This window comes from Teredinibacter franksiae, assembly GCF_014218805.1.
Taxonomy (GTDB): domain Bacteria; phylum Pseudomonadota; class Gammaproteobacteria; order Pseudomonadales; family Cellvibrionaceae; genus Teredinibacter; species Teredinibacter franksiae.
The window spans coordinates 980,413-1,095,755 of sequence record NZ_JACJUV010000001.1 but is presented as its reverse complement, the minus strand read 5'-3'; the positions used below and the strand labels follow the sequence as shown (position 1 = coordinate 1,095,755).

Sequence of the window (115,343 nt, the reverse complement as noted above, 5' to 3'; positions counted from 1 at the left end):
TCACCAGAACGTTTTTTAGCGATCAACCGGCACGGTGTTGTGGAAACTAAGCCGATCAAAGGTACTCGAAAACGAGGTGCCAGTGCTCTGGAAGATGAAGCTTTAATCTCAGACCTACGCACCAGTGAGAAAGATCGTGCTGAAAACCTGATGATTGTTGATTTACTGCGGAATGACCTCGGCCGGGTATCCGAAATTGGTAGCGTACAGGTTACCAAACTTTTCGATGTGGAAACTTATGCCACTGTTCATCAGCTTGTCAGTACGATTCGCAGCCACTTGAAACGCAATACAACAGCGCTGGGCTGTGTGCGGGCCTGTTTCCCCGGTGGTAGCATGACCGGTGCGCCCAAAAAGCGCACCTTGGATATTTTAGGCAGGCTTGAGGCTGAAGCGAGAGGCATCTATTCCGGTACCATAGGTTACTTGGCATTCAACGGCTGTGCGGATTTAAATATTGTTATTCGTACTCTAGTGATGCATCGCGGCGTAGCAGAAGTTGGTGTGGGGGGCGCTATTGTGGATCTATCTGACCCCGAGCAGGAGTTGCAGGAGACGTTACTGAAGAGTGAGGCGCTGATCACTGCGGTACTAGCTGCCGAGCAGAAAGGTAAGCGTTAAAGTGCCTACGTCTGTTTGTTAATTGAGCAACTATTTTGATAGCCGCCACAATTTACTCTGATGTGAAGATTGCCGCGTTCTTATCTGCTATAAATGAAGCGGGGCCATTTCGGAATTCAGTCTTCCATGAACCAAATATTCATTGCCAACCCTAAAGGGGGCTGCGGTAAAACAACAATAGCCGCGCAGCTTGCAGGGTACTTCGCGAATCAGGGTAAGTCTGTATTGCTTGTGGACCACGATACCCAGCGCTCTAGCTCCGATTGGTTAGGTTCTCGACCTGATAAATATTCACACATTGAGCTCGTGGCCTTAGCGGTTGATCAGCCGGTGGTGGGTAGCCGTGCAGAGATGGTTGTGCATGATATGCCCGCCGCGTGGGACTTAGACCACGTAGCCGATATTATCCATGAAGGGGATTGTGTGCTGATTCCTATTTTGTCTTCGCCCACCGATATCAAAGCTTGTCTTCGCTTTATTATGGGGCTGTACCGCTCTGGAGTAATGGAATCATCCATTAAAATCGGTATCGTTGCCAATCGAGCAAAAACCAAAACGCGCTACTTTCAGGTACTGTTGGAGTTTTTAAACCGGGTTGAGCTACCCTTAATCTCTTCGCTACGCGATACACAAAATTATGTTCGGGCAATGGACAAGGGCTTGACGATTTTCGATCTCCCCCCTGGAATGGTGTCTATAGATACCGCCCAGTGGCAGCCTATTATTGACTGGCTAAACGCCACGGAACATTAAGGGCAAGCAGCAATAATCTATTAAGTAACATGGCCGGTAGTACGCACGCGTTTGGAACCCTTCTCTATGGTTGCTTTATTTTTTTCGGCCTGCTTTTTTAATTCCATATCAATCATATTTTTAATGGCAATTAACAGCCCGGCAATTAAAAAGGCTCCGGGCGGCAATACGGCTACAAGAAAGCCTTTATAGTTGTCGCCGAACAGATTCAGCGTCCAGCCGCGGGCACTCTCACCAAATAATAGATGCATATTGTCGAATAGCGTACCGGCTCCCAGGATCTCTCTTAGAGCGCCAATGGTGACCAGTACCAACAAAAAACCTAACCCCATCATAAAACCATCGACTAACGAAGGGAGTAAAGGGTTCTTGCAAGCAAAGGCATCGGCTCGGCCGAGGATGGAGCAATTGGTTACAATAAGGGGAATAAAAATACCCAGTATCTGATACAGCTCATAGGTATAGGCCTGCATTAAGAGCTCTGCGCAGGTGGTAAAGGCCGCAATAATCATTACGAATGCGGGCAGTTTTACCGCGTCGCTTACCGCGTTACGAATTAACGAAACAGAAAAATTAGAGCCCATTAACACTAGCATTGTGGCCAGCCCCAAGCCCAGGGCATTGACCACCGAGCCGGTTACGGCTAAAAGTGGGCAGAGGCCTAGTAATTGAACCAAGGCCGGGTTGTTCTTCCATAAACCGTTAGCGGTAATTTCGCGGTAGCTGGTCATGGTTATTCACTCTTCTCGAAAATTAGCGCCCGATGCGTACTGTAAAATTGTAGTGTTTGTTTAACCCGTTGTACTACCGCGCGCGGTGTAATTGTAGCGCCGGTAAACTGGTCAAAATGACCGCCGTCTTTTTTTACTGCCCATTGTTCGATGTTTGGGTTAGTTAGCGACTTGCCGTTAAAGCCTAGAATCCAATCACTTTTTCGCAGATCAATTTTATCGCCAAGGCCTGGTGTTTCTTTATGGGTCAAAACTCGAACGCCGGCTAAGCTACCATCGGCATTAATACCAATAATCAGTTTTATATCGCCGCTGTATCCATCTGGCGCAAGCGCTGGGACAATTGCGGCCACCGGTTCATCGTTGTTATAGGCTAGGTGAATGTTGGCGTTATTTTTAAGGCCAAGTTCAGCCAGCAGGTATTGCGGTATGCTAAACGTGTGCGACAGCATATCGTTATCGTGCCGAGTCGCGGGCACAATTTCAAGTAGGGCAGCCTGTGCAGCTTTGCGTTCTTCTTCGGCAATACGTTCAGCTGTAGCCTGATAGGTGACAGCGAGAATGCCCGCTGTGACTAATGCAAAGGCGGCGAGGATCAAACTGTTTTTACTGATCGATTGAGTCAGCACATTATGTTCTCAAATAGCGGTAAATAGGATCGTGTTTAACGGCTAGATTTTACGTGGCCATAAGTTTTGGGTTTGGTGTAGTAATCCACAAACGGCGCCGCAAAATTCATTAGCAATACCGCAAAAGCTACTGCGTCGGGGTAGTTGCCCCACACACGAATGACAAAAATCAATACGCCAATTAAGGTGCCGTAAATGAGTCGACCACGATTACTCACGGTACTGGTGACCGGGTCGGTTACAATAAAAAAGGCGCCGAGCATGGTGGCACCGGATAACAAGTGAAAGACTGGCGAGCCTACGCTAGAAGAGCTTCCTCCGTCGTAACACACAGCCGACAACACGGTTAGGCTCACTAGCATCGCTACGGGGGCGTGCCAAGTGAATATTTTTTTGTAGAGTAGAAAGAAGCCGCCTAAAAGAAATGCTAGGTTCGCCCACTCCCAACCGGCGCCAGCCCATTTTCCGGCGAGAAATCCAGGGTCAGTTTTATACAGCTCGCTAAGTTCAAGGCTGTTGTTTTGTTTCAAAATGTCCAGCGGCGTTGCGGCCGTGTAACCGTCGATGGTGTTACCTAAAAACACCTGGCCAAGACTCTGCACAATACTGGGTAGCGCCTGACCTTCGGCTAGAGTAGACGCAGCAGCGGGCCACTGGCTCATTTCTAAGGGAAAGGAAATCAGTAAGACAATGTAGCCAACCATCGCCGGATTAAAAGGGTTGTATCCTAAGCCCCCGTAGAGCTGTTTAGCGACAACGATGGCAAAAAAGCTGCCGGTGGCGATTAACCACCAAGGTGCGTAGGGTGGTATTGCCAGTGCCAGTAAAACGGCGGTTACCAAAGCGCTGTAGTCCTTCAGGTAAAAGCCCACGGAGCGATTGCGCAATTTCAGAAATGCGCCTTCATAAGCGAGTGAAAATACACTGGCGATTATGATGTTGAATAGTACGCCTGGCCCGAAAAAATAGGTTAGCACTGCAACGCCTGGAACAATGGCCAGTAGTACGGTTTTCATTACCGTGCCGGTATCGCCAGGTTTATGTGCATGGGGTGAGGTAATGTTTAACAAGGCCATGATTAAATATTACCTTCTGTTAATGTCGCCTGGGCTTGTGCCAGTTTTGTCTCTAGCTTGGCTACGCCTGCTTCAAAGGCATCAATGTTTTCGTTGTTCTCATTCTGCGCATTCTTTAAGCGAGTACGCGCCTTATCCAAACGTACTTGTAATGATTTGATCTGCTCCATCATCTTTTCTTCGGGAGACATTGCGGCTTGTATAGCGGCCTTGGCTTTGGCTTTTTCAATGGCGGCCTTGGCCACATCCACAACCGGAGAGGATTCTTTTTGTGCTTCCTTACCCTCAGTTTCAGAGCTCTCGGTTTCAGCGTTTAACTGGGCAAGCTCCTGTTGATTTGTTACCAGTTTCTGTTCGAGTTTTTCAACCCCCTTTTGCAAGGCTCCTGCGGTAGGGGTGTTGGCGGCTTGGGCTTCGGCCAGCTTTTCTTTGGCGGTAGCGATACGCTTTTCTATAGTGACGATGGACTTTTCTATTTTTTCTCTTGGCGAGGTTGTTATTTTTTCTTCTACCGCTTTACTTGTGCTTTCGATGGCAGACAGCTGCTTGTCGAACTCTTTTAGTTTGATTTCAGCCTCACCGGCTTTCAGCTCGGCTTGCTTTAGTCGAGCTTTGAGCGATTCGATACGGGCCTCCTCGGCGCCCTCGGTTTTTGACGTTTCAAGTGATGCTTTAGCGCGTTCAACACGGCTGTTTGCACTGGAAACGGCGCGTTCGAATTTGGCTTTTTCCTTCGCCGGGTCAACTTCTTTGCTTTGCGCTGTGTCCACAGCCTCTTTAACGATATCTTTTTCTGGCGCGGTGGCAGTCTTTTCAGCTTGGAGTTTTTTGGCTTTTTCGGCGGCTTCTTTTCTTGCTAAGCGCTTGGCTTCTTTTTCGGCATCGGCACGCGCGATACGCTCTTGCCTTGCTTCAAAGCGCAATCTTGCCCGGTCGGACTTTTCTTTTTCACCGTCGAGCTGTCGAATTTCGCCTTTGGATGCGCGGTAGTATTGCACCAATGGAATATTGCTGGGGCATACGAAGGAGCAGGCACCGCATTCAATGCAGTCGAATAGATTGTGCTCTCGTAATTGATCATAATTTTCGCTACGCGAATACCAGAAAAGCTGTTGCGGTAAGAGGTTGGCCGGGCAGGCCTCGGCACACATGCCACAGCGAATGCAGGCCTGCGCGGGGGGGGGGGGCAGGCATTTCTGTGATTGAAGGGGCTAAAATACAATTGGTGGTTTTTGTAACCGGTGCGTCGGAGCATTTCAGTGTGAAGCCCATCATCGGGCCGCCAATAATTAAGCGATCGGATTCCTCTTGACGCCAGCCGTGAGCACTTAGAATGTGAGCAATGGGCGTACCCAAGGGTACATCTATATTGCGTTGATGTAAGAGCGAATCACCGACAACGGTGGTTACACGGCTTACCAATGGCTCACCAAACCTTACGGCGCGATAGGCGGCAACAGCGGTTGCCACGTTTTGCACCACAATGCCTATTTGTGCCGGTATGCCACCACTAGGCACCTGTTTACCGGTAATTATTTCAATTAATTGTTTTTCGCCACCAGAAGGGTATTTTGTAGGGAAAACAACAATCTCTATAGCGCTATGTTCGGCAGCCCTACGCATGGCGGCAATAGCTTCGGGCTTGTTGTCTTCGATACCGATGAGCACTTCTTCGGGGTTGTTAAGAAGTTTTGCTAGCAGTTTGGCTCCGGCGACTACTTCATCGGCCCGCTCCCGCATGAGCATATCGTCTGCGGTAATGTAGGGTTCGCACTCGGTTCCGTTTAGTATCAGTGTTTGTATGGGGTTGTCTGCTCGTGGGTTTACTTTTACGGCGGTTGGGAAGCCGGCGCCACCCATTCCCGCGATGCCAGCAGCACGAATTTTTGCCACTAGTTGCTGGTGATCTAAGTCCGTGTAATTTTCACAGTCGTTCAGTTCAATCCATTCATCTTTACCGTCGGGTGTAATCACAATACAGTCGGCCATCATGCCGGAGGGGTGTGGGATTTCCCGTTCTTCGATTGCGGTAATGCTTCCAGAGGTGGAGGCATGAAGGGTCGCACTGAAAATACCGTCGGCATCCGCAATTAATTGCCCCTTTAAAACGTTTTCGCCTACTTCTACAGCGGGTATCGCCATGGCGCCAATGTGCTGATTGAGTGGTAGCACTAATTCATCGGCCAACGGAATAGAGCCAATGGCTTCGCTGGTTGACTGGATTTTATTTTCCGGCGGGTGTACGCCGCCGTGAATACCAAAAGTTTTGCGATCGTTATGTAGGGCACTCATGCAGCGTGCTCCTGGTTACGATCCGTGGCAATGATATTTAATTGAGGTTTATCCCACTTCCAGGCGCTTACTCCATCTTCTACTGGCAGCATATCGATACAGTCTACCGGGCAGGGTTCTACACAGAGATCGCACCCTGTACATTCGGAGATAATAACGGTATGCATTTGTTTTGCCGCACCCAAAATGGCATCAACCGGGCAAGCCTGAATACATTTAGTACAACCAATACATTCGTCTTCGCGAATGTAGGCCACTTTTTTGGTGTCCGACTCTTCGCCGTGCTCTTCGTCTAGAGAGGGGGCTTCAACATCCAGTAGGTTGGCTAGTGCGGCAATTGTAGTATGGCCGCCCGGCGGACATTTATTGATTTCATCGCCATCGACGATGGCTTGTGCGTAGGGGCGGCAACCAGGATAGCCACACTGGCCACATTGTGTTTGTGGTAGTAGTTCGTCTACTTGCTCAACAAGTGGATCCCCTTCGACTTTGAAACGAATGGCTGCAAAGCCCAATACACCACCAAATATAGCGGCCATACTGCCAAGCGCAATGACAGCGCCAATAACGGGGTTTTGAGTAAGGAGTTCAATCATAATGTTAAACGAGACCTGCGAATCCCATAAACGCCAGCGACATTAAGCCGGCGGTGATCATGCCAATTGCAGCGCCTTGAAACGCTTGGGGGACGTCTGCTACTGCAAGTCGCTCACGCATGGCTGAAAATAAAATAAGCACCAGTGAGAAACCAACGGCTGCTCCAAACCCATAGAAAGTGGATTCCAAAAAGTTGTGGGCTTTGTTGGTGTTTTGAAGGGCTACGCCTAGTACCGCACAGTTGGTGGTTATCAATGGAAGAAAAACACCCAGTACGCGATACAGCAGAGGGCTGGTTTTTTCGATAAACATTTTGGCAAATTGCACAACAGCAGCGATCACTAAAATAAACGATATGGTTTTTAAATACGTCAAACCCAGCGGTTCGAGAACCCAGCTATGTACCATGTAGCTGCAAATAGAGGCTAGGGTAAGCACGAAGGTTGTGGCCGTACTCATGCCGATGGCTGTTTCCAGTTTGTTGGAAACACCCATAAAGGGGCACAGGCCCAAAAATTGAACCAGTACAAAGTTGTTGACCAAAACGGTGCTTAATAAAATGAGCGCAAATTCTGTCATTGCTGCTGTTTAACGTTTAATTGTTAGTTAAAAATATTGGCTTTTAGCTGGCTCGAAGGTTGCGCTAATTTTGGGGCGCTTCACTTTTGGAGCGGCCTTTGGCCTGCTGGAATCTGGAGTGTCGCTTACACCACCTTCTGGTTAATGGTAAGCGGCGGCCCCCAGCTATAGTGCGTTCACATAACCCTCATGCCTGGCTCCGCGCCTTCATGGGGTTCTAGAATAAATAAATCTTTGCCACCAGGTCCTGCGGCTAACACCATACCTTCGGACAACCCAAATTTCATTTTGCGTGGTTTAAGGTTGGCAACCACGATGGTTTTTTTACCAATTAAATCTTCCGGTTGGTAGGCGCTTTTTATGCCGGCAAAAACGTTACGGGTGTCGCCACCTAAATCGAGTGTTAGGCGCAGGAGTTTATCGGCACCTTCAACATGTTCTGCGTTAGCAATGAGTGCTACACGTAAATCGACTTTGGCAAATTCACCGAATTCTATTTCATCGGCAATTGGCTCTTTACCTAGCCAGCCCTCGGGTTTGCTTTCCAAAGCGGCAATATCTTCTTTGCTGTCTTCAATCATTGCGTTCACCTTGTCGCTGTCTATACGTATCATCAGCGGCTTGAATTTGTTAATTTTGTGATCGCCCAAAAAGATAATGGGCTTGGCCCACTCTAGCTTGCAGTTTAAAAATGCCTCGGAGGCTTCTGCTGTGGCGGGCAATACTGGCTTTAAATAGGTCATTAATGCTTTAAAGCAGTTAATACCCATAGTGCAAATGTCGAGCACCTTTTGTTCGTTGCCGGCTTCTTTGGCCAGCGACCATGGGGCCTGTTCAGCGATGTATTCGTTAGCGGCATCGGCTAACGCCATAATTTCACGCATGGCTTTGCTGAATTCTCGGTTTTCGTAGGCCTGTGCAATTTTGCTGTCGGCTTGCTCAAATTTATTCCACAGTGTTTCGTTGGCGATGGTGGCAGACAGTTTGCCACCAGACTTCGCCACAAATTTTGCTGTTCGGCTGGCGATATTGACCACCTTGCCGACCATATCAGAATTCACTTTGGCAATGAAATCGTCTAGATTTAAATCGAGGTCGTCGACGCTGTTGGTTAATTTGGTTGCGTAATAGTATCGCAGGTATTCCGGTTGCAAATGGTTAAGGTAAGTGCGCGCATTAATAAAAGTACCGCGCGACTTGGACATTTTTTTACCGTCTACGGTCAGAAAGCCATGTACGCATACCTTTGTGGGTGTTCGGAAGCCCGAATCACTGAGCATCGCGGGCCAGAATAGCGCGTGGAAGTTTATTATGTCTTTGCCAATAAAGTGGTAAAGCTCGTGTTTTGAGTCTGCACGCCAGTAGTCGTCAAACTTTAGGGTGTCGGATTTGTCGCACAGGTTTTTGAAGCTGGCCATGTAACCGATGGGCGCGTCGAGCCAAACGTAAAAATACTTTCCGGGGTGGCCGGGTATCTCAAAACCAAAATAAGGTGCATCGCGCGAGATATCCCACTCTTGCAAACCTGAATCTAGCCATTCTGCTAACTTGTTGGCGACTTCGTCTTGCAGGTGCCCAGCGCGGGTCCAGTCTTTTAGGTAGTCGGTGAATTCCGGCAGAGTGAAGAAGTAGTGGTCGGAATCTTTTGCTACCGGGGTTGCGCCAGAAATTACCGATATTGGATTGATTAATTCCATCGGCGAATAGGTGGCACTGCAATTTTCGCAGTTGTCCCCGTATTGGTCGGGCGCTTTACATTTTGGGCAGGTGCCTTTGACGTAGCGGTCGGCAAGAAACAGGTTTTTTTCTGGGTCATAAGCCTGGGTTACGGAGCGCGTGGCAATGTGTCCGTTTTTCTGCAACTGCGTGTATATATGGCTCGACAGCTCTTTGTTCTCTTCTGAATGAGTAGAGTGGTAATTGTCGAATTCTATGAGGAAGTCATTAAAGTCGGCTTCATGCTCTTCCTGGATCTTGGCGATTTGTTGCTCAGGGGTAATCCCCAGCTGCTCGGCACGCAACATTATAGCGGTGCCGTGGGCATCGTCAGCGCAGACGTACAGGCAGTCGTGACCGCGCAGTTTTTGGAAGCGCACCCAAATATCGGTTTGAATCGTTTCTACCATGTGCCCCAGATGAATGGAGCCGTTGGCGTAGGGAAGGGCGCTTGTTACCAAAATTTTGCGTTGTTCACTCATGACTTATTTGATCATCTGTCCGGCGGGAATTGTTTAGCCTGCGAGTGGCCGGCTTTTCGGGCGCGAAACTATACCACTAAATAGCTGTTTTTTCTGCCTTTTCTCTGGCCGTTTGTTGTACGCATTAATTGAATGAGAGCCGTCACAGTGGTACTTTGCCCGCCTGTTTAATTCGATCGATCATCCTTGGAGGTAACCATGAGTAGTAACCTGATGGAGAGTGTGGAATCAGCCCTTTCGGCTGTGAGTTTTCCGTTGTTGGATGGGCTTCCCCTTAGCCGCATTTGTGAGCTTTCAAATCAAGATGGGGTTGTTCGAATTTTGGTCAATCAAGGTGTGTACGGAGCGGATATTACCGCGCAGTTGCAGTCCGCCATCTCTCAAGCCCTTGCGGGTCTCAACGCCGAGAATATCGAACTGGGGTTTCAGACCAATATATTGCCTGCGAAATCTTTACAATCGGCCAGCGTTAGCAGTGTGCCGGGGGTTAAAAATATTATTGCCGTGGCATCGGGAAAGGGCGGCGTGGGTAAGTCCACCACCACCGTCAATATTGCTTTGGCGCTGGCTCAGGCGGGCGCCAGTGTGGGTATTCTCGATGCTGATATCTATGGCCCGAGTCAACCTCAAATGCTTGGTGTTGCTGATAAGCGCCCGGAAATGTACGGGCCGAACATGATCGAGCCAATCGCCGCCCACGGGTTAAAAGTAGTTTCCATGGGGAATCTGGTTACCGACAAAACGCCTATGGTTTGGCGCGGTCCTATGGTGAGTGGCGCTCTGCAGCAGTTGCTGCAAAATACCCACTGGGTCGATATAGATTATTTGGTTATCGATATGCCGCCGGGTACCGGGGATATTCAGTTAACCCTGTCACAAGCGGTCCCTGTATCGGGTTCTGTTGTTGTTACTACGCCTCAGGATATCGCCCTACTTGATGCGCGTAAGGGTATCGAAATGTTTAATAAGGTACATATTCCTGTGCTGGGTGTTGTTGAAAACATGGCGACCCATATTTGCTCGAATTGTGGCCATGCGGAAGCGATATTCGGTGAAAAAGGTGGTGCGGCCTTGGCAGAAGAGTACGGTGTAAATGTATTGGGCAGATTGCCGCTGACCATGTCTATTCGAGAGCAGACCGATGCGGGCAAGCCCCCGGTTGTGCACGAGCCGGATTCCAGTGTGAGTGCGGAATACCGCAGTATTGCCCGGCAGGTAACCTTGTCACTTTGGCTGCAATCATTGGCGGGCACGGCTGGGCCTGAAATATCCTTTTCGGATGATTGATTAGCGCTAGCCTGACCACTATCATCCCCACAGCATTTAATATTTGAAAGAAGAGAGGAACGCATGAGCATCAAATCCGACCAGTGGATTCGCCGTATGGCTGAGCAGGAAGGCATGATTGAACCTTTTGAGCCGGGCCAGGTGCGCTACGACAGCAATGACAACCGGCTGATATCCTACGGCACCTCCAGTTATGGCTATGATGTTCGCTGCTCCGACGAGTTTAAAATTTTTACCAACGTTCACTCTGCGGTGGTAGACCCAAAGAATTTCGATGAGGCCAGTTTTGTCGATATCAAGAAGGATGTCTGCGTTATCCCCCCTAACTCCTTTGCTCTTGCCCGTACCGTAGAGTACTTCCGTATTCCGCGCTCAGTGCTAACCGTGTGTCTGGGTAAGTCGACGTACGCTCGCTGCGGAATTATTGTAAACGTCACGCCTCTGGAGCCCGAGTGGGAAGGTCATGTAACGCTGGAATTTTCAAATACCACGCCTTTACCTGCGAAAATCTACGCAAATGAAGGTGTCGCGCAGATGCTGTTTTTTGAAAGTGATGAAGTGTGTACTACCTCCTATAAAGATCGTGGGGGCAAGTACCAAGGGCAAACGGGCGTTACGCTCCCCAAGACTTAAACCCCAGGGCTTAAATTCCAGGGCTTAAATTCCAGGGCTTAAACGCAAGCCTCCTCCGTTTGCCGATCATTGAAACGGAGGCAGGTTGAACCCCTCTGTATAGGCAGAAGCAAAAAAGAGGCAAAAAACTAGACGGAATAACCCTACAGCAAAGCTACGGAGGCCCTTTAGAGTACCCGTTTTACTCCCGGAACCAAGAGTAATAACGAGGCCAGGGCCAGGCAGCTCAGCACCCCAAAGCTTCCTACAATGATCAGTTTTACAAGCGGCCCCATGGATAAATGAGACGCTAGAGCCGAGCCAAAAACCACCACCGGTGGGTGAATAATGAATACCGCGTAGGCTCGGCGGGCGACAATGCGAGAGAGTGCGGAGGCTCGACCAGCCCAGCGACGAAAGCTCCATAACATTCCCAGCATAACCCCCGTCGAAAACAGCGGGTCCCAGAGTGCATAAAACAGTGCATTTAGGTTCCAGCCCCCATTAAAACCTCCTAATTCCCAGCGAGTGGTGAGCGCCCAGCCCAGTAGCAGTAACGCCACAAAAGACGTGATAAACCAAGGCTTGCATTGTTGCAATGTTATGCGCTCAAGCAAATGCGAAGAATGGCTGAATACACCCACGGCAAATAAAAATATATAGGGTGCAAAATAGCCTAGCTGCATCCACAGAACTTCCTCACCCACGGGTAGCCATATACGAATACTAAATGACACTAAACCTAACCCTGTGATCACACCTAAAAGGGCAAAATATGGCGGCAGCGATTGAATAGAGATTGACCATTTTGGGGTGATGCGGCGTAGCAGTAAATAGCCTATGGACATACTTAAGAGTGCAGCGACAAACCACAGCGGACCGGGGCCGAAAAGCTTGTTTTGCCATGCGTATGACAAACTGCTGAAGAATGAATCACCGTCTGCATAGGAGGCCAGGGCAATAGTGAAGGGGGAGAGTAGAAAATAATAGGCGAGCAAGGGCAGTCCCAGCCGAACGACCCTGTCCCATAAAAAAGTGTTTGTTGATTTTCGTGCAAGTGCAGCGGCGGAAAAATAGCCCGCCAGCAGGAAGAAAAAGCCCATAAAAAACGACTGATTAATACAGTTGAAAATTACCAGCACCATGTTGGAGGCGTCGGGCTGTTCTCGCCAGTACCAGCTCCCGGAGCCACCATACACAAGCGCGGTATGATGAAATACGACCAGTGCCGTTAGGCCTATTCGGATATGGTCAAGGCTAGCGTTTCGTTCCATGGGGGTCTCCGGTAAATCGTTAGTTGAGTGAAAGTGCTTCCATTGCAACCTTTGACTATCGGTGAATCTACCTAGAAGTGTTGGAGTGACGGGCCTCTGTGACCAACCGTGGGTAATTGTGACGACCGTGTTGGCACTTGAACGGATTTCAGTGCGCACCTCTCAGGTGATATGCTCCGCGGTATGAACCTTCAACTGTATTTAAAGCGTCGGTGGTTTTTTGAACCACTCTTCTGGGTTGTATTATTCACACTTGTTTGTGTGAGTAATATCGTCGTTGTATTGCTGGATTTTGATCGACAGGGAATTGCTATTTCAGCTTGGGAGCCCATTGCCTGGGAGTCATCCAGCATGCTTGTTCAATTGGGCCTAATACCCCTTATTATTGTGTTGGACCGGTTCAGGCCGCTGTGCTGGCAAGGTTTCCCTGGACGTTTACTTTGGCATTTGGCTTTTTCGCTGATCTTTAGTGTGCTTCATGTTGGGGCAATGGTAATGCTGCGCAAGCTGGTATATTGGCTGATGGCGAGTGAGTACCATTTCGGCCATGTGTGGTTGGAATTCTTTTATGAGTACCTCAAGGATTTGCGCGCTTATGCGGCCTATCTTTCAATCATCTATCTGTATCGGTTTGTGCTCTTAAGGCTGCAGGGCGAGGCGAGTTTGGTTGAGGAGGGTGACGGGGAGCTTGGCGTGGCGCATACAACAGAGCCTCAGGCCCTTGGCGAACGTTTGCTGGTGAAAAAGCTGGGGCGAGAGTTTTTAATTCTTACACGCGATATCGAACGTATTGAGGCCGCTGGAAATTACGCCAATATTTATATCAATGAGCGCGTATACCCTTTGCGGGAAACAATGAGTAACATGACCAAACGCCTAGGCGGCGCCAAGCAATTTGTGCGTGTTCATCGGTCGCATATTATCAATTTAAACGTACTGCGGGAGATTCAGGGGCAGGAAAGTGGAGATGCGGTGGCGCACCTCCAGCGGGGGGACAAGGTACCGGTGAGCCGTAAATACCGAAAAACCCTTACTTTGGCTACCGCGACGTGAACCTAGCTTGTTACCTGATACTCTTCTGCAACTTGGTCGATACAGCTAATGGTATCGGTGATTTGTTTCAATAACCCATCTTTAATGCCATAGATACAGCCGTGAATTGCGAGAGGTTGTCCGCTGGCCCAGGCATTTTGAATGGCCGGTATATAGCTAACATGGTTAACTTGCTGGTGTACATTTAGCTCGCACAGTCGATCCACCCTTTGTTTATCATCGGTGATACTTTGCAGTTCCTCCAAGTGTTGTGAGTACACATCGCGTACATTTCTTACCCAATGATCAACTAGACCGAATTGCTGATTGACGGTGGCGGCCTGCACACCGCCGCAACCATAGTGACCGCACACAATAATATGTTTAACTTTTAAGACCTGCACCGCATAGAATATAACGCTTAAACAGTTTAGGTCTGTGTGGACGACGCAGTTGGCAATATTCCGATGGACAAATAAATCTCCGGGTAATAAGCCTACGATTTCATTTGCCGGAACCCGGCTATCAGCGCAGCCGATCCACAGGTACTCGGGTTCTTGCTGTTTGGCCAGCTTTTCAAAAAAAGCGGGATCTTCAGCTTTTATAGCTTCAGCCCAGTGTTGGTTGTTCTGGAAAAGATTATTGAGATCATTCATAGTGCAAAATTACCGACAGTTATCGCTTGTGAGAGTATACCTAATCACCTCAACTTCAGAAAAGTTATGAATACTTTTTATTGGCACGATTATGAAACCTGGGGGGCCAGTCCGGCCATTGACCGGCCGAGTCAGTTTGCCGGCGTTCGCACGGATGAAAACCTAAATGTTGTAAGCGACCCATTAGTGTTGTTTTGTCGCCCTCCCGAAGATATTTGGCCTCAGCCCCAGGCCTGTCTAATAACGGGTATTACACCTCAGCAGGCGCAAAGTGAAGGGTTGCGCGAGCGTGAGTTTATCCAAAAAATTCACCGTGAGTTTGCCCAGCCAGCGACCTGCGTAGTGGGTTACAACTCTTTGCGCTTCGACGACGAGGTTACGCGTTATACGCTCTACCGAAATTTTTACGATCCCTATGAGCGGGAGTGGCGCAATGGCAATTCTCGTTGGGATATTATTGATATGGTGCGCCTAACCTATGCCTTACGCCCGGAGGGAATAGAGTGGCCAATGGTTGATGGTCGACCAAGTTTTAAACTAGAAAACCTTACTGTTGCCAATGGTATTGCGCACCAATCAGCGCACGATGCATACTCCGATGTAGCTGCGACGATTGAGTTGGCAAAACGGGTACGCGCCGCTCAGCCAGATCTTTATCGTTATGTGTTGTCTAACAAGAGCAAGCAGCGTGCGGCGGCGATGATCGACGTTAAAAATAAAAAACCGTTGTTGCATATATCGTCGCGGTTTTCAGCCGATCATGGGTGTGCGGCGTTGATAGTGCCACTCGCCATGCACCCCACCAACAAAAATGCGGTGGTGGTCTATGACCTGAGCGTTGACCCTCAGCCTCTTCTAAATTTGGGTGTGGAGGCTATTCGCGAGCGAGTTTTTACCGCGACCGCCGAATTGCCCGAGGGCGTTGCGCGTATTCCTCTTAAGCTTGTGCATTTAAATCGTTGCCCAATTTTGGCAACGCCCAAGTTACTTGATGAGCGCGCTGCGGCCCGCCTTAAAATCAACAAGCAAACCTGCGAGCATCATTGGCAGCAATTGCTTGCTAAGGATATTACCGAAAAGCTCAATTCACTTTACCTAGCGGATCATTTTGAGCCGCGCACCGATCCAGAGCAGCAGTTATATAGTGGCTTTTTAAAAGAGGACGATAAAAAACAGTCTGCGGTTTTGCGCAAGGCAACAGCAGAGACGTTGGCGAATACTCAGTTTGTATTTGATGACCCGCGGTTAAATCGTATGTTACTGCGTTATAAAGCTAGAAGCTTTCCTGAGTCGCTTAATGCCGCCGAGCAAGCTGAGTGGCAGGAGCATTGTCAGCAGAGGTTAATGGAGGGGGGTGAAGGTTGTTTGTCTCACGTTGAGTTTATGGACTGTATTGCCAAGCTGCGAAGTGGCGATGTTTCAAGTGAGGAGGAGGGTATTCTGCGTAATTTGGAAGTATATGCAGCTGGGGTGCTTCAAAGTTTTTGAATCTCTAGGTCGTATTTACCTGCAGCCAGATTGGCTTGGTAGCTGCGTGCGTTGGTGTACTGGTCTTTAAGTAAACGCTGAATGTGTTCTTTGTCTTTGTCTTTGATGTCGATACCAAAACATACGGCCGACAATTCTTCAGCTTGGAACTCGATGTCGTCTGTCCATTGACTGAAATCGCTACCTATATCGACGTTCGGTGATTGGCGAAAACATCGCCACTCCATTTCGAGCTTTCGGCTGGGCGGCTTTATCCGTAAAAACTGGCTGAAATCAAAGTGATCATCCATGGGTTGGTTGTATAGAATGGCATCGATTTGCATGCGTAGGTCAACGAGTTCTGGGCGTTGATTGCGGTATTCGATCGCGGATGCATCAGCTGCACTGGCATCTCCACTGGCGTCGAAGCGAAAGCAAACACCACTGTGACCCTGGGCAAATAAGTCCCAAGCGACAACACTGTCCGGCCTACTCGTAAAACAGCATATTCTCGTCTGCTTATTATACTGCTGCCAAGTTTCTACAAATTGCTTCACCAGTAGCATGCGTTGATCTACCATTTTCGCCAACAGCTCACCCAGTACCGTTTCGGCTTCTTCTGGGTCTTCAAATCGCTCTTCTTCACGCCAACGTTTTATAGCATTAATTAAGGGCGTGTCTCCTCTAGGGTTGCTCGAAGAAAAAATCATAGAGGAGGCGAGCTTAATGGTGGCTTGAAGCAGTGCGTCCCGATCAAAGTTAGCCTCTGTCAGGTGGCTGAGTTCCAGTGGGTCGTTGAACACCGAGGGTGAACTCCAGCGCAGCTTTCTGCTTTCCAATATCTGCACAGCAGTACTGGTTGAACAATATTTAAACAGTTTTTCTGGCTGGTTTGCCACCGGTTCGTTCCTGCCTTGGTGTGAGATCGTGGAAAAAGCGTATAACTATTCATAAAGCTTAGTCTTTTTTAAGCCATTTGTAGAGTTTGGACGCGGGATTAGCCCAGGCTTGCTGGAATTAATAGTGGTGCCCTACCGGCTGTTTTTCGATATTTCCCCGAAAACGGATGGCTTAACCTCTATAGATACGTGGACCCGCTAAATAGTGAGGTTATGTGTTTCCGCTGTGTAGGTAGGGCTTTTAGGGCGGTTGTGGCGTTTTTTACTCATTTAACCCGTTTAACCGCCGTTAAGACAGCGGGTTTTAAGGTGAGTCTATTTGTGTAAACGGCTTCTGATTGATCTTATCGCTTGGGCTGGGCTGCTCACGGCAGTAGAATGTTGGCCAACTAAAGTCGTCCTATTTTATCCTAATAAGAGGTTCAGCCTGTGAGATTTGCTGGTTCCCACGTCCTTTCTGTTGAACAATTCTCCCGCGAAGATATTGAACAAATTTTTAAGGTTGCCGACAGTATGGAACCCTATGCGCTGCGCAAGCGTGTTACGCGTGTTTTGGAGGGTGCGATTCTCGGTAATATGTTTTTTGAGCCCAGCACGCGTACTCGCGTGAGTTTTGGCTGTGCCTTTAACCTGCTGGGCGGTGAAGTGCGTGAGACCACGGGCTTTAAAAGCTCGGCAATCGCCAAGGGTGAATCTTTGTACGATACCGCGAGAGTGCTCTCCGGGTACAGCGACGTTATTTGCATGCGTCATCCGGAAGCCGGTTCTGTAGCCGAGTTCGCTTCCGCTAGTCGTGTTCCGGTGGTTAATGGTGGTGACGGCGCGAATGAGCATCCTAGCCAGGCGTTACTCGACCTGTACACTATTCAGAAAGAGGTGAAGGCTAAGGGCGGTAGCATGGACAGGTTGCGAATCGCCATGATCGGTGATCTAAAGCACGGTCGAACCGTACACTCCCTGAGTCGCTTACTGGCTCTCTATGAGTGCTTGGACGTTGTTTTGGTGTCGCCGGGCGAGTTGGCTATGCCAGAAAGTTATGTTGAAAATTTACGCTCGGCCGGCCATAGGGTCACGGTGTCGTCCGAACTTAACCAGAGTATCAGTCAGGTCGATATCGTTTACTCAACCCGTATTCAGGAAGAGCGTTTCTCATCTAAGGAAGAAGCTGACTTGTATCGAGGACGGTTCCGCTTGAATCAAGCCATTTACACGAAATACTGCCAACCCAATACCGTGATTATGCACCCATTACCACGCGACTCGCGCTCCGATGCGAACGAGCTCGACAACGACCTTAACCAGAACCCCAACTTGGCCATTTTTCGTCAAGCAGACAACGGTGTGCTGGTGAGAATGGCGTTATTCGCGATGATTCTAGACGTGGTAGACCAAGTCGATTCACATTCTCGGGATGTGAACTGGTATCACAGAAGAGCCAATGAGTAGTTAGCGTAAGATCTAGTGCTTTAGTGTTGTTTTCTGGGTTTGGAGAGTGACGAAGCTTATAACTATTTGGTTTTATGGCGTGATTGAATTCTTGATATGGGTAAAGAGCGGGTATTTTAAACTGACTTATAATCAGAACTTCCCGTTTGTTTGTTTATTAGGCATACTTCGGGGTGATAGATCAGCCAAAAGTGTGAACTTGTTGGTAGGGTGATCGAGTTAACAGGATTACACTGTTAATTAGGAAAGGTTGGCAAGTGACTGCTGTAATTATCATGGGCCTGCGCGCGCGTATAGAGTAGGTGTGCGAAAAGGCTGTTAATGGGAGGTCGTGCACAAGGAGGGTGAACTCCGGTAACATATTGTTGCCAAAACGCTATAACAAATAAAAAAACTAAATTAAAGAGGTGGAAGTAATGACAGGCCTTAACGTTTTCCGCGGGCTGGCAGGAGCGGTGCTTGCAGGCTGTATACTTTCAGGGAATGTAGTGGCGCAACCAGAATCCAGTGCAGATGATCTGTGGTTGTTAGCCAAATATGATGGAAACGGCGACAATTTGATCACCGTTGATGAGATTTCAGATAAGCGTAAGCAGATTTATTCGCGTATGGATGACAACTCCGATGGAGGTGTTTCTTTTGAGGAGTATTTTAAGCTGGATGTAGCCAAACGAGAAATGCTACTGAAAGCGCGCTTTAACAAACTCGATCTGGATCAGGACGGCAACCTTTCTGGCGATGAGTATTGCTCTTATTTAGGTAGTTTTGAGCGCTTCGACCATAACGGCGATGGTAATATCAGCACGGACGAAATCACCAGTGCACCGCCAGAGAAAAAGGTGAATTTGTCGAAAGAGCTAAAAAGCCCAGAAGAAAATGTACATTGTCTGTTTTGGGTTTGCATTCGTACAGAGCTAGATTAAGTTCTTTCAGCTAAATTAGCCGCACGTTAAAGTAATAAAAAAGCCGCCTGCTTGAGGCGGCTTTTTTGTGTCTACTGAAAAGGTTATTTGGTGCTTGCGGGCAGTAAGTACTGACGAATTTTTGCCACTAGCAGGTGTCTGTCTAACGGTTTTTGCAAGCAGGCATTGGCTTTTACCTGGCGCCCGAAATGGTGCAGTTCTTCTTCCTCGCACACCGAAATCAGTATTACCGGTATGTCCGCTGTTATGTCGTCATCTTTTAAAAGTTGGCAAATTTCATAACCGTTTACGCCGGGTAAGTACACGTCTAGGAGTATCACGTCTGGCTGTATTTCCCTCGCTAGGCGCAAGCAGTCTTCACCATTTTGTGTGCTTACCAGCGCACAGTGGCCCTTGAGGACTTTGCTGATGACGGCGAGGCTGGTGGCATCATCGTCCACTACCAGTACGCTGGTGTTGGGGGCGTAGTTGTGTAACGTAACGCGATTGCGACCGGCGCGCTTGGATTTGTAGAGGGCTTTGTCAGCCAGCTGGATTTGGTTGCTTAAGCTGGTGCCCGTAGTGAAGGCGGATAATGACACGCCAATACTGACTGTTACCCTGTCGCTGCTTTTGGACGCACGGTGTTTGATATGCAGCGCTTCAATGGTTTTGCGAATGTGCTCGGCTACATGCATGGCCCCTTTTTCTGGGGTGTTGGGGAGTAGTGCAATAAACTCCTCGCCACCGTAGCGAGCAACTATATCGCCAGGACGATTCAGGCAATGCCTTAAAGCGGTGGCAATCAGCCGCAGGCACTCATCGCCCGCTTGATGTCCGTATTCGTCGTTATAGAGCTTAAAGTGGTCGACATCTAGCACCAAAATCGCCACCGGCTCCTGGGTGCGAGTCGCCATTTTCCAGTAGTCTCTGGCGCGGGTATCGAAGGTGCGGCGGTTGTAGAGGTTAGTTAGGCCGTCTTTTTCGCTCAGGCGTTTCAGTTCTTTATTGGCTTCGTGGAGTTGGTCACGCATGGTGACAATGCGTTCCATGGCACCTATTTTGGCGGTAAGGATAACCGAGCTTACGGGCTTGATTAGGTAGTCATCACCACCGGCCTCAATGCCTTTGAGTAGGCTATCCTCATGGCTGTGGGCGGTAACAAAAATAATGGGAATCCAGTGGTCGCCCAGCCACTCGCGAATAAGGCGTGTTGTTTCGAAGCCATCCAGACCGGGCATTTCAACATCCATGATAATCATATCGACGGGGTTGCCGTCCACGACCTGTAAGGCCTCCTCTCCACAGGTGGCGATAATGGGTTCGTGGCCAGCTTTACGTATATAGGTGCTTGTAGCGTGTCGGAGCGTTGGACTGTCTTCTACTACAAGTATTTTCATCTGGGTACCGGCGAATTATTTTTACAAAGCCTGAACAAAGTTTATCACAGCTACCACAAAGCGCTTGCGTCGAACGGTGTGTGGCAATTTACCCATGATCAGCGGCAAGCAAAACGGTATAATTGATGGAATAGATCCAGCCGGATGATTGGATGCACCCGGTAATAATTTAAAAATGAGAGTTCCCTGCATGTCAGATTTTGAAGATATTCGCCCCTATAACGATGATGAAGTTCGACCCACACTGGACAGATTACTGGCGGATGGTGAGTTTCTCGATACCGTGGCAAAACTGAAATTGCCCAGCGGGCTCGGTTTTGCGCGAAAGCTGTTTCGCTCCGTGGTGCGTAAGCGTGTCTCAACTGAACTGGCAAAGGTCAACAGTGTTGCGGACTTTCAAGCGCTGATCGAGACATATCTAGCGAAAACGCTCGAAAAGACAGTCGATCAACTGACCTATTCAGGCCTCGATAAGCTGGATAAGAAAACCCCGTACCTATTTATCAGCAATCACCGTGATATTGCTATGGACCCAGCGTTTGTCAATTGGGGGTTGTATCATAATGGGTTTTCAACGCTGCGGGTTGCCATTGGGGATAACCTCCTCACCAAGCCCTTCGCATCGGACCTAATGCGCTTAAACAAATGCTTTATTGTGCGCCGAGCGTTATCCTCGCGAAAAGAAAAATTTCAGGCGGCGGTAAAGTTGTCTCGCTACATTCACCACTCTGTAGTGAACGATCGTGAAAATGTCTGGATTGCACAGCGAGAAGGGCGGGCCAAAGATGGAATGGACTTTACTAACCCGGCGCTGATCAATATGTTGGCGATGAGTAAAGGTAAGGAAATGTCGTTGGCTGACTATATTCGTGAGGCCAGTATTGTTCCTGTGAGTATTTCGTACGGGCTCGACCCTTGCGATTTGGATAAAGCCCGTGAGCTTCACCAGAAGCAAGTGCATGGCGCCTACACCAAAGATGAACATGAGGATGTACAGAGTATTGCCCGCGGAATTGTTGGCCGCAAGCGTGCGGTACACATTGCATTTGGATCGCCACTCACCGACGAATATGAAGACGCTTTCCAGGTGGCAGAAGAGATCGATCGTCAGGTGCAAGCTAATTACGTATTACACCCTTCCAATTGTATTGCCTACGAGTTACTTGAAAATCGAAAGCCTGATGTGAAAGTGGGTGAAAACCAAGCTGAGTTTCAATCCGGTGAGTGGCAGCAGGAGCGCGACGAGTTTAAAGAGCGTATCGCCACCTGTAACGTCGGCCAGAAAAAAATATTGCTCGAAAGTTATGCTAACCCGGTATACCGACGGCTTGGGGAAAAGTAGTGCTCGACGACCATACTCGGGAAACTATTCAAAACGCTTATAGCCAATTTCTCGCCGCCAAAGAACTTAAGCCTCGTTACGGGCAAAAGTTAATGATTGCGGAGATTGCCCGTACGCTCGGCAATATTGAAATTAACGAACGCCAAGAGCGAAGTTCCAATAACCATGTGTGTGTTGTGGAGGCGGGCACCGGTACGGGTAAAACGGTAGCCTATTTGCTCGCGGCACTGCCACTGGCAAAAATGTGGGATAAAAAATTGGTGCTGGCTACGGCCACGGTTGCCCTGCAGGAGCAGGTGGTTTTAAAAGACCTGCCGGAACTTATCCGCTATAGCAAGCTGGATTTTCAGTTTCGTCTAGCGAAGGGGCGCGGGCGCTATTTGTGTCTCGCCAAGCTCGACCGCATTCTTTCCACAGAGGAAGATGTTCAGTTTATTCCGCTCTACGAAGATGAGCAGAGTGGTGTTTCGCCTGCAGAAAAGAAACTCTACACGTCGATGATGGAACGCCTTTCTCATGGCAAATGGGATGGAGATCGCGATAATTGGGACGATGAAATTGAGCAGGGTAGCTGGCAAAAAGTAACAACGGATCATCGCCAATGCACCGGGCGTAAATGTAGCTTTGTTCGAAATTGTGCGTTCTTTAACGCGCGGGACGAGCTAGATGAGGCCGACTGTATTGTTGCAAACCACGACCTTGTGTTAGCGGATTTGGCCCTAGGGGGAGGGGTCATATTATCGGCGCCGGAAGATACGATTTATATTTTTGATGAAGGTCACCATCTGCCCGATAAGGCGCTCAATCACTTTTCGGCTAATACCCGGTATCGCAGTACTATCCGTTGGTTAGGGCAGGGTGAGGGGCAGTGGCCCAGCATTATTGCACCTTTGCAAGATGCAACCTACTTTACCCAGTTGTCTCAGCCCATGGAGGCAACACTTAAAAAAACACGTACAATTCTCGAAACAAATTTGTATTTAATTCAGGTGCTTACTCAGGAGGTTGACCGCGACCAATATACGCCGCGTTTGAGATTCCCAGAGGGGGTGGTGCCGGCAGAGCTGGAAGAATTAGCGTCGCTGTTACAGGATGCCTTTACCGACTTGGTGCTGCTGTTAGAAAAACTCAACAAAGAAGTTAATGCGCTGGTCGACGAGGATTATCCTACGGTGCCACGGGTAGATATAGAAAATGTACTACCGGTATTAGGCTCCTGGTTGTCGCGAGCAGAAGCTAACCTGGCTTTGTGGAGTAGTTATGCTGATACCTCGGTGAATAAGGCTTTTCCGTATGCGCGTTGGATAACGCTACTTGAGTTTAATGATCTCAGTGATTTTGAAATTGTATCCAGCCCAATATTGGCCTCCCGCGCACTGGAAAAAGATCTTTGGTCGCGCTGCTTTGGTGCGGTGGTGACATCGGCAACGCTTACAGCACTTAATTCGTTTGATCGTTTTAAAATTCGAGCCGGCACCAAAGATGAATATATTTATAGCGTTGTGCCCAGCCCTTTTGATTACACGAAAAATGCACAGCTTTTAATTCCGGAAGGCGCTTTGGAGGCCAATAATGCTCTGGCCCATACTGACAGTGTGATTGAGTTACTACCTAAGATTATCGACGAGCATTCAGGCACACTTGTTTTATTTTCGTCTCGCAAGCAGATGCTGGATGTTTATGAAGATCTTTCACGAGATATTCGTAAGCTGGTGTTAATGCAAGGCGTAGAAAGTAAGCAGGCGTTGGTACGCAAACATAAACACCGCATTGATGCTGGCGAGGGGAGCGTACTTTTTGGGTTGGCGAGTTTTGCTGAGGGAATAGATCTACCTGGAAATTATTGTACCCATGTCATTATTGCTAAAATACCTTTTGCTGTTCCAGACGACCCAATAGAAGCGGCATTAGCCGAATGGATAGAAAACAGTGGTGGTAATGCCTTTATGCAGATTACCGTTCCTGATGCGGCTGTACGTTTAGTGCAGGCTTGCGGTCGACTGCTTCGAACCGAAACCGATATAGGGAAAATATCAATTCTCGATAAGCGCCTGCTCACCAAGCGTTATGGTCGCGCGCTTTTGGATTCATTACCCCCGTTTGGTGGCGGCATACGCTAAAGGGGCACCTCCAATTACAGAGTTTAATAGCCGTATTTAATAATAGAGGTGCCCAATAATGACCAATATTTTTCGGCCGCATTTGTATCGCAATTACCAGTGGGGTTTTGTATGAGCCTGATGCGTTTACTCCTGCAAATTGAGCAAGAACTCAAAGTCATGGGAGCCTGGTCGGTAGAGGCTCCCAGTTCCTGTGCGTTGGCGAGTACAGAGCCCTTTTGCATTGATACTCTGGAATTTCCGCAGTGGATACAGTTTATATTTTTACCAAAGATGTCTGAATTGGTCAGACAAAACTTACCCCTTCCAGAAAGCAGTTTAATCGCACCCATGGTGGAAGAAGCTTTTCGCCAGGAGCTGAGTCGAGCCAAACACCTTGTAGAGCTGTTTGAAAGCCTCGATAAATTACTCTCCGCGTAGCCTGCCTCCTCTTTTTCGTCGAAAAAGCATACATTTAATTACGTTTTTTACATTCTTGTACGTTTGAATTAAGCGGCTACGGGGATCTATTATCGGTTGTAGCAGCTTTCATGCGTTGCGTTTTGAAAAAATACGCAATAACTGCATTCTTCTAATAGTAATTATCAAAGACGCAGGAGGCGGGCAAATTGGGGGATGTTGCTACCTACAAAATTGTAAATTCAGGCGAATTTCTGGCAGGCGTTGACCCGGCTCAGGTTAAACGAACCTTTGCCGCATTATTTAATCTGCCTGTAGAAAAAGCTCAGGCCGCACTTGAAAGACGGTGTGTACTTAAAAAGGGCTTAGTAAAAGACAAAGTCGATATTTATAAGAAACGACTTGAGGTGATCGGCCTCAATATCCGCATCGAGCCAGAAATTACCGGCCAAACGCTTCAACCGCTTGATGTAGAGGCGATACCGAGTTCAGTAGCAGAACCGGATACAAATTTAGTCGCCTGCCCTAAATGTATGTTAGAGCAGCCACTTGCAGAGCTGTGTTGTGGTTGTGGTATCTATATGCACAAACTGAATGCAGCGCATAACGCTGTGCAAAGTGAGTCACGTTTTGACACGAAAAGTGAAAAGAAACAGCATTCAACAGTGTCGAAAAAATTGACTGACGAGCAGGCTGGAGCTGCGGTCTACTTTCCAGCCCTTATTGCAGCCCTTATTGCAGCCCTTTTGGGGGCTTGCTTGTGGATTTTTATTTCGCTGGCACTCAACTTCGAACTCGGCGTAATTGCCTGGGTAATCGGTGGCTTGATTGGTTTTGCTGCGGCAAAATCGGGCGGCAGAGGAGAGATGTCGGGTATCGTCTGTGGCTTATTTGCGATAGTGGCAATTGCCGGTGGAAAGTATTGCGCAACCTACTATGCACATAAAGAATTTGTGTCGACCGTTGCTGCTGCCTACGCAGAGGCCGACCTGAAGCCGCTGTACGAAGCCGAACAGCACAATGCAAAGCGTTACCTTGCAACAGTAGTCGATGAGCCATCGCTTAAACAGTTTATGGTTTTTTACGGCTATGGGCTTGCGGTGAATATCAGTGATTTAACGCAAGAGGATATTACCTACTTCAAAACTTACACGGCACCGCTGCTTAAGCAATTGGCGGTTGGGGGGTTGTCGATGTTTGAGTGGGCGAAGGCATCACTAAGCGCCAATGTAGAGCAGGTGTCTACCCTTGAGATGTTAATAGCCGATTTAGGCCTTATCGATTGGGTATGGCTCTTTTTGGGTGTCGGTACAGCTTACCGACTGGGGCGAGGCGACAGCTGATTTCGCTGGGGCAGATTCATGCTGCCTCACGGTTCTTTACACATGTAACTGATTACATTTAGTCATACAATTAAATAGGTGTTTAATTCCTTCTCTCCTGCTGCTGCCAAGCTAAGCTTAGGTTGCCAAATCCCTACTTTCTTTTGGTTTACTTTTGGTAATGCCTCTGTGTATTATTGGTCAAGCCATTGGTATGACCAAAGGCAGCCGCTCGTGGGGAAAATTGATGACCGATATTCAGGAAACAAAGCAAGTGAAAGACCTAGTGACTCTGGGTGAGTTTGTTATACAAAAGCAGCATGAGTATCCGGGGGCAACCGGCGATCTCACGCAAATTTTTGGCGCCATAAAATTAGCGGCCAAGCTTGTACACAGAGAAATTAACAAGGCCGGAATTGCCGATATTACCGGTTATGCTGGTCAGGAAAATGTTCAAGGCGAGCAGCAACAAAAGCTGGATGTTTATGCGAACGAAAAATTTAAAGCAGCGCTTGCCGCGCGCGGTTTGGTTTGCGGTTTAGCCTCTGAAGAAGAAGAGTCTTTTGTTGAGTTTAACCAACCTCAAAACGTAGGCAGTAAATACGTGGTGTTAATCGACCCGGTAGACGGTTCTTCTAACATAGATGTGAACGTTGCCGTAGGCACTATATTTTCTATTTATCGTCGCGTTTCTCCCGAGGATGGACCGGTACAGCTGGAAGACTTCTTGCAAAAAGGTACCGAGCAGGTAGCGGCGGGGTATGTTATTTTCGGCTCATCTACCATGCTTGTATACACCACGGGTAATGGTGTTAATGGGTTTACGTTTGACCCCTCCATTGGTGTTTATTATTTGTCCCATGAAAATATGCGTATTCCTGAGCGTGGGCAAATTTATTCAGTTAATGAAGGAAACTACGTACATTTCCCTATGGGCGTAAAACAGTACATTAAATACTGTCAGGAGCGGGATGAAGCATCGTCGCGGCCCTATGCTTCGCGATATATTGGTTCGCTTGTTGCCGACTTCCACCGTAATTTATTGAAGGGCGGCATTTTCTTCTACCCATCTTATGCGGGCCACCCTAAGGGAAAGCTACGTTTACTCTACGAGTGTAACCCTATTGCGTTTATTATGGAGCAGGCCGGTGGTATTGCTTCCGATGGCCATCGCAGAGTTCTCGAGCTAGAGCCCACTGAGCTTCATCAGCGCACGCCACTGTTTGTCGGTTCACCCAATATGGTGAAAAAAGCCGAAGACTTTATGCGCGCGTTTGCTTAATCCAATAAAGAGCTGCCCTCGATATTGGAGGGAGAACGGCGGAAACCGTTAGCTCAAGGTTGAGTTGACGTATTTACATGGAGGTAAACTATTTCTTGGTATCCCCACAGAATTTTTGAGTCGAATAATTAATCGAGGTACCCTTCAGTTGAAGAAGGTTAAAGTTATGCTTCGAGCTTTTGGATGGCTGTTTCTGTGCTTGTCTGTGGGGGTGTCGGCTAATCCCCCTTCTACCTGTACCTACTCCACTTACAAGTGGAGCGTCGTTCAAAAAAAAGCTGTAGATTTTCGAACAGTATCCCACCCTTATGCCGCTTTGGCCTCATACGAAATAGATAAAGAAACAGGCTGCACCGTTTGTCGAGAAGACCAGCGGGCTATTAAAGTTGGTGACTTACCCGAAGTTTTGGTGTGTAAAAAGTTGGCGGGCACGCTTGAGACCCAGCTTAACGCGTTGGTGGTACGGGAGGAGCCTATTTTAAAACTGGTGGGCTATCGTGTGGGAATGACCCGAGGTGACGTTGACACTGAAGGCAATCGCACGCGCTTCAGTAATCATTCTTTTGGAATTGCCATCGATATTAATGACGAGCAAAACGGTCTATACGGTAATTGTATCGAGTTTGGACCGAAATGTCGTTTGCGAAAAGGTGGGGAGTGGGACCCTAATATTTATGGCAGCTTGACCGTGGAAAGTGAAATTGTAGCGGCGATGAAATCACTTGGTTTAAAGTGGGGGGGCGAGATAGCCGGAAAGCAAAAAGACTTTATGCATTTCTCGCCTAGTGGATATTGAGCGCAGTTACATGCGCTCCATTGTTTCAATACCCAATAGTTCCAGCCCTTGGCTGAGCGTGTCGGCAACCGTTTTACTTAAATATAGGCGGCTGTTGCGCACATCTTCGCTAATACCTTCTTTTAATATTGGGCAGGCTTCGTAAAACGTCATAAATAAACTGGCTAGATCGTAGAGGTAGGTGCAGAGTACGTGTGGCATGGCTTCGGCGCTGACTTGCTCTAGGGCTTCGTTGAATTGTAATGCTCTTAATGCCAGTGCTTGTTCCTGTGGCTCATTTAATTCGAGTGCGGCATCGAAACGCTCAATTTCTAAGCCTGCCTTGCGGAAAATACTGAATATACGCGTGTAGGCGTATTGCAGGTAAGGGCCTGTATTGCCTTCAAAGCTAAGCATTGCATCCCAGTTAAAAATGTAATCGTTAGTACGTGTTTTAGATAGGTCGGCATACTTCACCGCGCCAATCCCCACTTTTCTGGCGACTATTAGCGCTTCTTCGTCTGGCAAATCGGCATTTTTCTCTTTCACCACCGCAAGTGCGCGTTCGTTGGCTTCTTCAAGTAAGTCTGCGAGTTTTACCGTAGTGCCCGAACGGGTTTTGAAGGGTTTGCCGTCGGGGCCCATCATTGTACCAAAGGGGTGGTGTTCCAGGCTCACCCAATCACTGACGAAACCAGCCTTACGCGCAACGGTGAAGACCTGTTGCATGTGAAGTGATTGGCGGGCGTCAATAAAATAAAGAATGCGGTTAGCTTCAAGTTTTTCTGTGCGATAACGCAGTGCGGCTAGGTCGGTAGTTGCATAGAGGTAGCCACCATCTTTCTTTTGCACGATAACAGGGCTTGGGTTGCCTTTTTTGTCGGCCAGCTCCTGTAGAAATACCACTTGGGCGCCGTCGTCTTCAATCGCTAGTTCTTTTTCTTTTAATGACTGCACTGTGGGCGCTAGGTCGTCGTTATAGGCGCTTTCCCCATACACATCTTCAGTGCTGAGAGTGACGTTTAATTTACGGTAAATATCCTCGCTGTGGCTCAGTGATACTTCACGAAACTTTTCCCAAAGCGCAAGGATTTTTTTATTGCCAGACTGCAGCTCCACAACGTAGTTACGCGCTTTATCGGCGAATGCGGGGTCTTCATCAAAATGGGCTTTGGCTTGCTGATAAAAACCTTCGAGATCTTTCAGTGCTAGTTCAGCCTGCGCGCCTGCGCCTAAATGTTGCTCTAGCTCTGCGATCAACATACCAAACTGTGTGCCCCAGTCGCCAACATGGTTTTGGCGAATAACCTTGTCACCCCTGAACGCCAAAATACGGGCTATGGCATCACCAATAATGGTAGAGCGCAAATGACCCACATGCATTTCTTTCGCGAGGTTGGGCGATGAGTAATCGATAATAACGATTTGCTCTTCGTCCTCGGTATTTAGGTAGTTTTCTTTACTGCTCAGTTGTTGAGCCAGCCATTCAGGCGCAAGGTGAATATTGATAAAGCCGGGCCCGGCAATTTCCACTTTTTGGGCAACACCGCTCAAATCCAGGTTGTTGACAATGGATTGTGCCAGCTCGCGAGGGTTGGTTTTCATGGCTTTGGCGGCTGCCATAGCACCGTTGGCCTGATAGTCGCCAAATCCGGCTTTTTTGGCAATGGCCAGAGCAGGACTATAGTCATTGGGTATACCAGCGTCAGACATGGCATTACGTACGCGATTTGCGAGGAAACTTCTAATATTCATTGCGATGAAATCTTGGGGCTTTTGAGAAGTCGCGATTGTAACGGCATATTCGTCAGAAGCAAGGGTGTACCCGATACCGCAGGGATTTGCCAATAAAATTGGCATATGAAGCCATGGCGAAATGCCGCGAGAGCGCTGACAATGGCAATATTGCTAACCGCTGTGGAGATCATGCGATGACCGATGAGGTGCAAATAACGCAAACAGGAGGTGTTGTTGAAATAATGTTCAATCGCATCAGCAAGAAAAATGCGCTCAATCTAGCCATGTATGAGGCAATGGCTGGTGAGCTTAATGCTGCCGCCGAAAACCCCGAAGTGCGGGCGGTATTGTTTTGGGGGGCTGGAAAATACTTCTCTAGTGGTAATGACCTAAAAGATTTTACGGCTGTTCTCGCGGCCCCCAAGGCGCTAATAGAGGGCGACAATGCAATTGTTCGATTTTTAACCGCTTTAGAGCGGTTTCCGAAACCGGCCGTAGCCGCAGTGGAAGGGTCTGCGGTAGGTGTTGGCACAACGTTGTTGCTGCATTGCGACCTTGTGTACAGCGCTAAAGATGCCGAGTTTTCACTGCCGTTTGCGAACCTGGGGTTACGCCCAGAAAACGCGAGTTCTTATTTGCTTCCCAAACTGGTAGGGCATCCGCGCGCTGCCGAGTGGCTGTTATTGGGTGAAGCGTTTGATGCCAGCGACGCGGAGGCGGCAGGGTTGGTTAATCGGTTGGTGGACGACCCGGTTGCCTATGCTCGCGAGCAATGTGAAAAGTTGTGCAGGCAGCCACCAAAAGCGATGATCGAAACAAAAGCCTTATTGAAAGCTGCGGATCGTAAACAGGTGGCAACAAGCTTTGGGGAAGAAATGTTGAGTTTTACCGATGCGTTAAACAGTGCGGAGTTCGCCGAGGCTGTTGCCGCTTTCTTTGAAAAAAGGCCCGCAGATTTTTCCAAACTGTAATGGCTGGTTTCTCCAAACTATAATGAATGAACACTCAAGCACGGGTATAAAAATGACATTTGATTTCAGTGGTCGTACGGTAGTGGTAGTGGGAGGCACAAGCGGTATTAACCGGGGCATAGCCGAAAGTTTTGCCCGCGCTGGTGCGCGTGTGGCTGTAGCCAGTAGAAGTGAGCAGAAGGTTGAAGATACCGTGTCGGCCTTGGCTATTCTGGGGGCTGAAGCAATGGGCTTTGCTGCCGATGTGCGCGACCAAGATGCCATACGCAAGGGTTTTAGTGATGTTGAACAGGCTTTTGGCCAGTTTGATGTACTGGTAAGCGGGGCAGCGGGTAATTTCCCCGCTTTGGCCAATGGCATGTCGGCCAACGCTTTTAAGTCCGTTGTGGATATCGACTTACTCGGTACCTTTCATGTTATGCAGGCCGCGTATTGTCACCTGAAAAAGCCGGGTGCAAGTGTGGTGAATATATCGGCGCCACAGGCATTTTTGCCGATGATCGCCCAGTCCCATGTGTGTGCGGCCAAAGCTGGGGTCGATATGATTACGCGCACGCTTGCTATGGAGTGGGGGCCCAAGGGTGTGCGGGTTAACAGTGTTGTGCCCGGGCCAATAGAGGGAACAGAGGGTATGAGCCGCTTAGCGCCCACACCGGCGTTAATGGCTCAAGTGAAGGCCGGTGTGCCACTGCGCCGTTTGGGTACACCTGAGGATGTTGGCAACTTGTGTATGTTTCTCGCTTCAGATTTTGCCAGCTATATGAATGGTACGGTAATACCGGTGGATGGTGGCTGGTCATTGGGCGGTATTTCGTCTTACGCGGCAACGCTTGGTGATTTTATGATGAAGACCTCCACGGAGGGTGAATAGTCTTCAGGCTGGCGGTATTCATTACTTTTAACGTTTGTGTGGCTGCCAGGCCACGCCATTCGTGGCTTTTACGGCGGCCTAGTAAGTGGCGTTAAGGGGTGTCGCTAGGCACTAGCATGGCTTTAACGTGTGCTTTGCGCATGAATTGCGGGTAAAACCAAAGGCTAAAAGCACTTAATAGGGGTGCCCTTTTAATAAGTGCTTGCTATGATCGCGCCTTGCCCATGGGGGCGCGATAAAAATAAGAGGGCATCATGACAGCAAAAGTCAAAGAGCTGATTCTTAAGTTCAGCTGTGACGACCAACCGGGAATTGTAGCCTCGGTCGCCAGTTTATTCTCACTTCAGGGGTTTAATATTCGGGAGTCATCTCAGTTTGAGGATGTCACCACTCGCCGCTTTTTTATGCGTACGCTTTTGGAGTCTGTTGAAGGCCCAAAAAGCCTTGCAGATGTTACCACCGCTTTCCAGTCGGTTGCCGCCCGTTACAAAATGGACTGGTCGCTCACCGATGGTAGCAAAAAAGCCAAGGTGATGATTGCCGTGTCCCAGTGGGGGCATTGTCTAAATGAGCTGCTCAATGCGTGGAAGCGCGGTACTTTACCGGTGGATATTGTAGGTGTGGTCTCTAACCACGAAACTATGCGTAAGCTTACCGAGTGGTACGAAGTCCCGTACCATTATTTACCTGTCACCAAAGAAACCAAAGCCGAGCAAGAACAGCAAATGCTCGACTTGATGCAGCAAACCGATACCGAGCTATTGGTGCTTGCGCGCTACATGCAAATTCTTTCCGACAACCTGTGTAAACAGTTGGAAGGCCGGGCTATTAATATTCACCATTCTTTTCTACCTGGTTTTAAAGGCGCTAAGCCATACCATCAGGCCTACGATCGCGGGGTGAAGCTGATAGGGGCTACCGCACACTATGTAACGGCCGAGTTGGATGAAGGGCCGATTATTGAGCAGGAAGTTGAGCGCGTAACGCATGCCAACTCACCAGAAGAGTTGGTAGAAATTGGCCGCAATACCGAAGCCGTAGTGTTGCAGCGTGCTGTTCGTTGGCATGCAGAGCACAGGGTGTTGCTGAACGGACAAAAAACGGTTGTGTTTACCCGTTAGTTATCCGTACCCGTTTTTGCTCCTGCGTGCCTACGTGGGAGCACCCGTACAGTTTTATTCTGTGTCATCGTTTTTGTGCAAAATCTCCAGCATCGCCTGTAGCGGGTGCCTAACAATTTTTCCGCCTTCACGTTTCACCTGACTTCTACAGGAATACCCTGTGGCGAGCAAAAATTCGGTATCGGTAGCGTCTACGGGTTTTTTCCAGCTTAAATCATAAATCTTTGTAGATGTTTCACTGTTGCGGGCTTCATGGCCGTAGGTACCGGACATACCGCAGCAGCCAAGCGACAGTATTTCTACCTTTTGGCCAAGGGCTTCGAAAATAGCTTTCCACTGGTCGCGTTCACGTGTTGCGTGAGATTGCTCAATGCAATGCGGCAATAGAGTGTAGGTACTATGTTTCACGGGTACCTGTGCCTGTAGTACGTGCAGTTGCTCGCTCAGCCATTCTTGTAGCAACAGTACATGGGGTGCTGTGCTGCCTTCGGGTTCGTCCTGTAAAAACTTTTTGTATTCGGCGCGGTAGGTATAGGTCATGGAGGGGTCAATACCTACCAGTTGAACACCAGCGTTACTGAACTTGTTCAGCATGGCAGAATTGCGGCGCGCAACCTTGGTAAACCAGTTTAAAAAACCGTGTATGTGCAGCGGTTTACCGTTGGCTTTAAACGGCGCCAGTAAAGGTGTGTAGCCCAGTTGGGTTAAGAGTGTACAAATATCAATAATCAGTGGCGTTTCAAAATAGCGGGTAAAGGCATCTTGAGCAATAACAACCGTTTTTGCTTTTTCTTCGTCGCTCATGCGTTGAATAGCACGCAAATTCGCCATTTTTATACCGTGCTTTTTCGGGTTTACACGGCTTAACAGTGGGCCGTCAATAAAACCTACCCAATGCTTGAGCAACGCTTTTACGGGTGTCAGTGACATTACGCCGTTATACATTGCTGGGAATATGGCACACAGAGGTAACAAAAATTCTAAGGTGCCGACCAAATAATCTTTTAAGGGGCGCAAGTAGCGGGTGTGGTAAAGCGCAATAAAGCGGCTGCGAAATTCCGGTACATCAACTTTGATAGGGCACTGGCTGGCGCAGGCCTTACACGAAAGGCAGCCCGACATTGCGTCGTAAACATCGTGGGAAAAATCGTTGGAAGATTTCCTGCCGATCTGGTTGAACAGTTTCTTCGGAAACGCTACCAGCGAGCGCAGGCCGTGCGCTTTACGTAATTCGGCTTGCGGGTGAATGCGGTTGTCTGAAAGTAGTTTTAGCCAGGTTCGAACCAAAGACGCTCGCCCTTTTGGCGAGTGAATACGATCGCGTGTACTTTTCCACGAAGGGCACATGGCGTCTGTTGGGTTCCAGTTGTAGCAGGCACCGTTGCCGTTGCAGTAAACCGCCTCGGCAAAGCTTTGCCAAGCGTCGGGCGAAATTTCTCTGTCGTATTGACCGCGCGTAGGTACTTCATTAATTTTAAGTAATTCTAGTTCTTCTGTTGGTGTTGCAATTTTACCGGGGTTTAATTGGTTGTTTGGGTCGAAGGCCGCTTTAACGCGCTGCAGTTGGGGGTAGAGTTCGCCGAAAAACTTCGGTGAATAATCTGAACGTACCCCCTTTCCATGTTCTCCCCAAAGTAAGCCTCCATATTGCAGGCAGAGGTCGGCCACCCGATCAGAAATTTCCCAGGCTATTTGTTCCTGCTCGGGGTCTTTCATGTCCAGTGCTGGGCGTACATGTAAAACGCCTGCATCCACATGACCGAACATACCGTAATCGAGCTGGTATCCGTCAAGAATTTCACGAAATTCCAAAATAAAATCGGCAAGGTTTTCGGGTGGAACGGCGGTGTCTTCCACAAAGGGAACCGGGCGAGCTTCGCCCGCAGCATTACCCAGTAGGCCAACCGCTCTTTTGCGCATGGCCCATATACGTTTTACGGCATCGTTGCCCATGGCAATGGAATAACCCAGGCGGCCGCTTGGCGTATATTCGCTGGCTTCAAAATCAGTGTTATTACTGCTGTGGGCAATTTTTTGCTTAAGAATTGCTGTGAGTTGGTCGATACCGTCCTGCAACTGTTGTTCGCTGTTACCGGTGAACTCCACAAGGTTAATGCCCTGCAGAGGGCTGTCGTCGTTGCTCAGGCGAATATTTTTGGCCGCATCGAAAAACTCTTCTACCTGATCCCATATAAAGTCGTTCATGGCCAGTGTAAGCACTTTTGAATCTATGGTTTCGATAGAGGTAGGGTTTGCCCGCATTAATTCGGTGGCATCGCGTAGCGAATTATTGAAATCTGAATATTTTACCACCACCAATGCGGAGTAATGTGGAATAGGCAGTAGGTTGAGCTTGGCTTGGGCAACAAAACCCAGTGTACCTTCACTGCCACACAAAATGTTATTCAGGTTTAGCCGATTTTCGTCGTCTCGAATATGCGCTAGGTCGTACCCCGTAAGGCAGCGGTTGAGCGGCGGAAAAACTTCGTCGATTAACGCTTGGTGCTCCTGTTGAATTTCCACCGCCAGATTATGAATTTGCGCGCAGCGATCATCGCCCTGGCAAATGGCATTTTCTTCCTCGGCGTCCAGCGCCCGAGTTTCCATTACCGAGCCGTCCAGCAGTACGGTAGTCAGTTCTAAAACGTGGTCGCGGGTTTTGCCGTATACACAGGAACCCTGTCCGGAAGCATCGGTATTAATCATGCCGCCAATAGTCGCCCGGTTGCTGGTGGAGAGGTCCGGGGCGAAAAATAACCCATAAGGTTTAAGCGCTGCGTTGAGCTGGTCTTTGACCACGCCGGATTCAACCCTCGCCCAGCATTCGTCGGTGTTGATTTCCAATACGTGATTCATGTGCCGGGAGGTATCTACCACAATGCCATCGGTGAGAGATTGAGCGTTAGTGCCTGTGCCACCGCCTCGGGGGGTGAGCACAATGCTCTGAAAGTTTACCTTTGCGGCTAATTGGGAGAGTGTTATCAGGTCGTTAATATCCTTTGGAAAGACTACACCTTGGGGGAGTACCTGATAGATTGAGTTGTCCGTGGCTAAAACCAAGCGGTTGCTGATATCGGCGTCGATTTCACCATGAAAACCCTGTTGCCCCAGCTGTTGAAAGAAGTCGAGGTAAAGGCTTTGCTGCTCGTGAAAAGGCGTGAGCTTCGGGATCATAACAACGGGTTCCAATAATGAGCTGTAGTCAGTGTGCTGGGCTATAGTTTAGTAGCTAAAGTTTAGTAGCTAATGTAGCCGCGCATTGTAATGCTATGACAAACAAAGGGCACCATGAATCACTCAGCAGATTTTAACGACAGTTTCGAGCGTAATATCAGTAACAATTATGAAATGTTTTTCCAAGCATTTTATGAGAGCTTTCAAGCCAAATCACCGGAAATAAAGGCGGTGTTTCAGAATACCGAAAAATCACGTCGTCACGAAATGCTGGAAGATTCGATTTTAATGCTAATGGAGTGTTCGCTCAATCACGCTCCGTCCGAGCATATATGCCGACTTGCGGAATTTCACCGCGAACGCGGCATACCGGAGGCCATGTACGATGTATGGTTAGAATCGCTTGTGGAAACCTTGTATAGGCTAGATGCAGAGTTTACCGCCGCTGAAGAAGAGGCCTGGCGAGCGGTCCTTTTACCTGGAATTAGTTACATGCGCCAGCATGCTTACTGAATGACTTCTAAGCGGTCGCCCAGCCGCAACCCTTCTTGCAGTGCTTCAATGTCGTCGGTATCGAGAATGCATGCGTTCATGCCAAAAGCGGGTGCCTTTTTATTTCCGGGCATGGGGTTCAAACTTGTTAGTTGCTTAAACGGAATGGCCTCGGGCATTTGCTCGGCTGAATCTGGGTCTAGGGTGATAATAGAGCAGCGTTGACAGGGGTCCACCAGCGAGAACTCAATGTCGGTTGCCCGGTGACGTAAGCCCCTAATATGGTGCTCGGCAAACCCCGGCAGGCCGCTAATAACAATGTTAGGCCTAAAATGGCGAATATCCACTTCGGGTTTGTCTTGCAGTGTTAGCGACAGATTAAGTGCATGCAGTGAGAAGGCATTAGCAATAAGAAAGGGGGCTGCGTCGGCAAAGTGGGTGGCGTCTGCACCGAAGCGAAGTGGTTGGCCGGGTAAGCGCTCGCGCGATTTATCGAAACTGGCAAGAAATAATGGTTTTTCGGATTCAAGTACCCGCGTTAACCATTTGTTGATAGAGTCTGCAGCCAGAATGCCAACGGCTTTGTCTTTCCAAACGCTGACCTCCCGTATACTGGCGTCGTTCGCAGGTGTGGAGGCTAAGCAGCTGTCTGAGCCGAGGCTAAGCTCAAGGCCGTGCTCACGGCGCCGTACCCGAATCAGTGCCATACGCGGCAATTTACGCTGGCTTAAAAATGCCCCGTTTTCATCTATTACCACCCACTCACGATCGCCAAATACACCTTTGCGTGTTAACGAGCATTGAGCAAGCCCTATGCCTCGAAGCGATTTCACAGGGTAGTGGTATAAACCAGTAATCGTTACATCCACAGCTAAAAGCCCTATTTACGATTTTCAAACGCTGCTAATTGTTCCGCAGTAGCGGGAGTTTGATGTTTCTCCTTCCATTCATCATAGGGCATGCCGTATACAATTTCGCGGGCATTTTCGTAGCTTAATTTCTTCCCAGCCTCTTCCGCTGCACTAACGTACCACTTGGCTAGACAATTCCGGCAAAAGCCGGCGAGGTTCATTAACTCAATATTCTGCACGTCTTTTCTTGAATCTAAATGGCTGAGCAAGCGCTTAAATACAGCAGCTTCAATGGCTGAATTGTCGGTTTTATCCACGAAAACTCCGGTTTGAGAGGGCTGATTAACGGCCCACTATAACCGAGATGGGCCGGGCAGCAAACGGGATTCAGTTGTGGGTCAATATGGTGCGGGTGTTGGGTAAAAATCCATCGCTATTCGCAGTGCCTCGCTGTACACGAAAAGTGGGTGAGGTTTTGCAGTGCGCAAGCGCTCCATTGTGGTGCGAGATTTATTGAAAAACAGGTGCGTAGAGGTTGGGGCTTATTGGGTTTTGGTATGCGTTTTTTCGTAACATATTGATATATATAGCTTTATAAAAAAAATAATCAATAGTGTTTGTGCTGGTATCTATTTTGCTAAAACGCTGTGTAGCTGGTTTTTTAATGTCCCCTTCAAATATACCAGTCTGGTGCAAAACTCATTATAACTTGTGGTGCAATATGACTTTTTCCACACAACAAAAGCCTGCAAATCAGCCAAAGAGCTCGAATGCGGGAAAAGTTTGGTTGGTGGGTGCTGGGCCCGGTAACCCAGACCTATTAACGGTGAAGGCTCTGCGTGTAATACAGCAAGCCGACCTTATCTTATTCGACAACCTCGTCAGCGAAGATATTCGTACAATTTTCCCTAAATCTGTACCGGCGTTTTATGTGGGTAAGCGAAAAGACGACCACAGTATTCCGCAAAAAGAGCTTAACTCCCTGCTTGTGAAGAAAGCGCGCCAAGGCCTTAACGTGGTGCGCATAAAAGGCGGCGACCCTTTTGTCTTTGGTCGTGGCGGTGAAGAACTGCTTACGTTGATAGAAGCGGGTATTGATGCCGAAGTTATACCGGGTATTACATCGGCTTCGGGTTGTACGTCCGCTGCAGGCATTCCGCTAACACATCGAGGGCTTGCCCAAGGCTGCACGTTTGTCACCGCCCATGGTGAAACCGAGCTGAACCTCGATTGGCGAGCGCTAGCGCAAATAGGGCACACCCTAGTGTTTTATATGGGCGTAAGCCGTGCGCACGTTATTAAGCAAAACCTGTGCATGCACGGTTTAAGTGGCAGCACCCCGGTGGCCATTATAGAAAATGGCTGTCGCAAAAATCAGCGCGACATCATCGGCAACCTAGGTGAATTAGATGCCCTGGTCGAATCTCAGAATGTACAGTCGCCGGCACTAATTGTGGTGGGTGATGTGGTAAGCCTAGCGGGCAAGCTAAAAGCAATGCCCGAGCTGGAAGAATTAGCACAGAACTGTGCCTAAACAGTTACTGGCAGAATTTTTATTTGAGGACGTAAGATGAGTAAAAAAAGAGTAGTCGTTGTTGGTAACGGTATGGTTGGCCACAAGTTTATTGACAACTTGATTAACCATGAGAGTGCAGACCAGTACGAAGTAATTACTTTTTCTGAAGAGCCGCGCTTAGCGTATGACCGTGTTCAATTGAGCGCGTATTTTTCTGGCTCTACCGCTGATGACCTAATGCTAACGTCCGAAGCGTATTACGAAGAGAACGGCGTTAAATATGTGCTTAACGAAAAAGTCGTTGAGTTAAAAACCGAAGAAAATAAAGTGGTGACCGCCAGTGGCCGCGAAGAACCCTACGACCACTTAATTTTGGCGACAGGCTCATTTCCATTTGTTCCGCCTATTCCCGGAAAAGACCAACCCCATTGCTTGGTTTATCGCACCATAGAAGACCTAGAAGATATCACCGCCTCGGCCAAAGAAAGTAAAGTGGGTGTTGTTGTTGGTGGTGGCCTGCTTGGTTTAGAAGCCGCCAATGCGCTTAAAAATCTAGGCCTTGAAGTACACGTTGTTGAGTTTGCGCCGCGTTTAATGGCCGTTCAGTTAGACGAAGGTGGCGGTGAATTACTGCGCAAGAAAATTTCTAGCTTGGGTGTAAATATTCACACCGAAAAAAATACCCAAGAAATTGTTGCGGGTGAAAACTGCCGCTACAGCATGAACTTTGCCGACGGCTCGCAGCTTGAAACCGACATGATTTTGTTCTCCGCGGGTATTCGCCCGCAAGATGAGCTGGCTCGGCAATTCGATATTCAAATAGGTGAGCGTGGCGGTATTGTAATTAACAATAATTGCCAGACTTCAGTCGACAATGTGTACGCGATTGGCGAATGTGCTCTCTGGGACGGAAAAATATTTGGTCTTGTGGCTCCGGGCTACACTATGGCGAAGGTCGCACTTTCGCATATAACCGGCGGTGAAGAGCAGTTTACTGGCGCCGACATGAGCACAAAACTCAAGTTGTTGGGCGTAGACGTCGCCAGTGTTGGCGATGCGCAAGGCCGCACCCCTGGCTGCTTAAGTTATGTTTATCAAGACGGTGTTAACGAAGTTTACAAGCGCATTATTGTTTCCGAAGACAAAACAAAATTACTTGGTGCGGTTTTGGTGGGTGAAGTAGAAGTTTATGGAACGCTTCAGCAAATATGCGTTAACGGCATGGACCTACCCGAAAACCCAGAAGCCATGATTCTACCAGCACTGGATGGCAATGCAGCCTCTGCGGGTATTGGCGTAGATGCACTGCCAGACACGGCTTCAATTTGCAGTTGTCACGATGTGTCAAAGGGTGATATTTGCTGCGCTGTTCAGGCGGGTGCTACCACCATTGGCGAAGTTAAATCGTCAACCAAAGCGGGAACCGGTTGCGGTGGCTGTGTTGCCTTGACCACCCAGCTTCTTAACAGCGAACTCACTAAGCTGGGTGTAGAAGTTAATACCGATCTCTGCGAGCACTTCGGGCATACGCGTCAAGAGCTGTATCACATCATACGCGTAGGAAAAATTAAAACCTTCGACGAAATGGTAGAGAAGCACGGCAAAGGTTTGGGTTGTGATATTTGTAAGCCAACCGTTGGTTCCATTCTCGCTTCCTGCTGGAACGACTATGTGCTTAAAGATGGTGTTGCGCCACTGCAAGACACCAACGACTACTTTATGGCCAACATGCAAAAAAATGGAACCTACTCCATTGTGCCGCGTATTCCAGGCGGTGAAATTACCCCAGACAAACTTATTGCCATTGGCGCTGTGGCTAAAACCTACAGTCTCTACACCAAAATTACCGGGGGGCAGCGTATCGATTTATTTGGTGCTCAACAGCATGAACTACCCCTTATTTGGAAAGAACTAGTCGATGCGGGTTTTGAAACGGGCCATGCCTACGGCAAATCACTGCGTACGGTTAAATCCTGTGTGGGTAGCACTTGGTGTCGTTACGGCGTGCTCGATAGTGCTGGAATGGCGATTAAGCTGGAAAACCGCTACAAGGGCTTACGGGCACCCCATAAAATTAAATTCGCCGTATCCGGTTGTACCCGCGAATGTGCAGAAGCACAGAGTAAAGATATAGGCGTTATTGCCACCGAAACCGGTTGGAGCCTTTACGTTTGTGGAAACGGCGGTATGAAGCCTCGCCACGCGGATTTATTCCTTACCGGCTTGGATGACGAAACGCTGGTTAAAACTATCGACCGTGTATTGATGTTCTACGTACGCACAGCGGACCGGCTGCAGCGTACTGCCACATGGATGGACAACCTAGAAGGCGGTTTGGAGTACCTTAGATCTGTTGTTGTAGACGATAAGCTTAATATTTGTACCGAGCTGGAAAGTGATATGGACCTTGTTGTAGATACCTACCAGTGCGAATGGAAAACCACCATAGAAAGCCCGGAAAAACTTAAGCGTTTCCGCACCTTTGTAAACAGCGATGCCAAAGACAACACCGTGGTATTTGTGGAAGAGCGCGAACAGATTCGACCCGCTACGGAAGAAGAAGTTGTTAAATTTGTTGAGTCTGAAGCTGTGCCAGCGTAACCAGGAGAGAGAAACATGAGTAATGAATTAAACTGGGTGTCCGTATGTGATGCAGCTGATCTCTCACCATTGCTGGGTGTTCGCGCACTGCTTGGCGAACAGCAGGTCGCTATTTTTAAAGTGAAAGAAACACTTTATGCAATAGACGCAATAGACCCCTTCACGAAAACGGCCGTATTAGCACGCGGTATCGTGGGTGATCTAAAGCAGCAAATTGTTGTTGCCTCGCCATTATATAAACAGCATTTTAATCTGCAAACAGGTGCCTGTTTGGAAGATGAAGAGGTCAGCATAAAAACATTTCCGGTGCGCGAGCACGGCGGCCAAATTCAATTAGCAGAAGCCTTGTAATTACCATTTTTTCTGCACTTGGAGCGAAATCTTACAGTACGTGAAGCAAGCTTTGGGGTTAGGTTAGCGCTGTACATAAACAACAAGCTAGTTCTTTGAAATGTCCATAAACGCTTAGCCTTGTAGGTTTGATTAATACGGTCCGAAAAGTGAATGTTCCCCCTATTGGCGATAGTTAACTAAACGAGACAAACCATGTTATTTGGTCGAAAAAATAAAAACCCGATCATCATTCGTGATAAAGGTGTGGTCGATTGGAAATACTCTACCTGTGGATACTGTTCTACGGGTTGCTCTATTGAAATTGGCATGAACGAAGAGGGTGTACCGGTTACGACTCGCGGCGTGGGTGGTGCCGATGTTAACCGTGGTAAGTTGTGTATAAAAGGCTTAACCGAAGCGCAAATATTCGATTCAGTTGGCCGTGGTACTACGCCAAAAGTACGCGAAAAACGTTTCGATAATTGGCAAGATACGAACTGGGATACCGCACTAGACAAAACCGCAGCAGAATTTAAACGTATACAAGAAAAATACGGCCGCGATTCCGTAGCGATTGTATCCACCGGTCAAATAATGACCGAGGAGTTCTACACCTTGGGTAAGCTAGTGCGCGGTGTTATTGGCACCAACAACTACGACGGTAATACCACCCTGTGTATGGCCTCGGCGGTTTCGGGTTACAAGCGTTCTTTTGGCTCCGACGGCCCACCCGGTTGCTATGGCGATTTTGAGCATACCGAATGTTTAATTGCCTTTGGTTCTAACCTGCCAGAACAGCACCCCATAATATATTGGCGCTTAAAAGAAGCGCTGGAAAAACGTAAATTTCCACTGATTGTTGTAGACCCTCGGGTAACCATGTTCGCACAGTTTGCGGATATGCACCTGCCCATTACACCGGGAACCGACCTTGTACTACTGAATAGCCTTGCTCACGTTATCTTAAAGGAAGGCCTAGCGGATATGGACTACATCGCACGCAGTTGTAGTAACTATGAAAAATTCGCCGCTACGATTGAAGACTACGACCCCGTTTCGGCGGCCAAAATATGCGGTATAGATGAAGATACCATTCGCAACGTAGCGCGCCTATACGCTAATGCCAATGCGGCCATGTCCATTTGGACAATGGGTATTAACCAAAGTACCCATGGTTCCGACGGTGTTTGCGCCATTAATAACCTGAATTTAATTACCGGTAATATCGGTAAACCCGGTGGTACCAGTTTATCCATTACTGGCCAGAATAACGCAATGGGTACCCGCGAGTGGTCATCCACTTCAGGTTTACCCGGTTATCGATTATTGGAAAAGCCAGAGCATCGAGAAGAAGTGGCCAGTTTCTGGGGAGTAGACCCGGAATTCTTCCCGCCGAAACGTGGGCTAACCGAAACCGATATTTTTCCCGCCATTGAAACAGGGCAAATTAAAGCGTTATGGCTGGTAGCGACAAACCCCATGACATCCATGCCTAACTCTGCACGTATTCGAAAAACATTCGAAAAGCTGGAGTTTTGTGTAGTACAAGACTGCTACCAAGACGTAGAAACCACCCAGTACGCCAACGTGTATTTACCGGGAGCGCTCTGGGCAGAAAAGCAAGGCTGCTTCACTAACACCGAGCGCCGAGTAAACCTCACGCGCCCGGTGGTAAAGCCTATAGGTGATTCAAAATCCGACTTCTGGATTTTTACCCAACTGGCCAAGCGCTGGGAGCAAGGGCTGAAAATGAGCTTTCCGGAAGATACCGAGCAAGCCTTTGAAGAAATGAAGCAGCTCTCTAAGGGCGAAAACCGCATGCTCGATATATCGGGTATGAGTTACGACCTTATAGAGCAAAAGCGCGGTATTCAGTGGCCCTTCCGTGAAGGCCAAGATGAGGGTTCGCCACGCTTGTATACCGAAGGTGTTTTTCAGCACGCCGACGGCAAAGCCAAACTAATGGATATGCCCTACATCGAAAACAACGAACGCCCCTGTGAAGACTTTCCATTTTGGTTAAACAGTGGCCGTGTGGTGGAGCATTTTCATACCCGAACCAAAACCGGCAAGGTAGGTAATTGTAATAAGTTTAGCCCAACACCCTATATGGAAATGAACCCAGACGCCGCAACCGAGTTAGGCATAAAACATATGAGCTACGTGCGTTTGGTTTCGCGCCGAGGCGATGCCGTAGTGCTGGTGCAAACCACCCAGCGTGTTGCACGGGATATGGTTTTTATTCCCATGCATTATCACGACTGTGTTAACCGATTATCGCTTGGCCTGTTAGACCCACATTCACGTCAACCAGCGTTTAAACAGTCGTCCGTGCGTATAGAACATATAGATCAAAAGGAAGCCGCACGCATGAATGTAGACATGCGCGCGTTTTAAAAAATCTATCTCGAATGAATACCCACATGCGTGGGCATGGCGAAGAAAAGCAAGTACTAAGCATTATTGTCATTCCCGCGTAGGTGGGAACAAAAAATAGACTGTAATTTACCAAGGACTAAACGTGCTCAACGTAAGAGAAGACGAACCCAAATACGCAAAGCTCTTCGACCCCAAAACCGAAGAGCAAAATCGTTACGGTAAAGAAATTAAATTAACACCGGTAGACGATAACGGCATAAGCCTGCGCATTAACGGTGACGATGGTATAGGCCCAAACCCCAACCGTACCAAACAACACGCTTTTCACTTCACCGCCGACAACTGTATTGGTTGTCACGCTTGCGAGGCCGCCTGTAGTGAGAAAAATGATTTGCCACCGCACCTTAGTTATCGCTCGGTAGGCTATGTGGAGGGGGGAACATTCCCCAATTTCACTCGCATGAATATTTCCATGGCCTGTAACCACTGCGACGACCCCGTTTGTTTAAAAGGATGCCCAACGCGCGCTTACACCAAGCACCCAGAGTACGGAGCGGTAATACAAGACCCCGATATTTGCTTTGGCTGTGGTTATTGCACCTGGGTATGTCCGTACAACGCACCACAACTAGACCCAGTTAACGGCCAGGTTGAAAAGTGCAACATGTGCGTAGACCGGTTAGAAGTGGGTTTAAAGCCCGCATGTGTTTCGGCGTGTTTAGGTAACGCGCTGAATTTTGGGGTAGTGGAAAATACACCGCAAAACCGCGACCAAATCGAAACCCAAATTCCCGGCTTCCCAGACCCATCTATTACCAAACCGAATATTCGCTTCCAGCAAATTAAAGACATGCCGCGTGAAGTTACCCGTACAGACTCCATGCCAGTGAAATACCACAAAAACAATAAAGACGGTAAATACAAACCGGTTGTAGACCAGAAAGAAGGGGTAACCAAGCAGTGGAACCTTAAACGGCTTTCTTCGCGCGAAAACCCATTGGTGTTGTTTACCTTGGTTACTCAGGCCTCTATTGGTTTGTTTGCCATTGCCTTTTTGGGCGGCTTACTTGGCGTACCAGCCTTAAGCGCTGCGATGAATTCCGTTATGTATGTGCCCATGGTTGCCATTGCGTTTGGTTTGGCGGGCTTGGGTTTATTTTTGTCTACCACACACTTGGGCAAACCCTTTCGATTTTATCGAGGCTTTAACAATCTGCGCCATTCGCCGGTGTCGCGCGAGGGAGCGGGTGTTGCCGTGTATATGGCCTTTGCCGGTTTACATTTACTTACCATGCTGCCTAACAATGCTATTTTTCAAGGTCTATTCGGCGATTCGCTGGCAGCCTACACCGCTGTACCTGCGACGGTAACCGGTGCGTTGGCATTCTTGGGTAGTCTCGTGGGCCTTTATTACATGTACCGCTGTTACCGTATTCCGGCACGTCCTTTTTGGAACCATCGACAAACCGCCAGCACCTTTGGCGGCACCGCGTTAGCGTTAGGAGGGTTGGTGTACGGTGTTTTGAACGTACCTTACCTCGCGATTATAGGCGACGATTACACTGCACTCTTATCGAGCCTTGCGGTTGTTATTGTGGCTGGGCTAGCAGTTGAGGGTGTTGGCCTTAAGCGGCACGCAAAAGATTTAAACAAAGCTGAAAACGAAGGCGCGGTATCGCACTACGTACAGTCCACTACCTTTGGTAAAAGTTACTTACTACGCAATGTGTTAATTGCTATTAATATAGTCGCGGTGCTTGCGCTCGGCGCTGCCGCTATAAACGGCTGGCTGGGGCTAACACTTTGGGGCCTTGTTACAGTCAGTGTGCTGGGCTCTGCCTTGATTGGCCGCGCAATTTTTTACGTGCTGGTGGTGCCTACCACCATGCCTGGCGCCTTCTTTTGGAAGAACAAAGCCTTCGAAGAGCACGCCAGAGAGATTGGCCTAGCGGCCAACCCTGCGGTGGGTGTGGCAACATGGAAACACTAGTACTTAATAGGTCAGCAGTAACATAGGGTTTTTTGCACCCATTAGCGGCCTACGGGCCGCTTTTTTTTGACCGGGAACAGCGAGGTGTTTTCTGCTGGTGTTTGGGGGGGGCGGGTACTAGGGCTGAAAGGTAGGGCTAATATCTAGATGTGGGTATATATGTTTGGGGTTGTACATACCACTATTAAACACACAGGCATTATTGATTTTTCGAATAATAAATTGCGGTTCTAACGACATTCCCCCAGCGAAAATCCTAATACCGATCTTCACAATACGGGATTCAGCGCCCAATTGTTGTAGCATTTTCTTGGTTACCGCTTTGAGTAAGTAAGTTAGCTATCCATGGGGCTTACCACTCCCCGTTCTTGAATACCAACCACATGCGTATAAATTTGAGTGGTAGACAAATCATTGTGCCCCATCATTTCCTGTATGCTGCGAATATCAACGCCGTTTCTTAATAGGTTTGTTGCAAAGCTATGCCTAAAGGTATGTGAGCCGCATTTTTTGAGTATGCGCGCTTTACTAATAGCGATAGAAACCTTTTTCTGTAATGTGGATTCATTAATGTGATGACGCCGAATTTTGTCTGAACGAGGGTCTTGCGCGAGTCGACTGGCGGGAAAAACATATTGCCAAATGGGGCTTACGGGCGCACCTTTGTATTTTTTATGTAAAGCATGTGGTAAATAGACTTCACCAAATCCTTCATCTAGGTCTCTCTGGTGAAGAGCCAGTGCAAAGTCAATTTGGTGCGCAAGGTCTTTAACAAGTACTTTGGGTAAAAGCGTTCGTCGCCACTTCATTCCTTTGGATTCACGCACGACAATGCAATCGTTGCTAAAGTCTATATCTTGAACTCTCAGCCTCGCCACTTCAGATCGCCTTAGGCCGGATCCATACATAAGAGAAGCCATTAGCTTGTATCGGCCGTGTAAGTGATCAATTACCGATTTCGCTTCTTCGTGACTAAAAACCGTGGGAATCGTTTTGGGCCTTGAACTTGGTGTAAAGGATAAAACACCCACATCAATTTTTAAAAACTGCTTAAACATAAAGACAAGCGCATTTAATGCGGTTTTCTGGCTGTTGACGGAAAAGTCTCGTTTTACCGCCAGGTGACTTAGGTAGTCGTCAACATGGGTACCACCCAAATACATTGGGTGCTTCATATTATGGTAGCGGATAAAGTCAACGACCCAGGTACAGTAAGTTTTTTCCGTTTGATAGGCCAACTGTTTGCTTCTTATGAATACACGCAGCTGGTCCATAAAGCGGGTAGGTTTATCAGGTAGGTTGCGGGGAATGTCGTCCATAACAGGCCTTCATAAGTGTTCACTGTATTAATATACAGTTTTATTTGCGGCATGTAAAAAAATACTCACTTATTTCCTCATATATCTGAGCTTGATGTAAAAATAGCCTGTTTGTTTAATAAATTCAAAGAGTTACGTGGGTTGAGGGAATTCGGTGATATGAGGCCATTGGGACCATTTGTCCTTTTGGGATTTAGGCGCCACTTGGCGGAAAGCTTGACGTGGCAGGGGTTTCAGCGTAGTTTTCGGGTTTCCAAATAAAAAATATGCGCGCCCCGAAATATGACGCCTGGGGCGCGATATACAAATGTTAGCTTCACGAAGGAAAACGTATTGAAATTTGAAGTTATTGGCTTTTTATTAGTATTTCTATCGGTGTCTACTTATGCTCAAGAGACGCCAAGAGATATTGTAGAAAAGTACTGCCAATACGATTTTCAAGGCGCTCGTTTAAATTCGGTCGAGGCGCAAAGTTATCGATTGCTCGTAGCCTACGAAGAAGAACCCGGTTGGGATACTGTAATTGGAGTTAAAGGCTTCGAAATTGGCAGGGTGATTGTTAAAGACAATGTCGCTGTTGTAGAAGTAAACTTCGAAATTGATCGCGCTTGGCCAGTACAAATAGAACAAATATCCGAATACTCAACAGTTAAAGTAGAGCTGTCGTTAGAGAATGGAAGTTGGAAAATCAGCAAGTACATTCCATTTCCTAGAGTTAGTAGTGAGGCGCTTTGTAAAAAGTGGGGCTTTTGTGCCAAGTAAAGCTAACAAAACGCTCAAATTGACAGTTTTTCCGTCGCTTCTTTTTGTGGTAAAAAACACTACCACAAAAAGGCTCCTCCAAAACTGCAATTTAGCTCAGCGTTAAATGTCACCAGTGAAATAAGTATGCGCTTATTGTTTTTTAGTTTAATACTATTGGGAATGTCAGTTAAGTCGTTCGCGGAAGAGTGTGAAAAGGCCAAGATATCCTATTTATTGGAGCGAGCAACCTACCACGAAGATAAAATAGCATTCAATTTCGCACTCGAGTTAGGAGCAGATCCGAATGGTGTAACTCGAGATCTAGCTATAAAGTGTTTCGGTGGCATGCCTACTAACTTTCCAGTATTACATGCAGCAAGTCACGAAAGTACCGAGATGCTTGAAGCTCTATTAGAGGAAGGTGCTTCTCCAAATGCATCATGCTGCGGTTCGTCTGCGCTACAAGTTGCTACAGAGAATGGAAATATTACAGCGGTTAAGCTTTTGAAACATTATGGTGCTAAAAATTGATCCCAACATTTAACAAGTGTAGCCACCTGACACAAATTGCTACGCGCCTTTTTGTGTATTCGCTGCGCTCAAATTTACACAAAAAAGCACTCCACAATTTGTGCAGGTGCTACAGGCGTTATGTGAATATCGATGATCTTTAGAGAGTACAGATTTGATAGAGCGCGTAGAAAAATACAGGAAGAATTTTCATCGTATTTGGGTAGCTTAAACTACAATGCGCATGTCGTATTAAGGTCTAGAATAAAAGGAGATTACACCGTAAGCCTTCTTGTTCAAACTAAAACTGATTTTGAAATGAAAAAAATTGAAGAAGACGCAAGAGTTCAAAATGCATTTAAAGAAATACTTCTCGGTAATGTCGTCAAACGACTTCAGGGAAATAGAAACATGTATTGGGTTGTATCGCAGGAGAGCGTGGATCGAGATTACGGTGGGGATTGGCGTCGTGCCACTCAATGAAAAATTCACATAACAAGCATATCCAGTTGACATTTTGGTCTGCGCTCCGTTTTGGCATGGCTTCGCCACTGTACGCCAAAACTCCACTACAACCAAAACGCAACTGATATAGGCGTTATGAGGCTAGGGCGAATTAAGGTATTTTAACTTCCACTTTTGTAGTGGGGTGCTAATTCGGTAAGAGTATTAGTGTGGGGTGAGAGTTGTAGCCGAAGGCAACAACTAAGCACTTCGTAGAAAATGGGCGCAAGTTAGTCGCTCAATTAAATTGCAAAAAGCGCAAATTAATGGAGCTTGTTACGGTAGTAGAATTGGCGGTAAGCGTTGTTCGTTCCTTTTAAGTGGTAGCCGGGAAGTGTGTTGCCACAGGAAGTACAACTTACTTAAAAAGGGTGGTTCATGCGATCTATGTGGGTAACGAGTGTGGCTCATAACAAGGCGCTCAAACATCAGCACAGCAAGCTGTGCTTGGACCTCCGTTACGGCGCTTCGCGCCTTCACTGCGGCCGTTTAGCGCGGCGTTATGTTTCCAAGTAGTCTTATGCGCAAATTTAGAATTATATTAGTTCTGTTTCTTCCAGTACTGGCACATGCGAATGTTGTATGGCCTGCGCTATATTTGGAGGTTCGTCTTTTCTCATGGTGGGCAATTTCCACAGGTCTTTTGGTTGAATATCTATTCGTTAGGAAGTTGCTTTGCCCGAGAATTGAAATGGCAATAATGGCAGTGGTAGCTGCTAATGCTGCTTCAGCGCTTATTGGCTACATACTCATCCCAATTTTAGGTCTCGGTTGGGAATTTACGTTAGGGCAACTAGTAAACTATGTATTGGATGTGGGCACATTTAATCCAATATCCTGGGGAGCCACATTTCTGCTTGCATGTGCGGCCAATGTTGTTGTTGAGGGAGCGGTATATAAATATGTATTCAAAAATGGCTTTCGCTATAAAAGCATGCACTTTGTATGGTTCATGTTAGCTAATATGGCTAGTGTGGGCGTAGCTTTATATAGTCTAAGTGTTGTACCTCTTCAGCTATAAACATAACAAGGCCAGTCAGCAACACCCACTTCGTGGGTTGGACAGCTTACACTCCGCACCTTTTGTGTTCGCTGCGCTCATTGTTTCACAAAAGGTGCTCCATGTAATCTGCCGCTGCTGGCGGCGTTATGAGCGCGGTTCGAAAATAAATAAAATGAGTCATGTGCTTGATTTACGGCACGTTGTAGAGAGTCTCTCGGCGTTAATGTAAGTGGGTTTTTTGTATCTCACCAGTTTCTTTCCTGGTGCCAAATAGTAGTTTTATAGGTGGTGGTAAATAGCACTTCGCATTTAGCCACCACTTTCGTAATATGGAGTTTGTTGGTGGGGTTGTGTGTTCTTTCCTGCTGCCATTGGCAAGCTAAAATAAAACGTGGTTTTGTTGTGGTACTTACTGCCGTCGCATAACCAGTCGGTCAACCTGACGCTGCATACTCCGCCGTTTTTTGTGCATTACGCTTCGCTTCATTCTTGCACAAAAACAGCTCCGTATGCAGCGCAGGCTACCTCAGCGTTATGAGCGCGGTTCGAAAATAAATAAAATGAGTCATGTGCTTGATTTACGGCACGTTGTAGAGCGTCTCTCGGCGTTAATGTAAGTGGATTTTTTGTATCTCACCAGTTTCTTTCCTGGTGCCAAATAGTAGTTTTATAGGTGGTGGTAAATAGCACTTCGCATTTAGCCACCACTTTCGTAATATGGAGTTTGTTGGTGGGGTTGTGTGTTCTTTCCTGCTGCCATTGGCAAGCTAAAATAAAACGTGGTTTTGTTGTGGTACTTACTGCCGTCGCATAACCAGTCGGTCACCCTGACGCTGCATACTCCGCCGCTTTTTGTGCATTTCGCTTCGCTACATTCTTGCACAAAAAACAGCTCCATATGCAACGCAGGCTACCTTAGCGTTATATGGCTCTGCCTTTAATTTTGTAATTAATTTTAGTTTTTTTACTTCGTAGGTAAGTTTATTTGGTTTGTGGCGGAATTTTAGTTTGTAGGTTTAGGTGGTTCGATAATCTAAATTGGCTATCTAGCATTGAGCACCGCTGAGTATTCTGCAAGTCTGAATGTGATCAAATAGCGAGTGGTTTGTTTTGGCATCTTGTTCGTTTTAGAATGTCGTGGTAGGTTTAACCATCGCAATTAAGGAGTCCGTAGCAGGGAGTCGCTATCAAGTTTTCCCCGTTCGTTCTTCATGTTTTAAACTAAAATGGTAGTGAGTGTGTAGGGCAGTTTTCTATCGCCAGTCGTCGGCAAAAGCTTCACTCGCGTTTCGCAACGTAGTGTTTTTCCGTGAAGTAGATCGCCCACATAACAAGAAGCTGCACCTGACATTTTTTGCTACGCTCAATTGTGTATGTCGCGTAGCTCCATTTTACACAATTGCTCTCCGCAAAAACTGCAGGTGAGCTTGGCGTTATGCATTAATCGAGAATTTAAATGAAACTTAACTTTCAATATGCACACCATTCTCATAGTGAGTCAGAAGATAGAAATATAAATATTTCGTCCGATGCGCTATCGGCATTCGATGAATTTGATTGGTCTGGGGAGGTTAAGAAGGCTAATGAGCTGGAAAAGTGCTCTCCAACGCTCAGTGTGATTATAAAATCAGAAGAAGAGTATGTGTGGGTTTCGGGATATGGTGATAACGACAACCCTATGTTTGTTTCAGAGTGCTATTTTCCTAGAGAAGTTAGCGCTTGGTTTGGCTTTTCTAAGAAGCAGGGTACAGTGAATCTAAGTGCAGATACTTTCAGTTTAAAGCAGGCCCGTAAAGCGATTGAGTACTTTATATCCAAGGACCACAGTTCTTTGCGAGAGCTATATGCATAACCAAGCTAGCAACCTGACACTGCATGCTACGCTCCTTTTTGGTGTGGCTCTGCCACAATACACCAAAAATCCGCTACGCACGCTGTGCAGGTTCTAGCGGCGTTATGAGCGCGGTTCGAAAATAAATAAAACGAGTCATGTGCTTGATTTACGGCACGTTGTAGCAGGACTCTCGGCGTTAAAGTAAGTCGGTTTTTTGTATCTCACCAGTTTCTTTCCTGGTGCCAAATAGTAGTTTTCTAGGTGGTGGTAAATAGGGCTTCGCATTTGGCCACCGCTTTTACAATATGGGGTTTGTCGGTGGGGCGGTGTATTCGTTCCTGCTGCTATTGGCAAGCTAAAATAAAACGTGGTTTTGTTGTGGTACTTACTGCCGTCGCATAACCAGTCGCTCCATAAGACGCCTACTGCGCAGTTCGTTTTACGCATTCCGCTTCGCTACATTTTAGCGTAAAACAAACTACACAGTAGGCGCTTATGAGCTTAGCGTTATGAGCGCGGTTCGAAAATAAATAAAACGAGTCATGTGCTTGATTTACGGCACGTTGTAGAACGTCTCTCGGCGTTAAAGTACGTAGGTTCTTTGTATCTCACCAGTTTCTTTCCTGGTGCCAAATAGTAGTTTTATAGGTGGTGGTAAATAGCACTTCGCATTTGGCCACCGCTTTTATAGTATGGGGTTTGTCGGTGGGGTGGTGTGTTCTTTCCTGCTGCCATCGGCAAACTAAATTAAAAACGTGGTTTTGTTGTAGCACTTACTGCCGCCGCATAACCAGTCGCTCCATAAGACGCCAACTGCGCAGTTCGTTTTACGCATTCCGCTTCGCTACATTTTAGCGTAAAACAAACTACACAGTAGGCGCTTATGAGCTTAGCGTTATGTTCAACCACAAAATTATGCGAATACCTAGAGAAGAAGAATTTCCAAAAGGAACGCGATTCTATATTAAGGAGTTTGACGTACCATTAGCTATGATTCCTGAAGAAGAGTCAGTAGCTTGGTACAATTGGTTTGGTGGCGAGCCAAAGAGGTATGACGTTTCAAACCTCAAGCAAGAAAATAACTGGGAAGCTGAATCTTTCACTGAATGGCAGCAGCTAATAATCGAGTCAACTACTGATATATCAGAATATCGAATTAGCGAAAAGTTAGTTGTTCCATCATATTGGGCTTTGTTTATCATATTACCCAGCTCAATACTTGGAATAGCTACAGTAGCATACTCGACTTCTATTTGGATTTTCGTTGCTGCAATTGTTGTGTTGTTAATACTTGGTGAGCACGGGATACGATGGTGGAGCAAATTATTAAAGAAATAGAACATAACAAAAAGCTGCACCTGACAGTTTTTGCTACGCTCAATTGTGTATGTCGCTGCGCTCCATTTTACACAATTGCTCTCCGCAAAAACTGCAGGTGAGCTTGGCGTTATGGTTCAATTAGATGAAAAAAAAGTATCTCATTTATTGTCTTGTATTTTTTTCGCTTGGCGTGTCGGCAAATGAGCCTTACCTCGCCAATCCAACGAGTTATGTCCTCGATGGAGAAGACAGATATGGGGAAGATGCCTATACGGTGAAGTTGCAGGTTGTGAATAGTGAGAGTAAATCAAAAGCGGTTTATTTGCGTGTTAGGATTTATAATCAATACGTAGATGTTTCCAATAGGGTTTTGAAAGGTCTGATTGACCCTGATATTTCAGGAGTGTGGGTTGTAAATGATGTGGGAATATTCGGGTCATTTTTCCGTATCAATATCCCTTATGGCGATGTCGGTAGCTGTAAGAAAGCTGAGAAGAAAATGTTGAAACCTTATTTAACTGTCCACAGTTACGACGTTGAGAGTTCAGGGAAATTATCCGTTGAATTACATGACCCGTGTAAAAAACCATAACCAACTCAGTCAGCCGGACCTCCGTTCCGGTGTTTTTTTTGCAGTGGTCGCTACGCTACTGCAAAAACCAACACCTCCACGGCGGCCGCTGCTGCAGGGCGTTATGTTCTGCTCGAAGAATCGGAGTAAATCGTTGAAAATAGCTATGTCCTCGATTCTTGTTTTGGTCTTAGCGGTGTTAGTCGTATTTTTAGCTGCTTTGATGTTTTCTCCACGCATTAATTGCATAGATATAGAAGTAAATAAATCAAAGCATGATTTTTCTCAAATTGAAATGGCTTTGTTAATGTTCAAGCGAGATAACGGAAGGTACCCTACTGAAGAAGAAGGGTTAAGGGCATTGCTAGAAAATCCAAGTGATAAGGAGTTCGGCACTACATATCGGGAATCAGCATATATCGATGTTTTACCAATGGATCAAAAGGAGAATATGTATTTGTATCAAATTAAAATTATAGAGGGTGAGTATGGTGTCTATTTACGAAATGAAGTTACCGGTGAAGATAATGTTTCACAATACGAATCTCAATCCGTTAAGAAAATGAAAATAAAGGCGTGTTAAACATAACAAGAAGCTGCACCTGACATTTTTTGCTGCGCTCAATTGTGTATGTCGCGTGGCTCCATTTTACACAATTGCTCTCCGCAAAAACTGCAGGTGAGCTTGGCGTTAGATTTTACTATGAACAATTTCTATCTTTTTCTATTAGCACTATTTTTATTTTTCGCTAATCTGACGTTAGCCGAGGGATGTAGTGTTACCGTACCTGAGCCTGCAGTAATTAAGGAAAAGGTAAGCCAGTATGATATAGGCTGGCCGCAACACTATGTTGTAGAAAACTTCGTGGGTAGTGATGGTATCAGCTATGAGCTGTCTCAGGGAGGCTGCCACAACAATAGTATAAGTTTGGCAGTAAGGTTTGTGGATGGAGATGAGGGGGGAGGAGCTGTTATAGAAGCAACTATAACGGCTATTAAGAGCGCGTCTTCGTATCTACGCAAAGATCTGACTTCTGTCGTTAAGTTGTTGCAGGAGCGGAAAAATATTGGTAGTTACAGTCAAGGTGAGAAAATAATCATAGACGGTGGCGGTAGTTGGATTATTTTAAGAATTCTGAATGTATATAGTGGTAAAAGGGTTCTTAGTGTCGAATATGCTGTTGCTGCCCAAATCTAACAAAGCTATCAAATTGACGGCTTTTCCGTCGCTTGTTTTGTGGCTTAACGCTACGCTACCACAAATCAATCAACTCCAAAGCCGCAATTTATAGCGGCGTTAGTGCGACAAGTTAAGCTTGGAGCATCTTGCTGGGTGTAAGTCCCAGTCGGGTAAGGTCTAGCCAACCACCTGTATCGAGTCTTGCGCACTGTGCGAAGATTATGGATCGCGAATACTTTCCTGTTGCTGATTTTTTTTTCTTCAACAAATAATCGAACAACCAGTGTGAAGCGTAGACAGAGAATTATGTAGGCCATAAGGAATGCGTGTTCCTGAAGTGTTGGTATCGCTCTGATAATAAATTGTCCTGACTGGCTAGGCTTGTAACGCCGCCGAAGCCCATGCAATACAACCATTAGTTGGCAAGGTTGTGGCGAGTTGGCGGAGTTATCAAACCGTGGCATGTATAAAGAGATGTTTTCGAGAACTTGAGAGATCCAAAGTAGCTCCCGCAGGAAGTGGGTAGTGACGCTGAGTAAAAAGCGAGGCAGATCGATGGCACCTTGGAAGTCGGATCAGCTCATAGTAGTCTGAGAGCGGGAAAGCCGTTCACATGGCGAGGGGGCTGACAGTAATATCACGGTATGTAACAGACACATAGTCCGGACAAGTCGGGCTGGAGAAACTATGACAACCGCATTGCATACCATAGCATTTAAGGCACAAACCCACCCTAATCATCGTTTCCAGAATCTATACGGATTGCTAGATTCGGATTTGTTGGTACAAAGTTGGGGTCAAATCAATAAACAATCGGCGTGTGGAATTGACGGCGTAACACCTAGCGATTTCAAACAACGATTGCCTGAAAATATCAACCGCCTGCATCAAACGCTAAAGTGTAAAAGCTATCGAGCGAATGATGTGAAGCGGGTCTTTATCCCAAAATCCAACGGTAAACTACGCCCGCTCGGGCTGCCAACGTTAGATGATAAAATCGTACAGCAAAGCGTGAGTCAGATACTGCAAAGTATTTGGGAGCAGGACTTTGTGAAGAATAGTTATGGTTACCGTCCGAACAGAAGCGCCCATCAAGCGGTGCATAGTTTACAGTTGAACCTTCAATACGGTACTTATGGTTATGTTGTCGAAGCGGATATAAAAGGCTTCTTCGATAATATAGATCATGAGTGGTTGATGCGTATGCTGAAACAGCGTATTGAAGATAAAGCCTTATTGAACCTTATCAACCAGTGGCTGAAAGCGAGAATAAAATCACCAGAAGGGGTGTTTGAGAAACCGGCCAGTGGAAGTCCACAGGGCGGTGTGATCAGCCCGGTATTGGCGAATATATACTTACATTACGCACTGGATATTTGGTTTGAGAAACGCATAAAGCCACGCTTACAGGGGCGAGCCATGTTGATACGGTACGCCGACGATTTTGTTGTTGCGTTCCAGTACGCTAATGAGGCGCGTGAGTTTTATCGGGAACTACCGAAACGCTTGAGAGAGTTTAAGTTAGACGTAGCGCCAGAGAAAACACACCTGAAGCGGTTTAGTCGGTTCCACCCAGGGCAGCACCATAGCTTCGAATTCTTGGGCTTTGAGTACTACTGGGACACTGATAAAAAGGGTGAGGCTAGGTTGCGTCGACATACGGCACCAAAGAAACACAAAGCTAAGTTGAGCGAGTTCTATCAGTGGATAAAAGCCAATCGGTCTAAACGACTGAATGTCTGGATGCCACAGTTAAGGCGTAAGCTGACGGGCTTTATAAACTACTTTGGTTTGCCTGATAATAGTCGAAGTGTCGCGCGTGTTTATGATTATGTTCTGCATAGTCTATACAAGTGGCTCAATCGGCGAAGTCAGCGGCACAGCTTTAACTGGCAAGGGTTTAAAGACATGTTAAAATACTTTCAGATCCAGCAACCACGGGTGTGGAAACGTCACATTCAAGTGGACTGGTATTGAGGACTTGTGAATTACACGAGCAACGATATTATTGAGGAGCCGGATGCGGTAGTTCCGCACGTCCGGATCTGTATGGGGGCGGCTTGGGTAACTGGCCGTTCTACCATGACTGAGCGCGGTTCGAAAATAAATAAAACGAGTCATGTGCTTGATTTACGGCACGTTGTAGCGGGTCTCTCGGCGTTAACGTACGTAGGTTCTTTGTGTCTCGCTAGCTTTGTTCCTGGTGCCAAATAGTCGTTTTATAGGTGGTGGCAAATAGCACTTCGCATTTGGCCACCGCTTTTATAGTATGGGGTTTGTTGGTGGGGCGGTGTGTTCTTTCCTGCTGCCATTGGCAAGCTAAAATAAAACGTGGTTTTGTTGTGGTACTTACTGCCGCCGCATAACCAGTCGCTCCATAAGACGCCAACTGTGTAGTTTGTTTTACGCATTCCGCTTCGCTACATTTTAGCGTAAAACAAACTACACAGTAGGCGCTTATGAGCTTAGCGTTAACTACCTAAGTAGGAAAACACATATATCAGCTCATTTGAAGAGGCAATAAAATGGTAAAGGTTACTAAGTTTCTGTATATGCTTTTATTCATCATGTTTGGAGTAAATGCTAACGCAGGCCTAATTGGACAAGCAATGGAAGTACATACATACATATATTCCTCCTTCTCCTTTCTTTGGTCCAGGTGGCACTTTCTATAGTACCAATATCTTGGTTGGTGATGAGGTAGAGATACCGTTATACGGAGCTTTCAATGAAAAAATAATTGATGTTTCTGACAACGGCATCACTATTGATCACTGGCGACCAGGATCTATGTATAGTTACTCTGAGTTTCTCGTATTTCAGGATATAAATTTAGCAATTAATGACATAATAGATGTCAGTTTAAATACAGCTACAGATGGATTTACTAATTCTTGGGGAGGGTTAGCAATATTTGATGAGTCAAGAATTACGTTTGATGTAGATAATATATACATCGATTTGTCTGGAATCGGATCCACTGCGAATACGCATTTATCGCTTGATATCAAGTTTGCGTCAGTAGCGGAACCGCCAGGTATCTTGCTATTTGGCTCGGGATTAATAGCGCTAGCACTTTCAGCTATACAATCAAGAAGACGTAGGCGACATAGTTGACAAGTCAAAGCACGCGGACTTGTTAAAGTTGTCACCTTTTTTGTTCCAAAAAATTCGCCAACTTAACCAAGCCGGTGTTTGAGGCGTTAGGCAATATATGAAAGTATCTGGGAAATCCCTTGACTGGGAAATTATACAAACAGATAAATTCAAGCAGCTTCAAGATTACGGTGCAAGCGAGGTCAGAGCTCTAAAAGTCAAATTTGTAGAACTTGAATTTTCATTTGTGATAAAAATCAACGAGCGTGAGAGTGGTCATGCTTGGTTGGGGCCGGGACTTTTTATTGGTGTAAACCCTGAGATCGGAGTTGGCGAAAGTGACAAGTGTTTCTACATTCGCCCAAAATTGACCTCAGTGATAGGCAGCGAGGTGGGAGTGCCTGATGTAGAGCGCATTGTGCAGTGGCTTTACAGTGAAAGGTTTAAGTTTGTCGAGAGCTTGTATTATAACTACCCAAAAGGTAACTAGGCTACATGCCTAACAAGGCTGTAAACCTGACCCAAATTACTACGCGATTTTGTGCAATTCGCTGCGCTCATTATCGCACAAAACTGCTCCATAATTTGGGCAGGTTACAGCGGCGTTAAGTGTAAGAAAGCAGGTATGAACATAATCCAATGGATAGTATTTGTTTTTTGCTGCGCCGTATCTTTGTATACGTTGGTGCTCAATTATTTCTGCATCTTTGAAAATTACAGAAATAAGAAGGCAGGTATTGATAGGCACGTTTCATATATTCCGTTTGTTGCGGCCGTGTTCGCGCTAATAGCAACGGCTACCAGCCCAATAGAAGTTATAAAATCTGGCATAGGCTTTTTTGGCGTTGTTTTTATCATCGATGTGGGTACAAGTGGAATGTTGGTCTTACTAATTATAAGTGGAGTTAAGTATTTGTATGGGCGTGTCAACACTTAACAAGTTGCACCACTCGACGCCGTGGTATCCGCAGCTTGCCGTGCATTCGCTACGCTCATTATTGCACGGCAAGCGGCTCCAACCACAGCGCAAGTGTGCAAGGCGTTATGAGCACGGTCCGTAAATAAATAAAATGAGTCATGTGCCTAATTTACGGCACGTTGTAGCGGGTCTCTCGGCGTTAAAGTAAGTAGGTTCTTGTATCTCACCAGCTTTGTTCCTGGTGCCAAATAGTAGTTTTATAGGTGGTGGTAAATAGCACTTCGCATTTAGCCACCGCTTTTATAATGTGGGGCTTGTTGGTGGTGTGTTCGTTCCTGCTGCCATTGGCAAACTAAATTAAAAACGTGGTTTTGTTGTAGCGCCAACCGCCGCCGCATAACCAGTCGGTCACCCTGACGCTGCATACTCCGCCGCTTTTTTGTGCATTCCGCTTCGCTACATTCTTGCACAAAAAACAGCTCCATATGCAACGCAGGCTACCTTAGCGTTAAGTGGCAAATGAAAATGAATCCTAAAGAACATGAAAACAATATCGTCGTCGGGAAAATGGTAAAGCTTTCGTGTCCAGATAAGGATGATGAATACGGTATAGTAATATCAACATGGCATGACAAGGAACTTGATTGCAAAGATTGCTACGTAGCATTTTGGGGTAAAGATATTCCGGATTTTGAAACTGCTGAAAAAGTTAAGCCTTATATCCTTCGGTATGCAGCTATTAGTTTACAATCTGTAAGCTAGTAACTCCTAAAAATAAATAATGTGCCTGGCACTTAACAAGTGTAGGCACCTGACACAAATTGCAACGCGCCTTTTGGCGTTCGCGTTGCTCACAATACACCAAAAAGCACGTCACAATTTGTGCAGGTGCTACAGGCGTTAGTGCGACAAGTTAAGCTTGGAGCATCTTGCTGGGTGTAAGTCCCAGTCGGGTAAGGTCTAGCCAGCCACCTGTATCGAGTCTTGCGCACTGTGCGGAGATTATGGATCGCGAATACTTTCCTGTTGCTGATTTTTTTTTCTTCAACAAATAATCGAACAACCAGTGTGAAGCGTAGACAGAGAATTATGTAGGCCATAAGGAATGCGTGTTCCTGAAGTGTTGGTATCGCTCTGATAATAAATTGTCCTGACTGGCTAGGCTTGTAACGCCGCCGAAGCCCATGCAATACAACCATTAGTTGGCAAGGTTGTGGCGAGTTGGCGGAGTTATCAAACCGTGGCATGTATAAAGAGATGTTTTCGAGAACTTGAGAGATCCAAAGTAGCTCCCGCAGGAAGTGGGTAGTGACGCTGAGTAAAAAGCGAGGCAGATCGATGGCACCTTGGAAGTCGGATCAGCTCATAGTAGTCTGAGAGCGGGAAAGCCGTTCACATGGCGAGGGGGCTGACAGTAATATCACGGTATGTAACAGACACATAGTCCGGACAAGTCGGGCTGGAGAAACTATGACAACCGCATTGCATACCATAGCATTTAAGGCACAAACCCACCCTAATCATCGTTTCCAGAATCTATACGGATTGCTAGATTCGGATTTGTTGGTACAAAGTTGGGGTCAAATCAATAAACAATCGGCGTGTGGAATTGACGGCGTAACACCTAGCGATTTCAAACAACGATTGCCTGAAAATATCAACCGCCTGCATCAAACGCTAAAGTGTAAAAGCTATCGAGCGAATGATGTGAAGCGGGTCTTTATCCCAAAATCCAACGGTAAACTACGCCCGCTCGGGCTGCCAACGTTAGATGATAAAATCGTACAGCAAAGCGTGAGTCAGATACTGCAAAGTATTTGGGAGCAGGACTTTGTGAAGAATAGTTATGGTTATCGTCCGAACAGAAGCGCGCATCAAGCGGTGCATAGTTTACAGTTGAACCTTCAATACGGTACTTATGGTTATGTTGTCGAAGCGGATATAAAAGGCTTCTTCGATAATATAGATCATGAGTGGTTGATGCGTATGCTGAAACAGCGTATTGAAGATAAAGCCTTATTGAACCTTATCAACCAGTGGCTGAAAGCGAGAATAAAATCACCAGAAGGGGTGTTTGAGAAACCGGCCAGTGGAAGTCCACAGGGCGGTGTGATCAGCCCGGTATTGGCGAATATATACTTACATTACGCACTGGATATTTGGTTTGAGAAACGCATAAAGCCACGCTTACAGGGGCGAGCCATGTTGATACGGTACGCCGACGATTTTGTTGTTGCGTTCCAGTACGCTAATGAGGCGCGTGAGTTTTATCGGGAACTACCGAAACGCTTGAGAGAGTTTAAGTTAGACGTAGCGCCAGAGAAAACACACCTGAAGCGGTTTAGTCGGTTCCACCCAGGGCAGCACCATAGCTTCGAATTCTTGGGCTTTGAGTACTACTGGGACACTGATAAAAAGGGTGAGGCTAGGTTGCGTCGACATACGGCACCAAAGAAACACAAAGCTAAGTTGAGCGAGTTCTATCAGTGGATAAAAGCCAATCGGTCTAAACGACTGAATGTCTGGATGCCACAGTTAAGGCGTAAGCTGACGGGCTTTATAAACTACTTTGGTTTGCCTGATAATAGTCGAAGTGTCGCGCGTGTTTATGATTATGTTCTGCATAGTCTATACAAGTGGCTCAATCGGCGAAGTCAGCGGCACAGCTTTAACTGGCAAGGGTTTAAAGACATGTTAAAATACTTTCAGATCCAGCAACCACGGGTGTGGAAACGTCACATTCAAGTGGACTGGTATTGAGGGCTTGTGAATTACACGAGCAACGATATTATTGAGGAGCCGGATGCGGTAGTTCCGCACGTCCGGATCTGTATGGGGGCGGCTTGGGTAACTGGCCGTTCTACCATGACTAAGTAATTGCAAATGTTCAAGAAAATTGTAAGTATTTTTAAAAACAAGAAAATTGAGTGGTATGAACCTGATGACCCGACTCCAAGGGAGCAGTGCCCTTGCTGTGATTACATATCGTTGCCTGAGCGTAACAACTACTTAATATGTCCGATCTGTTTTTGGGAAGATGATGGTCAGGATATTGATGAGTTAGATGTCGAATCTGGGGCAAATCACGGCATTACATTGCGGGAAGGTAGGCAAAACTTTAAAGAGTTTGGTTCATGTGAACTGGAAATGGAAAAACATGTTCTTCCCGAGCACCAACGAAACAGTTATGAACTTAAATCAAGAAACTTATAACAAGGCCAGTCAATCTGACCTGCGCAAGATGTCTTCTTTTTTGCGGAGCAAAAAAAAGCCATCTCGCTCCGGCGAATTATTTTGGCGTTAGGGATCTCTTATGGAATGGGAATGTAGCAAATGCTCTAGACGAATTGATGAAGGAGTATGGGTATGTACCAAATGTATGCTAAGCAGAAGTACGGATGCAAAGCTTTATCCTTCGGAAAAGGATGCTGTTGTCGGCCAGTTTGTTGACAAAGAGCCACCTCATAGGCTCGCGCGAATCTTTTCACTAAAGCATCGAATAGGTCGTATTGACTTTGTTTTGTCACTGTTATTAACGATTCCAATTCTGCTTATGAGTGGATTTACTAGCGCTCTGCACCAAGATCCATTGTACTTTTATGTATTCTATTTTCTTTGGCTGGTTATAATATTTGTGATCGCTGGAAAGCGTTGCAAAGATATGGATTTTAACCCTTGGTTCGGTATTCCATTGACTATACTTACGATCGGTTTGTTTTTATTGTTATTTGTTTCTGGAACAAATGGTGCGAATCAATATGGGCCAGGGTTTCGTAAAAAATCAAAAGATGGCGGAAGTGCCTAACAATCGTCTCATGCGTGACCGTTCCGTCGGCCTTTTTGTGGTGGGTGTACCACAAAAATTCCAACTCCACTGCGGCGCCATAGGCGGGCGTTATGAGCGCGGTTCAAGAATAAATAAAACGAGTCATGTGCCTAATTTACGGCACGTTGTAGAGAGTCTCTCGGTATTAAAGTAAGTCGGTTCTTTGTATCTCACCAGCTTTGTTCCTGGTGCCAATTGAAAGTTTTATAGGTGGTGGTAAATAGCAATTCGCATTTAGCCACCACTTTCATAATATGGGGTTTGTTGGTGGGGTGGTGTGTTCTTTCCTGCTGCCATCGGCAAACTAAATTAAAAAAGTGGTTTTGTTGTAGCGCCAACCGCCGCCGCATAACCAGTCGCTCCTCGTGCCGAGGAAAATCCGAAGTCTTGGGATGAATGATTAGATTCTGAAATTGACTCATGTTTACCCAGTGGGTGCGGATAATAAACCATCCAAGTCCCACCAAACTAAAATTTAGCCAATAGGTTAGTAGTGAAGCCCGGGTGCGACCAAGGTAACGCGGTGTGCGGAGCAAGGGTGGAGCGAGTGTGTAGGCTGTTTATAGAGCCCTGAAATATTGTAGAGTTGTGGTCAATAAATATCGAGAGATATGAAAGCAGACGAGCTGGAGTGTATCGGAATGCTGCAGTCTCAAGTGCGTTATGGCAAGTACTTGCGACACCACCGGGGTCTTTGAATGTGGCATGTGCATAAAGGGGTAATTCGGGAAACTCGGGAGATCCATTGTAGTCCTGGAGGAGAAACCGGCAAGGGTATGCCGGTATAGAAATACGCCCGGCTTCGGTAAGTATTTTGCAGCACTTATCGAAGAGTTCTTACAGTGTATCTGATAAGAAAACACAAACAAGCTGTGAAGCTCGCAGGTACTGGGAATCGATAGCGAGAGCGAAGAGACCTAGGAAGCTATTTTGGAAGTCTTAGCGGATCATAGTACCGATGGTTAGAGGTGGTTACCCTTTGGCCGGAAAGGTGGGGAACGATTACCTTAAGGACCCACTGTAGGGAAGGTGAAGTCGGGTATGACACGCTGGTTAATCGAACGACAGGAGATACCTTGAGATCACAAACTGTCTCACTAAAACTTAATCAGCTACGAGCACAAGCACGGTTGCACCCGAAGAGGGTGTTTACCACGCTACACCATCTAGTTGACGCTGACCTATTAAGAGAAGCCTATCGCCAAACCCGAAAGGATGCGGCACCGGGAGCAGACAAGGTGACAGCGCAAGACTATGCTGAAAACCTGAAAGCAAATCTCGAACACCTCCTTAAGCGTTATAAAGAGGGGAGCTACGTAGCGCCCCTGATTCGGCGTGTATGGATTGATAAAGAAGACGGTAGTCAGCGCCCCATAGGCATTCCTGTTTTTGAAGACAAGCTATTGCAAAGAGCAATCGCGATGATCTTAAGTGCCATTTACGAAGTGGACTTCTACGATTTCTCGTACGGCTTTAGAGAGAAACGTAGTGCCCACGATGCACTAAAAGACGTTAGGGATGGGTGTTACCAAGCAAAAGTGAGTACCGTTATCGATGCGGACGTCAGTAAATTCTTTGACAAAATGCCGCACGATCGTATTCGAGAAATACTACGGCTACGAATAAATGACGGGAAAATTTTGCAGGTAATTGGACGGTGGTTAAAGGCAGGCGTTGTTGAAGAAGGCCGTGTCATCTACCCGGCCTGTGGTTCGCCACAGGGTGGGGTGATCAGCCCTCTTATAGCCAATATATTCCTCCATCATGTCTTAGACGAATGGTTTGTAACGCAGGCCCAGCGAAAGCTGCAAGGCAGGAGCTTTCTGGTAAGGTTTGCCGACGATTTTATACTCGGCTGCCAAAGCAAGAAAGAAGCGGAAAAGTTAATGCGCGTTCTTCCTAAGCGGTTTGCTAAGTTTGGTCTTACGATTCATCCGGAAAAGAGTAAAATGGTTCACTTCCGTTGGCCGAGCCGTTTAACAGATAAAAGCGGTACGGGAACATTCGATTTTCTAGGTTTTACCCACTACTGGGGAATGTCTAGAAACGGTCATTGGGTAGTCAAGCGGCAGACGATGAGGAAACGCCAAGCGCGAGCGATGCGGAGTATTTATCTCTACTGCAGGAATAACAAGCATGAACCGGTTAAAGAGCAGCTAAAAGGGTTGAGGTCAAAGCTACATGGCCACTATGGATACTACGGTATACGCTGTAACTATCGATCCCTGTGGATGTTCTATCAGTATGTGCGAGCTAGTTGGCGTAAATGGCTGAGCCGCCGTTCCCAAAAGGGTTTTATTAACTGGGAAAAATTTAAGGCATTTTTAGATGTATGGAAGTTGCCTGAACCGAAAATCACTAAAATGGTGTAGTTGTTTGTCAGGTACAGAGTCATATGTTGAGCACTGCTGGTGCTCAATCACCGAGGAACCGTATGACTAAAAGGTCACGTACGGATCTGTGGGGAGCGTCGCCCGTGAGGGCGGCTCTTACCCGGAATAAGACGCCAACTGCGCAGTTCGTTTTACGCATTCCGCTTCTCTACATTTTAGCGTAAAAAAATCTGCACAGTTGGCGCTTATGAGCTTAGCGTTAGGCTCTAGAGCTACCCACGAAAAGTAGACAAGTCGAATTTAGTGCTGGTCGTAATGGCCGCCTATTGCGAAAACATAAATATACTGATCGTCAAATTTGTAAATTAAACGATCTTTTTGAGAAATGCGCTTTGACCAAAAACCGGCAAGGTTATGTTTGAGTTGTTCTGGTTTGCCCAAGCCTGTGGAGGGATCTGAACGAAGCATTTCTTTTAATAATTTACAAAGAGCTTTGTGGAGTTTTTTATCCTTCTCACGAAGCTCCTCATAAGTTACCCAGGTTGTACCTTCAAATACGAGTGATCTCATCCATTTGCTCACTTGTTGGGGCATATCCGGCACGCTGGGTATGAGTTGTAGTCGAATCAGCAATTTGTTTCATCAGGCTGCTGTTTTGTAGAACGTAAAGAGTTTCCTGTTCTCTTTCCCAGTCGTCGGCACTCATGACCACAAAGGCTTCACCTGCTCTACGAGTCACTTTTATGGGGGTATGTGTGCTAACTGCTTGTTCTACAAAGGCTTTTAGGTTGTCTCTAAATTTGTTTACACTAACTGTGTCCATATACATCACCAGAAGTACGGGGTTTCCGTACGAGAATAGCAGGTAGGCTTTTACAAAGCAATCTACCGGCCACCGAAAGCTACGCGTCCATAGCGCATGGTGCGTTGTTCCATTTTAAGCGCAAAACCCGCTCCACTTTCGGTGCCGGTAATTGCGACGTTATAACTGATGGGGCTGAGAAATTAAATTTTAGGTTCGGCGTGTTTGTAATTTCTCCTTTTGAAATTTCGTATTCGCCGTTTGAGGTCTCTATTTATTTAGGCGATTTATTCTATGGCAGTGAGCTTACGGATGAGTGGGAAGCGTATAGGTTTGTAGATATTTTGGAGGCGGTTGATCATAGAGGCATGCCTTGGCCTAATTAATATTTGAACGTGGATATTCTGGCGGCACATATTTGTGGCGAATTGGAATTGGTTTGTGTTGGGTTGAACCCCCTAAGTGTAAGGAGAGCACCAAATGAAAAAAATAGTAGTAATTATCGTTACCCTGGGTGTGTTGTCGCCCACTAGCTTGCTCGCTCAAGATGAACAGCATGCCCCACCCAGCGGAGACTTAATCAGTCGTCCAAATACAGAAGAGGTAATTTCTGTTGGGACCCAGAGAACCCTTCTGTCCAAAGTCTTGGGCGAAGAAAGAACCTTGTTGATCCGGGTACCAAAGGACTACAAGAAAGGGAAAAAGCGTTATCCAGTACTCTATAAGCTAGACGGCGGTAAGTCTGTATTCCTTCAAACGGTTGGCACCGTCGAGTATCTGTACGACTGGAGTCTGGCCCCAGACCACATCGTGGTTGGCATCAAGAATACCGATCGACGTCGGGATATGAACCTCGATCAAGGCGCCGATCAATTCATCCGGTTCCTTGCAGAAGAACTCGTGCCCTTTGTCGAGGCAAATTATCGAACCAAAGAATCCCGCACTCTCAGCGGTCAATCAGCCAGTAGCATTTTTGCTCTCTACACCAGCCTGCGCGCGCCGGAGTTGTTTGACGGCTATGTACTCGGCAGCTTCGGGTTGTCCGAGAAAAGGCTGCGCCGATTCGAGAAGGCATTGGCGGAACGCTCGAAGAATCCGCAAAGGCATCATTGGGTATATGTTGGGAATGCCAGCAAGGACAGCTATGACAAGGACGGATCCCGCACTCGTCGGGGCTTGGCCTTTCTTGATTCACTCAAGAAAACTGAGGGCTCGGCTTTGGATGTTAAGACCCGCGTCTTTGAGGACCAGGGACATGTGCCTTTCCCAACCATGCACTACGCTCTACGTTGGATGACTGCGGCGCAAGCCAAATAGGTTGGAATATACGGCCGTGTGCAGCTTGAGAAATAAATAACAAATGGGGACAAGGGGCAAAATATGAAGATATTTGTGCTGCTGTTACTGATGGCTTTGAACAGTGTTGTTTATGCGCAAGAACTGATCGACTTTAAGGGAAATTATCTAGGTCAACACCCTCCGAGTGATACCCCTGTTGTTTTTGCTCCTGGTACGGTTTCCATGGAAGGCAAGAACAGCCATGCATTGCAGTTTTCTCCAGACGGGAAAATGGTGATTTTCTCACGTTAACCTGATCGTACTTCATATGTGATGCGGCGCCGCCCAAATGGTTGGTCATCGCCAGAACAGACTAGTTTCACAGGCAAAGAAGTTAGCTTTGACGCGAAGTCAAAACGGATCTTCTATTATGATCGCGGCGGCGACTTGTTCTGGGTTCGGTATAGCGACGATGGCTTTTCTGAGCCAAGCAAACTTAATGGAGCGATTAACACAAAAGAAGTGGAGTATTTCCCAAGCATCACTAGCGGCGGAAATCTCTTCTTCTCGAGAAATTCCAAGTGGGATCAAGGCAGGATCATGGTTTCCAAACCGGTGGGCGAAGATTTCAATGCGCCTGTTGACCTCGGTGATATTGTTAACACTGGCGGTGCGTCGCACGGTTTTGTGGCGCCTGACGAAAGCTACCTGCTGTTCAATTCTCCGCGTGTGGGAAGCTACACAAAGAATGACATTTGGGTGAGTTTTCGCGGTAAAGACGGAGATTGGTTGAAGCCGGTTAATCTTGGGCCAGAGATTAATAGCGATGCTCGCGCTGTGTTGTGCCCGACCGTTAGCCCAGACGGTAAATACCTTTTCTTTACGCGCCTCCAGAAAAACGGCACAGGCTACATCTATTGGGTCAGTGCGCGAATCATCGAAGAGCTGCGCACTAGGCCGTTAGCGAGCAAAGAAGACGCTAGCCTGCCACAATATTCTCAAAGCTTCTCCACGTTCTTTGGGCAACACGACCCACGTAGCGGCCTCGGCGTTTTCACGGACAGCAAAGGGTTTGTCTATGTGAGCGGTACTACCCGTGCCCCCAATTTTCCGACGACACGCGGTGCTTTTCAAACCAAACTGAAAGGCAAGGCAGATGCGTTTGTCGCCAAATTTTCACCCGACGGTCATCTTGTCTACAGCACACTAATCGGCGGCAGCAAACGCGAGCATCATGTCGATATTACGGTGGATACACGAGGTACAGTTTACCTGGTGGGGGGCACTCACTCGGCGGATTTTCCGACCACGGCCAACGCCTACGATGTCACGTTCAATGGGGAAAAAGATTGGGGTGGCGATGTCTACGTGCTCAAGCTCGATCCGACCGGAAGCCGGCTTCTGTTCTCCACCTATATCGGCGGCAGCGCTCAGGAGACATCTACCAGCATTCTACTGGACAGGAAGGGCGATATTCTTATCGGTGGCACCACACTTTCTTCGGACTTCCCAACCACAAAGGGATCGTTCGATCGCAACTTTCGGGGGTTCGAGGCTTTTGTCGCAAAGCTCAGTGCCGACGGACGTCAGCTTATCTTTTCAACCTTTTTTGGCGGTAGCGAATTCGACAACATCGCAAAGCTCGCGTTGGACGAAGCGCAAAACATCTATTTGAGTGGCAACACCCGCTCTCCAGATTTACCCGTGACTACTGATGCTTCTCAGCGAGGTTTCGGTGGCGGTGAGAGCAAATGGGATGGTGATGGGTTCCTTGCTAAATTGAGCCCCAATGGAGCCAGACTACTTCATGCAGCCTATCTAGGCGGGACAGGAAACGACTTTGTTACCTCGGTAGTGGTGGGGCTAGACAAACGGATCTACTTGACGGGCTCAACGATATCAGCGAATTTTCCGATGTTACCGGGCGCCCCCGTTACAGCGACTCCGGCTCAGGAGAATGCATTTGTCACCGTTTTGGAAGGCGCAAAATTTAAGCCTGTCTTCGCCACAATCTTGGGCGGCAGTGGTAATGATACGGCGAGGAATGTGTTTTCCATAGGAGAAGGACGGATCGTGGTCGGTGGAGAGACAGATTCGCCCGACTTCCCCGGTGAAATAGGCAGCACTGGTGACAAGCATAAAGGAATCAAGAGATTGTTCATCTCTGTCCTAGATTGGGAAGCTGCGGGAACTCTGCATTCGATGCGTTATGCTGACGGTGCATCGTACGCAGCGATGCATGTCTCCGAGGCAGGAGATCTTGCCTTGCTCGGAGTAACTGATTCTACGATCACTTCGGTTTCAGTAGACGCCTATCGCACAAAGGGTTTAGGGTCAGAGACATTTCTTGTATCGCGGTTCCTGCTCCGGGACGCCGAACCCCATTTAAAAAAGAAGTAAACACGGCTCTTCTGAACTCGCAGGTAAGGTGATTAATAGTTTTTGTCACCAAATATTTTGAGGTTGCGCAAAAAAATATTGGATAGTCACGTTAAGAAAAATACCATTAAGTAGGTTTCGAGAATATTCAGTTTGTTTGTCACTTTTTTTCCTGGTGCGCTGCGAGTATAGTTTTGGCGTAAAGTATTTGGTATCACCTATTTTTTAGCGAGTTTAATTCGCTCTCGCTGAGCAAGTGGGTCGAGATTTAATGTTGAATGGAAATGTTGGTGGAATATCGCTTCATAACTGGCGTATGTCGGTCTTCTTTGCAGCCCTAATGCCTTTACTGCAAGCATTAGCTTCTCCTTACAGTCAACCAAACTTTTGAATTTAGATTCAAACTGGGTTGTGAGCACAAGTCATTCACAGCTAGAAATATTGAGTCGCTCTAGAATGGGGAGGCAAGTTATTGTCGATTAAGCCACTTTTTTTCACGAATAGTTCTACCGGTAGTATCCGCAAGCTGTACGTAATCATGGTAAATGAAAGGGTAGACCTTGGGGCATGGGTTCTCTTGGGTTACCCATATATTCGGCGAGTTTTAGCGGTTGTGAGTTGTTTTTTATTGGCTTTCAATGCGGCGTTTAATGGAGGTGTGCTGAGATTCCTCAGGTGTCTTGGCCATTCTGGCTCGAATGGGGTTCAAATCTACGTAGGCCATACAGGCGGCGAGTGCTTTTTCATCGTGCAACGCTTGTGATTTAAACCGGCGCTGACCAAAATGGATGTTGGAAATGTAGGTTTTGCAGGAGCAAAAACCTGTCCAGAACCTGCCTGTGCATTGGTCTTCGTCGTTCGCCATGCGGGCAATGGGTTCGTTTAAGGCCCACATCCAGAGCCTGATATTGGCTAGTTCAAGCCGCCAGTGATCGAGCTTCTTTAACGGCAAGCCGTTGGCCCTCTTCGAGCGGTTCATCTTTAACAAACATCTGAGTTAAGAGTGTGCCCTTGTAAAGCTTGTGCCAGCATTCGCATACCTCTAGGTCAGTTAAACTGTGGGCTTCTACGATATTGATGAGTGATACCTCGTGGTGGTGGATACTCATTACCGCATAGGCACAGCTATCTATACAGAATACCTCCCCTAGGAATAAAATGCTGTCTTCAACCCACTGGCGGAGGTGTTTGTAATCTTTGTCGGTTAGCGCATCAAAGCCACAGAGGAATGCTCTGCGTACACAGCGAGACGTACATGGCTGCAGGACGCAGAGCGCGCAGGAAGCCAAATGGTAGTAGGGTGTGGTTTCTAAGGATATTTGTTGCTTCCTTGGGCGGGCATGGCTCATTCCTAGAGGTTTCTTGTGCTGTTGTAGCGCACAGTGGTCTTGGGGCGAATTTTAGTGTTGGTGTCTAATTTTGGTTCGGTTCCAATACTTTTAACCCGACATAAAAAAGTAAGCAAAAGGTCATAAGTATGAGAGTTATAGTTTCGATAGCACTAATTTTTCTTCTAAATCAAAGCCTCTTGGCACAGCATTCGATCGAAGCTCAAGTTGACCGCTTACATCAATACGCAGGGCATTGGGTAAGTAGCGTTCATGCTGATACGGATAGCTTCAGTACGTTTCCAGCTATTAAGATGATCAATATCTCAAAAATGGATAACCAGTCCATGCAGGTGGAAGTGCTTCAATATCAAAATGGAAAATACAAATCCTTACTTACGGAGCTAATTGGGTATGATTCGAAGAGTGATCAAATTGTCGCGTTAGGACAAAATCAGGAAGGTGTTGTTTTCAAAGGAAAAGGGCGTTTTTCATCCGAGAAAGAATGGAAAATGCAAGATGTGGATATGCTAGGTAATTTTTATATGAGAGTTGAATTCGACTTTCAAAGCCCTACAAATTTGTTGGTTGAAGGGTTTGATGAGTCAGGTAAAACTCTTTGGAAAACCCGTTATATTAAATCTAACCCGAAGGATAAAAATATTGGTATTCAATTGGCTTCTGTCCATGAAGAAATGCTGGAAGACTTAGCCGCAACCCTGCGGGAATTAGGCAGAATGGGTTATAGCTATGTGGAAACCTTTGCTTATGATAACGGTGCTTTTTATGGGGTTTCACCAAAGGAATTTCGTAACGTGGTGGAAACCCAAGGAATGCAATTTTTAGGGTCGATGGTATTGTATGATCTTCCTGCTGCTGATGCTTGGGGTAGTGCAATAACATGGTGGTCAAAGACGGTAGATGACCATGTGGAGGCAGGAGTAAAATATTTGACAACTTCTAATCATCAACTCAAGCTTGTAAAAACTAAAGCAGATTTGAAACGATTAAGTGACTACTATAATGCTATAGGGAAGTTGTGCCGAGAAAAAGGCATTACCTTCGCCTTCCGTAATTATGCAGATGAATTTAGTCTGGTCGAAGGTGTTCGTATTTATGATTATTTATTGGAAAATACCAATCCTGAATACGTTTACTTTCAAGCCGATATTTATCGGATGGAGGTTGCAGGAGTGAAACCCGTAGATTATTTTGGGAAAAACCAAAATCGTTTTTTAAGCTGGCACATTAAGGATTATAAGGAGTTGGGTGCGAGCGGAGTGATTGATTGGGTGGCGTTATTTCATCACCGCGAATTTGAAGTTCCAGATTATATTGTTGTAGAGGTGGAAGATTATTCATACCCGCCAATGTATAGCGTACAGTTGGCATGGGAATATTTATATTATGAGGTTTTAGATTGAATTATTTTGAGATGCGTGTGTGGACGATAAGATGAACGCTAAGCAGTGTGCAGGGTGTGCATGAATACACTGAGTTGTCTGGCGCGCGGGCCAATAAATATCGAAAATGGATGAGGTTTTTCGAATGTGCTGTTGGGGTGGTAGCTGCTTTATGTGCATTACTCTCGAATAAACACCAATTAGCGATTATGAGATGGGCGAAGCTTGGGCCGATCACCGTGCGTAAAAGTGACAAATAGTTGAAAATAATCGCCCCTAGAATTGCGATTAACGCCGAGAAGGTAGCGCAGTTATGCTAACCCTTTTTATGGTTAGAAGGTTCGTTCGAGCCGCTATGTTTGAGTTGAGAATAAAAAAAAGCCTTTTAAATTCTTTTGAATATAAAAAAGGCAATCAAATAGAGTTATATACTCTATTTGATTGCCTAGAGAGTGATGCACGCAACATGTTTTGCTTAGTGCATACAAAGACCTGTTAAAGGTTCTCCGCTCAAGCTGACAAAATCCAAGCTTTTACTTTCCTAAATAGGTCTTAGTTTCTCGATGCTTTATATCAAATCGTATCAATGCTGTTTAGGTAGTTTTCCAGCATGGTATAGCCCACTGAGTCTTTGTTATTTCGATCACTGGCATTATTTGGATTCAGGCCGTTTGCACGTTCCCAGTTATCTGGCATGCCGTCGCGATCGCTATCAGCGGGTGCTGGTGCGCTGTTCAGTTGCGGTAAGCTTGTTTCCGCCGGGCAGCTAATATAACCATTTTGGCCCAGAGTTGCCGTGCCGTTGCGCACGTCAGAAATAATCCGTTTATCAACGTCATCACGTTTTATGCTAGCGCCAACGTCGGCGAGCACTGCTGCGTAAGCATCTTGAGCTGATTGTTGATTGTTGATGGCCATGGCATTCCAGGGGGAGTTCATCTTGACGTACTCGCTGCCAGCAACGCCTTTCCAATTGTCACTGTTAACAGATGAATTGCCTTCGATAATGTTACCTGAAACGTGAAAGTTACCGATATCACCTGCACTGCGGGATTGTGGCTGCACGATAACGCCTTTAACACCACCCTCTGTTCCTGGCCCAGGCTTGTAGTAGTTGTTAATCATGTTTACCCAAACGCCGGTAAAGTTGGCGTTGCCCACCTGCTGGCGCTCACCACCGTAGGAGCTTGCGTAACCCCAGTTGTAAAGCACGTTATTGCGGTAGTCGTTGTGGCCTCCACCGGATGCCCAGCGAGGGTTGCGGCTTTCGTTGTGGGCAATTAGGTTGTGGTGATAGGTGCTGTAATCATTCCCCCAGATAGCGCCGAAACGGTGACTGTCTGTTCCTTCATTCGGGCAGGCCTCTGAAATCATTGACCACTGAATAGTGACGTTTTCGCCATGGTAAATCGACATGACTTCGTCACGGCTCCAGCTGGCCGAAACGTGGTCAATCATTACGTTGTTCTGATAACGCTTACCGAAAGCATCTTCATCACCGCGGCCATCGAAACGCACGCGTATATAACGAACTATGACGTTACTGCCATGGGTCATTTGACCGAAGATGGTGATGCCATCACCCGGCGCGGTTTGACCGGCGATAGTGGTGTTATTCGGCACGTTGAAACGGCCCGTGATGGTTCCCGAGACAGCGAAAACAACGGTGCGCCCACCTTTTGATAGCGCATCCCCTAGGCTTCCCGACCCAGAAGCATTTAGGTTGGTGACTATGTATACGTCACCACCGCGTCCACCTGTCGTGTTTTTGCCGTAGCCTTCTGCGCCGGGGAAGGCGGCCAACGGCCCGTTAGTGCTGGAAGATGATGAAGACGTGCTGCTAGAACTTGATGAGCTACTACTTGAGCTGCTACTTGAACTACTGCTTGAGCTACTGCTCGAACCGCCGTTACAGTCACCGGCACGAGGGCTCTCACCAACAACTTTCAGGTAATCAATATTCGATAAGCCCGATGCGTTGGTAGCCACTAATCTAAGTTTATTGGTGCCGCCGTTTAAGGCGATATTTGTTTGCACCGTTGTCCAGCTGGCCCAGGAACCTGTGCCGTCGAAGTCAACATTTTCAGTGATTCCGTTTACACGGATATCGGCAGTACGGTTAGTAGAGGAACCGTTAGCGTAACGCCACTCCAAAATATAGTTGCCGGTGTAGGGAACATTTACGCTCCATTCAACACCGTTGTTACTGGCATTATCGGTATTGGCGAAGCCGATACCGGTAAACCCGCTGTTGTTATTGTCAACTGAGCCGTCAACAAGACAGAAACCCTGCGCGCCTTCTTGAATAGTGATTTCGTTTTCGCCGGTTGAGCTCGAACTGCTTGACGACGAACTAGAGCTGCTGGAACTGGAACTGGAACTGGAACTGCTAGAAGACGAGTTTGAGCTACTTGAGCTAGAGCTACTTGAGCTAGAGCTACTTGAGCTAGAGCTGCTTGAACTAGAGCTGCTGGAAGACGAGCTTGAACTGGAGGAGCTTGGCGGGGTGTCGCCGCAATCGCCTAACAGTGTCCATGAAGAATCACTTCCAGGAACAGTGTTGGTGTACCAGTTTGCCGTGTACAGTTTGTTTTGATATGCCAAGCTGTCACCGGCATTCGCGTGGTTGTAATCACCTCCAGCCCAGTCCTTTGCTGGCCAGTTAGGGTAATCATTTACACCTGTACAATCTAGGGCGCTTGCTGCTGGCGGTAATGCCAGTAACGCCGCAACACCAAGGGAGAGTATTATTTTTGAGGACATATAAGGTTCCTAAATTTATTGTTTTTGGATTTACGATAGAGCGAAAGAATGAACGCTTTCTGTGTGTTTACTATTTACCACCAATGCATTTTTAGAGTTTTACATTAGGTTTTTTTAAAATCTGAAAGCAATGATTTTTATTTGTGATTCCTTAATCTCATTCCTGTGCTTAGGGAATCACAGTACTGCTTAGGCGGCCATTTCTTACTAAGTGATCTTGGTTAAATTGGTTTATTTATTATGACTAGACCATACCCATTAGAAACAAGTAATAGCGGTGCACTAAAGGCTATTAATACTGTTTAGATGGCTCTTCGGTAACGGTTTTAAATTCATATCAAGAATATTTACAGATGAGAAAGAACAGGTAATATACGTTTAAATAGAAACCAGAATAATATACTTACTTTTTTAGGCTAAAACGATGTGTGCCACATGCTTAATACGCTATAAAAAATAGTGCTGTATGCACGTTCATATAATTCAATAAAAATTAGTCTGCTTCATCTGTAAAAAACACGTGGTCACCATATAGTATTTTTTACGAATTTATTAGGGGTATTTTTTCTGTTTGTCACTGCATCCTAATATATATTGCCGCGATCCTAATGAGATAAGAATTATCCGACCTATGCACAGATATATTGTTACCAAGATCACACTATTTTTTGGTCAATTATCCTGAGAAAAATTAAGACAGCCATACTAAGAGAAATGCATTCGAGTAGTTGGAAATATCTCTTGTGTCACCGTTCGCATACCGCTAGGTCAGTTAAGCTGTGGGCTTCTGCCATATTGATGTGTAATACCAGATGGTGGTGGTTGCTCATTACGGCATAGGCACAGACATCGATACAGAAGACTTCTCCTAAGAGCTGAATATGGTATTCAACTCATTGGCGGCGGTATTCGTGATATTTACCGGTTAACGCATCAAGGCCACAGAGAAAGGCGCGGCGCACGCAGCGAGAGGTGCACGACTACAGGACGCCAAAGACGAATGATAGTAGGGTGTGGCTTCTAGGGCTATTTGTTGCTTCCTTGGGCGGCGCATGGTTCATTCCTTGAGGTTCTTTATGCTGTTGTAGTGCTCAGTGGTTTTTACCCGGATTCAAATGTTAGTGTGAGTACCCACAAGTGTTGATGAAACTCCAAACGATATAAGCCCAAACGATAAAAGCAAGGATGGAAGAGCTCGGCGTATTATCGTCTTATAGTCTTCCCCAGAGTGAGCAACGACAATCCGTTCTCTTAGTCGCTGTTTCGGACCTTAAAATATCGACCGGAATGGCCTTCCTCGGGTTTTTCCAGTTTATCGGATGCACGCGACTGGGTGCAGAATTTCAGTCGCTGGTATAACAATGAACACCGGCATAGCAAACTCCGCTTTGTGACGCCAGCGCAACGTCACCGAAAAACACCGAGGATGTCATATTGGTTAAGGGTTTTATCGTATTTTGAGGTTGCCGAATATTCAATTAGTAATGGGACGCGGGATGTTTCCATTTCGTATTCAATTGAGGGTGTGAGTGGTCTATTTATAGCTGAAATGTTACCAAATTGTCAGCGTAAATTAGTATCGTAGAGTGCTAGCCCAAAATAGCAGCACCTGACAAAACGCTGGGACAAGACAAATGAAGGTATAGCGGTAGTTGAAGGATGTTGTGCACTGCGAGAGCGAGTACAACAGAGGAGCCGGATGCGGGAAAACCGCACGTCCGGATCTGTATGAGGGGGTTTGTGTGTATGAAGTTCCTGCCGTGACTAGCTTCAATAAATAAGAGAGGATTTTGTTATCAACGGGAAACATAATTTTAACACCACTCGCCGAATTCCTTGGGTTTCTATTGGTGTCATCATATTTGTATTGATACTTCTAGGGATTGCAGTAATGTCGATACCTAAAGGTTTTAAGATGACCCACGAGCAAATAGGCACCGGCTTGCCGACTCTGGTGTTTATCTATGATCCAAATCTTGGCGTTAGCATAAGCCAGACTGAGCAAATGAATAAGGCTCGTGATCAGCTTAGTGATCAAGTTTTCTTTCTCATCGCCAAAATTAGCACCCCAGAGGGAGACCAGCTTATCGCTGACCACCGAGCCAGCCCTGCCGAGCTTTTACTCTTCGATCCATCTGGGAGGCTGATTAAAAGGCAGTTCGCTCTGATGAATTCTAGCGAATTAATCCAGTGGGTCACGGTGGGTGAGCCTTAAGCTTGGCGTGCTAGTTTTCATTCCTTTCAGTTCGTTCCCTTTGCTACAAAGTAGTTTTTTTGTGCATGTCCTACGGGCATTTTTGCACATTATCTTTAGTGCCCAATATTGGTCCACTAAGGCTCCAGTGGAGCCGTTTTCTTTAAAGGTGACCATTCATCCGCCAGCTCAACTTGCAAGGTTCTGGTTAAGGCTGTGGCCCTAAACTCTGCGCTCCAGTCATGCTGTGTGCTCCATCCATGTTGATGTGTTACACCACATGGTGGTGATTGCTTGTCGCTGCTTAGGTGCCTCTATCAACAGAGAGCACTTCTCCCTAAAAGAAAAATACGATCTGCTACCCATTGGCGTCGTTACTTATAGTGTTGGTCTGTAAGGGCGGGCAAAACCACAGAGAAGTCCAGGGCCTGCGCTACGAGGGGGGGGCACGACTGCAGGGCACAGCAAGCAATCGACATTGAGTAGTAATAGTTGGGGGGGTATCCATGGCTTGCTTGCGATAAACAAGCATTTCGTAGGTGGTGGTAAAATACACATTCTATTGTGGTTGCTAGCCTTAAGATAGGCGACTGCCCATTGTTTCGTTAGTTTGCATCTGTTTCCACTAACGGTGTAAATAAATGGCGTGGTTATGGTGTGTTTTAGCTTGTCGCTCCATAATGATTTGCAGCACAAAATCTTTGCTGTGCCGCTTGTTTTATGCATTCCGCCGTGCGGAAAAACTGCGACTAATAATTATGCGGAAGGTGTTCGTGAGTCAAGGGCTATTCTGTATTTCTTGAGTATCTATGATTCTATCTATAATGGTATGGACAATTTTTGAGGCTATAAAATGGAAAGTGTACGCCGGAAATTCGTATTTGCGATATTTTATTTATCTATTGTTGGGTTGAGTACTGCTTGCGATGAGTCGGGGCCGGCAAGCATCAGCATTTTTAATCAAAAAATTGAGACTAAGAGCGTACCAAAGGTTTCTGGACATGATGAACGATTTCTAGAGGTTACTGGATTACGTAAGTTGAGCTATGTAGTCGTTGACTCACTGTCGATGCAGGTAATGGATCAGATATCAACAATATTGCTGCCACCACAAAAAGAGGCCGCTAGCGACAATAAAACGCTATTCGCATATATCTACACAACAAAATCAAGCGGTGTTGAAGTAGATATTTCGAAATTAAATACGCATGCTTTTAGTATTGTTGGGGCCGGTAGGGATGGCATTAAGCACTTCTATTATGAAAGGCAATCGGATAATACATTTCGGGAGGTGTTGTCATTGTCGCGTAAGCTTGATGGGCTCTTAAATATGGACGAAATCCGTATGTTGCATTTTGCCGCTATTAAGGGCTCCTCATTGCCAAAAGAATCCGGAATTTTTGAATTTAGCTCAGAGCTGTTTAAAACTTTAGCGTTTAGTAAATCGCCTAATAAAGAGTTAATGAAAGTATTACTAATGGACCAATCGCGTAGCAAAGGCTCGAAAACAGTAGGTTTGTACGGTGCTGCATTGTACAGCGCTCTTCGTGCCGATGATAATCCTGGCACGGGTAGCTGTGGTAATGTGGTGTTGTGTCCTCCGGGCGGAAATGGCAGTTGTGTGTCTGACCCAATAGGAGGGCACATGTGTCAAATTGGTGATGGGGGTGGCGGCGGTGGTGGGTGTACGGCTGCTCAATTACCGGCCTTAAGTCAAGCGCTTGGATTTAGTTTGGCGGCACCAATTGATTTTCGCTCCATTCATTCGTTTAGGGATGAATTCCTTACAAACTCAAAAGCAGGGAAAGAATATGTGAGCTATATGTATGTGTTCTCCCAGTTTGCTAGGATGGATATAAAATCATTATCAAAATATGCCGCTATTATAGGACCGTTGCAGGCCAGTATAAGCACCATAATGTCCGATGCTGATAATGGTGTTGTTGTCACGGCAGATTTGGAAGGTCTAGCAAAAGAAATCATTAACGCCCATAAAGGCGTTGAAGATAAAGATTTTCAGAATATTTTGTTGCGAATGGAATTCGATCTAAGTCGCTTAGCTGGCTTGAAGAGAGATGCGTTCATTCGCGAGTTCCAAAGTTACCAGCCTGCAGGTGGCTAGCTTATTTCTTTTCGGGAACTAGGTGTTGTTTATGTGTTTTGAGCGTAAAACATGGCGTAAAGGGTGGGCTGCTTTTTCACCAAGTTATGGAGCGCAAGAAAAAGAGGTAAACCGCCTCGCGTAGGAGAGGCTGCCTCGGGAAGGTTTTTTCCTCACTTCATTGGTTGTGTTATATACTCTAGCCTACATTAATATTTGGGCGTTTACCTTAAAAGTTGGATACAACCACGGGGCGCCCGATATTTAACCCTAATTATGCATAAATCTGACTAACTTAGGCACGCGAAATACTTGTCCATATCATTTTTTAGTGTGTCATTTGAGTTCATGCTAAGCACTAACTGGCCATTTGGACGAATCAATCTTCCCGCGTGAATAAAAAGGGTATTTCTTACTCGACTCAAAGATTCGAATACCCAGAAAGCCGCGCGTTTTGCGTTCGCCTTACGCGATTTATCATGGGTTTTCATTTGCAGCTCACGATTCAGGTTATGTGCCATGACGGCACAAAGCAAATACATATTATTTCCGAATTTTGTTTTAACGGGAATGTAGTCCATTTGAGCCTGCGACTTTAATTCCGCAAACAAACCTTCCTGAGAACCGCGCCCTTGATGACATTCCATCACCTTTTTAGCACTTCTCGTGGAGTTAGTGACAATGACGGTATAATCAACCCCAGTTTTATAGGGTATAAATAGATCGAGCTGAACAACACCTTTGTGTTGAATAAAGACTTTTCTTTGAACGCCAATCATGCGAAATGACTTAGACCAGGATTTGGGTTTCCAGTCAATTTCCGTCGTGCTATACGTACTGTCTATTTTGGACCAACCCTCTTCTTTCTCCAAAATGTTTTTAAGCTTTAGGTGCCGCTCAAAGGGTACGCTGATGGTGAATTCGACTTTCTGCTGACTCAGTAAGCTAATGATTTCATCGCTAAAGAAGGCGCTATCCATTCTTACTTCAATCGCAATTTTGGGCATAAAATGCCTTATTCTACGGATATTGGCGAGAATGAATTTATGGGCGCCATTTGAATCATGAACATTTCCAGAGCGGTGTAATACGTCAAAGACTTGTCCTGTTTGTGCGATTGTACAGAACAAAGGATAGTAGCTTCGCTCACCCCTGTGTTTTTTGTTGTACCCAACGGCGGTGCCTTCTGCGTAGCGTTTACTTGATATTACAGATCCATCAAAGTCCAGGGTAATGCGAGAGAATTTTTCTTCGACGCAGCGATCCACGACCAATTGCTGAGATAAAAGTGAGACTTTTTCAATATGCTGACCTGTAACGGCGTTCAGTCGACGGCTAAGCGTTGAGTCATTAGGCAGACTGTTGAGCCCATGCAGGTGTTTTACTATAGGATCATGCTGGTAGAACTTTATATCACTTAACTTACGATAACCTAGGGTGATATGGACAATAAGGAGTATAACTAATGTCGCTTGCCCGTATGTCTGATTCGGTTGGCCGCGCTCTAAGCATTGCCTTAAACGATGTTTTAAGTTAAGCGATTTTAGCATCAACTGAAATATGACCAAACCCCCAAACGACGTGAGTTTCTGGTCGTCAAAACGGACGTCAGGGACGGCGTGGGTTTTACTGTTAATCTCGGTCTTGCTATACTTCATATCGAAACGGCTCTTGTTTTTATTCTTTTTTTTGTGGTGAAAAAATAGTAACAAAAACTTGAGCCGTTTTTTTATTTATTTATGGATTTTATGTGCTCTGGAACTCACCCAGAGTGAAATCCAGAATACATCACGAAACCAGCCTTTCAAGCTCCATTTATAGGTGTTGGGCGTGGGTTTTCTTACTGTTTATGCATTCACAGGGTTAACGCGACCCATATCAAAGCAGTCAGTAAGGTTCAGTATTTGATGTGCGCCGAATATTGTTTTCAACGTAGAGTACATTCATGCCCGACTTCCCTATTGTTAGCAGACTCGAAATCATCAACATTGAAACGGGTGTACGCCAAGAGGTGTATAGCCGTACATGTTTGTTTGAAGCGCCAAATTGGAGTCGCGATGGAAAGTTTTTAGTTTTTAATCAAGATGGGTTGCTGCACAAGATCCCCGTTGCTGGTGGCCAGCCTGAAGCTCTATTTTCTGGCAACGCAAACAAAAATAACAATGACCACGGCATTTCACCAGGTGGCGATGAAATAGCCATAAGCCATCATTCAGAAAATGATAATGGCGATTCAATCATTTACATAATGCCTATTGGCGGTGGTGAACCCAGGCGCATTACAACGCTCGGGCCTTCCTATTGGCATGGTTGGTCTCCCGATAATAAGAGGTTGGTTTACGTTGCGGGAAGAAAGCACAGTCGGCACTATAATATTTATAGCGTTGATGTTGATGGGGGTAATGAAACCCAATTAACTTTTACTGACGGCTTGGACGATGGGCCAGACTATTCCCCTTGCGGAAAGTATATTTATTACAATTCATATAGAGCCGAAAAAATGCAAATTTGGCGAATGCTTGAAAACGGGAAGGAGCAAACGCAGCTTTTACATTCACCTCATTCAGACTGGTTCCCGCACCCATCCCCAGATGGAAAGTATCTTGTATTTCTACGCTATCTAAATGATATGGGGCAAGATCATCCCTTTGGGCAAGAGGTAAAGCTGATGTTACTTCATATCGAATCTCATAAATTGAGAGATCTAACTGGGGTCTTTTATGGCGGGCAAGGCACTATTAATGTTCCTTCTTGGTCGCCAGACAGTACAGAATTCGCATTTGTGTCCTATGAGAAAATGACAGATTGAGCCTTAATTATGGGCTTAGCGTTGTAATCCTTACGGCACGGCGCTTTCAAGTGGGTGTTCGAGGAGATCGAAATCCAATGAAGGCTGCTCCCTCTACCTAATTTCGGAATAGAAACTAAGTGATAGACTATTTAGCTGTTTTCATAACATTTTTTGCCGTTATAGACCCGGTTGGTACAGTGCCGGTGTTCATAGCTGTAACAGGTAAATATGACCCAAAAACCCAGCGCCGTATAGCCTTGCTTGCAACGCTTGTGTCGGCATGTGTATTGTTGTTTTTTGTCGTCATTGGAGAGGTGCTGCTAAAGGCTTTATCCATTCCTCTTCCTGCATTTCAAATATCTGGAGGAATTGTTTTGTTTCTGTTCGCGCTGAATATGATATTTGGCGATAGTAAACCTGAAGAAGAGATAAAGCTTTTAGAAAAATCTCATAAAGAAACAGCCATTTTCCCACTTGCTGTACCCTCAATTGCGGGGCCAGGGGCGATGTTGGCTGCAGTGCTGTTAACAGAAAATGCTATATTCAGTATTTTAGAGCAAGTACAAACAGCATTAATTATGCTATCTGTATTAGCGCTTGTTTATGTGTTGATGTTGCTTTCTGGCTTTATTACCCGATTTATTGGCAGTAGTGGTGCTAGTGTGATAAGTCGAGTGATGGGGTTAATTCTTTCATCTATTGCCACTACGAATATACTCACTGGCTTCAGTGAGTACTATAGGTTTATTCAAGTATAAAAATTTGAAAATTGAATTGCATGGACTCGGACTGTTTTTTGTAAAGTAACGGTGTTTTTCTTATGAATGATTTCCAGTAATTTCATTGTTGATAGCCACTTACTATAAAAATTCTGCGCCAAAAACGTATAGTGTTGTGGTTCCTGCTTAGATTTAATCACGACAATATAAGAATGTTTGTGGTTGGGGGGTGCGAGGCTTTGGTAAGTCTTTATGCTAATTTAGCGCTCTTCACACTTCATTTTTTATGGAAGCATTTGAAGTCTGTTTTTCACCCGTGTGCTAGAGTTTTGTCGATTACACTTGGGTTTTTAATTGTGTAGGCTGAACGGTAAGCGCTGAGTAATTCTTTGCTATTTCCTGTCGTTAGAGTGACGCAGGAAGCTTGTTTTTTGGATCGGCCTTTTTTGGCGCCAATTTTGAGGTTCCCTTGATCTGTCTTGGTTATTGCCTCCGCTTATATGCAAAAATGTCTGCTGGTAGAGGTTTTAGAGTCATTGTTACCTGTAGCATTCGAGGGTTGAGGTCTAGAAGCCTAGCGTGTAGTTTTTCCAAATTTAGAGTCCTATAATCAATACTATAACCAATAATAATTAATCATGTATAAGAGGTTTTCTAATGCTCCTTCATTACAGTTATCGTGGTGTTAACCGGGTTTTTACTCGAAATTTAACGCGTGTTTTACTCGCTTTCTCCTGGGCGCTATGTTCTGGACAAATCTGGGCAAATTGTGAATACGTTATTAGCAATCAATGGGGCTCTGGTTTTGTCGCAAGTATCCGCATTACGAACAATAGCGAAAATGCCGTTGACAGCTGGGAAGTGGATTGGCAATACAGTGGTGACAATCGTGTCTCTAGTGTGTGGAACGCGAATTTTTCAGGTTCTAATCCTTATACCGCGACGGGTTTAAATTGGAATTCCTCAATCCAGCCTGGGCAAACGGCCGAATTTGGTTTTCAGGGTACCGGCGCTGGAACTGAAGTTCCTACTGTAATGGGTACCTTGTGCGATTCTAGCCTTGAGCCAACACCTACCCCGACGTCTACACCAACCCCAGTAGTTACTCCGACTCCGACTCCGACTCCGACTCCGACTCCGACTCCGACTCCGACTCCGACTCCGACTCCGACTCCGACTCCGACTCCGACTCCAACATCAGAACCCAATCAAAACACTATTGTGATTGAAGAAGAAGACGCAGGGTATTGCTTAAATACGTCTGTGGCTGTTGAATCTGCTCATGCAGGGTTTACGGGGAACGGTTATGCCAATACGGAAAACGTAGACGGTGCATCAATAGAATGGCAAGTGGATGCCAGTGTGTACGGTAGTGCAACGATAAGTATCCGATTCGCCAATGGCGGTAGCGCATCACGATCAGGCACTTTGTTTATAAATGGCGGCGCCGATGGAAGTTACAGCGTTGATTTACCTGCAACCGGCGGTTGGGCTGCGTGGCAATCCGTTGAAGTTAGTACATATTTGCAAGCCGGGGCCAATACCGTAACGTTGGTGGCCGATACCTCTAGCGGCTTGCCCAATATCGACGCTATAACGGTCACGGGTTTTAATGTGTCGCCTATATCCTGCGCGGCGTCGGTTACTCCAGACGGTTCGACCTTAGCGTTCCCTGGTGCAATGGGCTTTGGTCGATTCGCCGTCGGTGGACGTGGCGGAGAAGTGGTTCACGTTACTAACTTAAACGATAATGGTGCGGGCTCTCTTCGCGAAGCGATCAGTCAGCCTAATCGAATAGTGGTGTTTGATGTGGGTGGTGTGATAAAAATTACGGATCGTTTGGTGTTTTTACGCAACCAAACCATTGCCGGTCAAACCGCGCCAGGCGATGGTATTAGCATTTATGGAAATGGTGCGGCGTTTACCAATGCCTCTAACACTATCGTCCGTTACATCCGCTTCCGCATGGGTAAAATTGGCACCAATGATAAAGATGCTGTTTCTATCGCTCGTGGTAACGACATAATCTTCGACCATTGTTCGTTAAGCTGGGGACGTGATGGCACCCTCGACGTTAGTCCGGATAGCGGTTATACCATTTCCAATTTCACCTTCCAGAATTCCATTGTTGCGCAAGGTTTGCAAACCCATTCCACGGGCGGATTAATGACTGTGCAAGGGGGTGGTGCCTCAATATTACGATCGCTTTACATCGATAACCATACGCGAAACCCCAAGGCACGCGGCGTTTTACAGTTTGTGAATAATGTGGTGTATCACTGGGGGGTCGCAGGTTACATTCTGGGTGATTCGGCGGCAGATTCCGGTGCGCGTTACAATGGTGCCTTAGTGGGTAATATGTTTATCTCCGGCCCCGAAACCAGCGGTGCAGTAATGAAAAGTGGCAGTGCTGTGTACCACTTGTACGCCAAGGATAACTGGTATGACCCAGACAAAAACGGCAGCTTAAACCCGTTTTTGTTGGACCAAAGTGGTTATGGCAGTGTTACTTGGTACGATTCCCCGCCTATCGACTACCCTGAAGTGCCAACACTTGGTGCTCAAGCGGCGTTGGACTATGTGATTGCGAATGCCGGTGCGTCTAAAAGCCGCGATGCGGTGGACCAATTTTTAATGAATGAACTGCAAAGCTGGGGTACAGCGGGTAAAACAATTAGTGACGAAACGAGTCTTGGCCTACCGAATGTGGTGGGTATTATTCGTGGTGGTACCGCTCCCACTGATACCGATCGCGATGGTATGCCCGATAGCTGGGAACAGCAAAACGGTTTAAATCCTAACAGTGCAGCTGATGCCATGCAGGATATTGATGGTGATGGCTGGGTAAATGTAGAAGAATACATCAACAGCTTAGCGCTTTAAGGGGTATTTAGCTTTTACCAAAAAGGGGCCTTCGCAGGGGAGGCCCTTTGGTCTAAGGTAAACGACAATAACCTCATTAGAAATAGCTAGAATACAGACCAGTAAAACAATTAGTCGTTGTATTTATAAAACGCTTTTTGGGGCGTTACCCTTTATTGTTTTCCGTGCCATGGAGGACGTCTTAATTTATGTTGAAATGGCGAGCATTGAGTGGGGACGTTAGGCGAATAATAGGATATTTTACGTAAAACGCAGAATGACTGAGATAAACCAAAGATACTTAGTGTAAAGCTGGAACAGTTGGTTAGCAAAATGAATCCAAATAAACGAACATTTTAGTGAGCAGCTTATGGATACGCATATTGAACTTAAGAATGGGGATACCGATACCGGTAAAAAGTGGGGTGGTAAGGTGCTCGCAGAAACACCCGCGTATACTGTTACCGAATTACAGAAAAACCTTAAATCGGTAGGTACTTTCACCACAGCAGAGAACGGTATATTTGGCCCGCAAACGGAAAAATCTTTAAAAATATTTCAGTGGGTGTGTGCCAATATGACGGTTTGTATTAAGGCTAAAGCCCGAGCTACTCGCTTAAAAACATCCAATATTTTAACCAGTGGAAAATTGGACAAAAGCACCTACGATGAACTTGCTGTATGGGTTAAAGACAGTAAAAAAGTGACTGGCGATTTAGTTCGTGTCCCTTTCTCTGGTCTTTCCAATATTGAAGCTGGACCGAGCTTTAAAAAAACGGGTTCTACTAAGGTTCAGGCTGGCGAACTGGTGATGTCTAGTGGCGCAAAGGCGCTGTTGACTAAGTTGAATGAAAAAGCCAAAGAAAAGAAAGTGACGATAAAAATTAATCAAGTGTTTCGGGAACATGGTGTGAAAGTCAGTGGCGCGGTAGTACCACCGGCGAGTAAATCGCAGCACCTTATCGGTCATGCGTTAGATTGTAATATTGTTGATGGCGATAGCTGGAATAACAGCACTAACTTTAAAAATAAGAAACAAACGCAAAACGCGAAAGATATTGTAAAAGCTCTGAAAGATGCCGGGTATCGTTGGGGCGGTGATTTTACGAAGGTGGATACGCCTCATTTTGATTCAAAACTAGACTCGGCAACCTTTCCCTATGATGCAAAATTTTTCCTGAATCAACGAATGGTGTCTGAAAATCAGGAAATCCCCAAGGAGGCGAGTTAAATGTTTCCTAAGCAGTTTCTCTCCAGCCTTGGTTTACTGATTTTTCTAGCTGTTACTGTGAGTGGTTGTAGTGTTCATGAGCCCAGCAGTGCAAACATTAACGCTAGTATATTTGGTTCTCCGGAATTACAACAGCGTTATGACTTGGGTAAACCTATTGTGCTATTTTCCTATAGCGAAGATATTTCGGCTACCGAGGCCTATGCTGATTGGGCTGCCTACCTTAATGAATTTAAACAGGAGCAAGGTGATGGTTTTCTCTTTATTCGGGTTGTTAAAGCCGATTTTAACATTCAGCTTGGCGATGAGGACGAATTTACATTGTTTGTGAAGAAGGGATACCCAAACTATCTTTACCAAGGTTTAATAGTGGAGCCTCAGGTATATGGCGCGGTTGCCAAGCGATATTCGGATACGGCGTTGAGCGGCATGGATAGGGCGTTTATGCCAGAAGAAGTGGACTAAGGTATTCGTTTACACTGTATTCGAGCGCTCAGGCTCGATAAGTGTTTGGGTGTTTGAATGAACCGTACAATACGGCAGATATAAGGAGTACCTTTTGGGTGCTCCTTTTTTTATGTGTGATTTATACGCATGGAAGGCTTTCGTGGCTAGCGCTGTACTTTCGCCTAATGGCGAAAAATAGCGAATGGAGGGTGGCAAGGTTTTTTAGCGTTATTTCTTTAGCGCAGGGTTTTACATAAATCCGCTAGTGCGGTGAGTAACACAAGCCTTTGCGCATAGCCTATTGAGCAATGCTCAAAATGCTACCTCTACACCAAAGGTAAACATACGGCCTCTATTTTCTAATCCAGTCACCATCCGTCGGTTCATGCTCGGTGAATAATAAGTAGCATCGGTAAGATTATAGGCGCGGGCTATAAATTTGGTATTGTCGTAATTTGCCTTGTAAAACGATGCATTTAATAGCCAATACGCCTCTAGTGTTTTTAGCGAGGGGTTGGTTCGCGTAACGATAACTTGTTGTGTGTTGCTGTGAAACTGAGTATTGAGGTTTGCACCCCATTCCGTTCGGTTGTAGCTGGCAATGAGCGAGAGTGTGTCAGTTGAAAACGATTGTGGTTCTTTTCTGTTTGGGGTAAATAGGTATAGGCCATGCGTAGGCGGGTGAAAGAACCCATTCTGGCCGACATCTCCATCTCCAACCCAGAGGTTGTAAGGGTATCTGTTTCGTTATTGAGAGTTAGTCCAAAAGGGCCTCCGCCAGGTTTTAGGCTGATACGGTTCTTATGCTTACTTACAAACAGTGTTACGGCGCTTTGTAGGCTTATATTTTTGTTGAGCTGTTCAGCCCAATTTTGTAGCCAAGCTGTTTCCAGTGTGCGGATTTTTTCTGATTTGATGGCTGGGTTGCCAATATACACATCATCGGTTTGCAAGCGGTTGGGGGCACGAAAGGCTTCTCCGTACATTAGTTTAAAGCTTCGTGTGGGTGACGGAGTAAAAATAAGTGCGGTACGTGGATTGAAATCTGCGCCGATACCCGTGGGTTTATCGAGGCGCATGCCCAATGTGCCGTGTAATTAATCTGAGAAAAGAAATAGTGGCCTTACCGTCTACACCCTGATTTGGGTCTTGGGTGGATGTGGTTGAAAGGTCTATTTGGGAGGTCAAATCGGCGCCATAGTGAACACCGTCACCCTTCTATAATCGGGTGAAACCTGAGGCTTTTCAATGATTATTGTGTACTGAACCATTGGTGTAGAGCTCTCGGCTGCCATAGTCGTCTGCCGCGACATAGGCCTCATTGGTGTCTTTTGTGGTGATGATGTTGACTACGCCAGAGAATGCACTGGAGCCATACATGGCGGAGCCGGGGCCTAGGATGACTTCCACGCGGTCAACATTTGCTGTTGTGATAAATCGGTTATCAAACATGGCTCCACCAGACATATCTGAGTTCATACGCTGACCGTCCATCAAAAAAAGTACTGAATACGATGGTTGCCCAGTGACGAGGCCGCGGGCGACTACTCTATAGCCTTGATTAAGGAAGGTGACGCGGGAGGTTTGAAAGCCAGGCACGAAATTCAATAATTCCTCTACGCTGCGAACCTCCATTTCTAATATCTGGTGACGTAAAAAAATAGTGACGGAGGAGGGGGTAAGTCTAGCTTGTTCTTTATGCCTTGAGGCAACCTCTACTTTTATTGACATTAAATCTTTGAGTGATAGGCCCATCAGGTCATTTATTTCAGGTGCTTGCGTATAGGCTATTTACGGCTACAGCAGACACGACAGCAGAATGCTGTACTAAGCGAAGTGATTTACCGAAATATAACGCTTTTTCAAGATGACCTTCTTCATGAATGTAGGTATCTTTAATCTGTGTACTATTCTAGCTTTCTAGGGTTGTCTGTCTACTTATTTGCCCTAGAAACCAATAGGAAGTGCCTGAAAGCCAATAACGGGTTAAAACCTGATTTTTATTTGCTACCGAATTTGTGGGTTTATTTATTTCGAAGGCCTTACGTTAAGGGGAGTTTATCTATGCAGTATGTCTATACCTTTATTCTATTGTTTGGTGTTGCGCTTGTTATTTCTGCGTGCGCTTCCGCAATAAAAAGTAGTGCTGACGAGATCGAGACCTCGGCTGATCTTAATGAGAACTACGCAATACCGGTTACTGAATGCCGCGAACCGCGATCTCCACGGTGTACGAGAGATTACGTGCCAGTGTGCGCTACTAGAGATACCAAAAGGCAATGTGTGACTACGCCATGCCCAGCTACGGAGGACGTGACCTATGCAAATGGGTGTAGCGCCTGTGCAGATACAAATGTTCAGCATTATCGTCCAGGGGCGTGTGAGTCTTAGGCAAGGCAGGCCCGTCGGCATTATTGGGTTATTGTGGGTTTTTGTTAGAAACATTGTTAGAAGGCTATTAATGGTGTTGGTGTTAACCCCCCATTTTGCTATCCCCACAAGCTGTCATTTGCTTAGAACGAGTATCTACAACATACAATGAAAAATGCTGGCTTAATCAACTCGTCGGGCTTTTAAAGGCCCGAGATAACGAGTCAAATAGTAGAAATCTGGATTTGAGTTTATGTTACTGAAAGCTCGCATAAAAATGCAATAACGCCGTTACTTCCTCTGCTTTTAGGCCATTTGTTTTTATCTTCATATCGGCATCCATTGGTCGTTTTCCTGCGGCAAAGGCGTTTAGCTGGGCGCGTAAAACCGGTGTCCATTGCCCAGCAAGAAAACCGGAATCTGTACCCGCCGTAGCGCCATCGTCATGGCAATCCTGGCAATGTTTCTCATGCAAGGACTTTCCTTTTGTCACTTGGCTTGGGTCGAAAGTTTGGATGGCAGGTTTAAAGGTTTTTTCTGAAAAATACCTGGAAAGCTCGCTCAGACTATAGTCATCTAGTGTCGCTACAGCCTTGCACATGGTGGTTTGCTTTCCCGCCTTTGGGCCACGGGGGTAGGTTACCGGTGGGCAGGGACGGCCGCGGGCTTGAAGCAGTATCAAAGCGTTTTCCATGTAAAACGCAGAGTAACCCGCAATGGTGGGCGTAGTGGGATCTGTTGAAACCCCATTTTTGCCGTGACAAGATTCGCAATCGTTGATAGTAATTAACAGTTCTGGGTCGATGGGGTTATCAAGCAGCGCGGAATCTTGCGCGGTAGCAATGGCAGGAGAAAGCAAAAAAAATAAGGCGAGAAACCTGTGTTGGATGTTCATGGAAAACGATCCTCCTATTCTCACGGTTACTTTATTATTGGCCTGAAGTAGCCCATAGGGAATCGTTCCTTGGCAAAAATATTTGTTTTGGGTCAAGCAAAACTGGAATAGGCCTGTCGCATCGGTTTAACGGTCGTATCAGGGGATGTAGCCGTTCGGTAATTGGTGCGCGATGCCTTTATGGCAGTCGATACAGGTTTCGTTTTTGTCGGCTTTTCTTTCAAGGCTATGTTTTTTGGCGGTACGCCGGTCCTGATTGGCCATTGCTTCTAGGGAGTGACAGCTGCGACATTCACGAGAGTCGGTAGCTTCCATATCAGCCCAAACACGTTCGGCCATTTCTAGGCGTTTGGCTTCGAATTTTTCGGGTGTGGAAATGGTGCCCAGAATTTTTGCTGGAATTTCGACTAGACCTTTATGGGTTTTACGTAAAATTTTCGGGCCCCAGGCTTGGGGCACATGGCAGTCAGAGCAGCCCGTTCTTATGCCACTGGAGTTGTTGTAATGCGGGGTTTCTTTATAGGCCTGGAATATGTTGGTTTCCATTTCGTGGCAGGAAACACAGAATTCCATGCTACTGGTTTCGTGAATAACATAGTTAAAGCCGCCCAGCGCGATAGCACCCAATAGGAGCATGGCAAAGCCACCGGCGGGAATACCCAGCCAAATCCAGTGGTTCGGCTTTTTCCATAATCGTGATTTACGCGGTGGTTGTTCAGACATTGCACTTACTCGGCTTTTTAGGTGAGAAGTTGAATTACTGAAAGCTGGCGTAGAAGTGGAGCAGCGCCTTAACGTCTTCTGGCTTCAATACTTCCATTTTCGGCTTCATTTTTTCGTCCATGGGCCGCTTACCTTCAAGGTACTCTGTCATTTGAACGTCTAGGAACGGCGTCCACTGGCCCGCGAGTATGCCGGCATCATCATCTGGCGAGCTGCCGCCATCTTCATGACACTTTGTGCAATGCAGTTCGTGCAGGCCTGAGCCAATTTTGGCTAGGGCTGGGTCGAACGCTTGCTTGGCGCGGACGAAGGGTTTTTCTGCGTAGTGTTCCCCAATGGCGTTTGATTGTTCTTCGCTTAGGTGGGCAACGGCTTCACACATGGTGGTGGAGGTTCCTTTTTTAGCACCGGTTAAATATTTAATTTGCGGGCAGGGGCGAGCTTTTTCTTTGTAAATGAGTAAGGACTCCGCTAGGTAGTAAGCGGAGTAACCGGCAATGGTGGGCACCATTGGATCTGTGGAAGCTCCGTTCTTACCGTGACAGGCCTCGCAATCGGCGATAAGGCCCGCTGTATCGGCAGCGAAAGCTACAGGTATCACGGCCACTAGCAAGGGGGTGATTAAAGCCAGAACTGTAGGTTGTAGATTCATGGCGAAAATTCTCTATTGCTTGTCAGAATGATCATTATTAACGGGTTTTATTGGGCCTGTTAATTGGATGAGTTGTTGTGTTTGTTCCAGATCAACACCTGCGACATTTTGTCGCAGTCTACGCTACAATCAATTTAAACTGTTTAATAATTAACCTGTAAATGCAAATTGTAGTCAATTTTGGCCTATTCAGGCCCCAAATCAGTTGTTTAATCACTAGAGTTAAGTTTCACCACTCTGATACTCGGCATCAGGAGGCTTCATGAAACAGGTACACTCGGCGGGACACTTCTGTAAGCAAGCTTTTGTCCTTTTTACGATTTCCTTTGTTCTTTTGATGGCCGGTTGCGGTGGCGGCAGCGATGGTGCTACTGGCGCGCAAGGGCCTGCGGGCCCAGAAGGGGCGGAGGGTCCTGAGGGGCCGCCGGGGCAGTCTGTGGGTACTATTGAAGCCAATGAGCTGTCGTTCGTTGTGAGTGGGGTGGTGATTGAGAGTGCGCCGGTGGTGAATTTCTCAGTGACGAACGAGCGGGGAGAGGGCTTTTCCGGCATTGGTGAAAGTGATCTACGCTTTAATCTTTCTAAACTGTTGCCGGCGCTAAGCGGCGAACCTAGTCGATGGCAGAATTATATTTTGCGCGCCAGTTCCGGTGGTATGCAGGCTCGCCAAGAGCGCAACCGCAGCGGCTACCCTTGGGGGACGCTCGAAAACCACGGTGATGGCCGTTACACGTATACCTTCGCTACCGATGTTTCTACTGTTGAGTGCCCAGACCCTTGCACCGATTTTGACGGTGCGCCGTTGGATGTCAGTTATCAACCCATGTTAACGCACCGCCTGAGTATTCAGCAGGGTAACCGTGATATCCCTTTAGTGAATATGGTGCACGATTTTTTACCGGCGGGCGGCGATGTAGTGGATATGCGTGAAATTATCTCCACCGAGAACTGCAATCAATGTCACGATAAAATTACTGTTCACGGTACGCGTTTTGAAGCGCAGTTGTGCGTTACTTGCCATAACCCTGGTACTTGGAATGGTGACAATAACTACAGCGCTGATATGTCGCCGATGATTCACCGTATTCATGCCGGCGCCAATTTGCCCAGTGTTAAGGCTGGCGGAAGTTTGATTATTCGCGGTGATGACTTTTCCGATGTGGTATATCCACAAGACATCCGCAACTGCAGTAAGTGCCATGATGGCAGCAACCCATTAACGCCCCAAGGCCATGCCTGGATGCAGCCGAGCCTGTCGGCCTGTGGTTCCTGTCATGACGATATTGACTTTAACGTTGATGGTTCTGTTACCGAGGGCGGTCACACCGGTGGTGTGGTTACCGACAACAGCGAATGTATGACCTGTCACGATACGGATCGCATCGCCGGCAGTGTGGCTGAGTCGCATACTATTCCCGATAAGGTCGCGCGCGATTACTTCCAATTTAACTTTCTTTCTATTTGTGGAACCACTGTGGATATGGGACCGGTTTGCCCACCTAACACCAGCCCAACACTTACTTTTTCAGTGACTGACCCGAGTGGCGCCGAGAATCATCAGTACGGCAATGCTTACAACGTGCGTGCCGATGGCACCGATCCGGAATTTACTACCGGCGGGGCATCATTCAACATGTTGGTCGCATGGAGTACGGGCGACTATACAAACCATGACGGCATGGGTTCGCGACCATCACGTACCGATTCGATAAACTTAAGAACCTCAACCGCTGTTACCGATAACGCCGACGGTACTTTTACCGTGAACGGTGCGATAGAAGGTGTGGTGGTACCCGTTTCGGCTAGCGGGTCGGGCGCCATTGCTTTAGAAGGTCATCCCATTGGTAAAGATGGGGAAGGTAACTTCAGTGTGCGTGTGCCGGTGAATAGTGAGGTCAGCTATTTCGCTATAACGGATACCAGCCCACAACCAAGGCGTCACGTGGTGGATGTGCCAACTAAGTGCGATCGTTGCCACGATGCGCTTAACCTGCACGGTAATAATCGCAACAATAACGGCCAGCTCTGTGTTCTTTGCCACAATCCGGCAGGAACCGATATTGGTCGTCGCCCCAAAGATGCCACCACGGGGCTGGTGGATGTAACGGCTACCGTTGATGGTATGGCCGAACAAAGTGTTGATTTTAAATACATGATCCACGCGATACACGCAGGGGCCAAAACCACTTACGACGGCGAGGAGGGCCACGGTTTCCGCGAGCAAGGTTATGTGGCATACGGTTATGGGGGCTCGGCACACGATTACAGCCATGTGCGTTTCCCTGGTGTTTTAAGTAAATGTGAAACCTGTCACCTCGACGACACCTTTACGTTGGATGACCGCTCTGACGACGGCGGTGCGGATTGGCTTATGCCATCTTTCTTCGGCATTCTTGGTAGTACTGTGAATACGCATCCCAATGCGGCGGCCGATGGTTCCGATTTTGTTTCCCGGGTAGCCGATCAAACAGACGATTGGAAAATGTCGCCTACGGTGTCGGTATGTTCCGCTTGCCATGATAGTTCACTCGCGCAGCAGCACATGACAGACAACAACGGCATTTTTGGTGGCGAGGGTTCTGAGCCGCTGGTCATTGCAAATAATATTGAGTCATGTGCGGTGTGCCATGGCCCAGGTAAAATTGCCGACGTGAAGTTTGTGCATGATGAAGCCTTTGATAACTTCTGGGGGGATGTCATTCCCGATTAGTGCTCTCTTAGGGGCGGTGGCTGCGAAAGCTGCCGTCCAATGTGAACCCAAAGGAGCTAGGCCGTTGCATTCGAATTTGCATTTCTTTTCTCTTGCCCTTAAGCGCGCTTTTTTGGCGTTGCTTTTTATTCCTCTTTTTACTTTTGCGGCGGCCGAAATAGACGAGAAGCGTGTCGTGTTGCCCGAAACTGTCAAGCAGTCTATCAGTGCTGTGGAATATACGCGCAAAGGTGCTGACACCTGCATTAAATGTCACGACGAAACAGCCAAATTTCCGGTTTTTGATATTTTTAAAACCAAGCATGCAAGCCTTGCCGATTCCCGAACGCCGTTTTCGAACTTGCAGTGTGAGGCTTGCCATGGCCCCGGCGTGAAAGCGATCCAGTTTATGGAGCAGGCGCTGAAAACCGGCAGCCATGTAGGCCGGGTTCGCCCAGGTGAAGAACGGCCTCCTATATTTAATTTTGGGCCGAAGTCGAATGAGTCGGTGGCTGCACAAAACCGTATGTGCTTGGACTGTCATGAAGACGACGATCATATCGCCTGGCAGGGCAGTGCTCACCAAATGGGCGAGGTCGCTTGTGCCGATTGCCATACGGTGCATACGGCTCACGACCCATCTCTGGATAACGCTCGGCAGGCGCAAGTGTGTTTTAACTGCCACCAGAAGGAGCGCAGCGAGTTTTTAAAACCGTCTAGTCACCCTGTACGCTTTGGTGAATTAGGTTGCAGTGATTGTCATGCAAGCCACGGTGCGGAGACGCATGCCATGTTGGTAAAACCCACGTTAAATGAAACCTGCTACAGCTGTCATGCGGAAAAGCGCGGACCGTTTTTGTGGGAGCATGCCCCTGCTTCGGAGGACTGCTCGTTATGTCACACGCCACACGGCTCTATACACCCGGATTTATTGTCCAAGCGTACGGCGCTGTTGTGCCGCGATTGCCATTCTCAGCAGGGCCACCCGAGCCTTGCACAAACGTCAATCGGTAATGGTGGCAATGCATCGGCGCTGTTACGTGCGGGTGCATGCATGAATTGTCATGCACAGGTTCACGGTTCTAACCACCCTTCTGGGCCGAAAATGATGCGGTAGGTTTATTATATGAAAATACCAGCGTTACATCATCCATTCGTCAACGCATTGTTGTGCGGAATACTGGTGCTTTTGAACGTTGCTAGTCAGGCCGATACCACTGAACCTACGCTTCCCGCCGACCTAGATGTTTCACGTTGGGCCTGCAAATACTGTGCGTTCGAATACGGCATTAGTGGCGAGCTTGAGTTCGGGGTTGGGAACCTTTCTGGCGATGCCATGCGGTTTGGTGAATATAATGGTCTGTATGAAGAAGGCCCGTTCAGCATTGCCAACTTACGCGTGAATTACTTGGCTGAGAACGGCCGTTTTTACGATCTATCGATGCGCAACCTAACACTGGACAACCAGACGGCTAATTTTACTGGTGGGCTACAGGGGCGCTACGAATATTTTCTAGATTACAGCGAATTAATGCATACCCGTGGGTTGGGGTTGAGTTCAATTTTCACTAATAATGGCAGCGCACAATTACAGTTGCCCGAAAATTGGGTACCTGTTGGTCAAAGCAGTGACATAAGCACCGAGCTTTCTTCCGTAGATTTACAAACTCAGCGTAAGCGTATCAATATGGGCGCCTTGTATATACCTGCGCATAAATGGGAAACCGCTATTGATTTTCGTCGTGACATTCGTGACGGCAATAAGCGTAATGCAGGTGCTTTTTTCTTTAATAGCGTGCAAATGCTGGAGCCGGTTGACTATGTGACCGATGAGTTGGAGTTGTCTGCCACCTATACTGACCGCAACCTGCAGTCTCGTTTAACCTTTTATGGCTCCCAATTTAAAAATGAAAATGAGTCGTTAACCTGGTCGAATGCCTTCGGGCCAATTGCTAGTGGTGCTGATCAGGGGCAGTTGGCCCTACCGCCCGACAATCAGTTTCAGCAGCTGCGCTTGACGGCAGGTTATCACCTTGGAAACAGCCGAATTAATGCTGATATTGCCCGTGGTAGTATGAGTCAGACTTCGGAGTTGCTGGCACCCACGCTTAACCAAGGTTTACTCGTACAGCTACCGCAGGATGCCGGCGAACTAAAAGTGGATACCCTAACGGGTTCCCTGCGGCTAAATTCCACACTAAATCGTAAAGTGCAGGTGAAAGCTTTTTACCGCATTGATGAACGCGATAACAAAACCCAAAGCCAGTTGTTTAATTGGGTAACTACGGATGCATATCCCGGCGTAACTAGGCGGAATTTGCCCTATAGTTTTCGCAATCAGAGCTGGGGGGTGGAATCGGTTTTACGCCCAAGTCGGCCGGCAAAAATTAGTGTTGGCTATGATTTTTCTGTACGAGAACGAAGCTATCAAGACGTTGAAAAAACGGAAGAAGATTCTGGTTGGGGGAAAGTGAGGGTTAAAGTTGGCAGTAAAATGGACTTGCAGTTTCGGCTTTCCAATTCTCGTAGAGAGGCGTCCGGTTTTAATCCTGTCGCTGACATTGAACCAGCCCAAAATCCCTTGATGCGCAAATACAATATGGCGGATAGAGATCGAATAAAAGGTTATGCCGGAGCAAGTTTTTTTATTCATGAAAGGGTGGCGCTGGATATTTTTGTGGATTCGTCTCGCGATCACTACAAAAATTCACCTGTTGGTCTTACCGAGGCGAGAGATCTAACGCGCAATGCGGATTTAACCGTAGTGCTAACCGATAAGCTTAATTTTCATTTTTTTGGCACACGTGAAAAAATCGTATCCAAGCAAGCGGGAAGCGAAAGCTATTCTGCAGCCGATTGGTTTGCGCACAATGAAGATATTGTGAAAACTGTGGGTGGGGGTGTGAACTATAGTCTGATGGGCGACAGGGTAAAACTTGGGATGGATTATATGCACAGCGATTCAGCCGGCAATATTCGTGTGGACACCTATGTACTCAGCGATCCTTATCCGCAGCTCACCACGGACTATAAAACACTGAATACATTCGCAGAATACGCAATAAACGAAAATCTATTCGTTAAGGGCTCTCTTGCCTATGAAAGCTATGTGGTGGACGATTGGCAAATGGCTGGATTGGCGGTGGATGAGTTGGTGAATGTCATTAGTCTTGGTTACAATGCCGAAGACTATGACGTTGTAGCTACAATGATGTCTGTGCACTATCGTTTTTAGCATTTTTGGTTTCTACTAAACGCTTGTTAGGCGCGTGAGCGATGGGCGACGACAATACAAAAAGCGCATTGTTTTGACAATGCGCTTTTTCTGATCTAGACAGCTTTATGCTGTAGCCATTTCCTTCGTTTCCTTTGTCTGCGGTAGCCCTGTGACGGTTTCGAGGTTAATTGATTCAATATCAGCGACTTCTTCTCTGCTGAGGGAGACGGGTTTGTCATCTTCGTGGGCGTGATCACATTCTTCAAGGAAGGTGAGTAGTTCTTCGCGATAGCGGTAATAGTCTGGATGCTCAAGTAGTTGCTTACGTGTACGTGGCCTAGGTAAATTGACTTCCATAACTTTACCCACTTTGGCGTTGGGTCCATTGGTCATCATCACTACACGGTCTGCCAGTAAAATGGCTTCGTCCACATCGTGAGTAACACATACAGCGGTTACTTGCGTGCGTTTCCATACTTCCATTAGCACTTCCTGTAACTCCCAGCGTGTGAGAGAGTCAAGCATGCCGAAAGGCTCGTCGAGCAATAATAGTTTTGGCGAAAGAGCAAAGGCTCGGGCGATACCGACGCGTTGTTTCATACCATTGGAGAGTTCGGCAGCCTTTTTATTCATGGAGTCAGCAAGGCCAACACGCGAAAGATAGTATTCAACAATTTCTTTACGTTCTTTTCTGCTGCCATGGGGGTATACCCGTTCTACGCCCAGCATCACGTTTTCACGGGCGGTTAACCAGGGGAATAAGCTAGGAGCCTGGAAGACTACACCACGATCTGGTCCGGCGTTGGTGACTTCTTTGTCATCGAGAATAATACCGCCGCCGGTTATGTCATTTAGGCCTGCAACCATGCTGAGCACTGTTGATTTTCCGCACCCGGAGTGTCCTATCAGTGAGATGAATTCCCCCTTCTTCATGTTGAGGTCGAATTTATCTACAACGGTTAATGGCCCTTTAGGTGTTGGGTAAACTTTTGTTACCTTGGAAAATTCCACGTATTTTTCTATGTGTTGGGTATGGTGTTGTGCTGCAATTTCTGCTGTAGCGTTTGGAAATTGCGCTACGCGACCTTTTTCACTCGCGGGAACTTGGGCTGCTTTTATCGATTCTTTGGATGGTAAGCGCGCGGTGTTGGGTTGAATATTGGGTAATATTAGTGAGTCGTCGGTATTAGCGGCTTCCATACCCACTTTCATCAGGTATTGGGTAATCTCCTTACGAAGAAATTTAAATTCGTCGTTATGGTTCATTTGCGTGCGGTCGCGTGGACGGGGAATGTTGATCTTAAATTCGGGGCCTAGTGATGCGCGTGGGCCAGGATTTAGGGGTATAACCCGGTCAGCCAATAGAATGGCTTCATCTACATCATTGGTGATAAGTACGATGGTTTTCTTTTCTTTTTGCGAGATAACTTCAATTTCATCTTGAAGTTTTGCGCGGGTTAGCGCATCCAAAGCAGAGAGTGGTTCGTCGAGCAGCAGTAATTCGGGTTGCATGGAGAGTGCACGAGCAACCGAAACACGCTGCCGCATACCACCAGATAATTCTGCGGGACGGCGATCTACTGCGTGCGACAACCCTACCATGTCGATATATCGGCGAATATGCTCTACCCGTTTTTTCTTTGGCCAGTCTTTAAAAACTTGGTTTACCGCCAGCTCGATATTACCGAACACTGTTAGCCAAGGCATAAGTGAGTAATTCTGAAAGACAAGCCCGCGCTTTGGGCTAGGCCCGGTTACGGGCTTTCCTTTGAATACAACCTCACCACTATCGGGTTTGATTAACCCAGCAATAGAAGAGATCAACGTTGTTTTACCGCTTCCTGAAAAGCCTACGATTGCGACAAACTCTCCGTCTTCAATTTCCAAATTTATATTGGCCAAAACTTCGGTAATGTTTTTACCGGAGCCGTAATTTTTGCAGACGTCTTTGAACTGTAAAAATGACATAGTAGAGCTCCTAGCGTTTATCGCCGAAGGTAAATAAATTTTGCAGGGTGAACATTATGCGGTCTAACAGAAAGCCGATAATGCCAATGGTGAGTACGGCAACCATGATACGTCCTAGCGAGTTGGAGCTGCCGTTCTGGAACTCATCCCATACAAACTTTCCTAGGCCAGGGTTTTGCGCCAGCATTTCTGCGGCTATTAATACCATCCAACCAACGCCTAGGGAAAGCCGTAGACCGGTAAAGATAAGCGGCAACGAAGAGGGCAGTACCAGTTTGGTGATTTTTGTGAACCAGCCTAGCTGTAATACCTTTCCTACATTCATCAAATCTTTGTCGATGGAGGAAACACCAAGGGCGGTATTGATGAGTGTTGGCCACAGCGAGCAAAGGGTTACGGTAATAGCTGAGTTTAAAAATGATTTACTGAACCAAGACGAGTCTGATGTGACATAGGTTGCGCTTACAATCATGGTGACGATGGGTAGCCATGCAAGCGGTGAAACTGGTTTGAATAGTTGTATTATGGGGTTCATGGCCGTATTAAATGTGTTGCTTAATCCGCAGAATATGCCCAGCGGAACCGCAACAATAGTTGCCAGTAAAAACCCCATAAAAACAGTTTTTATGCTCGTCCAAATCTGGTCGATATATGTGGGAGAACCGGTGTAACTACGCCATTTTACTTTTTCCAGCTTTCCCTGCGCTTCGTATTTTGTATTGCGCTTCTCTTGGCGGTCATAAAATTCGGCTTGTTTTTCCCGTTGGTATTTGTGGTCTTGCCAGAGGCCTTGTGCCTGCTCAAATACTTGGGTTGGGCCCGGTATGGTGCCTAAGCTGGTTACCACCTTGCTCGACATTTGCCCCCATAAAGCTATAAAAATAGCAAAAGCTATGATGGGTATGCCCATTGCTATCCAAAGTTGCTTTGCCTGTTCTTTTGGATCCTCGCCTGCAATTAGACGTGCGACCGGTACAAACCACGTTAAGCCTGATACCTGCAATATGTTGATGATTTTGTTCATGATAAATTCAGTCCACTAAATACAGTTTCTTCTTGGATAGCCCGTCAAAAAGAGCGGTGGCGAACCACCGCGACAAGACGGGAGAAACTTTCCATTTAACTTCGTTGCAATTTTGTAATGGCTACTTCTTTTTTACGCCAGTTGCGGTTACGACTTCACCAGATTTTAATCCAATTGGGAACTTAGCTAGGTACTCGTTTGGTTTTTTACCATCAAAAACAATGCTGTCGATAAATTCTTTTTGCGGTGCCTTGTAGCCATCTGTTCCGAAAGGAAAATCTTCTTTTTTGACTTTACCTTCTGCAACCAGAATTTTCGCAGCCTTCATGTAAATTTCGGGCTTGTACACTTTTTTGGCCATGTCGTGGTACCAAGTGTCGGGTTTGTCCTCACCAATTTGGCCCCAGCGACGCATTTGTGTGAGGTACCAAATAGCGTCTGAGTAGAATGGGTAAGTGGCGTAATAGCGGTAGAATACGTTGAAATCTGGCACTTCTCGCACATCGCCTTTTTCGTACTCAAAGGTGCCTGTCATGGAGTTGGCGATAACTTCAGCGTCGGCGCCCACGTAGTTAGGTTTGGATAGAATTTTTACGGCTTCTTCGCGGTTAACATTGTCTTTTTCGTCCAACCATTGCGCCGCACGAATTAAGGCCTTTACTACGGCTAAATGAGTGTTGGGGTATTTTTTCGCCCATCCATCAGACACGCCGAACACTTTTTCTGGGTTGTTTTTCCAGATTTCGTAGTCGGTGATAACCGGTACACCAATACCTTTAAATACGGCCTGCTGGTTCCAAGGTTCGCCCACGCAGTAGCCGTATATAGTGCCGGCTTCCATGGTGGCGGGCATTTGTGGTGGTGGTGTTACTGACAGCAGTGTATCGGCAGCAATTTGGCCAACAGTGCCGGAAGAGCCTGGGCCGTAGTAACCGGGCTCAAGTCCGCCGGCAGCTAGCCAATAGCGTAGCTCGTAGTTGTGGGTGGAAACGGGGAATACCATGCCCATGTTGAAGGGTTTACCTTCAGACTTGTATTTTTCGACAACCGGCTTTAACGCGCTTGCGCTGATGGGGTGAACGGGCTTGCCATTTTTGACTGGAATATTAGGCTTCATTTGTTTCCAAATGTCGTTGGAAACGGTGATGCCGTTACCGTTTAAATCCATACTGAAGGCGGTAACGATGTGGGCTTTGGTGCCGTAACCGATAGTTGCTCCTAGAGGCTGGCCCGCAAGCATGTGCGCACCGTCAAGCTTACCGTCGATAACACCGTCCAGTAATACTTTCCAATTGGCTTGCGCTTCCAGTGTTACAAATAGTCCTTCGTCTTCAAAAAAGCCCTGTTCGTAGGCAATGGCCAGTGGAGCCATATCGGTCAGTTTTATAAAGCCGAAAGTCAGTTCATCTTTTTCAAGTTCTAGCTCTTCGGCATGTGAACTTAAAGTTGTAACTATCAGCAATAACGCCGTTATTATTGCCGCAGAAAAATTTGAAAGTCTGTGAAATGAAAAAATCTTTAGTCCCATTGTTTAACCCCAGGTCATTAGGTGTTTATTGGATGGCGCTCGTTATTTGTGCGTTGAAACTGTGCGAGCAAAACCAGCGTTTAAAAATATTATTTGTGAGTCATGAATACATGGAGATAATGGCAATTCCCTTGCCAACTGATGGGGAAATCAAAAAAGTACTTAAAAATCAGTAGCCTAAGAGCGATTTCTTGGGGTTTTTGTTTGCTTAGGAGAAGTTCTGATGCACCGCTTTGGTGATAGTTACATCTAGTGGTGATTCAAACTAGAACAGAGGACGCCGCTTGTAGTGTTTGCTTGTGGTGCAAAGGGTGGGCGTAGTAGACACAAAACTGTGCTTGGACAGAAATAAAAATTCTTGTTTTACTTTTTAATTGTTAGTGGTCGCACCAAAATGGTGAGTGCTGGGGGTTGTGTGTGCTTGGCTAGAGGTATTTGAGGTAAGAGTAAAGGGTTGTTGAGTACAACCCTTTTTCGGTGATACGAAAGTTAAAGTAAACTTTTAAATCGTTTGGTTAATTATTTCACGTCTTCGGCGGTCTTTACTGTTTCTGTTTATCCATCAAAAGTACTTTTCTTTTGAGTGATTTCTTTCTTTTTTTTGTTTTTAACCCTTATGCTGTCGGTATGGAGGTGGAGAGCGGGCAGGGGGAGCTGGCCGTTTTTATATGGCCATTCCCTGCTAAACAAGTGTTAATCAGCCTCAGGGCCGATAACGCTAAAAGCTATTCGGCGTTTTTCCATGTCCACACTCTCAATTTTCACTTCTACATCGTTTTCCAGTGCGTAGGTATTGCCTTGAGTTGTGATTGTCATGCGTTTAGCATCGAACGTTTTTTCCTGCTTTTTAGGGAAGAGCACAAAGCCATCGACACCGGAATCGATTAAGCGCGCGCCAAAGCCTTGTTGGGTGACAATGCGTACCTTGGCTTTACCGCTTGTGCCCACAAATTTTTGTGCGTACTGGCAAATCAGCCATTGGTATAGTTCGCGGTCGGCCTGGCGGCTTTGTTGCAGTGCGCTCTTCACCGCTGCCAGGTTTTCTGTGGTTATGGGTGTAAACGCGCTATCGGTTAACAGCTGACTAATGGCCCAGTGGTTGTAGAGGTCTGCGTAGCGACGGATGGGGGAGGTGACGGTGGCATATACCGGCATGCCCATGCCTAGGTGAGGCGTTGCAGCCAAGCTTAGTTCGCTAGAAGGCATCATTCGACGCAAGGGCGATACGAGGTGGGCCTTGTCGGAGGCCATTAACGATTTAATGAGGGCAATATAGCTGTCTGCTTCAAGTAAATTTTCTGGATGTTCAACCGATTCTTCTTTTAACAAGGCTTTTACTTCACCGAGCCTGTCTTCGCGGAATCCACTGTGGCTGGTAAACAAGCCAGTGTTGTGTTTTTGCAAAAACTCACCGGCACATAAATTGGTTGCAAGCATGGCTTCTTCAACAATTTTGTGTGCGCGGGTGCGTGTGCGCGGTGAAAGTTTGTCAATTTTTCCTGTGTTTGACAGTTGAATGTCGTACTCGAGCTGGTCTTCGCCTACAAGAAAATCTTTTTTTCGTATGCGTGTACGGCGTTCGGTAAACTCGCCCAGGTTGTTCAACATTTGCTGGGTATCAGCGGGTAGCTGGTTGATTTCGTTGTCGCTGTCGCCTTCTAGTAGCGCTGTTACATCGATATAGCTGAGCTTAAAGTGCGAGCGGATTACGGCTTTTTCAAAATGGTATTCGAGCAGTTTTCCCTCAGCATCAAAAACCTGCGAGCAAACTAAAGCCGGGCGCTCTTCTTCAGCCTTTAGAGAAAAGCAGTCATTGGCCAAGCTGTCGGGCAGCATGGGGACACCGCCGCCAAGCATATATAGGCTTTGGCCATTTTTTTGTGCGCTTTGCGCTAGGGAAGATTTTTGCGTAATAAAAAAGGCTGGGTCGGCAATGGCGACTTTGAGGTGGTATTGCTCGACACCCTCGATTACTTTTTTCTCTAAATACAGGGCATCGTCCATATCGCGCGTTGAGGCGGCGTCGATAGTGACAAACGTAAGGTTAGTGAGATCAGTACGGCCTTCGCCAAAACTTTTAGAGGTAATGGCTTTTTCTATGGCTGTTGTTTGGTTTTGCGCATTTTCGTTGAGCCTGGGCTGCAGGTCATATTTGGCAATAGTGTATTTTCGCTCAATATAGGCGTCGCTCTCGGAACCGATACGTTCCAAGATTTTGGCTGAGGCTTTGCCGTCCTTAAATGGGTGTTCCAGCAGTTTTGCTACCACCATATCACCGTCTTTACAGCGTGAACGACCTTTAGGTGGCAGAAATATCCAGCGGTTGATAGGGGATGATTTCATGCCCGGTGCATCACCCAAGGGAACAACGAAATGACCCTTCTTGGTTACGCGATACTGCCCTAGGAAGCGAGTAAGCGACTGTTCTAAAACTGTTTCAAGGTCGCCTTCCAGTTGATTTTTGCTATTTTGCTTCAGGCTAACTTTTACTCTGTCTCCCGGAATAACGCGTTGCATTTTTTCTGGTGAAAGAAAGGCATCGCGACCATCCTCTAGCCGAACAAATCCAAAGCGGCCGTTAGTACCGGCGACGGTGCCCTCGGCGTATTCTTTGGAGGCCTGAATGTTAGTTTTAAGCTGAGAGAGTTGGGAGAGGGTAGTATTGTCGAGCATCGACTGCTTGTCCTTGATTTCACGAAGCCGCGATTCTAACAGAATATGGGGGCTTCTGAACAAGTCTGCGGCACGCCACTTTATTGCGAGTTGCGGTTATAGACGTCTGGAGCACATCAGCGAAAAGCGGTATATGATAAAAATAGTGTGTTTTCCCTCGTAATGTCTGGAGTTTGTGAATGATTGAGTTGTGCCGTATACGTTGCATACTAATTGTATGTACGTGCTTGCTAACCTGTAACGTCGCGGCTGATGAGGCTGTTAGCCTAGAGCAAGAGAATGCGACGCCGGAGCGAAAGACCGAAGCTGCGGTTGGCACAGTCCGCGCGGCGCCAGCTAACGTAGAGAGCCAGGTCAAAGCAAAGGCTTCTGTCGGCGCTCAAGGAAAAAGCAAAAATATACTTGGGGAGAAAGCACAATCGGCTGTTGGCACTGCTCAGAAAGCAACCTCGACCGTCGTTGAGGCCAGAAATGAACTTAAGGAGGGCGTTGGGGAGGGGGCGACTGGCACCGCCGAACCTGATGAAAAAGAATCTCCGCAAAGCGAGCTGAAAAAAGCCGAACATATTGATTTGAAGGAGGTGGTGACAACACCTCTGGCGACGCCAATGCCGGCCGCCACTCACACGGCCGAGCTGGAGCCTTTAGTCGTTCCTTCTGTGGGCACAGCACCCATTGTCGAACCCAGTATAACCCGTGACGGCGAGGCGCAGCCGCAAGCCGCAATCCAGGAGCCGCTAATATTGTTGGATAACGAGGTTCCACCCGGGACCTCCACTCGCTTGTCGTGGACACCGAATGTGTCTTTTATGGGAATATCGGCGCCCACCGCGGTGTTGGTGGTGCGTGGCGCGAAGCCGGGGCCAACGCTGTGTCTTACGGCGGCAACCCATGGCGACGAGCTTAATGGTATTGAGGTTGTGCGACACTTACTTTACAGCATTGAGCCCGAAGAGCTGGCGGGCACGGTGATTGGAGTGCCGATCGTCAACCTTCAGGGGTTTCGGCGTTCTTCGCGTTATTTACCTGATCGTCGTGACCTCAATCGTTACTTCCCCGGTAATAGCCATGGTAGTTCTGCTTCTCGTATAGCGCACTCCTTTTTTGAGGGAGTAATTAGTCATTGCGACCTGCTGGTGGATCTTCACACCGGTTCTTTCAAACGCACAAACTTGCCGCAGTTGCGCGCCAATTTATTGATTCCCGAGGTGGCCGAGCTAGCGAAAAAAATGGGTTCTATTGTCGTGGTTCACAGCGAGGGTGCGCCCGGATGCTTGCGTCGAGCCACTGTGGAGCGTGGTATTCCGGCCGTCACCCTGGAGGCTGGCCAGCCTCATCAGTTACAGAAGACTGCCGTAACCCACGGCATTAAGAGTGTCGAAAGCCTGATGGATGGGTTAGGTATGCTCGACCGTCGCCCGTTTTGGAAGTTGCCTTCCGAGCCGGTGTACTACCAGTCTAAGTGGGTGCGCGCTACCTCTGGAGGTATATTGTTTAGCGAGGTCAATTTAGGCGACCGCGTGGCTGCGGGAGAGTTGTTGGGGGTAATAACTGACCCAATCACTAATCAGCGTGATGAAGTAACCGCGCCTCTAGAGGGGCGGGTGATTGGTATGGCGTTAAACCAAGTCATGTACCCTGGGTTTGCGGCTTATCACCTAGGCTTGCAATCCGATGTCGAAGATGTGAATGAAAATGAAGGTGAAGCCACCACGGAGGAAGGCGAGCCAATAGACGAGCCTCTGGAATTGGATACCGCTATCCAGCCGTCTGTTGACGAGCTGGACAGCCGGATTTTGGAGGACTCTGAATAATGAGCACGCTAAACGAAAAACGTTGGCTCCAATAGGTTGGGGCCAACGTATAAAAAGTTACGTGATGCGTGATATGTAAATAGTTACATTAATAGTTACTTCAATACAGGCGTATGAAGCCGTACAGGGCCTTTTTGCTTTACGCCGGGTAACTCATGCCAAGACGTGGAACGCTTGTATTTGAATAATGCGCGCAAGGAGTCGCCATCGTTCCAGAAGAAGTTGTCTGGGTCACGCCAGCTCATAAACCACACCCAGTCTTTCTGATTGTCGAGCGTTTCAGGGGTGGGTAGCCCGCCTACTTCACCCAAAGCAATTGGGCGGCCTTCTGCAAGAGCAACCAATTGATTGTAGTTGTCGTCGTCATAGCGTTTGCTGTAAACGTCTGTAGCCAGTACGTCGACAACATCGTGCCCGGGGTAGAACAGTTTGTACGCCGGTACATTTTCTTTTACTTCATTGGCATTCCATACCCAGATCAGGTTGTCTAGCTTATGGAAATTTACTAGGCGGTCGAACATCATGCGCCACAGTTTGGCGTAGCCCTCAGAACCCTGACGGGAACCCCACCAGAACCAGAAACCATTCATTTCGTGATAGGGCCGCCAAAGTACAGGGACCCCGGCATACTGTAATTGCTTGAGGTGCCAGGCAATAACATCGACCTGTGACTTCCAGCGTTCATTTAAATCGGTGCCTGGAGTGGTCAGCGCTTTCCATTCCTCGTCGGAGAGTTTAGCCTGAACTGTTTCTTTGAAAGTGCCGGGTTCGTCCATGGTAGGCACCACGGCGTGCCACATGAGGGTATTAATAAACCCTTCTTCGTGGCGTCGAATGGCTTCATCGACGATGTTTTGACGGAAGTTAATGCCGTCCCAGGAGCCGGGCTCACTAAAGCCGAAATCCTGACCGAAAATAGCGGGGTATTCGCCCGTTTGCTTATGCATACCAGCCATTCGGTTAGAGCCGTTAAGAGGGGCGTTGTGCTGGCCCGTCAGTATTTTTTTACCTGAAATTTTGTGGAGATACTTTAAGAGTTCTCGAGCTTCTTTGGAGGCGTTTGGTGTAACGGGATTCTGTGCAGCCCATGTTGCTGTCGACAGTGCAAAAAGCGCTGCGCTCAAGAGTAGGGCAATTTTGTGAATTACAGAGGGTTTGAACATCTAGCTCTCCTGGAACTTATTATTGGTTGTTTTCGTGTAAAGCGTTGCCTAGCGTGTACAGCTATGCGAGGGCATGTTTAGCGGCTTCACCGTAAGTGTATATATTATGAGTTTGCTCGGCGTTCGGGCAATAATGAGCAGTGCCTATCCTACCCTATTTAAGTGAAAAGTTAACCGGTTACATTGGTGTGTTTGAGTGTGTAATGCTAAACCATTCGGGCATGGTGCACGGTTATGGTTGGGTGAGGAGCTGAGCCTCCCAAGCGATACACTTTTTTGTGATTCGCATAAAGCGGTGCCGACTGTAGCGCTCCAGTTAAACGCGTCGACACTTTCGTATTAGCTTGCTGTGCAATAAGGTTAATGCTAAAAAACTAGTTTTTAGGGTTGAACTTTAATGCTTTTAGGGTAAAAATGTGACCTGTGTCGCTTTTTGTCTTGCTGTCATCCGGTGCTTAAGTGCTGGTTTTGTGGGGTGGAAAGAGTTGGCCGGTGGAACGCTTCGACGTTTATCTGGGCTTTGCCAGATGGAGATGGATGACTGGACGTATGTCGCGGTGGGGCCGATAAGCCAAATTAGGTCTTTCTTTTGGGGGTACGATGTTTAATTTTCAGTTCAATCGTCCAAGTGCTAGTCATCCAGTGAGTCACTGTCGCAGTGCTCAGTTCCTACGCGGATTCACCCTTATCGAGATGTTGGTAGCTACTGCTGTGGTTGGCATTATTGCGGCGATGGCCGTGCCGTCCTACCAGGGTTCGGTGGAGCAGTTGCGCATAGGTGCCGCACAAGGTGATCTCATTGCGCTCAGTTTACGCTTCGAGCAGTTTTATAATCAGTACAGTGAATACCCCGAGCTGGGCGGCCAGGATAACATCCGCTCGCTCTATGCCCGTTGGGCCCCAGCATCGTCGGAAACTCAATTTGTTTTTTCTGCAGCCTCTGAGCCTCAGGCGGGTTACAAGCTTGTCGCTAGGGGGGTGGGGAGTCTGGAGGGCTGTGTTATCTCGCTGGAAACCGGCAACGTGCGCTCCTCCGCGGGCTGTATGCAAGGGGAAAACGGTTGGATATAAAGCTACCCGGTATTTCCTTAGTTGAAGGGCTGTTATTAGTCTGTGTTTTAGGGGTGCTATCGGTTGTCAGCTTTTCCTTTGCGTCTGACAGGGTAAACCGTAACCGTGTACTGGAAGGCGAAAATCATGTCACTGAGGCCTTTAGTCGCGCTAAATCGGCGGCCTACCAAAATAGTTTACAGGGTAAATCCGTCGAGCCGGTTGTTGTTATCTGTCGGTCTGATTCGGAGTTAAGCATTCGCGATGTCAGTGGCAAGTCGACGGCGGCTAATTGCACCACTAGTAACGTGCTTTGGCGAATCGATCTTCATCGACGGCTGGGCATAAAGGCCAACGGTACTGACTTTGTGTGTGCCTGTCTAAATGGTGAAGGTCAAATTACAACCCGTAACTGTTCTGCTTGTACCAGCGCTTCTACCGTAAGCCTTCGGTCTGGCAGTAAGCGGATTACCGTTGCGCTTCGCTAGATACTTTTTCATTATGTTAGCGCGGGGGTGCAGCAAGTTGTGCGCCCACATAGTCGAGCTGGCGCCATGCTTCAAAGATCATTACGGCTGCCGCGTTCGACAAATTCATGCTTCGGCTGTTAGCCAGCATGGGTATACGCAATACCTGTTGAGCAGGCAGCGAATGGCGGATCTCGGCCGGAAGCCCTCGTGTTTCTGGGCCAAATAGCAGGTAATCGCCTTTTTTAAAGGTGGCCTGCGAATGGGTTGAGCTACCCTTAGTGGATAAAGCCCAAATCGAGGCGTCACTCTTACAAGCAAGGAAGGCTTCCCAGTCTTTATGAATTTGAATATCTTTCCATTCGCCGTAATCGAGCCCTGCTCGACGTAGGCGTTTGTCGTCCAGAACGAAACCAAGTGGTTCAACCAAATGCAGTTGGCAACCGGTGTTGGCGCAAAGACGGATGATATTCCCCGTGTTGGGCGGAATTTCTGGTTCGAAAAGTACAATGTTGAGCATAAAAATTAAATGTTACTAGGGGCTTACATACACAAGTGAAAGTAAAGTCTATACTAAGTTCTATTGGCTATAAGTGTATAGCGTACAAGGCCAGTGTAACTTATTGGACTGCTGAGAGGGGCGCTCAGGTAGTTTAGAATGATTAAACAATTATTAGCGAAAGCCGGTGCCGGCAAAATACAGGTTGGAATCGAAGTTCAGTCCGAAGGGTTGGCTGTTGTTGTCTGCCGTGATTTGCTACCTCAGACAGAATCTTCAGACGCTGTTGGCGGGGCTCGTTTTAGCCCTCAAATTTCTTCCACGTCCGTTCTGCTGGATGCCTCCTCAAACGCAGACAGAAGTGCAGCGCTTGCCACTTGGGTAGAAAAAAGCGGCTTGCAAAACGCGCCCTGTACAGTGGTATTGTCCAATGCCGATTACCAATTATTGCTGGTTGAAGCGCCCGATGTTCCAGAAGCTGAAATGCGCGACGCAATTCGCTGGCGAATTAAAGACCTCATTTCCATCCCTGTCGAAAAAGCGGCCGTTGATGTTTTTTTACTTCCTGCCGATGGAGCCCGTGGCGGAAAAACCATGGCATACGTTGTGGTTACAGAGCTTAGCCGGGTTTCCCAACTGGTTGCCATACTGAAATCCTCTGGCTTGAAGTTAGAATCCATCGATATTGGCGAATTAGCCCTGCGAAACTTGGCGTATTTATTTGAGCCTGTAGGTGGTGAAAGTCGAGGGGTCGCTATTGTACGATTGCAGGAAGGCCGGGGTGTTGTATCGCTATTTCGTAATGGCAATATGTATTTGTCCCGGCAGTTTCAAATTCAATATGGTGGTGGCTTGTTGGATGATATCCCCATCGACACTTTTAATTTGGAAGTACAGCGCTCTCTAGACTATTTCGAGCGCCAAATGGGGCAAATACCACCGTCGGCATTATTTGTGTGTGGAGAAAACATAAGCGAAGACAAGATCCCCATCGATATTGTGCGCGGTATTAATGTCCCTGTTAAATATTTTGATGTGGCGAAATTAGTCTCCTCTGATGAAGGCCTGGAAAGTAATATGCTGCACTCCTGTATCGCAGCCTTGGGCGGTTCTCTGCGCGAGCAAGTTGCTGCCGATTACGAGAAGAGCGGGGGTATTAAACAATGAGCCTGCAACAGGTTAATTTGTATCTTCCCGAATTTCGCACCAAGCGAGAGTGGTTAACCGCTAGTAGTCTGCTGGCATCTTTCGTTGGCATTATCGCCATTTACGTAATTTTTTATTTTGTGGCGGTTGCTAATTTAGCTTCGCTGGAAAAACAAACGGTAGCGTTGGAGAATCGGCAGCTTGCCGCGCAGAAGCAAATGGAAAAATTTAAAGCTCAGTCGCGCCCGTTTAAAAACGACCAGGTAGAATTACAGCTTAATTACCTGCGCACGGCTTTAATTGGTCGGCAGCAGGTCGAAAAGATTATTGAATGGCAAAACCTAGGGAATTCTGAAGGTTTTTCTACGGCCTTTCAGGGTTTGGCTCGTCAGTCTTTTGATAGTATTTCCCTGCAGAAATTTTCCATGAGCCCGCGTTTGCGCGGTGGCCAGTTGTTGCAGGTAAAAGGTGTTACCGAGCAACCTGAAGATATCGCCACCTATATTCAACAGTTACGTCAGGAGCCAACTTTTGCCCACGTAAACTTTGGTTTACTTAGTGTAGCGGCCGATAAAAATTCGACGTACCACCTGTTTACTCTTGGGTACGATTCAGTTTACCGGTTAGCTGTGAAAGGGGAGGAGAAATGAGCCTTTCTTCCAGTGTAACTGAAAAGGTGACTGAACGGTGGGATGGCATTGCTGCGAAATTTGCGGCACTTCAGCAGCGCGAAAAAATCCTACTAGCCGCGGGCGTACTGTTGTCGGTGTACCTAGTATGGGAGCTGGCGTTCGCCGGCGATTTGAACAAACGCCGCGATGCGTTGGTGAAACGTTTTGAGGCTGCGAATGTACAGCTCAAAACACTATCAACAGAAGAGAAGATGTTGGTTGTGGCGATCAATAATGACCCCAACGCAGCTAAGCGTCGAACAATTGTTCGGCTGGAAAAACAATTGCAAGCAGCAAATAAAAAATTGCAAGAAATGTCGGTTGGACTATTGTCTGCCGATCAGCTACCACAGGTATTACACGATGTACTGCGAGAAAGCGACCAGCTCGAGTTAGTGGGTATGGAATCGAAAGCGCCGGTTAAGCTTCAGTTAGCTCAGGAAAAGCGTGAGCCTACAGGGCAAAGCGAGGAGGATGAAGCCGTTGCACTCGCCGAAGATTTGTATGAAGAGGATCAGGCTCGTTATGTTGGTGACGAGCGCATGGAAGAGGAGCGTATTATTGGTGTTTACAAGCATTCGGTAAAAATTACGCTAAAGGGCGAATACTTTTCTGTTATAGCGTATTTACAAAAACTCGAGGCGCTTAATTGGAAGCTGTTTTGGGAAAACATTGAATACCAAGTTGATCGATACCCGGGTGCGGTGGTTACGCTCGAAGTGTATACCCTCTCTACAGACCGGGGGGTGCTGGGTGTTTAATAAGGGCAATTCTATTAATTACTTTTGGCCTCTGGCTATGTGTGTAATACGTGTGCAAGGCAAAATTTACAGGCATGCTGGTGGCCTGGTAAAAAACTTTAACGCTTTGTATAAATCGCACGCAAAGCCCGAATTGACGCGGCTTGGAAAACCTTATTGCAGCATTGGCCTGCTTGGGGAGGCAACCAGCCTTCCACCGCGCAGTCCGTCTTACATTAAGGCTTGTCAGATCGGGCAGAGGCTAAAATCAATTATTAGAGGCGCCCATAAGTTTAGCTATTTTGTTTTTACTTTTGCACTGACAGTCAGCGTTCAAGCGCTTGCTGCAAATGAGGGTGGAGAAAATCAAGAAAAGCTGCGTGACCCGACTATGCCGTTGGCTTACAAGGTTGTCAGTACTACACAAAAGTCCCTCGTGCTGCAGGCGGTGTTTCGTAGCACCGAGCGGGTGACGGCGATAGTGAATGGAAAAACGGTGGTGGCCGGCAGTGTAGTCGATGGCGCAACCATTGTGGCAGTGCACGACAAAAGTGTTACCTACCGACGGAATGGTCAAACGCGAGTAGTTCAGTTAAGACCTAGTATCGTAAAAAAAATGCGCAAATAGTAGGCGGAAAAGAATCATTATGAAGGCAATCCAGTTCAATTTCTCGAAGCGTAGGCTACTGGCAGGGTTTTCCCTGGGGCTATTGCTGTCATCCTGTTCCAGCACCCCCCCTCAGGGGCCAACGGCTGCGGAGCAGATGATGGAGGCATCTATTGCTGAAGCTGAGCAGTACACTCAAATGCAAAATCAGCCGCCTTCCGAAATTTCAACAAGCTTACTCAATAATGCGGCGGGTCTTGGTGGCGTTAGCAAGCCAACGCGTTCAGCCTTGGAGCGATTTGATATTTCAGTGAATCGTGTGCCTGCGCGTACGTTCTTTCTAAGTTTGGTCGCTGATTCTGGTATTAACGTTGTGGCGCATCCAGAGGTAACAGGTTTTATTTCTCTGGAATTAAAAAATGTCACCATTGCCGAAGTGCTGGGTGTAACGCGAGATGTGTACGGCTATGAATATAAGTTAACCAACGGTATTTATACTATTTTTTCGCGAAAGCTACGCACAGAAGTATTCCCAATTAACTACCTCGATATCAAGCGTGTTGGTGTTAGCGATACTAGCGTTAGTATTGGTAAAATTTCATCTTCTGATAGCGGTAATAGTAATGGCCGCTCCTCTGGAGGTAGTTCCAATCAGAGTGATGGGTCTGGAAGCCTCCTTGGGTATATTGAAGAATCGAAATCGGGCTCTAGTGGCTCCTCCGGAGCTTTAACGCCGGGAGCGCGGGTGCAAACGCTGAATAAAACCGATTTTTGGGGCTCTATTTACGAAACCCTTTCGGCTATTGTTGATGCTGGTAGCGATGGTCGTATGGTAATGACAAACCCGCAGTCTGGTTTGGTCGTTGTTAAAGCCATGCCTAATGAGCTAAGTGCCGTGCGCGATTTCCTTGAACGTTCAGAGTTGAGCGTTAAGCGTCAGGTTGTACTTGAGACCAAAATTTTGGAAGTTAGGCTCAACGACGGTTTTGAGGCGGGCATTGACTGGAGCGCAATTAGCGGTTCACTGCATTCGGAAAGAGTGAGGACGCGCGGGAACTCTACATTGGATCAGGCGGGCAGTAGTCTCAGCGGCGGAATTCTGTCTACATTTGCCGAGTCTAGCCGGTTGGTTTTTGACGATACTGATTCGGTTGTGTCGGCAGTGTTGGACGTTATTGATCTCACCCAGTTACTTGATTTACTTGAAACACAGGGCAATGTACAGGTGCTGTCTAGCCCGCGGATATCTACCGTTAATAATCAGAAGGCGATTATTCGTGTAGGTTCAGATGAGTTTTTTGTTACCGGTATTTCGAACAACACAACGGCTACCGCGGCAAGTATTCAAAATACGCCGCAAATTGATCTTGAATCTTTCTTTAGTGGCATTGCTCTTGATGTGACACCGCAAATTGCCGCAGACGGTGACGTTATTCTTCATGTTCACCCCATTGTAAGTGACGTGGAAGACCAATTGAAGGAAATACAATTTGGCGATGAATTCTTCACGTTACCGTTGGCCCTGCGTGACGTGCGTGAGTCAGACAGTATAGTAAGGGCGAGAAGCGGTCAGGTTGTCGTTCTGGGTGGTTTGATGCAGGAGATAACCGTTGACGTTGTGGGTAAGCAACCAATATTAGGTGATATTCCGGTGATTCGCGGATTGTTTAAAACCATGGAAACGCGCAATGTTAAAACAGAGTTGGTTATTTTAATGCGTCCAATTGTGGTTGATGACCAAACATGGGAGGAGGAGTTGCTACGCACGTCTAACCGTATGGGATTGATGTCGGACGAATACCGCGGGCGGGATAATTAAATTGGTCGCGGGGGAATAGTATGTACCACCAACACTTCAACTTGGATGAGCACCCCTTTTCGCTGACGCCCGACACGCAGTTTTTTCTTAATCAGCAAAGCCATCGTGAAGCGCTCAATACGATGTTGGTGGCGCTTCAGCATTGCGAAGGTTTTATCAAGATTGTGGGTGAAGTTGGTACCGGTAAAACGCTGCTGTGTCGAATTTTACTTTCGCGCCTTAGAACCCATTTTGTAACAGCCTACATCCCTAACCCCTATCTCTCCCCTGAAGAACTTAAAGCATTTATTGCACAGGAAATCGGTGCAGACTATAACCCACAAATGCAGGCGCATATTCTTTTGTCCTCCATTTACCGAAAGCTAATGCAATTGGCTCATCATGGTAAGCAGGTGGTTTTAGTGGTTGACGAAGCTCAGGCGATGCCGCGTGAAACAATTGAAA

The 115,343-nt window shown here is 47.0% G+C and carries 98 protein-coding genes and 2 pseudogenes (2 of these 100 only partly in view); 64 read left to right on the top strand and 36 right to left on the bottom strand.

Annotated elements, in window-relative coordinates:
- Positions 1-621: the final stretch of an aminodeoxychorismate synthase component I gene (pabB, locus tag H5336_RS04400; protein ID WP_185231773.1), read on the top strand. The gene continues 1,500 nt to the left of window position 1, outside the view; the window shows 621 of its 2,121 coding nt (coding positions 1,501-2,121); its start codon lies beyond the left edge, outside the window; the stop codon is at positions 619-621.
- Positions 622-747: 126 nt separating this feature from the next.
- Positions 748-1,374: a nucleotide-binding protein gene (locus H5336_RS04395; protein WP_185231771.1), complete on the top strand. Its 627-nt coding sequence runs from the start codon at positions 748-750 to the stop codon at positions 1,372-1,374.
- Positions 1,375-1,394: 20 nt separating this feature from the next.
- On the opposite strand, the gene H5336_RS04390 is transcribed toward H5336_RS04395, so the two are convergent.
- The 8 genes from H5336_RS04390 to metG form a co-directional block, all read right to left on the bottom strand.
- The gene (locus tag H5336_RS04390) at positions 1,395-2,105 is read right to left on the bottom strand and encodes an electron transport complex subunit E (RefSeq protein WP_185231769.1); all 711 of its coding nucleotides are present in this window, start codon (positions 2,103-2,105) and stop codon (positions 1,395-1,397) included.
- Between the two features lie 2 nt (positions 2,106-2,107).
- Entirely contained in the window at positions 2,108-2,734 is a 627-nt protein-coding gene (rsxG, locus tag H5336_RS04385) for an electron transport complex subunit RsxG (RefSeq protein ID WP_185231767.1), read from the bottom strand.
- Positions 2,735-2,769: 35 nt separating this feature from the next.
- Entirely contained in the window at positions 2,770-3,810 is a 1,041-nt protein-coding gene (gene rsxD / locus H5336_RS04380) for an electron transport complex subunit RsxD (protein ID WP_185231765.1), read from the bottom strand.
- A 2-nt stretch (positions 3,811-3,812) separates the two neighbouring features.
- Positions 3,813-4,961: a hypothetical protein gene (locus tag H5336_RS23720; protein ID WP_376766515.1), complete on the bottom strand. Its 1,149-nt coding sequence runs from the start codon at positions 4,959-4,961 to the stop codon at positions 3,813-3,815.
- Positions 4,900-6,102 (bottom strand): electron transport complex subunit RsxC, encoded by a 1,203-nt coding sequence (gene rsxC, locus H5336_RS23715; protein WP_376766514.1) that lies wholly within the window; start codon positions 6,100-6,102, stop codon positions 4,900-4,902. Before rsxC ends, H5336_RS23720 begins: the two co-directional genes overlap by 62 nt.
- Positions 6,099-6,698, bottom strand: coding sequence for an electron transport complex subunit RsxB (gene rsxB, locus H5336_RS04370; RefSeq protein WP_185231763.1), 600 nt, complete (start codon positions 6,696-6,698; stop codon positions 6,099-6,101). Before rsxB ends, rsxC begins: the two co-directional genes overlap by 4 nt.
- A gap of 4 nt (positions 6,699-6,702) precedes the next feature.
- Positions 6,703-7,278: an electron transport complex subunit RsxA gene (rsxA, locus tag H5336_RS04365; RefSeq protein WP_185231761.1), complete on the bottom strand. Its 576-nt coding sequence runs from the start codon at positions 7,276-7,278 to the stop codon at positions 6,703-6,705.
- A gap of 176 nt (positions 7,279-7,454) precedes the next feature.
- Complete coding sequence (metG, locus tag H5336_RS04360; protein WP_185231759.1) at positions 7,455-9,476, bottom strand: methionine--tRNA ligase; 2,022 nt, start codon at positions 9,474-9,476, stop codon at positions 7,455-7,457.
- A 198-nt stretch (positions 9,477-9,674) separates the two neighbouring features.
- Between metG and apbC the strand changes: the two genes are divergently transcribed.
- Both apbC and dcd read left to right on the top strand, forming a co-directional pair.
- Complete coding sequence (gene apbC, locus H5336_RS04355) at positions 9,675-10,763, top strand: iron-sulfur cluster carrier protein ApbC (RefSeq protein WP_185231757.1); 1,089 nt, start codon at positions 9,675-9,677, stop codon at positions 10,761-10,763.
- Positions 10,764-10,826: 63 nt separating this feature from the next.
- The gene (gene dcd, locus H5336_RS04350; protein ID WP_185231755.1) at positions 10,827-11,396 is read left to right on the top strand and encodes a dCTP deaminase; all 570 of its coding nucleotides are present in this window, start codon (positions 10,827-10,829) and stop codon (positions 11,394-11,396) included.
- 167 nt (positions 11,397-11,563) lie between these two features.
- Here dcd and H5336_RS04345 read toward each other — a convergent pair whose 3' ends face one another.
- Positions 11,564-12,649: an acyltransferase family protein gene (locus H5336_RS04345; protein ID WP_185231753.1), complete on the bottom strand. Its 1,086-nt coding sequence runs from the start codon at positions 12,647-12,649 to the stop codon at positions 11,564-11,566.
- 183 nt (positions 12,650-12,832) lie between these two features.
- Between H5336_RS04345 and H5336_RS04340 the strand changes: the two genes are divergently transcribed.
- Positions 12,833-13,702 carry a LytR/AlgR family response regulator transcription factor gene (locus tag H5336_RS04340; protein WP_185231751.1) on the top strand — a complete coding sequence of 290 codons (870 nt, stop codon included), beginning with the start codon at positions 12,833-12,835 and terminating at the stop codon, positions 13,700-13,702.
- A 2-nt stretch (positions 13,703-13,704) separates the two neighbouring features.
- On the opposite strand, the gene can is transcribed toward H5336_RS04340, so the two are convergent.
- Positions 13,705-14,337, bottom strand: a complete 633-nt coding sequence (gene can / locus H5336_RS04335; protein ID WP_185231749.1) for a carbonate dehydratase — start codon at positions 14,335-14,337, stop codon at positions 13,705-13,707.
- A 66-nt stretch (positions 14,338-14,403) separates the two neighbouring features.
- Between can and sbcB the strand changes: the two genes are divergently transcribed.
- Positions 14,404-15,825, top strand: coding sequence for an exodeoxyribonuclease I (gene sbcB, locus H5336_RS04330; protein ID WP_185231747.1), 1,422 nt, complete (start codon positions 14,404-14,406; stop codon positions 15,823-15,825).
- Here the strand turns inward: sbcB and H5336_RS04325 are convergent.
- The gene (locus H5336_RS04325; protein WP_185231745.1) at positions 15,813-16,703 is read right to left on the bottom strand and encodes a DUF2971 domain-containing protein; all 891 of its coding nucleotides are present in this window, start codon (positions 16,701-16,703) and stop codon (positions 15,813-15,815) included. The genes sbcB and H5336_RS04325 overlap by 13 nt on opposite strands.
- Positions 16,704-17,132: 429 nt before the next feature.
- On the opposite strand from H5336_RS04325, the gene H5336_RS04320 reads away from it, so the two are divergent.
- Positions 17,133-18,149, top strand: a complete 1,017-nt coding sequence (locus tag H5336_RS04320) for an aspartate carbamoyltransferase (RefSeq protein WP_185231743.1) — start codon at positions 17,133-17,135, stop codon at positions 18,147-18,149.
- A gap of 416 nt (positions 18,150-18,565) precedes the next feature.
- Complete coding sequence (locus H5336_RS04315) at positions 18,566-19,072, top strand: EF-hand domain-containing protein (protein WP_221627979.1); 507 nt, start codon at positions 18,566-18,568, stop codon at positions 19,070-19,072.
- A gap of 83 nt (positions 19,073-19,155) precedes the next feature.
- On the opposite strand, the gene H5336_RS04310 is transcribed toward H5336_RS04315, so the two are convergent.
- A complete protein-coding gene (locus H5336_RS04310) occupies positions 19,156-20,451 on the bottom strand; it encodes a diguanylate cyclase (protein WP_185231741.1) in 1,296 nt (431 codons plus the stop codon).
- Positions 20,452-20,641: 190 nt separating this feature from the next.
- On the opposite strand from H5336_RS04310, the gene H5336_RS04305 reads away from it, so the two are divergent.
- From H5336_RS04305 to H5336_RS04280, 6 genes are all read left to right on the top strand, one after another.
- Positions 20,642-21,793, top strand: a complete 1,152-nt coding sequence (locus H5336_RS04305) for a 1-acyl-sn-glycerol-3-phosphate acyltransferase (protein WP_185231739.1) — start codon at positions 20,642-20,644, stop codon at positions 21,791-21,793.
- Entirely contained in the window at positions 21,793-23,913 is a 2,121-nt protein-coding gene (gene dinG, locus H5336_RS04300; RefSeq protein ID WP_185231737.1) for an ATP-dependent DNA helicase DinG, read from the top strand. Before H5336_RS04305 ends, dinG begins: the two co-directional genes overlap by 1 nt.
- Positions 23,914-24,024: 111 nt before the next feature.
- Positions 24,025-24,333: a YqcC family protein gene (locus tag H5336_RS04295; RefSeq protein WP_185231735.1), complete on the top strand. Its 309-nt coding sequence runs from the start codon at positions 24,025-24,027 to the stop codon at positions 24,331-24,333.
- A gap of 188 nt (positions 24,334-24,521) precedes the next feature.
- Positions 24,522-25,655: a hypothetical protein gene (locus tag H5336_RS04290; RefSeq protein WP_185231733.1), complete on the top strand. Its 1,134-nt coding sequence runs from the start codon at positions 24,522-24,524 to the stop codon at positions 25,653-25,655.
- A gap of 226 nt (positions 25,656-25,881) precedes the next feature.
- Entirely contained in the window at positions 25,882-26,916 is a 1,035-nt protein-coding gene (fbp, locus tag H5336_RS04285) for a class 1 fructose-bisphosphatase (protein ID WP_221628126.1), read from the top strand.
- A 166-nt stretch (positions 26,917-27,082) separates the two neighbouring features.
- Positions 27,083-27,712, top strand: a complete 630-nt coding sequence (locus H5336_RS04280; protein WP_185231730.1) for a M15 family metallopeptidase — start codon at positions 27,083-27,085, stop codon at positions 27,710-27,712.
- A gap of 6 nt (positions 27,713-27,718) precedes the next feature.
- Here H5336_RS04280 and argS read toward each other — a convergent pair whose 3' ends face one another.
- Positions 27,719-29,446 (bottom strand): arginine--tRNA ligase, encoded by a 1,728-nt coding sequence (gene argS / locus H5336_RS04275; protein ID WP_185231728.1) that lies wholly within the window; start codon positions 29,444-29,446, stop codon positions 27,719-27,721.
- A gap of 113 nt (positions 29,447-29,559) precedes the next feature.
- On the opposite strand from argS, the gene H5336_RS04270 reads away from it, so the two are divergent.
- The 3 genes from H5336_RS04270 (at position 29,560) to purU (ending at position 32,391) form a co-directional block, all read left to right on the top strand.
- Entirely contained in the window at positions 29,560-30,399 is an 840-nt protein-coding gene (locus H5336_RS04270) for an enoyl-CoA hydratase (protein WP_246439024.1), read from the top strand.
- A 52-nt stretch (positions 30,400-30,451) separates the two neighbouring features.
- Positions 30,452-31,270, top strand: a complete 819-nt coding sequence (locus H5336_RS04265) for an SDR family oxidoreductase (protein ID WP_185231726.1) — start codon at positions 30,452-30,454, stop codon at positions 31,268-31,270.
- 254 nt (positions 31,271-31,524) lie between these two features.
- Positions 31,525-32,391, top strand: a complete 867-nt coding sequence (gene purU, locus H5336_RS04260) for a formyltetrahydrofolate deformylase (RefSeq protein ID WP_185231724.1) — start codon at positions 31,525-31,527, stop codon at positions 32,389-32,391.
- 54 nt (positions 32,392-32,445) lie between these two features.
- On the opposite strand, the gene ydiJ is transcribed toward purU, so the two are convergent.
- Positions 32,446-35,565 (bottom strand): D-2-hydroxyglutarate dehydrogenase YdiJ, encoded by a 3,120-nt coding sequence (ydiJ, locus tag H5336_RS04255; RefSeq protein ID WP_185231722.1) that lies wholly within the window; start codon positions 35,563-35,565, stop codon positions 32,446-32,448.
- Between the two features lie 114 nt (positions 35,566-35,679).
- On the opposite strand from ydiJ, the gene H5336_RS04250 reads away from it, so the two are divergent.
- Positions 35,680-36,078, top strand: a complete 399-nt coding sequence (locus H5336_RS04250; RefSeq protein ID WP_185231720.1) for a globin — start codon at positions 35,680-35,682, stop codon at positions 36,076-36,078.
- Here the strand turns inward: H5336_RS04250 and H5336_RS23360 are convergent.
- A complete protein-coding gene (locus H5336_RS23360) occupies positions 36,072-36,926 on the bottom strand; it encodes an MOSC domain-containing protein (RefSeq protein WP_185231718.1) in 855 nt (284 codons plus the stop codon). The genes H5336_RS04250 and H5336_RS23360 overlap by 7 nt on opposite strands.
- 11 nt (positions 36,927-36,937) lie before the next feature.
- The gene (locus H5336_RS04240) at positions 36,938-37,225 is read right to left on the bottom strand and encodes a DUF1244 domain-containing protein (RefSeq protein WP_185231715.1); all 288 of its coding nucleotides are present in this window, start codon (positions 37,223-37,225) and stop codon (positions 36,938-36,940) included.
- Positions 37,226-37,629: 404 nt separating this feature from the next.
- Between H5336_RS04240 and cobA the strand changes: the two genes are divergently transcribed.
- The 5 genes from cobA (at position 37,630) to H5336_RS04215 (ending at position 45,727) form a co-directional block, all read left to right on the top strand.
- A complete protein-coding gene (cobA, locus tag H5336_RS04235; RefSeq protein ID WP_185231713.1) occupies positions 37,630-38,442 on the top strand; it encodes a uroporphyrinogen-III C-methyltransferase in 813 nt (270 codons plus the stop codon).
- A 36-nt stretch (positions 38,443-38,478) separates the two neighbouring features.
- On the top strand, positions 38,479-41,025 hold the full coding sequence (gene nirB, locus H5336_RS04230; protein ID WP_185231711.1) for a nitrite reductase large subunit NirB: 2,547 nt from the start codon (positions 38,479-38,481) through the stop codon (positions 41,023-41,025).
- 15 nt (positions 41,026-41,040) lie between these two features.
- Complete coding sequence (gene nirD, locus H5336_RS04225) at positions 41,041-41,376, top strand: nitrite reductase small subunit NirD (RefSeq protein WP_185231708.1); 336 nt, start codon at positions 41,041-41,043, stop codon at positions 41,374-41,376.
- Between the two features lie 195 nt (positions 41,377-41,571).
- The gene (locus H5336_RS04220; protein WP_185231705.1) at positions 41,572-43,755 is read left to right on the top strand and encodes a molybdopterin oxidoreductase family protein; all 2,184 of its coding nucleotides are present in this window, start codon (positions 41,572-41,574) and stop codon (positions 43,753-43,755) included.
- Positions 43,756-43,879: 124 nt separating this feature from the next.
- Positions 43,880-45,727 carry a DmsC/YnfH family molybdoenzyme membrane anchor subunit gene (locus tag H5336_RS04215; protein WP_185231703.1) on the top strand — a complete coding sequence of 616 codons (1,848 nt, stop codon included), beginning with the start codon at positions 43,880-43,882 and terminating at the stop codon, positions 45,725-45,727.
- 335 nt (positions 45,728-46,062) lie between these two features.
- On the opposite strand, the gene H5336_RS04210 is transcribed toward H5336_RS04215, so the two are convergent.
- Positions 46,063-47,046: an integron integrase gene (locus H5336_RS04210; RefSeq protein ID WP_185231701.1), complete on the bottom strand. Its 984-nt coding sequence runs from the start codon at positions 47,044-47,046 to the stop codon at positions 46,063-46,065.
- A 333-nt stretch (positions 47,047-47,379) separates the two neighbouring features.
- Between H5336_RS04210 and H5336_RS04205 the strand changes: the two genes are divergently transcribed.
- The 17 genes from H5336_RS04205 (at position 47,380) to ltrA (H5336_RS04125) (ending at position 64,925) form a co-directional block, all read left to right on the top strand.
- Positions 47,380-47,808, top strand: a complete 429-nt coding sequence (locus tag H5336_RS04205; RefSeq protein WP_185231699.1) for a hypothetical protein — start codon at positions 47,380-47,382, stop codon at positions 47,806-47,808.
- A 126-nt stretch (positions 47,809-47,934) separates the two neighbouring features.
- Positions 47,935-48,321 (top strand): ankyrin repeat domain-containing protein, encoded by a 387-nt coding sequence (locus H5336_RS04200; protein WP_185231698.1) that lies wholly within the window; start codon positions 47,935-47,937, stop codon positions 48,319-48,321.
- A 132-nt stretch (positions 48,322-48,453) separates the two neighbouring features.
- Positions 48,454-48,783 (top strand): hypothetical protein, encoded by a 330-nt coding sequence (locus tag H5336_RS04195; protein WP_185231696.1) that lies wholly within the window; start codon positions 48,454-48,456, stop codon positions 48,781-48,783.
- A gap of 541 nt (positions 48,784-49,324) precedes the next feature.
- Positions 49,325-49,825 carry a hypothetical protein gene (locus H5336_RS04190; RefSeq protein ID WP_185231694.1) on the top strand — a complete coding sequence of 167 codons (501 nt, stop codon included), beginning with the start codon at positions 49,325-49,327 and terminating at the stop codon, positions 49,823-49,825.
- A gap of 1,438 nt (positions 49,826-51,263) precedes the next feature.
- Entirely contained in the window at positions 51,264-51,659 is a 396-nt protein-coding gene (locus H5336_RS04185) for a hypothetical protein (protein ID WP_185231692.1), read from the top strand.
- Between the two features lie 879 nt (positions 51,660-52,538).
- Positions 52,539-52,979 carry a hypothetical protein gene (locus H5336_RS04180; RefSeq protein WP_185231690.1) on the top strand — a complete coding sequence of 147 codons (441 nt, stop codon included), beginning with the start codon at positions 52,539-52,541 and terminating at the stop codon, positions 52,977-52,979.
- Positions 52,980-53,103: 124 nt separating this feature from the next.
- On the top strand, positions 53,104-53,553 hold the full coding sequence (locus H5336_RS04175; protein WP_185231688.1) for a hypothetical protein: 450 nt from the start codon (positions 53,104-53,106) through the stop codon (positions 53,551-53,553).
- Positions 53,531-54,115 carry a type II secretion system protein GspG gene (locus H5336_RS04170; protein ID WP_185231685.1) on the top strand — a complete coding sequence of 195 codons (585 nt, stop codon included), beginning with the start codon at positions 53,531-53,533 and terminating at the stop codon, positions 54,113-54,115. Before H5336_RS04175 ends, H5336_RS04170 begins: the two co-directional genes overlap by 23 nt.
- 120 nt (positions 54,116-54,235) lie before the next feature.
- Positions 54,236-54,730: a hypothetical protein gene (locus H5336_RS04165; protein WP_185231683.1), complete on the top strand. Its 495-nt coding sequence runs from the start codon at positions 54,236-54,238 to the stop codon at positions 54,728-54,730.
- A 669-nt stretch (positions 54,731-55,399) separates the two neighbouring features.
- Positions 55,400-56,689 carry a group II intron reverse transcriptase/maturase gene (ltrA, locus tag H5336_RS04160; RefSeq protein ID WP_185231675.1) on the top strand — a complete coding sequence of 430 codons (1,290 nt, stop codon included), beginning with the start codon at positions 55,400-55,402 and terminating at the stop codon, positions 56,687-56,689.
- 621 nt (positions 56,690-57,310) lie between these two features.
- Positions 57,311-57,829 (top strand): hypothetical protein, encoded by a 519-nt coding sequence (locus H5336_RS04155; protein WP_185231681.1) that lies wholly within the window; start codon positions 57,311-57,313, stop codon positions 57,827-57,829.
- Between the two features lie 97 nt (positions 57,830-57,926).
- Positions 57,927-58,298: a hypothetical protein gene (locus tag H5336_RS04150; RefSeq protein ID WP_185231679.1), complete on the top strand. Its 372-nt coding sequence runs from the start codon at positions 57,927-57,929 to the stop codon at positions 58,296-58,298.
- Between the two features lie 954 nt (positions 58,299-59,252).
- Complete coding sequence (locus H5336_RS04145) at positions 59,253-59,489, top strand: hypothetical protein (protein WP_185231677.1); 237 nt, start codon at positions 59,253-59,255, stop codon at positions 59,487-59,489.
- Between the two features lie 708 nt (positions 59,490-60,197).
- Positions 60,198-61,487, top strand: a complete 1,290-nt coding sequence (ltrA, locus tag H5336_RS04140; RefSeq protein WP_185231675.1) for a group II intron reverse transcriptase/maturase — start codon at positions 60,198-60,200, stop codon at positions 61,485-61,487.
- 123 nt (positions 61,488-61,610) lie between these two features.
- Positions 61,611-61,940 (top strand): CPCC family cysteine-rich protein, encoded by a 330-nt coding sequence (locus tag H5336_RS04135; protein ID WP_185231673.1) that lies wholly within the window; start codon positions 61,611-61,613, stop codon positions 61,938-61,940.
- Positions 61,941-62,040: 100 nt separating this feature from the next.
- Positions 62,041-62,532, top strand: coding sequence for a DUF805 domain-containing protein (locus H5336_RS04130; RefSeq protein ID WP_185231671.1), 492 nt, complete (start codon positions 62,041-62,043; stop codon positions 62,530-62,532).
- Positions 62,533-63,629: 1,097 nt separating this feature from the next.
- Positions 63,630-64,925 (top strand): group II intron reverse transcriptase/maturase, encoded by a 1,296-nt coding sequence (ltrA, locus tag H5336_RS04125; protein ID WP_221627978.1) that lies wholly within the window; start codon positions 63,630-63,632, stop codon positions 64,923-64,925.
- A 261-nt stretch (positions 64,926-65,186) separates the two neighbouring features.
- Here the strand turns inward: ltrA (H5336_RS04125) and H5336_RS04120 are convergent, their stop codons facing one another.
- Together H5336_RS04120 and H5336_RS04115 are read right to left on the bottom strand one after the other, a co-directional pair.
- Entirely contained in the window at positions 65,187-65,480 is a 294-nt protein-coding gene (locus H5336_RS04120; RefSeq protein WP_246439023.1) for a Txe/YoeB family addiction module toxin, read from the bottom strand.
- Positions 65,437-65,709: a type II toxin-antitoxin system Phd/YefM family antitoxin gene (locus H5336_RS04115; RefSeq protein ID WP_185231669.1), complete on the bottom strand. Its 273-nt coding sequence runs from the start codon at positions 65,707-65,709 to the stop codon at positions 65,437-65,439. Before H5336_RS04115 ends, H5336_RS04120 begins: the two co-directional genes overlap by 44 nt.
- Positions 65,710-66,168: 459 nt before the next feature.
- On the opposite strand from H5336_RS04115, the gene H5336_RS04110 reads away from it, so the two are divergent.
- The 3 genes from H5336_RS04110 to H5336_RS04100 all read left to right on the top strand — a co-directional run bounded on the left by H5336_RS04110 (position 66,169) and on the right by H5336_RS04100 (position 69,366).
- A complete protein-coding gene (locus H5336_RS04110) occupies positions 66,169-67,005 on the top strand; it encodes an alpha/beta hydrolase (RefSeq protein ID WP_185231667.1) in 837 nt (278 codons plus the stop codon).
- A 63-nt stretch (positions 67,006-67,068) separates the two neighbouring features.
- Positions 67,069-67,278: a hypothetical protein gene (locus H5336_RS04105; protein WP_185231665.1), complete on the top strand. Its 210-nt coding sequence runs from the start codon at positions 67,069-67,071 to the stop codon at positions 67,276-67,278.
- Between the two features lie 21 nt (positions 67,279-67,299).
- Positions 67,300-69,366, top strand: coding sequence for an SBBP repeat-containing protein (locus tag H5336_RS04100; RefSeq protein WP_246439180.1), 2,067 nt, complete (start codon positions 67,300-67,302; stop codon positions 69,364-69,366).
- 197 nt (positions 69,367-69,563) lie between these two features.
- On the opposite strand, the gene H5336_RS04095 is transcribed toward H5336_RS04100, so the two are convergent.
- From H5336_RS04095 to H5336_RS22855, 3 genes are all read right to left on the bottom strand, one after another.
- Positions 69,564-69,704 (bottom strand): hypothetical protein, encoded by a 141-nt coding sequence (locus tag H5336_RS04095; RefSeq protein ID WP_185231660.1) that lies wholly within the window; start codon positions 69,702-69,704, stop codon positions 69,564-69,566.
- A gap of 266 nt (positions 69,705-69,970) precedes the next feature.
- Positions 69,971-70,297, bottom strand: a complete 327-nt coding sequence (locus H5336_RS22860; RefSeq protein ID WP_246439022.1) for a hypothetical protein — start codon at positions 70,295-70,297, stop codon at positions 69,971-69,973.
- Positions 70,263-70,694, bottom strand: a complete 432-nt coding sequence (locus tag H5336_RS22855) for a hypothetical protein (RefSeq protein ID WP_246439021.1) — start codon at positions 70,692-70,694, stop codon at positions 70,263-70,265. Before H5336_RS22855 ends, H5336_RS22860 begins: the two co-directional genes overlap by 35 nt.
- Before the next feature lie 128 nt (positions 70,695-70,822).
- Between H5336_RS22855 and H5336_RS04085 the strand changes: the two genes are divergently transcribed.
- Positions 70,823-72,097 (top strand): sugar phosphate isomerase/epimerase family protein, encoded by a 1,275-nt coding sequence (locus H5336_RS04085; RefSeq protein ID WP_185231658.1) that lies wholly within the window; start codon positions 70,823-70,825, stop codon positions 72,095-72,097.
- 552 nt (positions 72,098-72,649) lie between these two features.
- Here H5336_RS04085 and H5336_RS04080 read toward each other — a convergent pair.
- Positions 72,650-74,839, bottom strand: coding sequence for a cellulose-binding domain-containing protein (locus H5336_RS04080; protein ID WP_185231656.1), 2,190 nt, complete (start codon positions 74,837-74,839; stop codon positions 72,650-72,652).
- 749 nt (positions 74,840-75,588) lie between these two features.
- A pseudogene (locus H5336_RS22850) lies at positions 75,589-75,893 on the bottom strand (hypothetical protein); the annotation flags it as partial.
- Positions 75,894-76,024: 131 nt separating this feature from the next.
- Between H5336_RS22850 and H5336_RS04075 the strand changes: the two are divergent.
- The 3 genes and pseudogenes from H5336_RS04075 to H5336_RS04065 all read left to right on the top strand — a co-directional run.
- Positions 76,025-76,253 (top strand): annotated as a pseudogene (locus H5336_RS04075) (integrase core domain-containing protein); the annotation flags it as partial.
- A gap of 477 nt (positions 76,254-76,730) precedes the next feature.
- Positions 76,731-77,054: a hypothetical protein gene (locus H5336_RS04070; RefSeq protein ID WP_221627977.1), complete on the top strand. Its 324-nt coding sequence runs from the start codon at positions 76,731-76,733 to the stop codon at positions 77,052-77,054.
- A gap of 832 nt (positions 77,055-77,886) precedes the next feature.
- Entirely contained in the window at positions 77,887-79,155 is a 1,269-nt protein-coding gene (locus tag H5336_RS04065; protein WP_185231654.1) for a hypothetical protein, read from the top strand.
- A gap of 269 nt (positions 79,156-79,424) precedes the next feature.
- Here the strand turns inward: H5336_RS04065 and H5336_RS04060 are convergent, their stop codons facing one another.
- Positions 79,425-80,792, bottom strand: coding sequence for an IS1380 family transposase (locus tag H5336_RS04060; RefSeq protein WP_185231652.1), 1,368 nt, complete (start codon positions 80,790-80,792; stop codon positions 79,425-79,427).
- Positions 80,793-81,079: 287 nt separating this feature from the next.
- Between H5336_RS04060 and H5336_RS04055 the strand changes: the two genes are divergently transcribed.
- From H5336_RS04055 to H5336_RS04035, 5 genes are all read left to right on the top strand, one after another.
- Complete coding sequence (locus H5336_RS04055) at positions 81,080-81,943, top strand: TolB family protein (protein ID WP_185231650.1); 864 nt, start codon at positions 81,080-81,082, stop codon at positions 81,941-81,943.
- 119 nt (positions 81,944-82,062) lie between these two features.
- Positions 82,063-82,683, top strand: coding sequence for a MarC family protein (locus H5336_RS04050; RefSeq protein ID WP_185231648.1), 621 nt, complete (start codon positions 82,063-82,065; stop codon positions 82,681-82,683).
- Between the two features lie 618 nt (positions 82,684-83,301).
- Positions 83,302-85,527, top strand: a complete 2,226-nt coding sequence (locus tag H5336_RS04045; RefSeq protein WP_185231646.1) for a cellulose binding domain-containing protein — start codon at positions 83,302-83,304, stop codon at positions 85,525-85,527.
- A gap of 349 nt (positions 85,528-85,876) precedes the next feature.
- Entirely contained in the window at positions 85,877-86,737 is an 861-nt protein-coding gene (locus tag H5336_RS04040) for a M15 family metallopeptidase (protein ID WP_185231644.1), read from the top strand.
- Entirely contained in the window at positions 86,738-87,202 is a 465-nt protein-coding gene (locus H5336_RS04035; protein ID WP_185231642.1) for a hypothetical protein, read from the top strand.
- A 485-nt stretch (positions 87,203-87,687) separates the two neighbouring features.
- On the opposite strand, the gene H5336_RS04030 is transcribed toward H5336_RS04035, so the two are convergent.
- The 5 genes from H5336_RS04030 to H5336_RS04010 all read right to left on the bottom strand — a co-directional run bounded on the left by H5336_RS04030 (position 87,688) and on the right by H5336_RS04010 (position 91,824).
- The gene (locus tag H5336_RS04030) at positions 87,688-88,263 is read right to left on the bottom strand and encodes a TonB-dependent receptor domain-containing protein (RefSeq protein WP_185231640.1); all 576 of its coding nucleotides are present in this window, start codon (positions 88,261-88,263) and stop codon (positions 87,688-87,690) included.
- 166 nt (positions 88,264-88,429) lie between these two features.
- On the bottom strand, positions 88,430-88,915 hold the full coding sequence (locus tag H5336_RS23355) for a TonB-dependent receptor plug domain-containing protein (RefSeq protein ID WP_185231638.1): 486 nt from the start codon (positions 88,913-88,915) through the stop codon (positions 88,430-88,432).
- A gap of 895 nt (positions 88,916-89,810) precedes the next feature.
- Positions 89,811-90,449, bottom strand: a complete 639-nt coding sequence (locus H5336_RS04020) for a c-type cytochrome (protein ID WP_185231636.1) — start codon at positions 90,447-90,449, stop codon at positions 89,811-89,813.
- Positions 90,450-90,587: 138 nt separating this feature from the next.
- Entirely contained in the window at positions 90,588-91,172 is a 585-nt protein-coding gene (locus tag H5336_RS04015; protein WP_221627976.1) for a NapC/NirT family cytochrome c, read from the bottom strand.
- 34 nt (positions 91,173-91,206) lie between these two features.
- Entirely contained in the window at positions 91,207-91,824 is a 618-nt protein-coding gene (locus tag H5336_RS04010; protein WP_185231634.1) for a c-type cytochrome, read from the bottom strand.
- A gap of 262 nt (positions 91,825-92,086) precedes the next feature.
- On the opposite strand from H5336_RS04010, the gene H5336_RS04005 reads away from it, so the two are divergent.
- The 3 genes from H5336_RS04005 to H5336_RS03995 all read left to right on the top strand — a co-directional run bounded on the left by H5336_RS04005 (position 92,087) and on the right by H5336_RS03995 (position 97,748).
- Complete coding sequence (locus H5336_RS04005) at positions 92,087-94,534, top strand: OmcA/MtrC family decaheme c-type cytochrome (protein WP_185231632.1); 2,448 nt, start codon at positions 92,087-92,089, stop codon at positions 94,532-94,534.
- Positions 94,535-94,598: 64 nt separating this feature from the next.
- Positions 94,599-95,630, top strand: a complete 1,032-nt coding sequence (locus H5336_RS04000) for a DmsE family decaheme c-type cytochrome (protein ID WP_185231630.1) — start codon at positions 94,599-94,601, stop codon at positions 95,628-95,630.
- Positions 95,631-95,639: 9 nt separating this feature from the next.
- The gene (locus H5336_RS03995) at positions 95,640-97,748 is read left to right on the top strand and encodes an MtrB/PioB family decaheme-associated outer membrane protein (protein WP_185231628.1); all 2,109 of its coding nucleotides are present in this window, start codon (positions 95,640-95,642) and stop codon (positions 97,746-97,748) included.
- 105 nt (positions 97,749-97,853) lie between these two features.
- Here H5336_RS03995 and H5336_RS03990 read toward each other — a convergent pair whose 3' ends face one another.
- From H5336_RS03990 to H5336_RS03975, 4 genes are all read right to left on the bottom strand, one after another.
- The gene (locus H5336_RS03990) at positions 97,854-99,698 is read right to left on the bottom strand and encodes an ABC transporter ATP-binding protein (RefSeq protein ID WP_185231626.1); all 1,845 of its coding nucleotides are present in this window, start codon (positions 99,696-99,698) and stop codon (positions 97,854-97,856) included.
- 10 nt (positions 99,699-99,708) lie between these two features.
- Positions 99,709-100,722, bottom strand: coding sequence for an ABC transporter permease (locus tag H5336_RS03985; RefSeq protein WP_185231624.1), 1,014 nt, complete (start codon positions 100,720-100,722; stop codon positions 99,709-99,711).
- A 121-nt stretch (positions 100,723-100,843) separates the two neighbouring features.
- Complete coding sequence (locus tag H5336_RS03980) at positions 100,844-102,250, bottom strand: CmpA/NrtA family ABC transporter substrate-binding protein (RefSeq protein WP_185231622.1); 1,407 nt, start codon at positions 102,248-102,250, stop codon at positions 100,844-100,846.
- Positions 102,251-102,943: 693 nt separating this feature from the next.
- A complete protein-coding gene (locus H5336_RS03975; protein ID WP_185231620.1) occupies positions 102,944-104,923 on the bottom strand; it encodes a VacB/RNase II family 3'-5' exoribonuclease in 1,980 nt (659 codons plus the stop codon).
- Between the two features lie 179 nt (positions 104,924-105,102).
- On the opposite strand from H5336_RS03975, the gene H5336_RS03970 reads away from it, so the two are divergent.
- A complete protein-coding gene (locus H5336_RS03970) occupies positions 105,103-106,737 on the top strand; it encodes a succinylglutamate desuccinylase/aspartoacylase family protein (RefSeq protein WP_246439020.1) in 1,635 nt (544 codons plus the stop codon).
- 95 nt (positions 106,738-106,832) lie between these two features.
- Here H5336_RS03970 and H5336_RS03965 read toward each other — a convergent pair whose 3' ends face one another.
- On the bottom strand, positions 106,833-107,900 hold the full coding sequence (locus H5336_RS03965) for a glycosyl hydrolase (protein WP_185231618.1): 1,068 nt from the start codon (positions 107,898-107,900) through the stop codon (positions 106,833-106,835).
- Between the two features lie 600 nt (positions 107,901-108,500).
- Between H5336_RS03965 and H5336_RS03960 the strand changes: the two genes are divergently transcribed.
- Together H5336_RS03960 and H5336_RS03955 are read left to right on the top strand one after the other, a co-directional pair.
- Positions 108,501-108,971 carry a type IV pilin protein gene (locus tag H5336_RS03960; protein WP_185231616.1) on the top strand — a complete coding sequence of 157 codons (471 nt, stop codon included), beginning with the start codon at positions 108,501-108,503 and terminating at the stop codon, positions 108,969-108,971.
- Positions 108,962-109,438 carry a hypothetical protein gene (locus tag H5336_RS03955; RefSeq protein WP_185231614.1) on the top strand — a complete coding sequence of 159 codons (477 nt, stop codon included), beginning with the start codon at positions 108,962-108,964 and terminating at the stop codon, positions 109,436-109,438. The genes H5336_RS03960 and H5336_RS03955 overlap by 10 nt, the downstream gene beginning before the upstream one ends.
- Positions 109,439-109,454: 16 nt before the next feature.
- On the opposite strand, the gene trmL is transcribed toward H5336_RS03955, so the two are convergent.
- Complete coding sequence (trmL, locus tag H5336_RS03950) at positions 109,455-109,937, bottom strand: tRNA (uridine(34)/cytosine(34)/5-carboxymethylaminomethyluridine(34)-2'-O)-methyltransferase TrmL (protein ID WP_185231612.1); 483 nt, start codon at positions 109,935-109,937, stop codon at positions 109,455-109,457.
- Positions 109,938-110,075: 138 nt separating this feature from the next.
- Between trmL and H5336_RS03945 the strand changes: the two genes are divergently transcribed.
- The 6 genes in view from H5336_RS03945 to H5336_RS03920 are tightly spaced (at most 37 nt apart) and all read left to right on the top strand, a layout consistent with a single transcriptional unit that may run on beyond the window.
- A complete protein-coding gene (locus H5336_RS03945) occupies positions 110,076-111,083 on the top strand; it encodes a type IV pilus biogenesis protein PilM (protein ID WP_185231609.1) in 1,008 nt (335 codons plus the stop codon).
- On the top strand, positions 111,080-111,712 hold the full coding sequence (locus H5336_RS03940; RefSeq protein ID WP_185231607.1) for a PilN domain-containing protein: 633 nt from the start codon (positions 111,080-111,082) through the stop codon (positions 111,710-111,712). Before H5336_RS03945 ends, H5336_RS03940 begins: the two co-directional genes overlap by 4 nt.
- A complete protein-coding gene (locus tag H5336_RS03935; protein ID WP_185231606.1) occupies positions 111,709-112,494 on the top strand; it encodes a hypothetical protein in 786 nt (261 codons plus the stop codon). The genes H5336_RS03940 and H5336_RS03935 overlap by 4 nt, the downstream gene beginning before the upstream one ends.
- 37 nt (positions 112,495-112,531) lie before the next feature.
- On the top strand, positions 112,532-113,101 hold the full coding sequence (locus tag H5336_RS03930; protein ID WP_185231604.1) for a hypothetical protein: 570 nt from the start codon (positions 112,532-112,534) through the stop codon (positions 113,099-113,101).
- Positions 113,102-113,120: 19 nt separating this feature from the next.
- Positions 113,121-114,899 carry a pilus (MSHA type) biogenesis protein MshL gene (gene mshL / locus H5336_RS03925; protein ID WP_185231602.1) on the top strand — a complete coding sequence of 593 codons (1,779 nt, stop codon included), beginning with the start codon at positions 113,121-113,123 and terminating at the stop codon, positions 114,897-114,899.
- Positions 114,900-114,919: 20 nt separating this feature from the next.
- Positions 114,920-115,343, top strand: the 5' portion of a protein-coding gene (locus tag H5336_RS03920) for an ExeA family protein (protein ID WP_185231600.1). The gene runs 443 nt beyond the window's last position; only the first 424 of its 867 coding nucleotides appear in the window; its start codon is at positions 114,920-114,922; the stop codon falls past the right edge of the window.

Excerpts from the sequence above, each read along its gene's own strand:
- H5336_RS04395 (WP_185231771.1), top strand. The coding sequence starts at position 748 with ATGAACCAAATATTCATTGCCAACCCTAAAGGGGGCTGCGGTAAAACA.
- H5336_RS04390 (WP_185231769.1), bottom strand. The coding sequence starts at position 2,105 with ATGACCAGCTACCGCGAAATTACCGCTAACGGTTTATGGAAGAACAAC.
- rsxD (WP_185231765.1), bottom strand. The coding sequence starts at position 3,810 with ATGGCCTTGTTAAACATTACCTCACCCCATGCACATAAACCTGGCGAT.
- H5336_RS23720 (WP_376766515.1), bottom strand. The coding sequence starts at position 4,961 with ATGTGTGCCGAGGCCTGCCCGGCCAACCTCTTACCGCAACAGCTTTTC.
- rsxC (WP_376766514.1), bottom strand. The coding sequence starts at position 6,102 with ATGAGTGCCCTACATAACGATCGCAAAACTTTTGGTATTCACGGCGGC.
- rsxB (WP_185231763.1), bottom strand. The coding sequence starts at position 6,698 with ATGATTGAACTCCTTACTCAAAACCCCGTTATTGGCGCTGTCATTGCG.
- rsxA (WP_185231761.1), bottom strand. The coding sequence starts at position 7,278 with ATGACAGAATTTGCGCTCATTTTATTAAGCACCGTTTTGGTCAACAAC.
- metG (WP_185231759.1), bottom strand. The coding sequence starts at position 9,476 with ATGAGTGAACAACGCAAAATTTTGGTAACAAGCGCCCTTCCCTACGCC.
- apbC (WP_185231757.1), top strand. The coding sequence starts at position 9,675 with ATGAGTAGTAACCTGATGGAGAGTGTGGAATCAGCCCTTTCGGCTGTG.
- dcd (WP_185231755.1), top strand. The coding sequence starts at position 10,827 with ATGAGCATCAAATCCGACCAGTGGATTCGCCGTATGGCTGAGCAGGAA.
- H5336_RS04345 (WP_185231753.1), bottom strand. The coding sequence starts at position 12,649 with ATGGAACGAAACGCTAGCCTTGACCATATCCGAATAGGCCTAACGGCA.
- H5336_RS04340 (WP_185231751.1), top strand. The coding sequence starts at position 12,833 with ATGAACCTTCAACTGTATTTAAAGCGTCGGTGGTTTTTTGAACCACTC.
- can (WP_185231749.1), bottom strand. The coding sequence starts at position 14,337 with ATGAATGATCTCAATAATCTTTTCCAGAACAACCAACACTGGGCTGAA.
- sbcB (WP_185231747.1), top strand. The coding sequence starts at position 14,404 with ATGAATACTTTTTATTGGCACGATTATGAAACCTGGGGGGCCAGTCCG.
- H5336_RS04315 (WP_221627979.1), top strand. The coding sequence starts at position 18,566 with ATGACAGGCCTTAACGTTTTCCGCGGGCTGGCAGGAGCGGTGCTTGCA.
- H5336_RS04310 (WP_185231741.1), bottom strand. The coding sequence starts at position 20,451 with ATGAAAATACTTGTAGTAGAAGACAGTCCAACGCTCCGACACGCTACA.
- H5336_RS04305 (WP_185231739.1), top strand. The coding sequence starts at position 20,642 with ATGTCAGATTTTGAAGATATTCGCCCCTATAACGATGATGAAGTTCGA.
- H5336_RS04295 (WP_185231735.1), top strand. The coding sequence starts at position 24,025 with ATGAGCCTGATGCGTTTACTCCTGCAAATTGAGCAAGAACTCAAAGTC.
- fbp (WP_221628126.1), top strand. The coding sequence starts at position 25,882 with ATGACCGATATTCAGGAAACAAAGCAAGTGAAAGACCTAGTGACTCTG.
- H5336_RS04280 (WP_185231730.1), top strand. The coding sequence starts at position 27,083 with ATGCTTCGAGCTTTTGGATGGCTGTTTCTGTGCTTGTCTGTGGGGGTG.
- argS (WP_185231728.1), bottom strand. The coding sequence starts at position 29,446 with ATGAATATTAGAAGTTTCCTCGCAAATCGCGTACGTAATGCCATGTCT.
- H5336_RS04270 (WP_246439024.1), top strand. The coding sequence starts at position 29,560 with ATGGCGAAATGCCGCGAGAGCGCTGACAATGGCAATATTGCTAACCGC.
- H5336_RS04265 (WP_185231726.1), top strand. The coding sequence starts at position 30,452 with ATGACATTTGATTTCAGTGGTCGTACGGTAGTGGTAGTGGGAGGCACA.
- purU (WP_185231724.1), top strand. The coding sequence starts at position 31,525 with ATGACAGCAAAAGTCAAAGAGCTGATTCTTAAGTTCAGCTGTGACGAC.
- ydiJ (WP_185231722.1), bottom strand. The coding sequence starts at position 35,565 with ATGATCCCGAAGCTCACGCCTTTTCACGAGCAGCAAAGCCTTTACCTC.
- H5336_RS04250 (WP_185231720.1), top strand. The coding sequence starts at position 35,680 with ATGAATCACTCAGCAGATTTTAACGACAGTTTCGAGCGTAATATCAGT.
- cobA (WP_185231713.1), top strand. The coding sequence starts at position 37,630 with ATGACTTTTTCCACACAACAAAAGCCTGCAAATCAGCCAAAGAGCTCG.
- nirB (WP_185231711.1), top strand. The coding sequence starts at position 38,479 with ATGAGTAAAAAAAGAGTAGTCGTTGTTGGTAACGGTATGGTTGGCCAC.
- nirD (WP_185231708.1), top strand. The coding sequence starts at position 41,041 with ATGAGTAATGAATTAAACTGGGTGTCCGTATGTGATGCAGCTGATCTC.
- H5336_RS04220 (WP_185231705.1), top strand. The coding sequence starts at position 41,572 with ATGTTATTTGGTCGAAAAAATAAAAACCCGATCATCATTCGTGATAAA.
- H5336_RS04210 (WP_185231701.1), bottom strand. The coding sequence starts at position 47,046 with ATGGACGACATTCCCCGCAACCTACCTGATAAACCTACCCGCTTTATG.
- H5336_RS04200 (WP_185231698.1), top strand. The coding sequence starts at position 47,935 with ATGCGCTTATTGTTTTTTAGTTTAATACTATTGGGAATGTCAGTTAAG.
- H5336_RS04195 (WP_185231696.1), top strand. The coding sequence starts at position 48,454 with ATGATCTTTAGAGAGTACAGATTTGATAGAGCGCGTAGAAAAATACAG.
- H5336_RS04190 (WP_185231694.1), top strand. The coding sequence starts at position 49,325 with ATGCGCAAATTTAGAATTATATTAGTTCTGTTTCTTCCAGTACTGGCA.
- H5336_RS04185 (WP_185231692.1), top strand. The coding sequence starts at position 51,264 with ATGAAACTTAACTTTCAATATGCACACCATTCTCATAGTGAGTCAGAA.
- H5336_RS04180 (WP_185231690.1), top strand. The coding sequence starts at position 52,539 with ATGTTCAACCACAAAATTATGCGAATACCTAGAGAAGAAGAATTTCCA.
- H5336_RS04175 (WP_185231688.1), top strand. The coding sequence starts at position 53,104 with ATGAAAAAAAAGTATCTCATTTATTGTCTTGTATTTTTTTCGCTTGGC.
- H5336_RS04170 (WP_185231685.1), top strand. The coding sequence starts at position 53,531 with ATGACCCGTGTAAAAAACCATAACCAACTCAGTCAGCCGGACCTCCGT.
- H5336_RS04165 (WP_185231683.1), top strand. The coding sequence starts at position 54,236 with ATGAACAATTTCTATCTTTTTCTATTAGCACTATTTTTATTTTTCGCT.
- ltrA (WP_185231675.1), top strand. The coding sequence starts at position 55,400 with ATGACAACCGCATTGCATACCATAGCATTTAAGGCACAAACCCACCCT.
- H5336_RS04150 (WP_185231679.1), top strand. The coding sequence starts at position 57,927 with ATGAAAGTATCTGGGAAATCCCTTGACTGGGAAATTATACAAACAGAT.
- H5336_RS04145 (WP_185231677.1), top strand. The coding sequence starts at position 59,253 with ATGAATCCTAAAGAACATGAAAACAATATCGTCGTCGGGAAAATGGTA.
- ltrA (WP_185231675.1), top strand. The coding sequence starts at position 60,198 with ATGACAACCGCATTGCATACCATAGCATTTAAGGCACAAACCCACCCT.
- H5336_RS04135 (WP_185231673.1), top strand. The coding sequence starts at position 61,611 with ATGTTCAAGAAAATTGTAAGTATTTTTAAAAACAAGAAAATTGAGTGG.
- H5336_RS04130 (WP_185231671.1), top strand. The coding sequence starts at position 62,041 with ATGGAATGGGAATGTAGCAAATGCTCTAGACGAATTGATGAAGGAGTA.
- H5336_RS04120 (WP_246439023.1), bottom strand. The coding sequence starts at position 65,480 with ATGCCCCAACAAGTGAGCAAATGGATGAGATCACTCGTATTTGAAGGT.
- H5336_RS04115 (WP_185231669.1), bottom strand. The coding sequence starts at position 65,709 with ATGGACACAGTTAGTGTAAACAAATTTAGAGACAACCTAAAAGCCTTT.
- H5336_RS04110 (WP_185231667.1), top strand. The coding sequence starts at position 66,169 with ATGAAAAAAATAGTAGTAATTATCGTTACCCTGGGTGTGTTGTCGCCC.
- H5336_RS04105 (WP_185231665.1), top strand. The coding sequence starts at position 67,069 with ATGAAGATATTTGTGCTGCTGTTACTGATGGCTTTGAACAGTGTTGTT.
- H5336_RS04100 (WP_246439180.1), top strand. The coding sequence starts at position 67,300 with ATGCGGCGCCGCCCAAATGGTTGGTCATCGCCAGAACAGACTAGTTTC.
- H5336_RS04095 (WP_185231660.1), bottom strand. The coding sequence starts at position 69,704 with ATGCTTGCAGTAAAGGCATTAGGGCTGCAAAGAAGACCGACATACGCC.
- H5336_RS22855 (WP_246439021.1), bottom strand. The coding sequence starts at position 70,694 with ATGAGCCATGCCCGCCCAAGGAAGCAACAAATATCCTTAGAAACCACA.
- H5336_RS04085 (WP_185231658.1), top strand. The coding sequence starts at position 70,823 with ATGAGAGTTATAGTTTCGATAGCACTAATTTTTCTTCTAAATCAAAGC.
- H5336_RS04080 (WP_185231656.1), bottom strand. The coding sequence starts at position 74,839 with ATGTCCTCAAAAATAATACTCTCCCTTGGTGTTGCGGCGTTACTGGCA.
- H5336_RS04070 (WP_221627977.1), top strand. The coding sequence starts at position 76,731 with ATGTCGATACCTAAAGGTTTTAAGATGACCCACGAGCAAATAGGCACC.
- H5336_RS04065 (WP_185231654.1), top strand. The coding sequence starts at position 77,887 with ATGGAAAGTGTACGCCGGAAATTCGTATTTGCGATATTTTATTTATCT.
- H5336_RS04060 (WP_185231652.1), bottom strand. The coding sequence starts at position 80,792 with ATGAAGTATAGCAAGACCGAGATTAACAGTAAAACCCACGCCGTCCCT.
- H5336_RS04055 (WP_185231650.1), top strand. The coding sequence starts at position 81,080 with ATGCCCGACTTCCCTATTGTTAGCAGACTCGAAATCATCAACATTGAA.
- H5336_RS04045 (WP_185231646.1), top strand. The coding sequence starts at position 83,302 with ATGCTCCTTCATTACAGTTATCGTGGTGTTAACCGGGTTTTTACTCGA.
- H5336_RS04040 (WP_185231644.1), top strand. The coding sequence starts at position 85,877 with ATGGATACGCATATTGAACTTAAGAATGGGGATACCGATACCGGTAAA.
- H5336_RS04035 (WP_185231642.1), top strand. The coding sequence starts at position 86,738 with ATGTTTCCTAAGCAGTTTCTCTCCAGCCTTGGTTTACTGATTTTTCTA.
- H5336_RS04030 (WP_185231640.1), bottom strand. The coding sequence starts at position 88,263 with ATGCGCCTCGATAAACCCACGGGTATCGGCGCAGATTTCAATCCACGT.
- H5336_RS23355 (WP_185231638.1), bottom strand. The coding sequence starts at position 88,915 with ATGTCAATAAAAGTAGAGGTTGCCTCAAGGCATAAAGAACAAGCTAGA.
- H5336_RS04020 (WP_185231636.1), bottom strand. The coding sequence starts at position 90,449 with ATGAACATCCAACACAGGTTTCTCGCCTTATTTTTTTTGCTTTCTCCT.
- H5336_RS04015 (WP_221627976.1), bottom strand. The coding sequence starts at position 91,172 with ATGTCTGAACAACCACCGCGTAAATCACGATTATGGAAAAAGCCGAAC.
- H5336_RS04010 (WP_185231634.1), bottom strand. The coding sequence starts at position 91,824 with ATGAATCTACAACCTACAGTTCTGGCTTTAATCACCCCCTTGCTAGTG.
- H5336_RS04005 (WP_185231632.1), top strand. The coding sequence starts at position 92,087 with ATGAAACAGGTACACTCGGCGGGACACTTCTGTAAGCAAGCTTTTGTC.
- H5336_RS03995 (WP_185231628.1), top strand. The coding sequence starts at position 95,640 with ATGAAAATACCAGCGTTACATCATCCATTCGTCAACGCATTGTTGTGC.
- H5336_RS03990 (WP_185231626.1), bottom strand. The coding sequence starts at position 99,698 with ATGTCATTTTTACAGTTCAAAGACGTCTGCAAAAATTACGGCTCCGGT.
- H5336_RS03985 (WP_185231624.1), bottom strand. The coding sequence starts at position 100,722 with ATGAACAAAATCATCAACATATTGCAGGTATCAGGCTTAACGTGGTTT.
- H5336_RS03980 (WP_185231622.1), bottom strand. The coding sequence starts at position 102,250 with ATGGGACTAAAGATTTTTTCATTTCACAGACTTTCAAATTTTTCTGCG.
- H5336_RS03975 (WP_185231620.1), bottom strand. The coding sequence starts at position 104,923 with ATGCTCGACAATACTACCCTCTCCCAACTCTCTCAGCTTAAAACTAAC.
- H5336_RS03970 (WP_246439020.1), top strand. The coding sequence starts at position 105,103 with ATGATTGAGTTGTGCCGTATACGTTGCATACTAATTGTATGTACGTGC.
- H5336_RS03965 (WP_185231618.1), bottom strand. The coding sequence starts at position 107,900 with ATGTTCAAACCCTCTGTAATTCACAAAATTGCCCTACTCTTGAGCGCA.
- H5336_RS03960 (WP_185231616.1), top strand. The coding sequence starts at position 108,501 with ATGTTTAATTTTCAGTTCAATCGTCCAAGTGCTAGTCATCCAGTGAGT.
- trmL (WP_185231612.1), bottom strand. The coding sequence starts at position 109,937 with ATGCTCAACATTGTACTTTTCGAACCAGAAATTCCGCCCAACACGGGG.
- H5336_RS03945 (WP_185231609.1), top strand. The coding sequence starts at position 110,076 with ATGATTAAACAATTATTAGCGAAAGCCGGTGCCGGCAAAATACAGGTT.
- H5336_RS03940 (WP_185231607.1), top strand. The coding sequence starts at position 111,080 with ATGAGCCTGCAACAGGTTAATTTGTATCTTCCCGAATTTCGCACCAAG.
- H5336_RS03935 (WP_185231606.1), top strand. The coding sequence starts at position 111,709 with ATGAGCCTTTCTTCCAGTGTAACTGAAAAGGTGACTGAACGGTGGGAT.
- H5336_RS03930 (WP_185231604.1), top strand. The coding sequence starts at position 112,532 with ATGTGTGTAATACGTGTGCAAGGCAAAATTTACAGGCATGCTGGTGGC.
- mshL (WP_185231602.1), top strand. The coding sequence starts at position 113,121 with ATGAAGGCAATCCAGTTCAATTTCTCGAAGCGTAGGCTACTGGCAGGG.